Raw genomic sequence first — 115,343 nt, forward strand, 5'->3', positions numbered from 1 at the left:
TTCGTGGGGCCGCGGGCGGAAGCGGAACGTCACACGGGTTGTCGATGCCCGCACGGGGAGTGACGATGGACCCAGCCGCATCGCCTTCCGGGAGGCCGAGTTGATCGATCCTTGGGTGGCCCTGGAACCGGGAACCGACCCCGTCGAGCGGGGTCGGTCACTCCGCCGCGCTTACGAGTCCTTCACCACGGCGGGAACGGTGCCGCGTCCCGTGCGGTCGGTGGTGGCAGATTCGTGGCGCCGGTCGGCGCGGGCCGGCGTCGTCCCGGACGGCACGGCGAACGTCGAGATGATGGACGGGGATCTCGGCTCGTACCGGGCGGAGCACCCCCTCGCCCGCGTGATGCCCCTGTTCCGTGAGCTCATGGGCACGTTCGCGTCGGACGGGGAGCACCTGTTGGCGGTGTGCGACGCCCAGGGCCGGCTCCTGTGGGTCGAGGGCCACCCGGGGACACGACAGCAGGCCGGCCGGATGAACTTCGTGCCGGGCGCCCGCTGGTCGGAGGCAGCGGTGGGTACGAACGCGCCGGGCACGGCGGTCGCCGTCGACCACCCGGTGCAGGTCTTCGCGGCGGAGCACTTCATAAGGCGGGTGCAGCCCTGGACGTGCGCGGCGGCCCCGGTCCACGATCCACGGACCGGCCGGGTCATCGGCGCGGTCGACATCACCGGCGGGGACGAGTTGGCGCACCCGCACAGCCTCGCCTTCGTACAGGCGGTGGCGCGCGCCGCCGAGTCCCATCTGGCCCTCCTCTCACCGCCGCGGACCGTGACGGACGGCCCCCTGGAACTGAGCGTGCTGGGACGGGACGAGGCCCAACTCGTGGTGGACGGGCGCAAGACCAGGCTCAGCCGCAGACACAGCGAGATCCTGGTGCTGCTGGCCAGACATCCGGAGGGCCTCACGGGCGACGAGTTGCTGTGCGCCCTGTACGAGGACGAGTCGGTGACACCGGTGACACTGCGCGCGGAGCTGGCCCGGCTGCGCCGCCTCCTCGGTCCGGGGCTGCTGGATTCCCGGCCCTACCGGCTGACCCGCCCGGTCGAGTCCGACGTGACGGTGGTGGAGCGCAGGCTCGGGACGGGGGCGGTCACTGCAGCCGTCGCGGCGTACGCCGGTCCGCTGCTGCCGGGGTCCACGGCACCGGCGGTCGTGCGGCTGCGGCGCAGACTGGCCGACGGGTTGCGGACGGCGCTCATCGCCCGGCGGGACCCGGATCTGCTGGCCGACTGGGCCCGCGCATCGTGGGGCGAGGACGACCTCGACGTCTGGCGGGCCCTGTCGTCGGTACGGCCGGCGCCGGGCGTGCGGTCTCGGCTGGACGAGCTGGAGTCGGAGCAGGCCGTTCCCGTGGGCTGGACACGGCCGGGCCGGGGCGGCCGTATGCGACCGGAACCGCGCTGACGGGCCAACCCCCTCCCCATCTGCGGGGCGAGGCGGGCGTTCGGGGACGCGCAACGTCGTTGCAACGTCGGGGTTCCTAGCCTCGCGGCGAGAGCTGCCCAACGGCGGGCAGCGCTTCTCCGGGAGGCAGACCAGCATGACCCGTTACGCGGCGCCCGGCAGCGAAGGCGCGATCGTCTCCTACGAGGCGCGGTATGACCACTTCATCGGCGGGGAGTACGTACCGCCGGCTCGCGGGCAGTACTTCGAGAACCCGAGCCCGCTGAACGGGCAGCCGTTCACCGAGGTCGCCCGAGGGACGGCGGAGGACGTGGAACGCGCGCTGGACGCGGCACACGCGGCAGCCCCCGCCTGGGGCCGCACCTCGGTGACAGCGCGCGCCGACATCCTGCTCAAGATCGCCGACCGGATGGAGGCGAACCTGGAGAAGCTGGCCGTCGCCGAGAGCTGGGAGAACGGCAAGCCGGTCCGCGAGACCCTGGCGGCCGACATCCCGCTCGCGATCGACCACTTCCGCTACTTCGCGGGGGCGGCCCGGGCCCAGGAGGGCTCCGTCGGCGAGATCGACGACGACACCGTCGCGTACCACTTCCATGAGCCGCTCGGTGTCGTCGCGCAGATCATCCCGTGGAACTTCCCCATCCTGATGGCGGTGTGGAAGCTCGCTCCGGCGCTGGCGGCGGGCAACGCGGTGGTCATCAAGCCGGCCGAACAGACGCCGGCATCCATCCACTACTGGATGAGCCTCATCTCGGACCTCCTCCCGCCAGGCGTGGTCAACATCGTGAACGGCTTCGGCGTGGAGGCCGGCAAGCCGCTCGCGTCCAGCCCTCGCGTGGCGAAGGTCGCGTTCACGGGCGAGACCACGACGGGGCGGCTGATCATGCAGTACGCCTCGGAGAACATCAAGCCGGTGACGCTGGAGCTCGGCGGCAAGTCCCCGAACATCTTCTTCGACGACGTCTGGGCGGAGAACGACGACTTCCGCGACAAGGCCCTCGAGGGCTTCACCATGTTCGCGCTCAACCAGGGCGAGGTCTGCACCTGTCCCTCGCGGGCTCTCATCCAGCGGGGCCACTACCGGGAGTTCATGGAGGCGGCGGTCGCCCGCACCGAACTCATCAAGCCGGGCAACCCGCTCGACACGGACACGATGATCGGCGCCCAGGCGTCCAACGACCAGTTGGAGAAGATCCTCTCCTACCTGGACATCGGCCGTCAGGAGGGCGCGAAGGTGCTCACCGGCGGGGAGCGCATCGAGCACGACGGCGAGTTGAAGGGCGGTTACTACGTCCAGCCGACGATCTTCGAGGGCGACAACCGCATGCGGATCTTCCAGGAGGAGATCTTCGGTCCGGTCGTGTCGGTGACGTCGTTCGACGACTTCGACGACGCCATCAAGCTCGCGAACGACACGCTCTACGGCCTCGGGGCCGGCGTGTGGACCCGGGACATCAACACCGCCTACCGCGCGGGCCGTTCCATCCAGGCCGGCCGCGTCTGGACGAACTGCTACCACGCCTACCCGGCGCACGCGGCCTTCGGCGGTTACAAGCAGTCGGGCATCGGCCGCGAGAACCACAAGATGATGCTGGAGCACTACCAGCAGACGAAGAACCTTCTTGTTTCATACAGCCCACAGAAACTTGGGTTCTTCTAGGGCCTCAAGTCGGGTGCCTGGGGGAGCCTCCCCAGGCACCTGTAGCCCGCACCACCATCCGTGACCGTCCCTTCATCTTGCGAACTCGTTCGCCGCGAATCTGCGTAGGTCCCCGACCAGCCACGGACCAGATGGTCGTGCAGTTCATGCGAGCCATGCGGACTCCCGGTGGCGTAGGCGCGGGGAGACGTCCGAGCCGCCCGTGGCAGCGGACGTGCCCGTGGTGCCGGGTGCGGCCGAGTGCTCCAGGTGCCGGTGCACGAAGTGGATGGCCATCGCGCCCTCGCCGGCCGCCGAGGCCACCCGCTTCACCGAGCCGCTGCGGACGTCCCCCACCGCGAAGACCCCGGGCAAGCTGGTCTCCAGAGTCGTGCACGAACGTCCGCGGGCGAGCCACAACTCGGGGTAGGCGCGGGCCTCCTGGGCCTCCGCACCGGTGAGAACGAAGCCGCGGGAGTCGAGGGCGATGGTGTCGGCGAGCCACTCGGTGTGGGGCTCGGCGCCGGTGAAGACGAACAGGCCCCGTACCGCGAGTCGGCGGTGGCCGCCCGTGCGGTTGTCGACCACGTCGAGTTCCTCCAGCGCTTCCTGGCCGATAGCCTCGGTGACCTCGGTGTGCAGCATGACCTCCACCCGCGGATGGCTCTCGACCTGGTCGACCAGGTAGCGGGACATGCCGGCCTCAAGGCTGGGTCCTCGCACCAGCAGGTGCACCTTCGACGCGTACCCGGCGAGGAACAGCACCGCCTGGCCCGCCGAGTTGCCTCCGCCAACGACGGCCACCGGGTCGGTGCGGCACTGCTGGGCCTCGTAGGCGGTCGCCGAATAGTGGACGCTCGTTCCCTCCAGGCGTTCGATACCGGGCACCTGGAGCCGGCGGTAACGGGCACCTGTGGCCAGGACGACGGCGCGGGCGGCGATCTCGCTGCCGTCGGCGAACGCCACCACATAGTGGTCCTCGTCCTCGGGACAGAGACCGGTCGCCTCCACCGGAAGGCTGATCCTGGCCCCGAACTTGTCGGCCTGGAGCACGGCGCGTTCGGTGAGTTCGGCGCCGGAGATACCGGCGGGAAAACCGAGCAGATTCTCGATGCGGGACGACGTGCCGGCCTGGCCGCCGGTGGCCATCGCCTCCACCACGGTGGTGTTCAGGCCCTCGGAGGCGGCGTACACCGCGGCAGCGAGGCCGGCGGGTCCGGAGCCGACGATGAGGACGTCCCCGTGACGGTCGCCGGCGGGGAGTGACGGCAGGCCGATGAGCCGGGCCAGTTCCGCGTTGCTGGGGTTGCGCAACAGAGTGGTGTCCCGCCAGATGACGAGCGGTGTCTCCTCCGGGCCCACGCCGAAGCGGCGCAGCAGTTCCTCGGCCTCCTCGTCGGTCTCCAGGTCGATCCAACGGTGTGGCAACCGGTTGCGGACGGCGAACTCGCGCAGCCGGCGCGTATCGGGCGAGTAGCGCGAGCCGATGACCCGGAAACCGGCGCCCTGGCCGACGAGCAGCGCGCGACGGCCCAGACAGGCGCGCAGCACGACGTCCCCGATGGTGGAGTCCTGGGACACCAGGTGGCGCAGTTGGTCCAGGGAGACGACGAGGACCTGGCCCGGCTCCCTGGCGACAGCGGTGTAGAAGGCCACTTGTCCGTGCAGCAGTCCGAGTTCGCCGATGAAGCGACCGGGGCCGTGCACACGCAGCACGCGTTCCTCGGGAGTGCCGTAGTCCTCGACGACGGCGACGGTACCGCTGAGGACGACGAAGAGCGTCTCGCAGCGCTCCCCCTCCTGGATCAGCACCTCGTTCGGGGCCACGCTCCGGCGTTGCCCGTGCTCCGCCAGACGTACTGTCTGGTCCTCCGTAAGGCGCGGATACGCGCCGTGGATGTCCGGGGTCTCCCCGAAGACAGCCTCGTCCGTTTTCTCCGGCACCGGTTCTCCGCCGGGCAGCGGCTGGTCGCCGCACATCAGACGAACGCCTCGTGGACGTAGCACCATCGCCAGTCCTCGCCGGGCTGGAACGACTGCACGATCGGATGGGCATGGGCAGCTGCGTGCTTTCGCGCGTGCTTGTTCGGCGATGAGTCACAGCAGCCGACGTGCCCGCAGGTCAGGCAAAGCCTCAGGTGGACCCACGGGGAACCGAGCACCAGACATTCCTGACATCCCTGTGGGGTCAGTGGCTGGACGGGACGGACAAGCGCCAGGTGGGGGTCTGCGTGCAGGGTCATTCGGATCACCCTTCCCGGGCCGTGATCGAGTGTTCCACCCACTGGCGCAGAGCAGGGGCGGGCGCCGCCCCCGCCTGCCGGGCGACCGTCTCGCCCCGGTGGAGGACGAGCAGCGTAGGTACCGCCTGGACCTCGAAACGCCGCGACAGCCGTGGATTCTTGTCGATGTCGACCTTGACGAGTTTGATGCGGCCGGCGAGATCGGTGGCGACCTTCTCCAGCTCGGGGCTGACCATGCGGCAGGGGCCGCACCAGGTGGCCCAGAGATCGACCACGACGGGGATGTCGGCCCGCTCGGCGACCTCGGCGAAGTCGTCGTCGCCCGCGTTCACCATCCACGGCAGGGGCTGTTTGCAGTGGCCGCACTTGGGGCGGCCCTCCGCGGCCACGGGCACCCGGTTGGTGCGCCCGCAGTTCGGACAACTGACGGTCGCCGCCTGCATGGTGCTCATGCCGCCCGCGCTCCCTTCGCATCCTCGTGCTGGTCGTAGGTGACCGCCAGCTCCCCGTGTTCGGCGTCGACGCGGACCGTCGCGCCGTCCTGGACGTCGCCGCGCAGCAGGGCGCGTCCGACCAGGGTCTCGACCTCGTGGGAGATGTAGCGGCGCAGTGGCCGGGCCCCGTAGACCGGGTCGTAGCCCTGGTGGGCGATCACCTGCCGGGCGGCGTCGGTGAGTTCGACGGTGATGCGGCGTTCGGCGAGCCGCTGCCGCAGCTCGTCGAACTGCAGCTCCACGATCCGCTCGATCTGCCGCTCGCCGAGCGGTTTGAACAGCACGATGTCGTCGACACGGTTGAGGAACTCCGGGCGGAAGTGCCCGCGCAGCTCCCCCATCACCAGGGCCCGGGCGTCGGGCTTGATCTCACCCTCGGCGGTGACGCCGTCGAGGAGGTGCTCGGAGCCGATGTTGGACGTCATGATGATCACGGTGTTGCGGAAGTCGACGGTGCGGCCCTGAGCATCGGTGATACGGCCGTCGTCGAGGATCTGCAGCAGGGTGTTGAAGACGTCGGTGTGCGCCTTCTCGACCTCGTCGAACAGCACGACCGAGTACGGCTTGCGGCGTACGGCCTCCGTGAGCTGGCCGCCTTCCTCGTAGCCGACGTATCCGGGCGGTGCGCCCATGAGCCGGCTGACGGTGTGCCGCTCCTGGTACTCACTCATGTCGAGGCGGACCATGTTCTCCTCGGAGTCGAACAGGGTCCGCGCGAGGGTCTTGGCCAGCTCGGTCTTCCCGACACCGGTGGGGCCGAGGAAGATGAACGAGCCGATGGGGCGGCGAGGGTCGCGGATGCCGGAGCGGGCACGGATGACGGCGTCGGCGACGAGCTTGACGGCTTCGTCCTGGCCGATGACGTGCTCGCGCAGGATCTCGTCGAGGCGCAGCAGTTTCTCGCGTTCGCCCTCCTGGAGGCGGGCGACGGGGATGCCGGTCCAGGCGGCGACGATCTCGGCGATCTCCTCCTCGGTGACGACCTCGCGCAGCAGCCGGTTCTGCCCTTGTTTGGAGGCCAGTTGCTCTTCCTCCGCCGCCAGCCTGCGCTCAAGGTCCTGGAGGCGGCCGTAGCGGAGTTCGGCGGCGCGGTTGAGGTCGTAGGCGCGTTCGGCTTCCTCTGCCTCGTGGCGGACCTGCTCCAGTTCTTGGCGCAGCTCCTGGACGCGGCGTATCGCCTGCCGTTCGGCCTCCCACTGGGCGTGTTGGGCGTCGGCCTCGCCGCGCAGGTCGGCCAGTTCCTTGCGCAGCTCCTCGAGGCGCGTTCTGCTGGCGGGGTCTGTCTCCTTGGACAGGGCCGCTTCCTCGATCTCCAGGCGGGTGACGCGGCGGGTGATCTCGTCGAGTTCGGCGGGCATCGAGTCGATCTCGGTACGCAGCCGGGCGCACGCCTCGTCGACGAGGTCGATGGCCTTGTCGGGCAGAAACCGGTCGGTGATGTAGCGGTGGCTGAGGGTGGCCGCGGAGACCAGCGCGGTGTCCTGGATCTTCACACCGTGGAAGACCTCCAGGCGTTCGCGCAGTCCGCGCAGGATGGAGATGGTGTCCTCCACGCTCGGCTCGTCCACCAGGACCTGCTGGAAACGGCGTTCCAGCGCGGCGTCCTTCTCGATGTGCTTCCGGTACTCGTCGAGAGTGGTCGCGCCGATCATGTGCAGTTCCCCGCGGGCGAGCATCGGCTTGAGCATGTTGCCCGCGTCCATGGCTCCTTCGGCGGCGCCCGCGCCGACGACCGTGTGCAGCTCGTCGATGAAGAGCAGGATGCGCCCCTGGGCGGCCCGGACCTCGCCGAGCACGGCCTTGAGGCGTTCCTCGAACTCGCCGCGGTACTTGGCGCCGGCGACCAGGGAGCCCATGTCCAGGGAGAACACGGTCTTGTCGCGCAGGCCCTCGGGGACGTCACCGCGGACGATGCGCTGGGCCAGACCCTCGACGATGGCGGTCTTGCCGACACCGGGGTCGCCGATGAGGACGGGGTTGTTCTTGGTCTTGCGGCTGAGGATCTGGGTGACGCGGCGGATCTCGGCGTCCCGGCCGATGACCGGGTCCAGCCGTGACGAACGAGCCTCGATGACCAGGTCGCGACCGTACTTCTCCAGTGCCTCGTAGGACGCTTCGGGATCGGCGGAGGTGACGCGCTGGTTGCCGCGGACCTGGGTGAGCGCGCTCAGGAACGAGTTCCTGGTGATGCCGGCCTGTTCGAGCAGTCGCCCGGCGGCGGTCGAAGAGCTCTCCTCGGTCAGGGCGAGCAGGAGGTGTTCCACGGACACGTACTCGTCCTTGAGGCGCTTGGCCTCCCGTTCGGCGGCGTCGAGCACCCGCGCGAGCCGCTGGGTGACGAAGACCTGGCCGGGTGCCGCGCCGGGGCCGGTGACCTTCGGGCGGCGGGAGAGTTCCTCGCGCACGGCAGCTCGCAGTTCCTTCGGTTCGATACCGGCCTGCTGCAGCAACCGCGGGATCAGACCGTCGTCCTGATCGAGAAGTGCGAGCAGCAGGTGTTCCCCGTCGACCTCGGTGTGCCCCATGCCGACGGCCGCGGTCTGTGCTTCCTGGAGGGCTTCCTGGGACTTCTGCGTGAGACGGTTCATGTCCATGGGGGTGTTTCACTCCTCGTGCCGCGGCCGCGCAGGGCGGCTTCGAGCAGACTGATGCGGTCCAGCAGGTCGAGCACCAGGCCGATGGATGCGTAGTTGAGGCAGAGCCCCGTGCGCAGACGCTGGATGCGGGCAAGGACCGCCGGGGCCGTCAGGTCGAACACCAGGTGTCCCGCGGTGTCGCGTTCGGCGTCGACCAGGCCGAGGGCGACGAATCGGCGGATCAGATCGGGATGGAGGCCCGAGCGACGGGCCACGGTGTCGAGGGAGAGCCTGGGCGCGGCCACGAGCGCGTACCGGACAGCCGTCGAGGCGGTGACGTCCGCGCCCGCTCGTACCGGACGGGCGCCCCCGCCGGCCCGGCCGACGCCGGTCGCTCCCTGGGGTCGGTCGTTCATGGCGTCCTCCTGGGGTCGAACGAGGAAGTGGCGGCGAGCTCCTCGAACAGGTCGCGCTCCCGGTCGCCGAGGGTGGGCGGCACCATGATGCGGAGTTCGGCGTACAGGTCACCGTTCGCGCCACGCGGGTTCGGCATGCCCTCGCCACGCAGCCGCAGCCGCCGGCCGCTGGAGGAGCCCGCGGGCACCGTGACCTTGGCCGTGCCGCCGCCGGGTGTGGGCACCGGGACGGTCGCACCCAGGGCCGCCTCCCATGGGGCGACCGGGACCTGAAGGTGCACGTCGCGGCCGTCCAGCCGGAACCGGGGATGGGGTTGGATACGCACCCGCAGGTACAGGTCGCCCGCGGCGGCGTCACCACTGCCCCGGCCGCCCTCGCCCGCCAGCCGGATGCGCTGCCCGTCGGTGACGCCCGGCGGCACGTCGACCTCGTACCGCCGCGGCTGCCCTGTGGGCCCGGCGAGCGTGACGGTGCGACGGCCCCCTCGGTACGCCTCTTCGACGCTGAGCGGCAGTTCGGCCTCCTGGTCCGCACCGGGGACGCCGCCTGGAGCGGCACCGGCTCCGAACATGGAGCCGAACAGGTCCTCGATGTCGATGCCCTCCGCGCCGAAGCCGTCGCCGAAGCCGGTGGTGTATCGGACGCGGGGACCGCCCCCGCCCGCGGCCCGCCGCCCGCGGAAGCCGCCCGCTCCCGCCGCGGCCCGTTCGTCGAAGTCCTCGGGGACCTTTCGGAAGTCCTCGCCGAAGCGGTCGTAGCGAGCGCGGGTGGCGGGATCGGAGAGGACGCTGTGGGCCTCGTTGAGGTCCTTGAATCGCTCCTCCGCCTCGGGGTCCTTGTTGACGTCGGGGTGGTACCTGCGGGCGAGTGTGCGATACGCCTGCTGGATCTCGTCCTGGGTCGCGGTCCGTGGCACGCCGAGCACCTCGTAGAAGTCTCGCGCCATGACCGGTCACTCCCGCTTCGCGACGGTCACGGCGGCGGGCCTGAGCTGCCGCTCGCCGTCCCCGTATCCGGGGCGCAGCACCTCGACGACCGTGCCCGGTGGGGAGTCGGGGTCCTGGACGACGCCGACCACCTCGTGCCGGGCCGGGTCGAAGGCGACGCCGGTCTCCGCATGCCGCGGGTAGCCGAGCAGTTCGAGGACGTTCACGGCCTGGTCGCGTACGGCCCTGATGCCCTCCACGATCGCTCCCGGATCGGCGCCCGCGTGGGTCAGGGCGAGTTCGAGGTTGTCGAGGACGGGCAGGAAGGCCGCCGCGGTGCGGGACCGCTCGACCGCCCGATCGCGTTCCAGTTCCCTGGCGTGCCGCTTGCGAAGGTTGTCGAGGTCGGCGCGTGCTCGCCGCCAGCGGTCCTCCAGTTCCGCGACCGCGGTCGTGTGCTCCTCCTCGGTGGGTGTGAGGCCGCCGGCATAGGGTCCCGGTTCAGCGTGTGCCCCTTCCGGCCGCGGCGGCGGTCCCGGTTGCGGCAGATCCCCGCGAGGGGGGCGTCCGGTGTCCGGGACCCCTTCGACTGGATCCGACGCGTCCCGGTCGGGTTCCTGGGAGTGGGTGGGCATGGCGCGCCTCAGCCCTTGTCGAACTCGGCGTCGATGACATCGTCGTCATCGCCGGCGCCACTCGTGGGCTCACCGGTGGCGGTGTCCTGGCCGGGACTGCCCGTGGGTGCGGCGTCCTGATGTGCCGTCAGCCCGGCGAGCAGCTGTTGGAGTTCGGAGGTCAGGGGCCGCACACGCTCCACGCCCGCCTCCTCCTTGACCGCCGCCCGGGCGTCGGACACGAGCATCTCGGCGCGTGCCTTCTCGTGCGCGGGCGCCGCGTCGCCCAGTTCGGCGAGGCGCTTCTCGACCTGGTACGCGACGGCATCGAGCTCATTGCGGGCATCGACGGCCTCGCGGAGCGCCTGGTCCTGGCCCCGGTTGCTCTCGGCCTCCTGCACCATGCGTTCGACCTCGGTGCGGTCCAGGTTGGAGCTCTCGCTGATGGTGATGCCCTGTTCCTTGCCGGTGTCCCGATCGCGGGCCTTGACGTTGAGGATGCCGTTGGCGTCGATGTCGAAAGTGACCTCGACCTGTGCTTCGCCCCGCGGCGCCGGCCGGATGTCCGTGAGCTGGAACCGCCCCAGCACCCGGTTGTCCGCGGCCCGCTCCCGTTCACCCTGGAGGACCACGACATCGACGGCCGGCTGGTTGTCCTCCGCGGTGGAGAAGGTCTCGCTGCGGCGCACCGGAATGGTGGTGTTCCGCTCGATGATCTTCGTCATCACTCCGCCGCGCGTCTCCACGCCCAGCGACAAGGGTGTGACGTCGAGCAGCAGCACGTCCTTGACCTCGCCCTTGAGCACCCCTGCCTGGATCGCGGCGCCCAAGGCCACGACCTCGTCGGGGTTGACGCTCATGTTGGGGTCCTTGCCGCCGGTCAGCCGGCGGACCAGGGCCTGGACCGCCGGGATGCGGGTGGAACCGCCGACGAGGATGACCTCGTCGATGTCGCTCTCGCCGACCTTGGCGTCGGCCATCGCCTGCTGCACGGGTCCGAGGCAGCGCTCCACCAGGTCGCCGGTGATCTGCTCGAACGTGGACCGCATGATCGAGTCGGTGAGGTGCTTGGGACCCGCGGCGTCGGCGGTGATGAACGGCAGGCTGACCTGCGTCTGGGTCACCGAACTCAGTTCGGTCTTGGCCTTCTCCGCCGCCTCGAACAATCGTTGCAGCGCCTGCGGGTCCTTGCGCAGGTCGATGCCGTTCTCCTTCTGGAAAACGTCCGCGAGGTGATCCACCAGACGCCGGTCGAAGTCGTCGCCGCCCAGGTGGCTGTCACCGGCCGTGGAGCGCACCTCCACCACACCGTCGCCGACATCGAGGATGCTCACGTCGAAGGTGCCGCCGCCGAGGTCGAAGACGAGGACGGTCTCGTGCTCCTGCTTGTCCATGCCGTACGCGAGGGCGGCAGCCGTCGGCTCGTTGATGATCCGCAGCACCTCCAGTCCGGCGATCCGCCCGGCGTCCTTGGTGGCGGTGCGCTGAGCGTCGTTGAAGTAGGCGGGCACCGTGATGACCGCCTCCGTGACCCGCTCCCCCAGCTGCTTGGACGCGTCGTCGGCGAGTTTGCGCAGCACCTGCGCGCTGATCTCCTCAGGTGCGTACAGCTTGTCGCGCACCTTGAAGCGGGCTGCCCCGCCGTCGCCCTCGACGACGTCGTACGCCACCGCTTTGGCCTCGTCGGAGATCTCGTCGAAGTGACGACCGATGAACCGCTTGGCCGAGTAGATGGTGCCTTTGGGGTTGAGGATCGCCTGGCGCCGGGCCAGCTGGCCCACCAGGCGTTCCCCGGTGTCGGTGAAGGCCACCACGGACGGTGTCGTGCGGTTGCCCTCGCTGTTGGGCACGACGGACGGCTCGCCGCCCTCCCAGACGGCGATCACCGAGTTGGTGGTGCCCAGGTCGATGCCCACTGCCTTGGCCATGAGGAACTCCTCCCGGTACGGCGCCTGCGTCGACTCTCCGGATCACGTTCGTTCAGGTAGGAGTGGGGCGTACGTCGGTGTCCCACGGTGCGCCTGGAGGGTCTCGAGCACTCCCCAGGGTGACGAACCGGGTGGTTCCACGCCTGCGCCTGGCAAGTCAGGCCTGCGCGGGTCCGGTCACCCCACGAGTACGAGAGAAGGAATCCGAACCTCGCGAGTAGGCTTGCGAGTAGCTGGGAATTCGAATTTTCTCTCGCCTCCCCATGAGAATCGGGGAGAACGGACTGATCCCATGGCCGGCAGTCGGACGCACAGCCTGCACCACCGCTGCTCCGACCGGGCGAGGAGCCTTACCCCGGGCAGTGCGCGGAGACACTCCACGTTCACGCGCAGAGGGCCCCGCCCCCCTCCTCTCACCCCGCCCGACCATGACATCCGCGACCTGGCCGTGCTGTCCCGCGCTCTGTTCGACACCCCGGACGAAGACACGATCCTGCGACTGGCCATGGACCACATCGCCGCTGCGGGGCCCTACCGCGCCGAAGCCGGATATCTCACGGTGGGCGGCGACCTGCGCCCCAGTCCGAAGGACGGGATGACGCACGCCTCGGCCCTGGGCCGGAGAGTGCGCGAGCTGGCCGGGCAGGACGGTCCCGTGACCGTACCCGGCAGGCCCTGGAGCCGGGCTCTGGGGCTGCGCGGGCTCGAAGGACTCCACGGCTACCTCGTGGTGACCTCCCGCTCCCAGCCCAACGAGGCCGAGCAGTCCCTGCTCGCCACGATCGTCCAGGACACCGCCGCTGCGCTGTCCGTCGCCTTCGCACGCCGGCGCCAACGCGAGGACGCGCTGAAGCTGCACCGGCTGAGGGACGAGCACACAGCTCTGCAGCGGCAGCTGATCTGCGTCGCGGCTGAGCTGGTGTACCAGCGGGCGGTTCAGTCACTCGTGGACGACGTCGCTGCCTCGAGCGGCGGGGAGGAAGCCATAACCCGCGCACTTCACACGCTCACCGGACTCCCCGCGCTGGTCGAGGACCGCTTCGGCCGGCTGAGGTCCTGGACCGGTCCGGGCTGCCCCGACCCCTATCCCGAACCGGACCCCGTGCGCCAGGACGAAATGCTCCACACCGTCGCTTGTCAGGCCGGCCCGGTGCGGATACGGGACCGGCTGATCAGCCTGGTCCGCCCGCACGGCGAGATCCTCGGCGTACTGGCCCTCGTCGATGCCCGCAACGAGGCTGACGAGCACTCCGTACTCGCACTGGAACACGGTGCCGCCTCGCTCGCCTCGGAGCTCACGCACCTGCGCGATCTGGCCGACGTCGAGCGGAGGCTGCACCGCGAGTTGGTCAATGACCTGCTGGCAGGAACCGACGAGGCGAGCGCCTACGCGCGGTCCGCGGCAGTCGGACACGACCTGCATCGCAGCCACTACATCGTCGTGGTGCAGTGGCCGAACCGGCCCACGGACGAAACCTTCGCGCAGACCGTCGGACAGGCGGCCTCCGCGGTGGGCATGCGTTCACTGCTGACCCGGCGCTCCGACCACGTGGTCCTGGTCGCCGACGCCAGGCCGCACGCCCGCGCGTTGTACGAGGAGCTCTCCCGGAAGACCGGGACGCGGTCCGGCATGATCGGGGTGAGCGCCCCTTGCGCATCCCTGGACGAGATCCCCCACCGCTACCAGGAGGCGCAGCGCGCCCTGGAAGTGCGCCGTCAATCCCGCGAGCGCTATGGCACGACGTTCTTCGAAGAGCTCGGCCTCTACCGGATCCTGGGACCGGGCAACGAATACCGGGAACTGGAGACGTTCGTCCAGGAGTGGCTCGGGCAGCTCATCGACTACGACTCCCAGCACCACACGGCCATGGTGGAGACCCTGTCCCAGTACTTCAGCTGCGGCGGCAACTACGACGAGACCGCAGATTCCCTCGCGATCCACCGCAGCACGCTGCGCTACCGGCTCCAGCGCATCCGTGACATCAGCGGTAACGACCTCGCGAACGTCGAGGACCGGCTGAACCTCCAAGTGGCGACACGTGTATGGAAGATCGTGCTGGGCGGCCCCGGCTGACGCCTCGCCGGAACGCCGACGCGACCCGGCAGTACGTTCCGGGGGTCGAAACTGTGCGATGGCTCCGGTCCTTCAGCGAGGTCGTGCGATCCGGGCTCACGATCGAGGAATCGCGGCTGGAGCCCCTGCTCGCGCTGCGCACGGCCACCGGGGTGGCCTTGGTCATCGGGCTGACGCTGTGGCTGGTCTCCCCTGCGTATGCCGCATCCGCCGCTCTCGGCGCCTACTCCGCGGGTGGGGCCACCTTCCAGCGCACATGGCGTCCACGCAAGGTGATCGCGCTCGGGGCGGGCGCGAGTCTGGCGGTCAGCACGTTCGTGGGCTACCTGGCGGCAGGGCAACTCGTGACGTTTCTCCCGCTGCTGGCCGTATGGTCCTTTGCCGCAGGAATGGCGTGGGCCGTCGGATCGACAGCTGGGATCGTCGCGGCGACGACCGTAGGCGGCATGCTGGTCACCATCACTTTGCCCACGAGCGTCGGGCCGGCCCTGGAGCACGCCGGGGTCATAGCGCTCGGGGGCGTGACGCAGGCCGTCCTGATCCTGCTGTTCCCGATCCGGCGTTGGGGAGCGCATCGTGACGCACTCGCCGACGCCTTGGCCGGCGTGGCGGACTACGCCCGCCGGTTGAGGCACGACCCGACCGCCCCGTTCGACCCGGAACCGTTGATGACGGCCCGGGACGCGGCTGGGGTGACGCCGTCACAGGCCCGCACCCGTCCTCCCGGCCTCCACGGCCCCCGGGGACTCGCCGAGCGCATCCGCCCGGTCGTCGCCACGCTCGCCGACCCACACGTCGGCGCCCCGGCAAAAGGCCCCGGGCGGGACCGCGCGCGGGAGTTGCTCGACGCGACCGCCGAGATCCTGGATGCGGCAGCCCGCTCGATCCGCCGGGGCACTCCCGCGGAGGTGCGGCCCGGAAGCACGGACGTCCTGCGTGTCGACGAGGAGCACGAGGTGCTGGAGGGTCCCGCGCGGCAGACCGCAGAGCGGCTCGTGGAACTGCTCGGTGAAGCGTTGGAGATCGCCGGGAGCGGCGGCGCGCGCGGGAAGGCGCCCACGCCGCTCGCCCCCGCCGGCGCCCGGTTCCTGGTGCGTCCGACACTGTTCCGGCTGGTCCCGGTCGTCGCTCGGGCGGTTCACCGTGAGCTCCGGCACGACTCGCCCGTGTTCCGGCACGCCGTCCGCCTGGCGGCGGTGGCCACGCTTGGCTATGTGATCGCCACTCGGCTGCCCCTGGGCCACGGCTACTGGGCGCCCATCGCCTCGGTCATGGTGATGCGGCCGGACTTTCACCAGACGTACGCGCGCGCGGTGGCCCGTCTCGCCGGGACCTTGGCGGGGGTCGCGCTCGCCACCGGGATCGTGTGGGCCCTGGGCCCGAACGCCCAGGTGTGCGGCGCGCTGGCGGTGGTCTCGGTTGGTCTGTCGTACACGCTGGTCCGTACCGGTTACGCCTACTCCCAGTGCTTCACTGCCGCATACGTCGTCTTCCTGCTCGGCATGGGCGGCCAGGCGTGGGAGCAGACCGTCCCGGACCGGGTGGCACTCACCCTGCTCGGAGGGGCCCTGGCCATGCTGTCCTACGTGGTGTTCCCCGCGTGGGAGACACCCAGGCTGCCGGGCCGGCTCGCGGACTGGCTCGCCGCGAACGGCAGGTACGCGGCCGCAGTGCTGCGCAGCTACGCCGAGCCGAGCCACAAGCACCGCGCCGACATGCGGAAGGCACTTTTGGCGAGCCGGGAGGCACGTGCCGCCTGGCAGGAGGCCTACGACCGGGCAAGGCGGGAGCCGGTCCGCCCCAGAGGACTGACGTCGCGGGAGGCGCAGGAGGCGCAGGAGGCGCTGGAGGGGCTCGGCCGGGCAGCGATGCTCATGGAGAGTCACGTTCCGCGGGCCGATGGCCGCTCCTTCCCCGAGGCCGAGCGGTTCGCGGACGCCCTGGAGACGGACACCGCGCAGGCCGCGGTCGACGTGCGCGAGCACAGGAATCCGGACTGGGGGCGCGTGGAGGAGGCACTCCACGCGTGGGAGGACACCACCGCCGGCAACCGGAGCCCCGTCGTTCGACGGGAGGCGGACATGCAGAAACGGGCCCTGGAAGACCTCGCGACGGCCGTAAGCCGGACACCCCTGGAACGGGATGTGGACTCCGCTCGCGAGGAGGGGCGGATGCTGGCGGCTGTGGCAGCGGAAGGCGACGGATCAGGTACCGCGCGGCACCGGGATGGGTGATGAAGTCGGCCAAGGCGCCACCACGGCCGTTCCATCCTGTCGTTCACCCCTGAAGTACTGACAGATCGTCAAGCCCCATCCGCAGAGCCCCCGAAGTTGCGACAGGGGCAGGTTGAGGCGACGTCTCGTTCCGGCCAAATGCGCCGCGAGATCGAAAGAATAGGGGCACGGTAACGGGCAATGGGCGACGATAAATGTGCACCATCCATCGACCGACCCAAAGGCCCAGGAGCTTGCGGTATGCACGACGCGCCACACCAGGGCCAGGACTTGCTGAAGTGCCGGACGGCGGTTGTGGACGAAGCTCGGCAGGTGCTCCAAGAACGCTTCTACGCCAACTTCATCGACGTGCCCGACGGCAGCGCCGACTTCATGGCCCGGTACGACATCGCCGCGTTCGGTCCGCTCACACTCGGACGGCTCTCCTTCGGCACGGAGGTGCGCATACGGTTCGGGGAACTCGGCTCCTACCACGTGGACATCCCCCTGGGCGGCCACCTGGCCTGGCGTCAAGGAACGCACACCAACGCGACGGCGACGACCGCGAACGCCGCCGTTTTCCAGCCGCACGGCAACACGGCGCTGGATCGAGTGAGCACCGACTGCTCCATGCTGGCCGTGAAGATCGACTCCAAGGCCCTCAACGATCAACTCGAACGCCTTCTCGGCCGACCGCTGCGCACCCCCGTCGTCCTCACTCCCGACCTGGACGTGGCGCGCGGAGCGGGCCTGAGCTGGGTGCGGATGATCCGCACGGTGTTCGACGAGATGCAGGCCGACGGGCTGCTCACCCGGCCGATGGTCGCCCGCCCGCTCCAGGAGGCCCTGCTGACCGGGCTCCTCCTCGCCACCGGCCACCGCTACCGTGACGAGCTCGAGCGACCAAAGCCCGCCCTGCGTCCGGGCCCCGTCAAGCGCACCGTCGAAGCCATCCACAGCATGCCGCAACACCCCTTCACAGTAGGAGAGTTGGCCGTGCTCGCCGGGGTGAGCGTGCGGCGGCTCCAAGAGGCCTTCCAGCAGTACGTCGGCATGACCCCGCTGGCCTACCTGACCGACGTCCGCCTCACCCGCGCACACGAGGAGCTGCGCCGCGGCGCGCCGGGCGAAGTGAACGTGAGCGAGGTCGCCCATGGTTGGGGCTTCGACCACCTGGGCCGCTTCGCGTCCCGCTACCGGGCCCGCTTCGGCGAGTTGCCCTCGCAGACATTGCGTTCCGGATGACCACGGCCGACGTCATCGCCCCGCGCTGCGCGGACAACAGCCGCGCTCAGTGGATCGTGCCCAGCGGCCGACACACCTAGATTTCTGGTGTTCGCGCGTCCACCTCTAGGGTCCGCCGCGCGGACATCGGTCGGCCCGTCCCACCCCTTCGGGCCGGCCACCGCCCGCCGCGCCCCAAGAGTCGCGGGCGGGTCGGCAGCGCGCATGCGGCCTGAACTCCGTAACGGCGCACTGCCCGACACCGGTCAAGGTCCGGGCCAGGGTCGGCGCCGGCCCGGACCTTGACCGCATTAGGGCGCATGGATGTGCCCGCCCAGCAACACAAGAGCGTTCCGCGACAATCGACCACGCCCGTCACGCCGGTCCGAGTTCAGCGACTGGTTGGACCGGTATCCCCGCCAGGGCCTGCCTCCGTGGAAGCAGGCCCTGCTGCCGGTAGGCGGAGGATCCCCCGGAGGAAGTCGTCGTGCGACGTCCTCCGTGTCCCTCAGCGCTTGTGGCCGTTGCTGTGGCCGCCTGGATGCAGGACCACCTTGGTCCAGCCGTCGTCACGGGCGTCGAAGTGCTCGTAGGCGGCCGGGGCCTCGTCCAGGCCGAGTTCGTGGGAGACGACGAAGCTCGGCGTCGCCGTTCCGCCGGCGATCAAGTCCCGCAGTGCCCGGTTGTACCTCTTCACCGGCGCCTGGCCCGTCCCCATGCGCTGGCCCTTGAACCACATCATCCCGAAGTCGATCGGGACCTTGCCCTGCGCCTCCAGCTCGCCCTGGGCCTCCTCGCCGCCGGGGTCCTGGGGCAGGAACACGCCCACCACACCGATGGCGCCGGTGAACCTGACCGAGTCGATCAGTCCGTTGAGCGTGAGGCTGGCGTCCTCATGCCCCTCGGCGTCGTGTGCCTGGTAGCCGACGCACTCACACCCGTTGTCGGCGCCCAGGCCCAGCGTGGCTTCCTTGACGACCTCCGCCGGATCCTGCTCGGCGGTATTGATCGCGATGGCCCCGATCTCCTCGGCCTTGCGCAGCCGGTCCGGCTGGTGGTCGGCCACCCACACGCGTCCGGCACCCTTGAGGAGAGCGGAGTAGGCCGCCATCAGCCCGACCGGGCCGGCCCCGAAGACGATCGTCTGGTCGCCCGGTTTGACATCGGCCATCTCGGTGGCGTGATAGCCGGTGGGGAAGATGTCGGCGAGCATCACGTAGTCGGTCTGCCGCTCGGCGGCGTCCTCACCCAGACGCAGCGCGTTGAAGTCGCCGTAGGGCACACGCAGCAGCTCGGCCTGGCCGCCCTGATAGGGGCCCATGTCGGCGAATCCGTAGGCCGCTCCGGCCAGCGCCGGTTCCGGCTGCATGGTCAGGCAGTAGTTGGTCAGGCCCCGCTCGCACTGCTTGCAGAAGCCGCAGGCGATGTTGAAGGGCAGGACCACGTACTGGCCGACCTGGACCTTGCGGACGGCCGAACCGACTTCCACGACCTGGCCCATGTTCTCGTGTCCCAGGGTGCGGCCGGACTCGAACGAGGTGCGGCCCTCGTACATGTGCAGATCCGAACCGCAGATGTTGGTGGAGGTGATCTTGACGATGATGTCGCAGGGGTGCTCGATCCTCGCGTCCGGTACGTCCTTCACCGTGACCGTTCGCGGACCTTCGTATATTGCTGCCTTCATGATGTTCCCTAGATGCCGCGGCCCGGCCGCGGCACAGCGGTGATCAAGTGGACGCGCAGCACCGGCACCAGCGAGCCGTTGCGACGGGGCCGTGGTTACGGCGCGCCTCCGGTAGCCGTTCGCCGGTTCAGGCAGAGCGGCTTTGTCGCCGCCGGGCCGCCCGGCAGAACCCGGCGCACCGGCGGCATATCAGTCGGGTAGCCGCCGCTCCTTGCGCGAAACAGCATGCACTGATCGATCAGCGGAATCTTCCGGTTCCCGCGGGACACCAGCTATTCCTGGTTCTGCACCATGTTCCGACGTTCCTGCTCGCGCTTGGAATAGGCGGCGGCCCGGATCGCCTCGTCGCTTTCCAAGCCTGAGCCCAGGGCACCGCCTACCGTGGCGGTCGAAGCGACGAACCACGACAACGTCAGATACTCCGTGGCATCCAGCGGGGCCCGTGTCATGGAGGCGAACACCCGGTCGTTGAGGATGAACAGCGCCCACACCAAGTTGATGACGATCAAACCGATATAGCAGACGAGCACCCCGATACCTACGGTCACGACGGTCGACGTGTTGTAAAGCCTCGCTCTCAGCTTCGCTTCCGGCGAGTTCTCCGTCGCCCGGTGCCACAGCTGCGCGTCCACGATCAGCCAGCCGATCATGAGGGCGATGGATCCGACCGTGGCGATTACGAGGCGCGGCGCGCTCAACGCTTCCGCCAGGCTCCAGACAGTTGAATTCACCGTCGCCACGGCTCCGGTGGCGAGGGCGGCCGCCAGCGCTTTCGACAGACCCGGCACCAACCGCCACGGCCGGTTGGCGCGGACCATGCCCGCCAGCAACCTCACATATCCGCGTGGCCCACTGACGACGTATCGAAGATCAGCGCTCTCGTCCTCACCGACCGGGCCTGGATGGATGGGTGTGAGCCGGCCGGCGAATGCTGCCTTGGACGGCTGCCTCCGCTGTCGTTCCGCAACGCCGGTGGCGCGCGGCTCTGCCAGGGCGATCACGGTTTCTTCCACGGCTCGCCTGGCCTTGGTCCGCAGCCGGAAACCCCCCAGCGCAGGCAGCGAAAGCAGGGCCAGCCCATGCACGTGATCCACATTAATGACGAGCTTGCGCCCCTGGGCGTGCAGAGGGAGGTCGGTGAGGGCCACCACGATGTCCCAGCCTTCCTCGTTCGCGCGGCCCATGATCCGGCCCATCAAGGTGGACGGGTCCTCGCACTCTGCGGTGAAGGGCTCACTGGCAACCTTGACCTCGAACCGTCGCCCCTTTCCGGCCTTGTCGGCGAGCCGGGCCGGAAGCATCCGGGCCATGCGCCGCGCAATCTCCGTCGGCGCGTCCGGATCCGCCAGCAGAGCCACGACCGTCACACCCTCGGACGACATTCTGTGGCCCCTTTCCCTTCGGCTGCGCTCGCCAGCGCAAGTACCCCAAACGAGCAGGATGGCCCCGGCGGCGGCATTCACGCCTCGTGACACGCGCGCACCAGCAGGTGCACGCAAGCTGCGGGCAGAATCCTCGTCCTCGTCCTCGTCCTCCGGCAACATGGCAGCGTCCCACCGGCACGCGGTCACCCAGCACCTCGAACAGCCGCCTCGCTGTGCCGTTCGATGATGGGCAGTTCGGCGACATCCACCTCGTCCGGATCGGGCCACTCCGACGCGTTCAGAGGATGCCGGGTCGGCCGACTCGGAGGCAGCTGCTCGACGCCGGTGCGCGAACCGGGCGTGTCGGGGTTGAGTACGAAGACCCCGTTCCACCGCCCGCGCAGTGGGGCGTCGCGTGCCGGTCGTGCGGCAGGTCGTCGTGATGACAGGCGGCAGCCGGCCCCGTCCTACCGCCACCAGCGGCCTGCGGGTCGGCGACACGCGAAGACCGGGGGCAGTCCGGGCCGTGGCGGCCGCCCTCAGGTGGCTGCCGACAGGCTCTCTGCCGAGCGCTGTGCGTGGCGCAGCATCGTCTCGATGTCGAGGGGATCGCTGTCGGTTGCCTGCTGATCAGGCCTGTCTCTGGGTATCGGGTGTTCTGTCGCGGTGGCCGTAGTGCTCTGGCTCATGAGAGCCCCTCCTTGAATCAGCTCATCGTCCCGCCTGCCCCCTATCGCGCCAGGAAGGCACCAGTTGGAGGGACGTCGTGAAGACCCGGCGCCCAGTGAACGTCCCCGGCCCAAGGCGCCGAACCAGAGCTGAGCCGATCGGCCTGTTCCTGCCGAGGTGGGTCGTAGAGGACCGGCCCTGACTCCGGCGGCCCTGCCAGGGCTGGGGCCGGTCGCGGCCGCCGGACGCGACCGTGATGGCGCGGCCGGTGCGTCACCGCTGGGCGGTCGGATGCGCGACCGCGGCATATCCGGAATGTGAGGTACCGCGTGTTGTGGGCGTCCGGCGGGGAAGACGGGTGCCTCACGCCGTGATCACCAGGATCAGGCGCCGGCTGAGGGCGTAGCACGGCTCTCGGGGAGTGGGTGTGATGCGAGGGATGGGACGTCTTGCGGCTGTGGCGGCGACGGGCATGTGCGCGTTGAGTCTGGCGGCGTGCGGCGGCAGTGACGACGACTCGTTCAAGGGGAAGTCTGCCGACGAGGTGGCCGCTCAGGCGGTCAAGGCGACGCGGCAGGCGGACTCGATGCACCTCAAGGGCAGCGCGCGACAGGAGGGCGGAGAATCGCTGGCGCTCGACATCGCGGTCGACAGCGAGAAGAACTGTGAAGGCACGATCAAGCAGCAGGGTGCGACGGCGCAGGTACGGCACAGGAGCGCGACGCTCTATCTCAAGGGCGACGAGAAGTACTGGCAGAACAGCCTGAAGCAGCAGGAGAGCGCGGACAAGATAGTGCCCAAGGTCGCCGGTAGGTGGGTGAAGATGCCTGCCGGGGACGACCAGTTGAGCGGGCTGTGCGACAAGCAGGGCTTGCTGGCCGCCCTGGACGAGGACAAGTCCGAGCGCAAGGGCATGTCCAAGAGCGGCAGCACGTCGGTGGACGGCGCCCCGGCGGTGAAGCTGACCAAGAAATCGGACGGCAAGACTCTGACGATGTACGTGGCCTCCGAGGGGAAGCCCTACATCCTCAAGGTGACCACCACCGGCGGCTCCGAGCCCGAGTCGACGACGTTCAGCGACTACAACAAGCCCGTCAAGCCCGAACAGCCGCCCGCCGGCGAGACCGTCGACCTCAAACAGCTCGCCGCCCGGTAGCCACAGGGGCCGGCCGGGACGGGCATTTCGCGGGGCACCCCGGGGTGCCCCGCGTGGGTCCTTTCAGACGGGCGAGGTGGCGCCGAGCATCTTTGACCGCGCCGAGTTCCAGTACGAACTCGGGGACCGGAAACGGGGGGCGGGAATGTCGGCGCGGCGGGTTACTGGACGCGTCGCGCTGACGTGCGCGTGCAGGCACTGGATGCCGCAGGTGTCGCCGACGCCACTCGATGACACCTCCCAGGGGTGCTTCTTCGGCAGGCCGGGGCGGAGTGGGGGCCGTCTGGCAGCGGACCACGCGGGTATCCGCTGAAGTGAGGCGAGCTGGACGACCGCGCAAGGGGAGGCAGCGTCATGCAGAGGGCCGAGAGGCGCATCGTGAAGGACGGCCGGGTGCGGGCGGAGGAGGGGGCGAGGGAGAGCTGGGCGAAGCGAAACCGGCGAGGCAATGGTGGCTCTACGGACTCCTGCTGGCCGCCTACTGGGTGGCCCGGAGTCTGTCCAGGGGTTACTCCCCGCTGGTGACCTGGATCGGGGTGGTCCCGGCCTTTGTGCTGGGAGCGGCAGCGCTCGTGATGCGCCGTCGCAGGGAGGCTCGAGCCATCGGCGGCGGCATCGACATGGACGATCTTCCCGAGCTGGAGAAGATGGTGACGCGCCGCCAGGTGCCTGAAGATGTCACCCAGCGGCGGCAAGCACTCGCTCTCGTGCACTGGCGTCAGCACAGGTCCCGTAGGACGTGGCCGTTCGGCCTGGCCGCCGTGACCGTCGTCTACCTCGCCTTGGGAATCGTTCTCGCCCTGGCGGGTCATCGGGCCGCCGGTATCGTCTTCGCGGTCCTCGGGCTCCTCGTCATCGGCGGCGGAGGCTACCTACTCGTGCGGTTCGGGCAACGCCGCATGGAGCGGTACGAAGCCCAACTCGGTGCCGCCCACTGACCTCCGGTCCAGACGCTGCCGGAGACCTGTAACCCCATAGCCGCGTGCTCGTCGAGGCGGCCACCCGAGCCTCCTCGCGTGAGCACTGCGGCGGAGTGACGCGAGGACCCGCGGGGAGGTAAAGGCCACGTGGCCGGCCTGACCCCGAGTGCCCCGCTCTGTAGCTCCCTGACCGGCCCATCAGCATCTGCTGCTCGGATTCGGGTCTGCCGGGCCGTCGGGGATGCCGGCCTCTATGGCACCTGGCGCCGACGACGCTGACCACACCGCGCCCGACGCGCCGTGGGGCCGGCCGGTCAGAGGGCCGGCTCCGGAAGCTCTCCGGGCTCGACCACGACGACCTCGACTCGGGTGCAGCCGACCGATTTCAACGCGCGTCGGCGCTTGGTGGCCGCGCGCTTGTCGTATCGGCCGGCCGCGGCCTGGGGCACACCGTCCAGGTCGGTCCACGTCAGGCTGTAACGGTGCTTCGTGGGCTTCATGCGGTCATCCTCTCCGGCGCCGGGCTGCCGCAGACGAGTTCGTGGTCCGTTCGACGCAGCAGCTTCACACGTCTGCCCCCGCGGTGGAAGACCATCCGAGTGGGTTGCGGCGTCCGAAGGGCGTTTTGCGAAGGGTGGAGTATCAGCGCATGTCAGTGATGAGGATGAGGGGGCGGCATCAGGCGGTGAGGATTCCGGCCCTCACGTTCTGGGGCTTCACTGTTCGCGTATTGGGCCTGCGCGTCAGGTAGAGGCACACGGCAGCCTACGATCCGATGGTCCGCATGAAGCGGCCTAGTCTTGATTCAAGATCACATGCGTTGTGCGGTACGTCATCGACCCGGCGCCAGGCCGCCTCATCATCGATCTGCCCCAGAGCTGATCACGCCGGTGAAGGCAGGCTGATCTGTTCCCATAGCAGTCGAGCGGTAGCTGTGAACCGCCTAAGAAATAGATAAGTCCGCATGAGTGAAGATCGGGCTGCAGGGCACACGAGGTTCCGGAGGTTGATAACTATGGTTCCCATTCTTCTTGTTCTTCTGCTGGCCCTGATCCTCTTCGGTGCTGGTTTCGCACTCAAGGCCCTGTGGTGGATCGCCGTCATCGTGCTGATCGTGTGGGTCCTGGGCTTCGTGATCCGCCCGACGGCAAGCGGCGGCAAGCGCGGCCGCTGGTACCGCTGGTAGACGGCCTGAACAGCATCACGGACAGGGGTGGGGCCCGACGCTTCGACGTCGGGCCCCACCCCTGTCCCGCCCTCGGTGACCGCAGGCGATGCGGGTGATTCCTCCGGTTCGGGGTAGCCGGAGGCGGCCGTGACGCGAGGACCCATGGCCCTCCAGCACGACGCCTCAGGCCATCCACTACTTTCACAGCACGCATACGTGTGAGCCCAAGAAGCCTGGGGACCCGAATTACTGACTGAACGTCACCGAATATCGATGACACTCAACAAGTTCACAGTTCTCCTGTGAGCGGCAACGCATTCTTTTGCGAGGGAGCCGTTTTATGAGTGACAACATCTGGGGTTACCAGCCGACCACGGGCTACACCGCGGGCACCGACCTGACCGGATTCAAGGTCGAGGCCACCGACGGCAGCATCGGCAAGGTCGACAAGCACTCGGACGACGTCGACTCCTCCTACCTCGTCGTCGACACCGGCATATGGATCTTCGGCAAGCACGTCCTGCTCCCGGCCGGCACGGTGCAGTCGGTCGACCTCGACGAGCACAAGATCCACGTCGCTCTCACCAAGGACCAGATCAAGGACTCCCCCGAGTTCGCAAAGGACAAGCACCTCGGCGATGCCGACTACCACGAGCGGGTCGGCGGCTACTACCACAGCATGCGCACGATCTGACCCCACAGCAGCTCGCGCGGCAGCGGGCGGATGAGTGGAGAACGTGCGCTCATCCGCCCGCTGCCGCGTGAGCGCGATGCCAGGATCAGGGACGCTCCCTGCGTGCCTGGGAGTCGCCGAGGTCGTTGGACAGGCCGCCGCGCGCCGGATCCGGCTTCACCCTTCGGAAGCGTGCGGCGAGAGGGCCCGGTCCGCGCTCTGGTATCGGGCCCTCACCCATGTGGCCGGGGTGGCAGTACCCCGGGCTGAGCGGAAGTGGCGGCCCGGTCTTGACCCACCTGAGTTCCGGGCCGCCCACTCCGCCTTTCAGGCGGCGAGCGCCTGAGGGAGCGTGGAGTAGCAGCGGATGATCGTGTCGAGGCCGACGATCTCGACAACCCGCTTCACCGGCGCGCTCAGGGCGGCCATCCGCAGGCCGCCGTCGGCGGCCGCGGCATCACGGTGTGCCGCGGCCAGCACGCTGATGGCGCTGGAGTCCATGAAGGTGACGTCGCCGAGATCAAGGACCGTCTGCGAGGGGATCCCGTCGTCGGCCCGGAGGGCCTGGCGCAGAATGTCTGCGTTGTCGGCGTCGAGCTCACCGGACAGGGCCAGGACACGCATACCCGCGGTGTCGGTCCGGGTGATCGACAGGCGGGCGGGCTGGTCGGCTGTGTCGTGCATGGGTGCCATGTGCCCTTCAACGATCCACTGCGATACAGGTCAGCGCCGCCCCTGGGGGAAGGCGTCGTACATCATACGGGTGCCGTGATCGCTTGGTGGTTGCTCCGGGTAGCCGGCGGGGCCGGCGCGCACGGTACGGGGAGGGGTACTGGCAGGGACACGGAAGTGGGCCGGTACGGATGAATCACCCGGATACGTTGGCGGCGCACGCTGGCACGGAGGTGCCGCTGGAGACGTCCCTCGCCCTGGACGACGACGGCTCCCTCATCTCCCATGGGGCCGCAGCTGCACCGGCCGGGCACGGCGCGCACACCCCCTCCCTACTCGGCCAGGAATGGATGGACCCACAGGGAGAACCGCAGCGTTCACTCTCGGTGGTCGAGTCGTTGCCTCGAGAACCGGAAGGCGGGTGCGAGCATCGTGGTGCGCATGCACGCCGGTCTGCAGGAACGGCAGACACCGGGCACGTAGAGCCGAAGATTGGACGTGGGAGAACTATGACGCATCCCGAGAACGAGGGTCCCGCCGACGGCGGAGCGGAGGGGACGCCGGGCGTCCACGACGGCGGAGCCGATGGCGGAGCCGACGGCGGCGCGGAGGGTCCCGCCGACGGCGGAGCGGAAGGCACCCCCGGCACCCACGACGGCGGAGCTGACGGCGGAGCCGACGGAGGAGCGGACCGCTCTTGAGGTCTTGGCGATCTGAGCTTCAGGGCGTCCGCGCGGATGGGGTGGGCGCCCTGGAGTCTCGTCTGACCCGGTTGAGCCGTGAGGTGTTTGCCCAGGACGTCTGGGGCCGTACGCCGCTGCTGACCCGGGAGGCGAGTGACTTTCGCGATCTGTTCTCGGCGGCAGCGGTGGACGAACTGGTCTCACGCCGAGGTCTTCGTACGCCGTTCCTCCGTGTCGCCAAAGACGGTGCGACGCTTCCTGAGTCGTCCTTCACCTCACCCGCAGGGGTCGGTGCCACTGTCGCCGACCAGCTGGACGACACCGCGTTGTGGCGTGCGTTCGCCGAGGGGGCCACCCTCGTGTTGCAGGCACTGCACCGTACCTGGGAGCCGATTGCCGACCTGGCGTCCACGCTCAGCGAAGAGCTGGGGCATCCCGTGCAGGCCAACGCGTACGTGACTCCCCCGCAGAGTTGCGGATTCGACGCCCACTACGACGTGCACGACGTGTTCATCCTGCAGGTCGAGGGATCCAAACGGTGGATCATTCACGAGCCCGTCGTGCCCGATCCGCTGCGCAATGAGCCGTGGACCGATCACCGCAAGGCCGTCGCCGACGCGGCCGCCGAAAACAAGGCGCACCTGGACACGGTGCTGAACCCCGGTGACGTTCTCTATCTGCCGCGCGGCTGGCTGCACTCCGCGCAGGCCCGAGGTGACGTCTCGATTCACGTGACTCTCGGAGTTCATATCTGGACTCGCCACGCGCTGGCGGAGCAGCTCACTCGAGCTGCCCTTGCCGCACTTCGGGATGATGCGACGGCACGCCGCAGCCTGCCGCTCGGAGCAGACCAGCTGGACGCCGAACTGGACCTCATCCGTACCCGGCTGCTCGCGGCCGTGGCAGAGGCCGATGCGAGGCCGCTCTACCACCGGGCCAGGCGAGGTCAGGGGCGCCCTGCTCCTCTGGGCCCCCTGGCCCAGCTGGCAGCCCTCCAAAATCTCGACCCCATCTCAACGACGATGCGACTCCGGGACGCGCTGGAGCCACGATGGGAGGGCCGGCGGTTGGTCACGCGCGCGGGCTGGCTCGACTTTGCGGAGGCCGAAGTCCCGCTGGTGTCACGGCTACTCGGCGGCCAGCACTGCACGGCCGACGACCTCGGTGTCGCACTCGCCGAGCGGCTGCTCCGGGCCGGCGTGCTGGTACCAGCGGAACGTTGACCGACAACCAGCGCTTCTTCTGCGCAGACGCTGCCCGCTCCCGAAACGACCCGCTGGCGGGCACCGCGCCCCACGGTACGGTCTGGGTCCTGATCGAGCGTCGGCACGGATGGCCCGTCCACGGCTTCGACGGCCTTGCCCTCGATCCCCGGATCAAGGCGCTCGTGTCCAGGGCCGCTCAACAGGCCCGGGCCCGGATCCTTCTCATCAGACGCCCCGGAAGTCGTCCGTTTGTCGGCGGCAACCGTTGGGCGGTACTTCGCCACGACGCGAACGGTGCGCTGCTGCAGGAGTGGGGGACCTGGCACCACGACGTTGATCTGGCGCAGATCGTGCCGGCGCTTGAGGCCGGAGGGCAACCGAACCTGCCGCCCGTTATTTTGGTCTGCGCCCACGGCCTACGTGACACGTGCTGCGCGGTGCGCGGGCGGCCGGTGGGACGGGTGTTGAGCGCGTTGTGGCCCGACCTGGTGTGGGAATGCTCCCACGTGGGTGGCGACCGGTTCGCGCCCAATGTCGTGGTCGTTCCCGATGGTGTCTACTACGGCGGTCTCGACGCACTCGCGTCGGTCACCGTCGTGGAGGAGCACCTGGCCGATCGAATCCGCGCCGACCATCTTCGTGGCTACACCGACCTCACCCCGCCGCAACAGGCAGCCGTCATCGCAATCCTCAGGCGATTCGGTCCGGCAGGCAGAAACGATTACAGGATCCGCAGATCAGTCCGGCACGACAGAGGCTGGCTCATCCAGATCGTCGGCCGCCCACCACACCCTCCAGCGCTCAGGGTCGAGGTGTCACCCCACTCCACACCCCCGAGACAGCTGACGTGTCGGGGGCCGGCCAACAGTTCGGCCATCGAATACAGAGTGACGTCGATTCGCACCGTGCCACGATTCGACACCGAGTAGCCGGAGTTCCCGCCAGTACCGCCTTCGGGTCAGGGCACAGAACGCGATGCCGTTGCCTACGAGCGGCGCCTGGGCCGGCATCTCCCAGCCGAGGCGCGACAGGCACCGCCCCTCCACACGCCACGGCAAGTACATCGTTTGAGGAACCCAGAAAGACGCTTTGTAGGCCGCAGTGGTCGGCTACTCGCCGGTGGCGCCGTCGATGGCCTCGCGGAGGAGATCCGCGTGGCCGACGTGGCGGGCGTACTCCTCGATCACGTGCGCAAGGACGAACCGCACGTCGGTCTCACCGAATTCCGGGTTCGGCACGATGCGCGCGAGATCGACGGTCACCCTCGCGAACACCTGCCTCGACTCCTCGCAGGCTTTCAGGTAGTCCTCGTAGACCTCCCTCACCGGCGTGGCGTCCGACTCGTCGTACCATTCGCCGCCGTCAGCGGTGACATAGGTCCCATAGGGGAAGAAGCGAGGCGCTGTACCCGCCAACGTCCGCTGGAACCAAGCGCGTTCGACCCCCTGCAGATGGCGCATGAGTCCGAGCAGGGTCAATGCCGACGACTCCACGGCGCGGAGCCGCAGTTGTGCGTCCGAGAGTCCCTCGCACTTCCACAGGAAGGTCGACCGGTGGTAGTCGAGATTCGAGGCGATCACCTCCAACCAGGGGCCCGATACCGCCCGCTCGGGCCGAACGATCCTCTGGACGACAAAGTCGCTCACGCGGGGTCTCCCTGCTGGGCATCAGTCATGGCCGAGTTGGTACCTACCCACGATCCGAGACCGAGCAGCGTCTCTACGGTGCCTCGGGGGTACGTCCGACCAGGGGGACCTCTCTTCGTCTACTGAGTCTGCCGAAAAAAAGGGGGCGCCTGACCAGGTGTTTCACCTGTCAGGCGCCCTCCCCTGAGCGTATCGATCCAGATACCGCGCTCGTCCTCGCCGCACTCATGACCGTTTTGCTGCGCCTCCGTCGGTCACGAATGTCGAGCCGAGGAGGGCGAGGGAGTCGGCGTCGGTACTGCCCGGCTCGGCAGTACCGATCAGGAGGTGCTGACCGGGCGTGCTCTGGACGTCGAAGGACTGGTACGTGAGGGTGAACCGGCCCACGGCCGGGTGGTTGAAGGTCTTGGGCCGCAGGCCGAGCGAACGGACGGCGTGGCTGCGCCACATCTGCTCGAACTCGTCGCTGCTGCTGCGCAGTTCCTTGATCGTGGCGGCCATCCGGGGATCGTCCGGATGGTGTCCGGCAGCGAGGCGCAGGGCTTCGACCGAGCATTGCGCGACGCTCTGCCAGTCCGCGTAGAGCTCTCGGGCTGCGGGATCCAGGAACAGGGAACGCAGTACTTGGCGGCGGTCTGCCAGTGGCGAGAGAAGGGCATCGGCCAGGGCGTTGGCCGCGAGCACTTCGAGGCGTCGGTTGACGATGTACGCGACTGCGGTGGGGAAGACGTCCATGAGCCGGAGCAGCGCGGGCTCCACCTCGTCCGGCGCGTCCGTGGCCTCGGGGCCGGGCAGGAGGCCCGCGAGGCGGTAGGCGTGCCAGTGGCCGTCGGCGTTCAGACGCAGCGCTCGCGAGATCGCGTCGATGACCTGGCCGGAGGGGCTGCGTTCGCGCCCCTGCTCAAGCCTCGCGTAGTAGTCGGCGCTCACCCCCGCGAGAACGGCGACCTCCTCGCGGCGCAGCCCGGTGACTCTCCGCTGTCCGTAGGTCGCCAGGCCCACGTCTGCGGGCTTCACGAGGGAGCGCCGCGCTTGCAGGAACTCGCCCAGTCCGTACCCGCTCATGGATCGATCGTACGCGGCCCGTTCCTGGGAGTGCCGCACCCAGGAAGCCTCGCCCTGCCTTGCCCTCGGGATCACGGCCATGATCAAAACCTGTGTGGACGACCACCTGACCCGGTCTCCGTGCCTGGTCCCGGCTTCTCCGAAGGGTTTCTCATGACCGTCTCTCCCGTTCCCGTAGGCAAGGTCGTTCTGATCACCGGGGCGAGCAGCGGTATCGGTGAGGCGACGGCCCGGCGGCTGGCCGCGTCGGGGCACCGGGTGCTCCTCGGTGCCCGGCGGACGGACCGGATCGCCGCCCTCGCCGAGGACATCCGGGGCGGCGGCGGGACAGCCGACCACCGAGCGTTGGACGTGACCAGCCTGGACAGCGTGCGGGCCTTCGCGCGGGCCGCGCACGACACGTTCGGCGCGGTGGACGTCCTGGTCAACAACGCCGGCGTGATGCCGCTTTCTCCCCTGGACAGGCTGAAGGTCGACGAGTGGAACCGCATGATCGACGTGAACCTGCGCGGCGTGCTGCACGGCATCGCCGCCGTGCTCCCTCTCATGCGCGCGCAGGGATCCGGCCACATCGTGAACATCGCCTCGGTGTCCGGGCACCGCGTCGATCCCACCGCCTCGGTCTACAGCGCGACCAAGTTCGCCGTCCGGGCCCTGTCCGAGGGCCTGCGGCAGGAGAGCCGCGATCTGCGGGTGACCGTCGTCAGCCCGGGCCTGACCCGTAGCGAACTGGCCGAGGGGATCAGCGACACGGCCGTGCGCGCGGCCACCCGGGACCTGATGGACATCGCGATGCCCGCCGCGGCGATCGGTGCGGCAATCGACTACGCCATCGCCCAGCCGGCGGAGGTCGACGTCAGCGAGATCGTCGTCCGGCCCACCGCCCAGGGCTGAGGCGACGGACCACGGAGACGGGTCATGGTGACGAAACAGCAGGTGGAAGTGTGGGTAGAGGGATACGTGCGGGCCTGGTCCTCCAACAACAGGAAGGACATCACCGCCCTCTTCTCCCCGAAGGCCGAGTATCACGAGTGGCCCTACGCGACCGACTGGGTGGGCCGTGAGGAGATCGTCGAAGGCTGGCTCGGCCGGGCGGGGTGGCAGGAGGGGGGCTGGCAGTTCGAGTGGTCCCTCCTCGCGATCAACGGGGACACCGCGGCCATCGAAGGCACCGGGCGCTACACGGAACTGGGCACCTTCGCCAACCTGTGGACCGTGACCTTCGACGGCCACGGGAAATGCGCTGTTTTCCGCATGTGGAACAACGAGGTCTGACGGCCGGAAACGCCGACGCGCTCGGTGGCGATGCCCGCCGGCACATGCGGCGCAACGAGGACACGGCCCGCCGCATTGGCCTGGTCGGACTACATCCCGCCCCAGCGCGCCAGGCCCCGGATGGCCGCCGTGCGTCCCCGGTCGGGCACGGTCCACAGGGTCTGGCCCCGGAGTCCCCACCGTTCGAGCAGAGCGTTGGCGGCCAGGAAGCCACTCGTCGCCGCGCGTTCCATCAGCGCCACGGGCAGGTCGGTGCGGACGAGGTCGCCGGCCACCACGAGGCGCGGATCGCAGGTGCGGACGGTGGGACGGTCGGTGTATCCGCCGACCGGGAACAGCGGGCAGTCGGACCGCCACTCATGTCGCTCGTCGACGACCTCGGCGGCACGCGTCTCCGGATAGACGGTGTGCAACTGCTCGAGCAGGCGCTTCTGTTCCACGTCACGATCCGCGTCTTCGGACAGGGCGTAGGCATGCAGTTCCAGCACGGATCCGCCGGTGCGCGCGGCCCATCGGGACGCCTCGCCCTCCCAGCGTTCCAGGACACTGACGTTGTCCAGGCCGCCGAAACCGCTGGTGCCCAAGAAACCCTTCCGGTCGGGGGCGACGGGTGTGTCGAGCCAGAGTCGCGACACGAGGAACGGCGGAGCGTTGCGCAGGCGAGCCACCCGGTCGCGCCAGGGGCCGTCGGCCAGTTCAGGGGATCGCTCGACGACGGATCGAAGGCCCGCCGTGTCCAGAGCGAGCACGGTCGTGTCGTGCCGTACCTCGTCGTCCGCCGTGGCCACCACGAAGCCTCCGTCCGCGGTGGGAGCGATGGTCTCCACGGCGGTGGAGGTGCGGAGGTCGACGCCGTGGCCCTGGAGGTAGCGAGCGAGAGGGTCCCACAAGGCGGCTGGGAACGGCTCGTCCGGAACGTCGAAGAGCAGTCCCTCCGAGGAACCGAGGAAGTAGATGTGGAACATCAACAGCATCTCCGCGGCGGACAGTTCACGGGGGTCGGCGAAGAAGCTGCGGGAGAAGACCTCGAACGCGAGGTGGTGCGCCGCCTGTGGGAAGCCGATCGACTCCAGGAAGTCGTGGGCGCTGACGCGGTCGAAGCGCTCGTAGACCTCGGGGACTCGCACGTCGAGCATGGGCAGCGCTGCGGTCGGGTTCATCCGGGCAAGGTCGCGGACGCGGAAGGTGGGGCTCAGAGCGGCGAATCCGAGCGCGCTCAACGGCGGGGTCCGTGGGACGTGCCGGAAGCTGTCCTGCAGTCCGCTGCTGTGGCGGAGCGGATAGTCGGCGAGCCCGGTCAGGCGGTCCAGTCCGGGGTCTGTCCGGCGCAACAGCCCGCGCAGGTTGTAGTACTGGCGGAAGAAGGCGTGAAAGCCGCGGCTCATCGTGGCGGTGGTGCCGTCGCGCAGATCGACCCGCCATCCGGCGAGGCGTCCCCCGAGGGTAGGTTCACGCTCGTAGAGCGTGACGCGCACCCCCCGCTCGGCCAGGGCGGTGGCGGCTGCGAGTCCGGCGATGCCGCCGCCCACCACAGCGGCCGTCGGCGGGGTGGCACCGTCGAACCGCGGGGCTCCTGGCCGTGGTGTCAGGACGCGGGCTCGCCTGTCTCGGCCCCGCCGGGCCGCCCCTGGTGCCGGTGCGGCCTTCACTGGTCACCCGCCACGCCGGCGACCGCTCGACGGGCGACGAAGGTGTGGGTGATGCCGGTCTGCCATCCCGGTAGGGGCAGGGCTCGTACGAGGTCGAACCCGGCGCCCCTCACGCGGGTGGCGAACTGGTCCGCCGTGTCGAACTCGACCACGCTGCGCCACAGATGGCGGTACAGCTGCCCGTCTCCGAGTGCGGTGGCCACGGGGAGCACGACGCCGCCGCACACCGCGGTCCACATCGCGCGGTGGGCGGGCCGGCCGCTGAGGGTGTACTCGTGCACCGCCATCCGTCCGTGGGGCACGAGCAGGTCGTGGACCGTTGCGAGTACGCCGTCCGGGTCGGCCGCGTTGCGGAAGAGGTAGGCGGCGAACACCGCGTCGAAGGGAGCGTCGACGCCGCTCTCTTCGAGGCGTTCCGCCGGGGCGTGCACGAAGGTGACGTTGCTGGGCCAGCGTTTGGCGGCAGCCCTCTCCAGCATTCCGGCGGAGGCGTCGACCGCCGTGATCCGTGCGTCGGGCAGCAGGGCGGCGAGTGCGGCCGTCGAGGCACCCGTACCGCAGCCCAGGTCCAGTACGCGCAGTCCGCGCCCGCCGTTCCGCAGGCCGAGGCGGCGTACCGAGCGGCGCAACTGCGCGTGATAGCCGGGGTTGGCGGCGGTCAGCACGTCGTAGCTGCGAGCGGCGTGGTCGAACGCCGCGGCCAGGTCCTCGTCGCGCAGCAGGGTCATCGGGTCTCCTTCAACGGCGGACCACGTCCGCGGGGCGGTCATGGCCGGGGAAAGGGGCGGCGGGGCAGGTACGGAAGTTCCGCCGCGGAGCGGAGCATGGGCAGGACGGGAGTACGCATTCCCACGGCGATGTCTTCGTAGAGGTGGGTGCGGCCGTCGAGGAAGCGCAGCAGCCGCTCCATCGGGACCCGGGAGAACAGGCGGGAGAAGAAGGCGGCGCCGTCGACCCGTCCGCTGTCCAGGGCGCGCAGCATGACGGCGTCCATGGCACGGGAGCGGGCGGAGTGGGCGGGAGGCGGCAGTGGTCGCAGCCCCTCCCCCAGTGCCTGGGCGATGGCCCGGGTCTGGCGTTGCGCGGCGGCGAAGGTGTAGCCCGTGGAGGGACGGGTCGCGCCTCCGGCGGCACCGATGCGGAACACGGACGGTGCGGTCTCCCTGGCGAACCGCGCGTCCGTCATGGGGATCACTCCCGTCTCGGTGGCCACGATCTCCAGGTCGCGCAAGCCGAGAACGTCCGTGGTGTAGTGCCGCAGCGCTGCTTCGTAGGCCTGTCGCGCGAGGACGGTGGACGAGAACTCCGTGTACTCCACCAGGGCCTGCTTCCGGTCGATCGGCAGGAGATAGCCGAAGGACAGGCCGTGCGCCGGCTGGGGTGTTCTGAAGTCCATGAGTTCGACCGTGTCGGGGTCGAAGAGCGCCCGGTCGGAGCGGATGAACCAGCCGTGGAAGTGCTGGAGCAGGGTCGTGCGGGCCGCCGGGAGGCTGCCGAGGGGGCGGGAGTCGAAGACCCAGCGGGCACGAATCGTGAGCGGACGACCGTCGGCGGTGCGGGTGTGGACCAGGGCTCCGTCGGTGACGCCTTCCACGGTCTCGGCGGTCGCCTCGACGCGTCGGACGTACTCGCTCCGGGCGAGGTCACGGGAGACGAGGCTCTCGAAGTCTTCCGAGCGGATCATCTTGTACCGCAGCGGCGCGATGTCGTCCACGATCGCCGGGCCACGCGGGGGACGTACGCGCAGCGTCTGCCACGACGCGGTCAGGGCTGCGTCGTAGGGTCCACGATCCCGCTCCCAGAAGCACCACGTACGTGCGGGCGGACGCAACGGGCCGGGTGGAACGTCGACCAGGAGAACCGACACTCCGCGGCTTCCGGGGTTCGGACGCGACAGCCGGTGCGCGAGGGACAGTCCCGCCGCTCCCGCCCCCACGATGGCGACGTCCGCCTCGAACACGTGCCCTCCTTCCCGCCGCGGGTCACCACGCACGATGTCGCCAGCATTCCTGATCGCCGGCCCGTCCGGATGCAGGCAGGGCTGCGCGTCCCGGGAACGGTCGCGCGCCGGCGAGCGGGGGGGCTCCCTCGGTGAGCGGGCGCGGGGAGCGGAGCTCTCTCGGATCGCCGCCCCGGGATGACGCCGTCTCAGTGGTGCGTCCGGACAGGTGAATTGGCGGCATTCGACGCTGTGCCTTTCGTATGGCCCGTCAGGGCGCCGCTGCCCTTTCCATCGGATGGCGCATCCGAGTCCCCGGCCGACGCGGAATGCGTTCAGACAGAGGCCAGGCCTGATCACAGCGAAAGGAACCGGGATGCTCCCCAGTAAGGCGGAGGCCTGCCGGGCGGCCGGCGGAACGCCCGGCCCGCACGGCGCGTCCCGGCAGACCACCGCCGTCGCCGCCCCCACGCGCCCCACCGACTCCGCGGAATCCTGCGGCGGACGCCCGGAGGGTGCCATGCCCACACCCTCACTGCCGCAGCACGGCCACCGTGATCTCCGGGACGTCAGCGGGGACGTCGCCGGGGCCGTGGGACGCGTTCTCGACGAGGTCCTCGCAGATTTCGCCGTGCGCGCAGCCGCTCTCGACCCGGTCTTCGCCCACGACCTGGCGGATCGGGTCGTTCGCTTCACCTCGGAGGGCGGCAAGCGGACCCGGTCCCAGTTCGTGTGGTGGGCACTGCTCGCCTGTGGTGGACAGGGCCGGCACGCGGAGGCCGCCCTGCGGATCGGTGCCGCCCTGGAACTCATCCAGACGTGCGCGCTTGTCCACGACGACGTGATGGACGGTTCCACGATCCGCCGCGGCCGTCCCGCGCTGCACGCGGACGTGGAGGCCCAGTACGCCGACGCAGGCGCCGCGTCCCGCACAGGACGCTTCGGTGAGGCGGCGGCCATCCTTGCCGGCGATCTGGCACTGGCGTGGGCGGACGACGTGATCGCCGACACCCGGCTCGCTCCGGACACCGCTCTCAGGGTGCGCGGCTTGTGGAGCTCGATGCGGATGGAAATGGTGGCCGGGCAGTATCTGGACATCCAGGGCCAGGCCACCTCGTCGCTCTCCCTGGCCCGCGCGATCCGCGCCGCCTGTCTCAAGACCGCCCTGTACTCGGTGGAACGGCCGCTGGCTCTCGGTGCCGCCCTCGCCGGGGCGGACGACGGGACGACCGCGGCTCTCTGCTCGGCGGGCCGGTGCGTCGGCATCGCCTTCCAGTTGCGCGACGACCTCCAGGGCATCTTCGGCACCCCCGAGGCCACCGGCAAGCCCGCGGGCGACGACATCCGGTCGGGTAAGCCGACCTACCTGATCGCGGTGGCACGCGCCAGGGCCGAGACGGCCGGTGATCGCACGGCCCTCGCGGTACTGGACCGCTCCGTCGGCTGCGCGGACCTGTCCGAGCCGGGCCTCGCCGAAGTGCGAGAGGTGCTTGTCTCCACCGGCGCGTACGCGACGGTGGAGGCGAAGATCGGCCGACTGGTCGCCCAGGGCATGCGCCATCTGGACGGCGCGGTGTTCGAACCGGATGGGTTTCACTCCCTGCGCGCTCTCCTCCGCTCCGCCGCGGCTCCGCTGCCGGCCCGGCCACCGCGGCCCGGCTCTCCGGGCTCCCTCGGGTCCCGGGACGACGCGTGTGCAGACCTGCTGATCAGCGCGGGCCCCGAGGAGGCGACCCGATGACCAGGAGGATTCCGGGCCGCACGGATCACGTCGTGGTCGTCGGGGCGGGGCTCTCCGGACTGTCCGCGGCCCTCCATCTTCTGGGAGCCGGCCGCAGCGTCACCGTGATCGAACGCGAACCGCTTCCGGGCGGTCGCGCGGGACGTCTGGTCCGGGGCGGGTACCGGATGGACACCGGTCCCACCGTGCTGACCATGCCCGACCTCGCGGACGAGGCGTTCGCCGCCGTCGGCGACCGTCTCCACAAGCGCGTCGATCTCATCCCCCTCCACCCCGCCTACCGGGCCCGGTTCGCCGACGGCAGCGCCATCGACGTGCACACCGACGCCCAGGCCATGGAAGCGGAGGTCGAACGCTTCGCCGGAGCCGATGAGGCCGCAGGCTACCGGCGGCTGCGCACCTGGCTCGAGCGGCTCTACCGGGCCCAGATGCGCCACTTCATCGACACCAACTTCGACTCTCCCCTCCAGCTTCTGACCCCCGACCTGGCCCGGCTCGCGGCGCTCGGGGGATTCGGCACGCTGGACCGGCGCATCGGCCACTTTCTGCGTGACGAGCGGCTGCGCCGTGTGTTCTCCTTCCAGGCCCTCTACGCGGGCGTTCCCCCGGCACGGGCCCTGGCCGCCTATGCCGTCATCGCCTACATGGACACCGTCGCCGGCGTGTACTTCCCCCGCGGCGGCATGCACGCGGTTCCCCAGGCCATGGCCGACGCAGCCGCCGAAGCGGGCGCCGATCTTCGCTTCGGGCAGGACGTCACGCGGCTGGAGCGCTCCGGCGACCGGGTCACCGCCGTCGTGACCGCCGACGACCGCATTCCGTGCGACGCCGTGGTCCTCACGCCGGACCTGCCCGTCTCCTACCGGCTCCTCGGCCGTACGCCACGACGACCGATCCGGATCCGGAACTCGCCGTCGGCCGTCGTCCTGCACGCGGGCACCGACCGCACCTGGCCCGGGCTCGCCCACCACACGTTGTCGTTCGGCGCGAAGTGGAGCCGCACGTTCGAGGAACTGACGCGAACCGGCGACCTGATGAGCGATCCGTCCCTGCTCATCACCCGGCCCACCGCCACGGACCCCGACCTCGCGCCGCCCGGCCGCCACCTGCACTACATTCTCGCGCCCTGCCCGAACACGGACATCGGCCCGGACGCGGCGGAGTGGGGTGACCTGGCCCCGCGCTACCGCGAGAGCATCCTGAAGGAACTGGAACAGCGCGGCCTGGACGGCATCGGCTCGGCGATCGAGGAAGAGTGCCTGGTGACACCCGCCGACTGGCAGGCCCAGGGTCACGTGGCGGGCACCCCCTTCTCCGCGGCTCACACCTTCGGGCAGACGGGGCCGTTCCGCCCCCGGAACCTCGTACGCGGCACCGAGAACGCCGTGCTCGCGGGCTGCGGCACCACACCGGGTGTCGGCGTACCGACGGTCCTGCTGTCCGGCAAGCTCGCCGCCGCCCGTGTCACCGGGCTCACGAACCCTCCGTCCCGCAGCCGACGCAGTCCGTCGGCCACGACCAAAGGTGCCCCCTCATGACGGACCGTGAACTCGACGCGGCGGGCATCACCGACCCTGCCCTGCGGGACGCCTACAGTCGCTGCCGCACGCTCAACGCCCGCCACGGCAAGACGTACTTCCTCGCCACCCGTCTCCTGCCGGTCGAACGCCGGCCGGCCGTCCACGCTCTGTACGGCTTCGCCCGCTGGGCGGACGACATCGTCGACTCCCTGGCCGCTCCCCTCGACGCGGACAGCCGCTCGAAGGACCTCGCCGACCTCCAGTCGCGCCTCGAACGCGGGCTGCTCGACGGGAAGGGCACTGATCCGGTCGTCCTGGCGCTGGCCGACACGGCACGGCGTTACGACATCGACCACCGGCACTTCAGCGACTTCATGGCATCCATGCGCAGTGACCTGCACGTCACCGACTACCCGACCTTCGACGATCTACAGACCTACATGTACGGCTCCGCCGCCGTCATCGGGCTGCAGATGCTTCCGGTTCTCGGCACGGTGGTCCCCCGCGAGGAGGCGGCACCTCCCGCGGCCGCCCTGGGAGTCGCCTTCCAGATGACGAACTTCCTCCGGGACGTGGGCGAGGACCTCGATCGCGGCCGGGTGTACCTGCCCGCCGACCTGCTGCAAGTCCACGGTGTCGACCGGGAGTTCCTGCTCTGGAGCAGGAAGACCGGTCGCAGTGACCGGCGCGTCGTCGAGGCGTTGCGAGCCTTCGAAGACCTCACCCGCGCCGTCTACCGCGAGGCGGTGCGCGGGCTCGCCATGCTCGACCCCGTGTCCCGCCCGTGCATCCGGACGGCGTTCGTTCTGTACGGAGGGATCCTGGACGCGATCGCGGCGGACGGGTACGCCGTGCTGCACCGCCGCGCCGCGGTGACCCGGCCGAGGCGCGCGGCGGTCGCTCTCGACGGCCTGGTGCGGGTGATGGCGGCCCGGGCCACACAGCGTGCGAGCACGCGTCCCCATGTGGTCCACACGCCGGACCGCACGCCTTCCGAACGGCGCGAGCCCGCGTCCGAGGTCCAGAAGGAGATCGCGTGAGTGCGGACCGATCCTCCCGGCGCGGGCGCGTTCCGCTGTCCCTGCGCAGGCGCCCGGTGCCCTGGGCGCGGCAGCGACCGACCTGGCGCGAGGCACGGCCCAACGTGATCGCCCAGGCGCTCAAGCGCTCCCAGGCCCGGCCGTCGGGCAACTGGTACGTCGTGGGCGCCACCCGGGGCATCCGTGACGACCGTCCCCTGGCCCGTACCGTCGCCGGCCATGAGGTCGTCGTCTGGCGGGACGCCGAGGGCCGGCTCGTCGCCGGGCCCGGAGTCTGTCCCCACCTCGGCGCACCGCTGCGGAACAGCCCGGTGCACTGCGGCACGCTCGTGTGTCACTGGCACGGACTCGCCCTCGAAGGAGCGGCCTTCGCGGGCTGGGAACCGCTCCCGGTCCACGACGACGGTGTCCTGGTGTGGGTCCGGCTGGACGAGGTCGGCGGTGAGACGCCCACGAGCGCGCCGGTGGTGCCGGTCAGGCCCACCCTGTCGGACGCGGTCTCGGCCGTCTACGAGAGCACGGGGACCTGCGAGCCCGAAGACATCGTCGCGAACCGGCTGGATCCGTGGCACGGCGCCTGGTTCCACCCGTACTCGTTCGTGGATCTGACGGTGGTCGACGCACCGGACGCCGCGACGACGGACGCACAGGTCGACGACGGCTTCGCCGTCGACGTCTCCTTCAAGGTCGCCGGGCGGCTCGTCGTCCCCGTGCGGGCCGTGTTCACCGCGCCGGAACCGCGGACGGTCGTCATGCACATCACGGAGGGCGAGGGGCGGGGCTCCGTCGTGGAAACCCACGCCACTCCCCTCGGCCCGGACGAACACGGCAGGCCGCGGACGGCCGTCATCGAAACGATCATGGCTGTGTCGGACCGCCGCGGTTTCGCCGCCGTGCGCACGACCGCACCCGTGCTGCGGCCGCTGATGCGGGCAGCGGCCGGACGGCTGTGGCGCGACGACCTGGCATACGCCGAACGCCGTTGGGAACTGCGCTCGACGGGCCGCTTTCCGGGCTGACGCGCTCCGCCATCGCGGTGATCGAATGCTGATTCCTGGAGATGCCGAGCGGGATGCCGTTCACAGGCCCGGGGTCCGGAAGCCGTTGAGTTCCCAGAGTGCGGCGGTGTACCACAGCAGTGCGATCGAGCAGAAGAGAAGTGCGCCGACGACAGGCAGCGTCCATCCCGGGAACCTGTGGCTGCGCACCACGACGACTTTGGCGGCAAACGCGCCGTACAGCACGCAACCGGTAATCGAGTGGATCGCCACCCGCGGCGTCGTCAGCTCAACGCCGTACGCCGTGAGGCAGTGGTAGGCGATGGGCACCGAGAGCAGGAAGGCCACCAGCCCGGTCACCCGGTGCGTGGTGGACACGACGCGTGAGGAAGGCTTCGACCCGGGCAGCCGGCCGTACATACGGGCAGCGAGCAGGAGCTGGACCAGGGCCAGGGCCAACAGGGCGCTGCCGAGGCGGGCCTTGAGGTCCATGGCTTCGTCGTAGCGGGCCCCGAAGAAGCTGCTGTTCGGATCCGGCGTCAGTCCACGGCCCACGAAATAGACCCCGAGACCTACCACGACCGGGATCAGCAGGAGCAACAAGACTCCGACGGCCGGGCGCTTCCGGGGCCCGGTCACCGCAGCGCCGGATGGACTCTCGGAGTCGTGGCGCTGACCGCCTCGCCGATTCCCGGTCACGCGCCGGCTCCGGCGGGGCACGCCGACTTCAGCGCGGAGAACAGCGGCCCGAACGACCGCCGGAACATTTGATGCTTCAAAAGGACTCCGTGGATGTGCGATGGCCTGAGGCCTCACCATGGCGCCAGTCGTGTTCCCGGCCTCATTCGGCTCCCCGCGACCCGCCAGGGTTCACCCGTTGGACGGCCCGTGCCAAAACCGCTCGAAAGGCAACAGCCCGTGGCTCGTGCACCGCGGGATTTCGCCCGTCGGCACCGCCACGCGGACGCCGATCACGAAAGCGCCGGGTGAAAGGCCGAGCTGTGGCCAGGCCGGCGGCTTCGGTGTGTACTGGGAGGTGTGCGGCGCGCGCCCCAGGAACGAAGGCCGCAAACCCTCTCCGAGGCGATTCTCGTGAATAACCACGTCAGAGCATTCATCGCTGCCACCGGATCAGCAGCTCTGCTGTCTGCGACAACCGTCGCGTATGCCCAGGGCGACAATCACAGTTCGGCGAGCAGCGCACACGTAGCGACATCAGCGGTGAGCATGTCGTCCTCCGTGACGGTGACCACCAAGTCCACGCCACTCGGCAAGATCCTGGTCAACAGCAAGGGGCACACTCTTTACCTCTTCCAGTCCGACAAGAAGAACAAGTCCACGTGCAACGGGGACTGTGCCGAGGCGTGGCCGCCGTTGAAGGCGAACGGAAAGACGATCGCCAAGGGCGGCGTCAACAGCAAGCTGCTCTCCACCATCACGCGCAGCGACGGCTCGAAGCAGGTGGCGTACAAGGGTCACCCGCTGTACACGTTCGCCGACGACTCCAAGGCCGGGCAGACCAACGGGCAGGGGATCGACGCCTTCGGCGCCAAGTGGTATGTGCTGGGCACCGATGGAAAGCAGATCACCAAGCAGTCGTCCTCACAGAGCGGCGGCTACTGACCGCGCAGCCGGTGCAAGCCGTCTCAGACGAGGGCCATCGCTTCCGCTGACGCGGCGGCGCGGCGGTACTGGTCGCTGGTGGCTGTGTTTCCGCGGGCTGGCCTTCGAGGATGACGATGCGACAGGCAGCCTCGATCACCACAGGTTTTCGTGTGGCTCGTGAGCAGGTAGTCGGGCTCGAACAGCCCGGCCACCCGGGCGCGGCCACAGGGTGAGGTCAGCCGGACGCGGTGAGGTCGGTGGAGGCGGCCAGTTCGGTCACCACCTCCAGGAGGAGATGCAGGGCCGGTGCGGTGTTGCCCGCCAGCCAGACCATCTCGGTAGGGGTGGACTCGCCCGCCAGCACCACGAACACCACGCCGGAGCGGCGCAGGCTGCTCGCGGACCGGGCCAGCCGGGTCACCCCGACGCCGGCTGCCACGAGGGCGAGCAGGCCCTGCACGCTCGCCTCACGCTGGACCACGTCGGGAACGAATCCGGCAGCTCGGAACGAGTCGTCGAAGGCCTCGTGCCAGGGCTCCCACGAGCTGCGGGGGGTCAGCACCCAGCGTTCGGCGGACAACTCGCCCAGGGTCAGCTCGGTACGGCCGGCGAGCGGATGCCCTTCGGGCAGGACAGCGCACACGGGCTCGCTCGCCAGGGTCCTGCTCTCCAGCCCAGCCACCAGCGGCGGCCGGGTGAAGGCGGCGTCGAAGTTTCCCTTGCGCAGGCCGTCGACCAGGGTCGCGATGGGTGTCTCCGCCGTCGTCAGCTCGATCTCCGGCAGCCGTTGCCGCAGGGCGCGGACGACCGGGGGAAGCAGGTGGTTCATCGTGGTGGAGAGGAAAGCGAGGCGCAGGCCGCCGATCTCGCCGCGCGCGGCCCGTGTCACGACCCGCACGGCTTCCTCGGCCCTTGCGAGGACGGCCCGGGCCTCGGGCAGGAACAGCGTGCCGACGGCGGTCAGGCGGGTGCCCCTGGTGTCGCGGTCGAAGAGTCTCACGCGGAGCATGCGCTCCAGCAGCGCGATCTGCTGGGAGAGGGACTGCTGGCTGATCACGAGCCGCTCGGCGGCGCGCGTGAAGCTGGACTCCTCGGCGACGGCGACGAAGTATCTCAGCTGCCGAAGGTCAGGGGTCACAGGACGAGGCTACAACCGCCACAAGCAGCTCATGTTGGACGCCCTGGGATCCCGGAGCAACCCTTGGCCTCACAAGCGCCGGGACGGGGAGGCGGGTGGCGAAGGGCCGCATGGTCGATTCCCTAGGTGCCTGCCCGCCGGACCCCGGCTGACAGGGAGAGAGACCATGGCAGAACGCATCACCACACCGTTCGACGTCGGCAGCACGGCTGCCGACGTCGTCGCCGGCCTGGACCTGTCCGGGCGGCGGGCGCTCGTCACCGGCGCGTCCTCGGGCATCGGCACCGAGATCGTCCGGGCGCTGGCCAGGGCGGGAGCCGAGGTGACCCTGGCCGTACGCGACACCGGCGCCGGCGAGCAGGTCGCCCGGGAGATCGCCGTCGGCGCCCCGCACGCCGCGCTGCGCGTCGTCCACCTGGACCTGTCGGACCTGCGGTCGGTGCGGGGCCTGGTCGACGCCTGGAGCGGCCCTCTGCACATCCTGGTCGGCAACGCCGGCGTGGCCTTCCCTCCCCGGAGGTACACCGCACAGGGCCTGGAGACGCAGTTCGCCGTCAATCACCTGGGCCACCACGTGCTCGCGACCGGACTGCACCCGGCCCTCTCGGCAGCCGACGACGCCCGGCTGGTCACCCTCAGTTCGGTGGCCCACCTCGCCGCCCCCGTCGACTTCGACGACCTGAACTTCCGCAAGCGCCCCTGGAACGCGGCCCTGGCCTACGGGCAGTCCAAGACGGCCACCGCGCTCTTCGCCGTGGAGGCCCAGCGGCGCTGGGCCGCGGACGGCATCACCGCCAACACCTGCCACCCCGGAGCGGTCATGAGCAACCTCGGCCGCCACCTCAGCCCCGAGGACACGGCCGGGATGCCGGACTACGACTTCCGGACGGCCGAGCAGGGCGCGGCCACTCCCACGCTGCTGGCCACCTGGCCCGGCCTGGAAGGCAAGGGCGGCAGGTACTTCGAGGACGGCAACGAGGCCCCGCGCCACGAACCGGGCCAGGAATCGGGCGTGGCCGACCACGCCCTGGACCCCGAGGCGGCGGAGCGGCTGTGGCTGGTGTCCGATGTGATCGCCGGGCACGACGGGCGCGCGCAGGAGTGAGACCTGAGCGCCGTCGGCCCCGGACATCCAGGGCTCCGGACGCGGCGCTCAGTCCAGCAACCGCTCGATCGTGAAGGGCAGGGACCGCAGCCGGCGCCCTGTCGCGTGGTGGACCGCGTTGCCGATGGCCGCGGCGGTACCCACCAGCCCGACCTCTCCGACTCCTTTGGTACCCACCGGCGTTGCCGGATCGGGCGCCCCGACGAACGCCACCTCGATGTCGGGAATGTCGGCGTTGACGGGGACCAGGTAGTCGCCGAAGGTGGCGTTGGCGATACGGCCGGTCCCCGGGTCGGTCTCCGTCTTCTCGAACATGGCCTGGCCGATGCCGCCCACCGTGCCGCCGATGATCTGGCTGGTGGCAGTCTTCTCGTTGAGGATGCGGCCGCCGTCGATCACCTGCACCACGCGGGCCACCCGCAACAGGCGCAGGTCGGGGTCGATCCGCACCTCGACGAATTTCGCTCCGAAGGCGCCGGCCGTGGCCATCCCGAACCCGTCGGCCGCAGGCGGGGTGCTGCGCCCGTCCGCACTCAGTTCCTCAAGGCCGTGCCGCGCGAGGATGTCGATGTAGGACTCGCCCTGCCCGGCATCCTCGGCCCGGTGGATACGTCCGCCCCTGACGACGACGTCCGCGAGGGTGCGGCCGCGCAGCGGCGACTCCGGATCGTCATGCACGATCTGGAGGAACTCCCGCACCAGGCGTTCGCAGGCTATGTGCACGGCGTTTCCGAGCGCGCCGGTCAGCCCCGAGCCGCCGGCCTGCGGCGCGTACGGCATGTCGGAGTCTCCGAGGTCGAAGCGCACCCGGGCCGTGTCCAACCCGAGCAGGTTGGCCGCGAGTTGGGTCATGACCGTGTACGTGCCCGTCCCGATGTCGGTGGCCGCGCTGCGCACGTAGGCGGATCCGTCCCGGCGGATCGACGCGCGTGCCTGGCAGGGGACCTGGTAGTGAGGGTAGGAGGAACCGGCCACGCCGTAACCGATCAGCCACCGGCCATCGCGCATCGACCCAGGCTCCGGGGTGCGGCGCGACCAGCCGAAGCGCCGGGCACCCTCGGTGAAGCACTCGCGGAGGGCCTTGCTCGACCAGGGCAGGCCGCTGCGCGGATCGGTCTCCGTGTAGTTGCGCAACCTCAGCTCGATCGGATCCATGGCGAGGACGTGGGCGAGTTCGTCGACGGCCGACTCCAGTGCGAAGTTGCCCTGCCCCTCGGCCGGCGCGCGCATCGATCCCGGGCAGGGAATGTTCAGCCGGATCTGGCGGTCGCGGGTGGTGACGTTGGGACAGGCGTAGGAGACGGCGGAACCGAGGGAGACCGGCTCGAAGTCGTCGTCCTCCATGGCGACCGACGAGGTGCTCGTATGGCGGATCGCCAGCAGCTCACCGGACCTGGTTGCACCGATCCTGACGTGTTGCAGGCTCTCCGGGCGGTGACCCACCGAGGTGAACATCTCGGGCCTGGTGAGCACGAGTTTGACCGGCCGCCGCACCTCGCGTGCGGCGAGCGCGGTGAGGATCACGTGCGGCCACACGCGCAGGCCCGCTCCGAAGGCGCCGCCGACGTAGGGCGCGAGGCACCGGACGCCGTTCTCCGGGACGCCGAAGGCGGTCGCGAGCGTCGTCCGGACGTTGTGGGTCCACTGGGTGGAGTCGTGGACGGTGAGCGAGTCGCCGTCCCACACCGCGAGGGTGGCCATCAGGCCGAGGGGGTTGTTGGTGTTGTCGGGGGTGCTGTATGACTCCTCGACCACGACGTCGGCGGCGGCGAAACCTGCTTCCACGTCGCCGCGTCGCTGGTCGAGGTCCCACGGATCGGTCACGATCTCCGCGTCCGGGTCCGTGATGCTCAGGCGGGCTTCGGCCGCGTCGTACACCACGTCGACGAGCGTGGCCGCGTACCGGGCCTGTTCGGCGGTCTCTGCCACCACGACCGCGACGTGCTGGCCGTGGTGCAGGATGCGGTCGTCCTGCAGCGGGGCGGGCGGCGACGGGCCGAGCAGTGTCATGGGGCCGCGCTGGAGCCGCGGTGCTTCGAGATGGGTGATGACCGCCAGGACTCCCGGTGCCCGCCGCGCGCGGGCGGTGTCGATGTCACGGATCCTGCCGGCCGCGATCGTGCTCCGAACCAGCGCGGCATGCGCCATGCCGGGATACGCGTAGTCGTTGGGGTAGTGGGCGTTCCCCGTCACCTTCGGCCGGGCGTCCACACGGTCGATGCCGGCGCCGACGGGCCCGCCCGCGTCAAGAGTGGTCATGAGTGTGCTCCTGCGACGGTTTCGAGGGCGCGCACCAGGGTGCGTCGGGCGAGGTCCACCTTGAATGCGGTGCCGGGCAGCGGCCTGGCACCGGCGACGGCGGCGTCCGCGGCCGCGCGGAAGGCGGCGGTGTCCGTCGGGGCGCCGCGCAGGATCTCCTCGGCATCCCGAGCCCGCCACGGGACGGTGCCTACGCCGCCCAACGCGACGCGGGCCTGCTCGATCCGGCCGTCGTCGATCACCAGGGCCACACCGGCCGACGTCAGGGCGAACTCGTACGAGGCCCGGTCGCGGACCTTGAGGTAGTGGGACCGGGCGGTCTCCGGGAGCAGAGGAATGTCGACTGCGGTGATCAGGTCCCCGTGGTCGAGGACGTTCTCCCGTTGCGGGGTGTCTCCCGGTTGCAGGTAGAACCGCGTCAGTGGGACGGACCGCGGCCCGTTCACCCCCTGCACATGGACGGTCGCGTCCAGCGCGGTCAACGGCACGGCCAGGTCCGAGGCGTGCAGCGCGATGCAGTGCTCGCTGGTGCCGAGCACGGCGTGCATACGCTGGATGCCGGTGATGGCGGCGCAGCCGGACCCGGGGGCGCGTTTGTTGCACGCGTCGACCGCGGGGTCCCTGAAGTAACGGCACCGGGCGCGCTGAAGAAGGTTGCCCCCGATGGTCGCCAGGTTGCGCAGCTGCACCGAGGCGCCCTGAAGGAGTGCCTCGCGGACGAAGGGCAGCCGACGGCCGACGACGGGATCGGCCGCCAGCTCCTCCATCGACGTGAGTGCCCCCACCCGCAGGGTGGTCTCACCGGCGGTGATGCCGCGCAGCGGCAGCCGGCTGATGTCGACGAGCCGGTCGGGCCCGATCACGCCGTCCTTCATCAGGTCGAGCTGAGTGGTGCCGCCGGCAAGGAACGAGGCGGCCGGGTCGGCCGCCACGACGGCGACGGCCTGGTCCGCGTCCGTCGCCCGTACGTAAGCGAAGGGGTGCATGTCAGCCACCCGCCGCGTCGCGGACGGCCGCGCGGATGTTCGGGTAGGCGCCGCAGCGGCAGATGTTGCCGCTCATGAACTCCGCGATGTCCTCGTCGGAGCCGGCCCGCCCTTCGGCGATGAGTGCCACCGCCGACATGATCTGTCCCGGGGTGCAGTAGCCGCACTGGAAGGCGTCGTGCCGGGCGAAGGCGTCCTGCAGCGGGTGCGGCTGCTCGCCCTGGGAGAGCGCCTCGACGGTCGTGACCTCGCGTTCCTCGCACTGCGCCGCCAGTGCGAGGCAGGACACCACCCGCTTGCCGTCCAGCAGGACCGTGCACGCCCCGCACGCTCCTTGGTCGCAACCCTTCTTCGCACCGGTCAGACCGAGATGGTCCCTCAGGGCGTCCAGCAGGGTGACGCGCGTGTCAAGCCGCAGGCGGTGCGTGGCTCCGTTGACGCGGAGGTCGGCGTCAATTTGCGGTACGTCCGAGGGCGCCTTATCGATAATTTGTGACATAACCCCTCATTCCTGAGGTTACTTTTGGTCGAAGCCGTCCACATGACGTGCCGAATGCACCTTTAGTACGACTTCGGGCTTTTCCCATTCTATGGTGAGCGGCATGGCAACCCAGATGACCGAGGACGAGTGGCAGGCCTTCATCAGCGAGGGCACCCGCACCGGCAAACTGTCCACCATCCGGGAGGACGGCGGTCCGCACGTCGTGCCCGTGTGGTTTCTGTTGGACGGGAGCGATCTCGTCTTCACCACCGAGGACAGGACGGTGAAGAGCCAGAACCTCCTGCGTGACAACCGGGCAGCGCTGTGCGTCGACGACGAGCGTCCGCCCTTCTCCTACGCTGTCCTGCGGGGCCGCGCGGAGATCTCGGAGGACCCCGGCCAGTTGCTCACCTGGGCGACCAATATCGCCGCGCGATACATGGGCCAGGAACTGGCCGAGGAGTTCGGCCGGCGCAACAGCGTGCCCGGCATGTTCCTGGTCCGACTCCGGATCGACCACGTCACGGCTTTCTCGGCCATCGCCTGACCTCGAGGGTGTCCGGGCGTCGGTTCACAGAGGACCGGCGGTGCATCCGTGCGGGGCGATGCCTGCAGTGGGCAGAGTCGACTCAAGCCGTGCGGCGGCGGCGCAGGCTTCGCAGCTGCCAGGTCACAGCACCGCGGAGCTGCGGCGTTCGACGAGAAGGACGTCGCGCCATCGGTCGTGGTGGCGGCCGATGCGTTCGCGCGTACCGATGAGGCGGAACCCGGCTCGCAGATGCAGGGTGAGGCTTGCGGTGTTCTCGGGGAAGATGCCGGACTGCACGGTCCAGATCCCGGCGGCCTCGGTGGAGGCGAGCAGCGCGCGCAGGAGTGCCGTGCCGACGCCCTGGCCGCGGGCGTCGGAGTGGACATAGACCGAGTGCTCGACGACGCCGGCGTATGCACAGCGATCGGAGACGGGCACGGCAGCGGCCCAGCCGAGCACGCCGCCCGCGTTGTCGAGGGCGACGTGTCGGTGGTCGGGGAGCTTCGAAGTGTCGAAGTGTTCCCAAGTGGGCGCGACCGTCTCGAAGGTGGCGTTGCCTTCGTCGATCCCGAGTTGATAGATCCGCAGGACCTGGTCCGCGTGGTCGGGTCCCATGGGCGCGAGCCGGATTCCGGGGTGTGGTGTCACCGCTGTACCGCCGGGGCGATCTCCTCGATGAGGCCGCGGATGCGGAGTTCGATCTCGTCGCGGATGGGGCGGACGGCGTCGACGCCTTGGCCGGCGGGGTCGCTGAGGTACCAGTCGAGGTAGCGCTTGCCGGGGAAGACGGGGCAGGCGTCACCGCAGCCCATGGTGATGACGACGTCGGAGGCCTGGACGGCTTCGACGGTGAGCACCTTGGGGACCTCGGCGGAGATGTCGATGCCGACTTCGGCAAGTGCCGCGACCACGGCCGGGTTGACGATGTCGGCCGGTGCGGAACCGGCGGAGCGGACCAGCACGCGGTCTCCGGCGAGGTGGGTGAGGAAGGCGGCGGCCATTTGTGAGCGTCCGGCGTTGTGGACGCAGACGAACAGGACCGTGGGCAGGGCGGTGTCAGGCATGGGCGGGGTCTTCCTGGGCTGTGAGCGTGGTGGGGCCGGTGAAGTAGCGGCGGGCGTAGAGCGCGACGTGGACGAGGCCGATCAGCACCGGTACTTCGATGAGGGGCCCTACGACGCCGGCGAGTGCCTGTCCGGAGGTGGCGCCGTAGGTGGCGATGGCGACGGCGATGGCCAGCTCGAAGTTGTTGCCTGCCGCGGTGAAGGCGAGCGTGGTGGCGCGCGGGTGGTCCAGGCCGACGGCTCGCCCGAGGGCCATGGAGCCGGCCCACATGAGCGCGAAGTAGACGAGCAGCGGCAGGGCGATGCGGGCCACGTCGAAAGGCTTTGAGGTGATGGCGTCGCCCTGGAGGGCGAAGAGGATGACGATGGTGAAGAGCAGCCCGTAGAGGGCGAAGGGGCCGATGCGCGGGATCAGCTTCGCTTCGTACCAGGTGCGGCCCTTGGCCTTCTCGCCGATGCGGCGGGTGAGGTAGCCGGCTGCGAGCGGGATACCGAGGAAGATCAGCACGCTCCGGCCGATCTCCCACACCGAGACGTCGAGGCCGCTCCGCGCCAGGCCGAGCCAGCCGGGCAGGACGCTCAGGTAGAACCAGCCGAGGGCCGAGAACGCGATCACCTGGAACACGGAGTTCAGGGCGACCAGGACAGCGGCGGCTTCGCGGTGTCCGCAGGCGAGGTCGTTCCAGATGATGACCATGGCGATGCATCGGGCGAGACCGACGATGATCAGGCCGGTGCGGTACTCGGGCAGATCCGACAGGAGCGACCAGGCCAGAGCGAACATGAGGGCCGGGCCGACGATCCAGTTCAGCAGCAGCGAGGGCAGCAGGAGCCGGCGGTCCCGGGTGACGGTGTCGAGCCGGTCGTAGCGGACCTTGGCCAGCACCGGGTACATCATCACCAGCAGGCCCAGCGCGATCGGCAGGGACACCCCGCTCACGGTCACCGTCGCCAGCGCGTCACCAAGGCCGGGAACCAGGCGTCCCAGCCCGAGCCCGACCACCATCGCGCCGAGGATCCACAGAGCCAGATAGCGATCCAGGAACGACAGGCGACCGGACACACTCCGATCAGGTGCGCTCGGACTCACGCCGTAGCCCCCGCGGTCTCCGCCTGGACTGGAAGCGGCTCACCGGCCGGACGGGTCAGGACGCCCGCAAGACGGTCGGTCATCGCCGGCAGCAGCCAGTAGTAGACCCAGGTCCCGCGCCGCTCGCAGTCGATGAGACCGGCCTGCCGCAGCAGCTTGAGGTGATGCGAAATAGTCGGCTGGGAGAGGTCGAACGCCGGGGTCAGGTCACAGACACAGACCTCTCCACCGGCCTGTGACGCGATCATCGACAGCAGCCGCAGTCGCACCGGATCCCCCAGCGCCTTGAACACTTTCGCCAGTTCAACGGCCTGATCCTCGCCAAGCGGGGCGTCGAGCAGCCCTGGGCAGCAGCCCTCGGCCTCGGCGGTCCGACCCAACACGACAAGCTCTTGCTTCGACATTCCTCTATGTTGACAGGCTTCGATCCAAGGCGCAATGTTGCATCGAAATCTATCAATACAACTCGATGGGAGCACCGCCATGTCTCGCGCTCAACTCGCCCTGCGGGTCGGCGACCTCGAAGCGTCGATCACCTTCTACTCGAAGCTGTTCGGCACGGAACCCGCCAAGCGACGTCAGGGGTACGCCAACTTCGCCATCACCGAACCGCCACTCAAGCTCGTCCTGATCGAGGGCGAGCCCGGACAGGACACCCGCCTCGACCACCTCGGCGTCGAGGTCGAGTCCACCGAGCAGGTCTCGGCGGCGACGGGCCGCCTCAAGGACGCCGGTCTGGTCACCTTCGAGGAGAACGACACCTCCTGCTGCTACGCCCTCCAGGACAAGGTCTGGGTCCACGGCCCCGGACAGGAACCCTGGGAGGTCTACGTCGTCAAGGCCGACGCCGGCACCCTGGGCAAAAGCGCCGAACGCGACGTCGCGGGCGGCGGCTGTTGTTCCAGCGAGAGCAACGGGGCCGCCCCGGAGGTGGCCGGCTGCGCGTGCGGTAGCTGACCCATCGCCCTGGCGACGGCTTCGCGGCGCCTTGTGAGACACCGCGGGCTTCGAGGAGCACCTGTCGCTCGCGCCGCCGGCGTCGTAGGTCCGGGTGGCGGTCGGTCGGTGCCGCCGATCCCGGCCCGCGCCGCCGGTATCGACCCTGACGCACCGCCGCAGGACCATCGGCGCCCGGCGGCCATCGCGCGGGAGGCGGCCGGGCCGGTTCACGGTCCGGCCGCCGGCGAGGTGCTCGACCCGCCGGTCGAGGTGCGGGGCGAGCTGGAGCCGCTGCGGGCGAAGCCGAACCGACTGACCGACCATTTCCATAAGCTGTGAATATAAGAATGCTATGCTTCGAGCATGAGTCGTCAAGACACCGCTCGTGGCGCGTCCGCCGCCATCGGGGCAGCCCTCTACGGCCTGGCCACCAGAGCCGCGAGACGCCTGCCCCGGGACATGAGCCTGACGTCCGCCGCCACCCTGGCCACCCTGGACCGGACCGGCCCGCGGCGCATCACCGATCTGGCCGCCGTCGAGGGCGTCACCCAGCCCGCGATGACCGCCCTGGTCCGGGTGATGGAGGAGTCCGGCCTGGTCGAGCGGCGGGGCGACGCGTCCGACAAGCGGGTCACGCTGGTGTGCCTGACCGAAGCCGGCGCCTCCTATGTCCGGACGCGGCGCCAGGCGGGCGTCGACGCGTTCGAGCCGTTGATCGGCGAGCTCACCGGCGACGAGGTCGAGGCGCTGGTGGCGGCCCTTCCCGCGCTGAAGCATCTGGCAGAGCTCGAAAGCCAGGACCGCGAAGGGCCGAAGCGGTGACCGGGCAGCCGGTCGACGGGATCGAGGTGAAGGCGTTCCCGGTTGCGCGCTCCGAGGGGCGGCTGCTGGTCCCCGCCCTGATGTTCATCGCTCTGGTCGTGGCGGCGGTCGCCAGCCTCGGGACGCCGCTCATCACCAGCGTGGCGACCTCGTTCCACGTCTCGCTCGGCAGCGCGCAGTGGACGCTGACCGTCGCGCTGCTCAGCGGCGCCGTCGCCACGCCGGTCCTGGGCCGGCTCGGAGCCGGCCCGCACCGGCGGACCACGATCCTCGCCACGCTGGCGGTCGTCGTCGCCGGCAGCGCGCTCACCGTGCTGCCGCTGCCGTTCGCGTGGCTGCTGGTCGGCAGGGCGGCCCAGGGCGTCGGGCTCGGGCTGACGGCGCTCATGATGGGCGTGGCCCGGGACCACCTCCCCGAGGAGCGCAGCGCGGCCGTGATCGCCCTGATCTCGGTGGTCTCGATCATCGGGGCCGGCGTCGGCTACCCGCTGGCCGCACTGCTCGCCGAGCTCGGCGGGGTACGGGCCGCCTACGGCCTCGGCCTGGTCGTCACCGCCGCCGCCCTCCTGACCGCGTGGCGCTCCATGCCCGCCGCCCCCGAAGGACGCTCCGCCCACGTGGACGTGGCAGGCGCGGTCGTCCTGGCCGCCGCGCTGGTCCTGGTGCTGTTCCTCGCCGGCGAACGGAATCTATGGAGCCGGCACCTCGCCGTGGCGGCGGGCCTCGCCGTCGGCGCGGTGGTGCTGCTCTGCGTCTGGGCCGTCATCGAGCTGCGCAGCACGACGCCCCTGGTCGATGTGCGGGCGGTGCGGCACCCGGCGGTCGCCGGGGCGAACCTCGCCATGTTCGTCGGCGGGATCGGCATGTACCTCCTGCTCACGCTCATCACCCGGTACGCGCAGACGCCGCACGGCGCCGGCTACGGCTTCGGGCTGACGACCTTCGTGGCCGGGCTGGTCCTCATCCCGTTCTCGGTGCTGGGGTTCGTCGCCGGCAAGCTCACGCCGCGGGTCCGCACCCGGATCGCCGACCCCCTGCTCCTGGCCGGCAGCGCCGTCGTGGTCGGCGGCGGGTTCGCCCTGTTCGCGGCGGCCCGGTCGGACCTGGCCGAACTGTTCGCGGCGATGGGCGTGCTCGGCGTCGGCGTCGGCGGCTTCTCGGCCGCGATGCCCGGCGTCATCCTGGCCGTCACCGCCAAGAGCGAGACGTCGAGCGCCATGAGCTTCAACTACGTCGTCCGCAGCGTCGGGTACTCCCTGGGCAGCGCCATCGGCGGCCTGATCCTCGCCGCGGGCACCGGTCCCGGCCACCTCTTCCCCGACGACAGCGCCTACACCACCGCGGCGCTGGTCGGCATCGGTGCCATGGCGATCACGACGCTGACCAGCCTCGCTCTCGCCGGCCGACGCTCGTCCGCGACCAACCCGTAAGTCGGATGCACTCATCCCAACACTGGAGGTTCCATGCCCAAGGGCTACTGGGTCAGCGCCTACGGCACCATTTCGGACCCTGAGAAGCTGGCTGCCTACAACAAGCTGGCCGCTCCGGCCGTCAAGGCCGGGGGCGGTCGGGTCCTCGCCCGTGGCGGTCGGGTCGTGGCGCACGACGCCGGGATCGCCGAGCGCACCGTCCTGATCGAGTTCGACAGCTTCGAGCAGGCCGTCGCGGCGCGCGAGAGTGCGGCCTACCAGGAGGCGCTGGTCGCCCTCTCCGACGGCGTCGAGCGCGACTTCCGCATCATCGAAGGCATCGACTGACCGAGGTCCGGTCGGATCCTCACTGAAGATCGGGGCTCGTGCGGAGTTCGGTGAGGATGCACCAGGTCTTCAGGTGTGGGTGTGGGGGTGGGTGCTCAGGCGTCGGGGTCGACTTCGGGGTGCGTGAACCGCACGGGCTTGCCCAGCGATCGGGCGTAGGCGATCTCGGCTCGGGTGCTGTCTCCGATGTAGTCGCCGACCACGAGCGCCTCGTCAGCGAGCCGGATCTTCGCTCGGTGCAGATCGTCGAGTCGAGCCTTCAGCGTCTCGGCCTCGACAGGATCGGACAGGAGTTCGTGCGGCGACTTCATGTCGCAACCCGGCTTGACGACGATCTTTCCGGCTTTGGTCTCCCGCACATCGGCCTCGGTCATCTCGGTCATGAAACGGGTGGAGCCGCAGATCACGACGACAGGCGGGAGGCTCAGCCGCTTCTTCGCGTCGGCGAGTTCCTCCTCGGGGGTGAGCGATCGCGGGTATGACACTGGTTCCTCCTGGTGGGGTGGTTCAAGGGGTGCCTGCGGAGACAAGAAGGAAACGACTCGGCCACACTGACCGACTTGTCGGCCCCAACTGCCTTCCGTCTGGCGCGACATGGTCGATCCGACTCGCCTTCGGCCGGTCAGCGCAGGGGGAAGTGGCAGGCGATCTGGCGGCCCGTCGTGTCCTTGTTCAGCGCGGGGCGTTCGGTGCGGCACTTGTCCTGTGCGAGCGGACACCGCGGGTGGAAGCTGCAGCCGGCCGGGAGGTCGATCGGGTTGGGGACGTCACCGGACAGGACGATCCGCTCCCGGGCGGGCTCCGCCCGCGGGGTTCCGTCGTCGATCTGCGGCACCGCCGACAGCAGTGCGTGGGTGTAGGGGTGCGCCGGTGAGGTGTACACCTCCTCGGCCGGGCCCAGCTCGACGATGCGGCCCAGGTACATCACGGCGATCCGGTCCGAGACGTGCCGGACGACGCCGAGGTCGTGGGCGACGAAGACGTACGTCAGTCCCAGTTCTTCCTGGAGATCGGCGAACAGGTTGAGCACCTGCGCCTGGATGGACACGTCGAGGGCCGAGACCGGCTCGTCGGCGACGATCAGCCGGGGCTCCAGCGCCAGGGAGCGCGCGATGCCGACGCGTTGGCGCATGCCGCCGGAGAACTCGTGCGGGTAGCGCTCGGCGTGATCGGCGGTCAGGCCGACCTTGTCGAGGATGTCGGCCACCTTGGACCGGATCTCCGCGCGCGTGCCGCGGCGGTGGACCAGCAGCGGTTCGGCCACGATGTCACCGACCGTGCGCCGCGGGTTCAGGGAGGTGTACGGGTCCTGGAACACCATCTGCAGGCCGGGGCGGACCGGACGCAGTCGGCGCCTGGACATCCGGGTGATGTCCTGTCCCTCGAACTCGATCCGGCCCGAGGTGACCTCACCGAGCCTGACCAGGCAGCGGCCCAGCGTCGACTTGCCGCAGCCCGACTCGCCGACCACGCCGAGGGTCTCGCCCTGGTGGACCTCCAGCGAGACGCCGTCCACCGCGTGGACGACGGGGCCGCGGCGGCCGGTCACCCCGCCGCGGACGGGAAAGTTCTTGACGACGTCGGTCGCCTTCAGCAGTACGTCGCCGGTCATGCCGGGACCTCCGTGGCGGTGAGCCAGCAGGCGGACAGGTGTCCGTCGCCGGTGAGGGGTGGCTGCGCGGTGCAGGCGTCGTGGCGTTCGGCACAGCGGGGGGCGAAGGCGCAGCCGGCGGTGCGCTCGGAGGAGGCGATGGGGGCGCCGGCAATCGTGGGCAGCCGGTGCAGCCGCTCACCGCCGGTCCGGGGCACCGAGCTGAGCAGGCCGCGGGTGTAGGGGTGGCTGGGTGTGTGGAAGACCTCCTGGCGGGTGCCCGTCTCGACGGCGCGGCCGCCGTACATGACGAGCACGCGCTCGGCGATCTCGGAGACCACGCCCATGTCATGGGTGATCATCACGATGGACGATCCGTGGGTGTCGCGCAGGCGGAGCATCAGGTCGAGGATCTGGGCCTGGGTGGTGACGTCGAGGGCGGTGGTGGGTTCGTCGGCGATGAGCAGGGCCGGGTCGCAGGCGAGGGCCATGGCGATGACGGCGCGTTGGCGCATGCCGCCGGAGAACTCGTGCGGGTAGGCGTCGACGCGGCGGGCCGGGTCGGGGATGCCGACCTCGGTGAGGAGTTCCACGGCACGGGCGCGGGCGGCCTGTCTGCTGACCTGTTCGTGGGCGCGGATCTGTTCGGCGATGTGCCAGCCGACGGTGTAGACGGGCGTGAGTGAGGTCATCGGGTCCTGGAAGATCATGGCGATCTCCCGTCCGCGCAGGGTGCGCAGTTCCCGGTCGGGCATGCCGATGAGTTCGCGGCCCCGGAAGCGGGCGCTGCCGGTGACGGTCGCGCCCTTGTCGCGGATCAGGCCGAGCAGTGCCATGGACGACACGCTCTTGCCGGAGCCCGATTCTCCGACGATGCCGAGGACCTGGCCGGGCATGACGGTGAAGGACAGGCCGTCGACGGCGGTGACGGGACCGGAGCGGCCGCGGAAGGAGACCTTGAGGTCGGTCACTTCGAGCAGGGGTTCAGGCATGACGCACCCTCGGGTCGAGCCGGGCGTAGAAGAGGTCGACGACGGCGTTGGCCAGGACGACGAAGAACGCGGCGTACATGACGGTGCCCATGATCACGGGCAGGTCCAGGTTCTGCAGTGCGCCGTAGGTGAGATGACCGACGCCGGGGATACCGAAGACGACTTCGGTGAGCAGTCCGGCGCCTCCGACGAGAGCCCCGAAGTCGAGGCCGAACAGGGACACGATGGGGATGAGTGAGCAGCGCAGGGCGTGCCGGATGAGGATCCGGCGTTCGGAGATGCCCTTGGCTCGGGCGGTGCGGACGTAGTCCTCGCGCAGCGCGCCGATCAGTTCGCCGCGCAGCATCCGGGCGTAGATGCCGGCGTAGAGGACGGCGAGGCACAGCCAGGGGAAGATCAGGTGCAGGAACCACTGCCAGGCGTTCTCGGTGAGGGGGACGTAGCCGAGGGGTGGCACCCAGTGGAAGACGGTCTCGTGCATCCGGGACTGGGTGAAGAGGTTGATGACCTCGCCGAGCCAGTAGACGGGCATCGAGACACCGAGCACGCCGAACAGCATGATCAGCGGGTCGGCGGCCTTGCCACGCCAGGCGGCCGCCACGGTGCCCATGGCGATGCCGACCACCATCCAGATGACGGCGGCACCGACGACGAGCGAGAACGTGGCCGGCAGGGCGTCGGTGATCTGCGGGATGACTCGGCTGCCGCGGTTGACGAACGAGGTGAGGTCCCCGTCCACGAACAGGTGGCTCATCATCTTCACGTACTGGGTGGTGAGGGGCGCGTCGAACCCGAAGGACCGCCGCACCTGTTCCAGGGTGGCGGGGTCGGCGTTCTTGCCCGCGATGCGGGCCGCGGGGTCGACTCCGGGGGTGGCGAAGAAGATGAGGAAGACCAGGACGCTGATGGCCCACAGGACGAACAGGGCGGCGCCGATCCGGCGGAGAGCGTAACCGAGCATCAGACGCCTCCTCGGAGTCGGGCGTTGGGATCGAGGGCGTCGCGTACGCCGTCGCCGAAGACGTTGAGGGCCACGGCCGTGAGCGCGATGAGCAGCCCCGGGGCCACGGTGACCGCGGGGCGGGTGTAGAGGAGACCGAGGCCGTCGTTGATGATCGTTCCCCAACTGGCGTCGGGCGACTGCACACCCACGGAGAGGAACGACAGCGCGGATTCGGTGAGCATGTTGAGTGCCGTCATCATCGGCAGGAACACGATGATCGTGGGCAGCACGTTGGGCAGTACCTCACGCCGCATGATGCGCCGGTCGGTCGCGCCGGACCCGATCGCCGCATGGATGTACTCCCGCTCGCGCAGGGCCATGACCTGGCCGCGCAGGGGACGGGCGACATAGGGCACGTAGATCACGGCGATGATCAGGATCGGCGTGAGCAGGCTGCCGGCGTCCAGGTGCAGGGGGCCGATGTCGAGGCCGCTGGTCATCAGCACGACCGAGAGGCAGATCGCCAGCAGGTAGACGGGGAAGGCCCATACGACGTCGAAGAGGCGGGCGAGCACCGCGTCGGCCCAGCCGCCGAAGTAGCCGGCGACGATGCCGAGGACGGCTGCGATCAGGCAGCACACGAATGCCGAGGCCAGGCCTATGTAGAGGCTGTTGCGTCCGCCGTACAGGAGCCGGGCCGTCACGTCGCGGCCCTGGTTGTCCGCGCCGAGGAGGTAGTGCCGGGGGTCCCAGGTCGGGCCGAGGGGGGTGACACCGAGGCCGAGGCCGTCGCTGCTCTGTTGGAGCAGGTCGGTGGTGCGGCCGTCGATGACGGTGGTACCCGCGACGTTCGAGGTGAACGGGTCGACGTGCGCGATGTGGGAGGCGTAGAGGGGGGCGGCGAGGCAGGCGAGCACGATGATCGCGAACGCCGCGGCCGAGATCATCGCGGGTCTGTTGAGGATCAGCTGGCGGCCCGCGGTGCGCCAGGGTCCGTTCTTCGAGGAGGTCATTTCACCCAGAGCTGGTCGATGAGCATGAAGAACTGCTTGTGGAACTGGTAGTTGCCGACGCGCTGCGCCAGGAAGTCGACCTGGCGCGGGGCGAACAGGGGGACGAGCGGGGCCTGGCTCATGGCCTGCCGGTCGGCCTGTCCCCACAGGCGGGCCGCCGCTTCGGGGTCGCTCTGGTCGAGGTGCATCGCCCGTCGCATGGTGGCGTCGAGCTGCTTGTCGCAGTAGCCGCCGATGTTGATGCTGGAGTCGCTGCCCTTGTGGAAGGAGGCGCAGGACAGGAGCACGTTGAGGAAGTCGGACGCGGCGGGATAGTCCTGATACCACTGCGTCACGCTGATCTGCACGTTGTTGTTGGTGTTCTGGATGTAGCTGAACTGGATGTTCGCCGAGAGCACCTTGAGGGCGGCCTGGTAGCCGATCTGCTGCAGGACACTGCGGACGTACTCGCCCATGGCCTTGCTGGTGTCGTCGTCGGCGACGACCACGGCGACCTTCTGGCCGGCGGTGCCCGACTCCTTCACCAGACGCTTGGCCTTGGCCAGGTCGTTGCTCTTCCAGGTGGTCCCGGCCGGCTTGGTGAAGTCGCAGAAGTCCGTGTGTCCCGGGAAGCCTTCGGGCAGGACGGTGCAGGCGGGGCGGCCGAGCGCGTTGCCACCGAAGAGCCGCGTGGTCGCGGAACGGTCGATGGCCCAGTTGACGGCCTGGCGCGCCTTGAGGTTGTCGAACGGGGCGATGTTGACGTTGAGCGGCAGGTACCAGAACGCGTTCAGCGAGTTGACGTGCACCTGGTTGACGAAGCGTGTGCCCAGTTCGTTGAGGCGGTCGGCGGGCGGCGGGTCCCACACGACGTCGGCGGAGCCGTTCTCGACGGCGGTCACGGCGCCCTCGACCGTGGTCCCGTACTTGTAGACGATCCGGTCGGGGTAGCCCTGCGGCTGCGCGGCGTGCGACCACTCCTTGAAACGCGGGTTGCGTTCCATCAGGAGTTGTTTGTTGGGGTCGTACGAGGAGATCACGTACGGGCCCGTGCCCGGGACGGGTTTGTTGCCCTGGTCCTTGGCCGGGGTGTCCGCCGGCAGGATCACGGCGTGCGGCACGGCCAGTTTCATGGGGAACTCGGAGTCGGCCCGGGTCAGCCGGATGACGATGTCCCGGCCGTGCGCGGTGACCCCGGGCAGGGTGCACGTGGCCGGTTCGGCCAGGCACGCGCCGGCCCCGACGATGTTCTGGTAGAACGTGCCGGCGGTGGGACCGGAGGCCCGGAAGATGCGCCGGAACGAGGCCACGACGTCCGCGGGCGTCACCTCCGCACCGGTGGAGAACCGCACGCCGCGGCGGATCGTGAAGGTGTACGTCCGGCCGGAGTCGGTGACCTTCGGCATCGCCTGGGCGATGTCGGGCACCAACTCGGTCGACTTCTCGCCTCCGACCTGGCGGAAGGCGAGCAGTCCGTCGTAGACGGTGTGCAGCATCTGCCAGGGCTGGTTGTCGTAGCTGATGTGCGGATCGACCGTGCCGGCGGCGGACTTGGACAGGATCGTGAGCGTTCCGCCGGCGTGCTGCGACTGGAACGTGGTGGGCGGCGGGCTCTGTGCTGTCTGCCCCGGTACGGGATAGCCCCCGGAGGAGCACCCCGTCAGGACGAGCGTCAGCAGCGCGACGACGACGGCGAAGGGTCGGCGCAACGGAATCGAAACTCCTTTCGGAGACATCGCCGAGCCTGAAGGGGCGATGAACGTGAGCAGATTCTGAATGGTCGAAAGGTTCGACCACAAGACCTTTCTTTTTCCGGCGCTCCTCAGTACGGTGTTCGACGCATCCATCTACGAGGAGCCAGCCCTGACCAGCGAACCTGTATCGGCCCTCAGTCCCGTACGACTGAGGACCGTCGCCGAGGAAGTCGCCGACCGCCTTACCACCGCCATCGCCGTCGGGGAGTTCCTGCCCGGCCAAGGACTGCCCGCCGAACGTGAGATGGCGCAGATGCTCGACGTGAGCCGGGGCGCGGTACGAGAGGCGCTCAGCCGACTCGACGCGCTCGGCGTCGTCGAGATCCGCCGCGGCCGGCTGGGCGGCGCCTTCGTCCGGGAGAGCTGGGCGGAGGGGTCCGCCGAGGCCGTGCGGCGCACGTTGCTCCCCCGGTGGGAGGAAATGGAGCAACTCTTCGACCTGTGCGGTCTCGTCGAGGGGACCGTGGCACGTGCGGCCGCCGAGCGCCGCACCGAAGCCGACCTGGCCGCCCTGCACAAGGCGTTCGCGGCCTACCGCGACGCCGAGTCGGCAACCGAGGAACAGAGCGCCGACCACGCCTTCCACACCGCGCTCCGGCACGCGGCCGGGAACCCACGACTCGCCGCACTCTGCCTGGACCTCAGTACGGACGCCGCGCTGGGCTTCCCTCACTACCCCTGGGGTGCCGCCGACGACGACTCCAGCGCACACGCCCTGCGCGAGCACGAGGCCATCCTGGCCGCCGTCGAAGCCGGCGACGCCGAAAGGGCGGGGAACATCGCCCGCGAGCACTTCACCATCACCGCAGAAATCATCCGCCAGGCCCTCGACCGCGGCCTGAACTCCTAGAACCCGAGGCACGCAGCACGTGGACGTCTCCCTCTCCAGCCTGCCCACGACCGAGATCGGCGCCGACGCCGACGCCGTCGTCATCCCGGTCCACACCGACGCACCGGCTCCCGGCTGGGCGGCCGAGGCTCTCGCAGCCGCCCGCTTCACCGGCGAGCCGGACACCGAACTGCTGGTGCCCGGCCTGCTCGACCGGCCGGTGCTCTTCATGGGCCTCGGCCGGTCGGCAGAGGCCGACGCGAACTCACTGCGCCGAGCCGCCGCCCGGGCCGTGCGCCGCCTGGCCGACTTCCCCGCCGTCGCCCTGGGCCTGGCCGAGGGCCACCCCCAGGGCGACGAAGCGGCCGCCGCCGTCGCCGAGGGCGCCGTGCTCGGCGCCTACCGCTACGACGGGCTTCGTCCGTCGAAGCCGGCCGTGCAGTCCGTGACCGTCGTCGGCCCCGCCGAGGCCAAGGACGCGATACGGGCCGCCGTGATCACCGCCGAGTGCGTCAACTGGGCCCGCGACCTGGGCAACACCCCGGCGGGCCGGCTCACCCCGGCGGTACTCGCCGAGGAGGCCACCAGCGCCGCCGCCGAACACGGCCTGAAGGTCCGCGTCCTGACCAAGAAGGACCTGCGCGCGGGAGGTTACGGCGGCATCCTCGGCGTCGGCGGCGGCAGTGACAACCCACCGCGCCTGATCGAGGTCCGGTACGCCGGCACCAACGGCCGGACCGTCGGACTCGTCGGCAAGGGCATCACCTTCGACGCCGGCGGCCTCGGCATCAAGAGCGGCCACGGCATGGCCGACATGCGCTCCGACATGTGCGGCGGCGCCGCCATGCTCGCCACCGCCGTAGCCGCGGCCCGACTCGGCCTGCCCACGGGGGTGGTGGCTGTCGTCCCCGCCGCCGAGAACATGCCGAGCGGCTCCGCTTACAAGCCCGGCGACGTGCTGGAGCACCGCAACGGCAAGACCAGCGAGATCACCGACACCGACGCCGAAGGCCGGGTGGTCCTCGCCGACGCCCTCGCCCACACCGTGGAGCTCGGCCCCGATCTCGTCATCGACGCCGCCACGCTGACCTACGCCGTCATGCACGCCCTCGGCGACGAGATCACCGGCGTCCTCGGCAACGACCGCGAACTGGTCGCCGGGCTCGTCGCGACCGGCGAGGAGTGCGGCGAACCGGCATGGGAACTGCCGCTGTACCGGGGCTACGCCCGCAACATCGCCTCGCCGGTCGCGACCGTCAGGAACGACGGCGGCACCGAACACGCCGACGCCATCCACGCCGCGCTGTTCCTGGAGGAGTTCACGGGCGACGTGCCCTGGGCCCACCTCGACATCGCGGGCACGGCGTTCCACACCAAGCCCGGCGATCTGCACCCGGCAGGCGCCACCGGCACCGGCATCCGCACCCTCGTGCGGTATCTCTCCCGTCTCTGACCCCGGCGCGAGGCCGTGTTCGGCGGCGCCTGGTATCGCCGAACAGGCCATGCCGCCGCGCACAGTCCCCTGCCCTGGTGCACGGCGACCGCGCCGGCTCCTACGCCGACGGGGTGCGCACGACGCGCCTGGACCCTCTACCGCCGGGACACCCGCCCACGCATGGTTGCCACGGGTACGCCGTCGGGGCGGTTCGCGAGCAGGGCCGCGAATGTGGTCCGCACAGCGGAGGGCTGCCGTGGCCATGGCATTCCTGGTCATACCGGCGACATGCGGGGCCAGCAGGGCGTTCGGCAGGCCGAAGAGCGGAGAGGCGAAGGCGGCGTGCTCATGCTCGAAGGTGTCGACAGCGGCTGCCACGAGCGGATGTTCGGGGTCGCGCAGCGCATCGGCCAGCGCCCGCTCGTCGACGATCCCGCCCCGGGCGGTGTTCAGCAGGATCGACCCGGGGCGCATCAGCGCCAGCTCCGCCCGGCCGATCAGCCCTCGGGTCTGCGCAGTGAGCGGCAGGTGCAGGGAGACCACGTCACTGGTGGCCAGTAGTGGGGTGAGGGACCGGGCCCGGCGCATCGACGCCTCGACCGGGCGCCGCGAGAAGCCCTGGACTTCCATTCCCAGGGCGGTGGCCCGCTCGGCCAGTGCCAGGCCGATCCGACCCAGTCCCACGATGCCCAGGGTCAGCTCCGACAGTTCCACCGTCGGTGCGGCCGGTGCGCGCCAATAGCCGCGGTGCGCGGTCTCGTTGTGCGCCCGGAGATCTCGGGTCAGGGAGAGCAACTGGGCCAGGGTGAACTCGGCGACCGCGATCGCGTTGGACCCCGGGGTATGGGTGACGGTCACCCCGTGACGGGTAGCGGCGGCCAACTCGACGTGATCGGTGCCCGCCCCGGCCCGGCCGACCACACGGAGCCGGTTGGCCGGCGCGGCGTCGGTCGCCCCCGCGAGGAACGCGGCGCGCAGCGGCACACCGGCACGGGACTTGACCGCGTGATAGCCGAGTCCGTCCCGGACGGTCTCGGCGAGCAGCGCGGACTGGTCGAAGGCGTCGAAGTCGGTGATGTCCACCCGGCCGGCCCAGGCGGCCCGCGCGCCGGCCTGATCGGCTACGCGCCGAAGATCCAGCGTGACGGCCGGCCCGTGGCCGAGCAGACGCTCCAGCTCCCGACCGAGCAACTCTCCAGGAGCCGCGTCCAGCACCAGGACTCGGGCCCGCTCCACGTGGTCCCCCCCTTCCCCGCATGGACCGTACTGCGGTCGATGGACTGGTCACCGAGAGACCCCGCGCCCAGCCCGATCCCGCACTACTGGCGGAGCTCCCTGGGCAGAGGAGCGTCTGTCCCGCTGAGCTGCCGAATCTGTCTCAGCGGGTAGGGAGTCTGCCTGCTCTGGTGCTGAAACCGGCGGCTGAAATCGGACATCACAACGGCGATGGGCGCGTTACGGGCAAGGATTGCCGCCGTCGCGTCCGGGATTCCTTCAGGGCGCCGGCCCTCGGCGTAGGCGCGGACCAGGGCGTAGCGGCCCTCCTGGTCCTGCTTCGCGTATCCGTGCAGAGCGGTGACGAGCCAGTTGACCAGGTACGTGGCTGTGTAGGAGCGGTCGTAGGTCTGGTGCCGGCCGCAGAATTCGATCTCCTCCGGCGACAGGTCGAAGTCGGACGAGACGGCGAGGCCGTAGTCGGCGAAGTAGAGACGCCGGCCATCGGTCAGGATGTTCTCGAAGTGGGCGTCAAAGTGCAGGAGACCCCGGCTCCGCATGAACGACGCGCCGGCCTCCAGTTCCCTCTCCACCATGGTGGAGGCCCGGTCGGTGGCCTCGTCTCCTGCTTCGACCTGGTCGCCTAGCCACTGGTGCAGGTTCTGCGGGATGTACTCCAGGAACAGTGCGACGCTCGCCGAGGATTGCTGGAGGGCGTGAATCCGGCGGCGCACCTGGGGTGCGTCACCCCAGTAGGCGACGGCCCGTTCGACGTCTGCCAGTTCTTCGGGCAGCGGCGTGGAGCCCGGCAGCACCTGCCAGTGGTACATCAGGGGAAAGCCCTCATGTTCCGCTGTGAGCACCCAGTTCGTCGTCAAGGTGTGCACGGCGAGCTCGCGCCAGGCTCCTGAGCCGGGCGAACCGATGGTGCCGACGCCGTAGTGACAGAAGGCCGGCAGATCGAACAGGTTCGCGGTGGACCGGGCGTGCTCAGGTTGCCTCTCCAAGTCGGTGAGGGGTACCCGCTTCACGAAGACCGGGGTGCCGGCGACTTCCACCAGGGCGCACGTCCCGCCGATGCCGGCCCCGATCGGCAGCGCCGTGTCCAGGAACTGCCGCAGGGCGTGATCACTGTGCGAGGACAGGGACTCGGACACCGCCTTGTAGGCGGCCAGACGCGCGTCGCGCGACATGTCAGGGCACTTCACTGTTGCCTCTCCGGTTGCCAGGTGACCCGCACGGCGCTGTCCTCGTCGACCTGACCCACTCGTAGGTCCGGACGGCGTGCCGCCCGTTTGCACGCGCCGCAAGCCCGGCCTTCCGCCTCCAAGCATCCTGACCAGCCGTGGCCTGCCCCGCGAACGTCTCTTTCCCCTGCCCCAGAGCGTTGGATGACCGATCCTCCGTTTCAGGCGCGCCATCCGGGAAACCCGACATATGCGCCATCAGGCGCATATAAGGAGGTTCCTCCAGATGTCAACAGGGACACTTCTGGCGATCATCATCCCCATCGTGGTGGTTATTGCACTGGCCGTCGTGGTGGTCTCGATCTACACGCGGCGTCGAAGGCTGCGGCAGCGCTTCGGTCCCGAGTACGAACGGACCGTGGAGGGCGCAGAGACACGAGCGGAGGGTGAGCGCGAGCTCAAGGCCCGCGAGAAGCGGCATGCATCGCTGGACATCAAGCCGTTGGACAGTCGGCTCAAAGAGCACTACACGCAGAGCTGGACCAGCGTGCAGGAAGACTTCGTGGACCACCCGGAGGACGCGGTGCACGACGCGGACCGTCTGGTGACGTCCCTCATGCAGGAGCGCGGCTACCCGACGCAGGACTACGAGCAGCAGCTCAAGGACCTCTCGGTCGAACACGGCCGCACACTGGAGCACTACCGCGCCGCGCACGAGGTCGACGAGCTCAGCACGCAGCACCAGGCCACCACCGAGCAGCTACGAGGAGCCATGGTGCACTACCGGGCGCTCTTCGACGAGCTGATCTCTGACGGTGGCCGGCCCCGGCACGCCCGCGCCTGAACGGCCCAGCGGGAACCTGCGCCGTGAATCCGCGACGAGGGTGATTCCCAGGATCGGAGAAGAGATGGAACACCAGAACACACCGGATGCCGCGAGGGAGAGCGGACTGTCCACCGACGATCTGGCGCAGCCCCGCGAAGACAGGGGTAACGCGCCGGGGCCGTCGCCGGATGCTCCGGCCTTTCCCGGCGAGGCGACAGCGACACCGGACCATGCCGCCGGCCGTGACGCCACCGGGCCCGATGCGCGGACGCGCACCTCCTCCGACGCGGCCGACGCGCAGGGCGGACCGAACGATTCCGATGTCCGGGACGGATCGACGGGACGAGACGCCGAGGCCGCTGCCACGCAGCCCCGTTCAGCGGATCGCGGAGATGTGCAGGACGACGAGTCTCCGCAGCTCCTCAGCCCGCAGGACGAGGAAACCTTCCGAGGCCGTTGGCAAGAGGTGCAGAGCAAGTTCGTCGACGATCCTCGCGACGCCGTACACGGAGCGGACGCCCTGGTCGCGGACGTGATGCAACGACTGGCAGCGACCTTCGCCGACCAGAAACAAGAACTCGAAGGCCAGTGGAACAGAGGAGAGCAGGCCGACACCGAGGATCTGCGGCTGGCCCTGCGCCACTACCGTTCCTTCTTCAACCGACTGCTGGTCACCTGACCGACGGACCGGACGCGGGGACCCTCGCGAGTAGCTGCCGTTCCTGTCAGTTACCGGGTTCGACCTCGGCGGGACGCCAGGTGCCGCGCGTTCGGCGTAGATTGCCGCCCCTCACGGCGCTTCCGGCTGTCCCTGGCTAATTGACGACGCGCCCTGACGTGCCCTGACGTGCCCTCACCCTGATGAACGTGTTGCCGAGCGGCGGCCGTGATCCGGGGGCACTTGGGCTCGGATGCCGAAACGTCAGGAGACGGGGACCGACTGAGTCCGTTGTGCGGCATTCGACGTCGATCCAGGTGTGGGCGGGATCCCGGGTTCTCTCTCCGGACGCTACGAGCCGGGGGCCCCGCTTCGTTCGCGGCTTCGACTGACCGCTCCCGTGATGACCTTGACGGCGAGGCCGAGGATGACGAGATCAGCGATCATCTGCCCGGTGACCACGAGGCGGGCCGCCTCACTCTTGGCCGTCAGGTCGCCGAACCCGACCGTCGCGAAGACCGTGACGGCGAAGTACAGGCCATCGGTGTGCGTCAGGGGAACGCCGAAGCTGCCCTCCGACATCTTGGCCATGACGACGTAGGCGCCGGCGAACAGCAGCAAGAAGAACGGAACGCTGATCGTCAGGGCCTCCACAGCCCGCAGGCCCGGAAACTGCGACCGCAGGACCGAACGAACCTGGAGCGCCACCAGCGCGACGAACACCACCAGCCCGACGACCAGCACCGTGACAGCAGCGCCGGCCGAAGAGCGGTCCAGAGGCAGCAGAAAGTACACGGTCACCATCACGGCGACGGATCCCACCATGCGCAGAAGGGTCTGTACCACCCTGCGGCGCGTGGGCCTGGATCCCCGCCGGGCGAGCTGCCCACGGCCGGCCCCGTCGGTCACTTGCCGGCGTCCGCGACAGCGGAGCGGACCCAGTCGTGAGCACTGCCGGGATCCAGAGATGCGAGGAACTCGGTGAGCGGGCCGTCCCAGCTGTACGTCGCACGGTCGGCCGCTTCTGCGGCGACCGCCTGCCGGGTCCGGGTGTCCGTGCCGCGAATCAGCGTGACGACGGCATGGGAGCCGGCTTCCGCGAGGATTCTGTGGGCCTGGTGCTCACCGGAGCCGACATGGCCCTCGCGCACTCCTGCGGCATGGACCCCGACCTTCGCCCCCTTCAGAGTGGAGAACAGGCCCATGAAACCGACCGCCCACGAGAAGCAGACGCGCAGCAGAGCACTCACGAAACCGTTGGCCGTCAGCACATGCGACTGAGTCAGCCGCAATGAGCCATCCGCGTTCCCTCGGATCACCACAGCGGCCGTCTCGCCCCTGCGTGCCTTCCTGCGAAAGCCCCGGCCCAGCGACGCCAGCATGTACTCGGCACGCTGCCGGCTGCCGAAGCTGGCGAGGACGACCCACTCCTGCCCTGGGTCTGCGGTCTCCGACGCCATGAGGGAGCACCCTTCGTTGCCGAGTGACAAGCCGAGCGAGCCCGACAGGACTCACCGAACCATCCCAACTATTCCATTCATGTCGAATAGGGCCCCTTTTTGCCGTGCCCCTTACAAGGGCATCGTCCAGCCGGGCGCCCTCAGCCCCCGGGCCCCGTTGACCGCTGCCGCAACCGGCGGCGAGGTCTGCACGACGCCATGGACGCCTGGAGCGGCGCGCTTCACGGGCTCCTCTCGACCGCGATCACATCAGGCGCCCCCCCTCGTGGGCGCGCCTTCTCGGTCAGGGCCTCTGTCCGCGCGATCCCCTGCACACTGGCGGACATGCCTGTCTCGCTGCATCACATCGCCATCGACGCCCATGACCTGCCCGCCCTCGCCCGGTTCTGGGCCGAGGTTCTGGGGTGGCGGATCCTGTCCGAGCGGGAGCGGGAGGTCGTGATCGGACCGGACGAGACCGCGCCCGTGGGCATCTGCTTCATGCCGACGTCGGATCGCAAGGTCCTGAAGAACCGTCTGCATCTGGACCTCACGTCCGCCGCGGAGGACCGGGACACCGAGATCGAGCGCATCCTCGCACTCGGCGCCCGCAGGGCGGACGTCGGCCAGCGGGGCAACGAGTCATGGACCGTACTGGCCGACCCGGAGGGGAACGAGTTCTGCATAGTCCGTCCGAAGGAGACCCTCATCGGCTAGAGCTCCAGCCGTGGACCTTGCCGGCGACGGCTGAGCACCCCCGTCATCGCGCTCCGGGGCCTGGTGCGGGTGCTGGGTACGGCCTACCGGTGATCATCTACAACTGGACGGCCACGAACGCGAGAAGCGCATGCCCGGAAGCGAACAAGCGCGCAGTTGTTCGCGCGAACAGGTGATCGTGGCCCCAGAAATTGCGTGAGCCCTGCACGAACAACGATGCTTACCGTGCGCAAGCGACGTGCTGCAGAACGTAGTTGACGCGTGCCCGGCTCATGTCCCATACAGGGCCGGGGTGTTGGTCCCACACACATGCACCATCGCAAGGAGAACGTCCCACCATGAACCTGCTCACCGACATCCTCGCCGGCCTGGTCCACTTCGTCGGCTGGCTGGTGTAAGTCCTCCCACACCAGCGCGGCGCCGCCCCTCCCGGTCCCACGGGTGGGCGGCGCCGTTCGTTGTCCGCGCCCCTGTCGGCCGCGGACAACGCGTCGAGCCGCAGGGGCACTTCCTCATCGCTCGTGGGACGTCGTCCCGCGTGGCTCCAACCCGCCTGCCCCGTATCCGTATTAACACCGTCATTGCGTGTTTCGTCTACCATCCTGCGAGCGGGGTCGCACCAGTCCGTGGTGCATGACCATCGCCCTGAGACGGGGGTCGACCGGTGGCGGCAGTGGATGTGGTGCGGGAGTCGGCGCAGGCCGGCCGGGTGGTGTTCTTCGAGGAGTCGGCGCGGGACGGAGCGCAGGCCAAGACGCTGATGAGCGCCGACTTCCGGGTGCGGCTGGCCCGGGAGCAGGGGGCGGTCTTCGGAGCGGACGGCCCTCGGCACGTGGTGTTCGCGGCAGGCTTCCCCTCGGTGTGTGCGCAGGAGTTCGAGGCGACGCGTCAAGTCGCCCTGGAAGCAGAGGGTTCGGTGAGTCCGTCGGCGATCTGCCGGGGCACCGTGTCGGACGTGCGCCTGGCCCTCAGCGCGGTCCGGGGTGTGGCACACGCGCGGGTGATGGTCATCGTGGCGGCGTCGGAGGCGACCGCACGCGCCCTGGTGCACGGCGATGCCCGGGAGGCCCTGGCCGGTGGCCTGGACGTGGTCAAAGCCGCCGTAGAGCTGGCTGACGGAATCGCGGTGGACGTGTGCCTGGTGGACGCACCGCGCGCTGACCACGCTCTGGTGGCCGAGTACGCGGGGTCGATGACGGCCCAGGGCGCGGGGACGATCGTGCTGGCCGACACGGTCGGTGATCTGCTGCCCCGTCAGACCCGGTCGCTCTTCGGGCAGGTGGCGGCCGCGGCGGGGCCGGAGACGGTTCTGGTCTCGCACCTGCACAACGACCTGGGCCTGGGCCTGGCCAACACCCTCGCCGCGCTGGAGAGCGGAGCCAGAGTGGCGGCGTGCTCCTGGCTGGGCATGGCCGAGCGCAGTGGAATGGCGGCCACCGAGCAGTTGCTCTTCCTGCTCGCCCATGATCCGGCGAAGGCCGCGCAGGTCCTCGGCCCGGAGTGCGAGCCGTGGTGGACGGCGCCGGACCTGACCCGGCTGCCCGGCATCGCGCGGATGGTGTCCGCCGAGACCGGCGTCCCGCTCACCGTCACCACGCCGATCGTGGGCACCGGGGTCGCCACCATCTCCACCGGCACCCCCTTCACGCACCCCAGAACGTTTCAGCCCTACGACCCTGAGCAGCACCTGGGCCTTGCCCCGACCGTGGTGCTGACCCACCTCGCCAGCCGGCGCGTCCTGCGCGCCGTCGCCGAACGTCTCGGGCACCAGCTCACGCCGGCCCAGACGCGCACCGCCCTGGCCTGGGTCAAGGACCGCGCCTACCGGCAGGGCCGGGCCGTCGTCGCCGACGTGGACTTCGCGGCCTACCTCGACGGACTCACCGCCGACACCACCGCGCCCGCGCCCGCCTCCTGAACGGACTCCCGATGCCCTCCACCGCCCTGCCCGACACCAGCACCGCCGCCGACGCCCTGGCCGCCGGACGGGCCGCGATCCTGCCCAACCCCAGCCCGCTGACCTACGTCGTCGCCGCCACCGATCCCCAGGCCGTCAACAACGCCAAGGGCCGGCCCGCCGGCCAGGAAGTCGCCCTGTGGGTCCACGCCGACACCACCTGGGCGGACCTTTTCCCGGCACTCGACCTGACCCCAGCCGGCCTCGGCACGGCACTCGACCTGCTGCGCACCGAACGCGTCACCCTGCTGGTGCCCGTCCACAAGGACGCCACCCCACCGGCCTGGGCCCTACCCGCCCTGCGCGACCGCCACCTGCTCCTCTTCGGCGCCCGCTGGCGGCCCCTGGCCCCCCTGCTGGCACGCTTCCCCCGCCTGTACGTCAGCAGCGCCAATCGCACCGGACAGGCCCCCGCCCCCACCGCCGCCCTGGCCGCGGCGATGTTCGGCCCCGACATCCCTGTCACCGACGCCGACCGCCTGCGCGACACCGACGCCCCCCACCACGCCACCACCATGCTGCGCATCGCGCCCGACGGCACGTTGGCCCACGTCCGCCACGGCGCCCAGGACCGGGCCCACGGAGCGGACCCCGCCCTGTACCTGGACCACCTGCGCACGGCGGGAATCGGGCCACGGTCCGCCGCGAGCACTACGGAACGATCACCTGCCACCTGCGAAGAGTGAGCCCGGGAGAAGCCATCGGCGGACTCGTCGGCCCCGGCAGGAGTGGGAGGGTGATCGACTCGGCGCTCGGAGCGGCGCACGTCCTCGCACGCCGGCGCGGGTGGAAGGTTGGTACATGACCTTTCGACCGCGGCTGGAAGCGCAGCGTTCCTGGCGGCCGGGGCACGCACCCGCGCTGGTCGTGATCCCCGTGGGGCTGATCGTCGCGGTCTGTCTGGTGGATGCGCTGATTCCCGAGCACATCCACCTCGGTCCGCTGCTGGTGGCAGCTCCCGCGATCACGGTGGCGTTCGCCGGGGCCCGTGCGACGGCACTCATGGGAGGCCTCGCGGTGGCCGCCCAGGCGCTGATCGGCGCGATCAGAGGCGATCTGACCAGCGCCAACATTCAGTCCCAGATCGCCGCCCTGATCGTCGTCTCCGTCGTGTGCGTCTTCATCTGCGTGGTGCGCGACCGGAGCGAGCGGCAGCTGGAGCAGGTGCGGTCGGTGGCGGGGGTCGCCCAGGGTGTGCTGTTGCAGCCGCTCCCCACACGCGCCGGCCCGCTACGGATCGCGGGGATGTACATTCCCGCCGCGGAAGAGGCCGACCTGGGCGGCGACTTGTACGCCGCCGCTCGAACCGCCCACAGCAGTACCCGGCTCCTCATCGGCGACGTCCGCGGCAACGGCCTGGCCGCGATCAACAACTCCGCCCTGCTGCTCGGCGCCTTCCGCGCAGCCGCCCATCGGCAAGCCACGCTCCCTCACCTGGCCGTCCACCTGGACGCCGCGTTCCGCTGGGACGTCGACCAGTGGCGATCACACGAAGACCCCGACATCAACGAGGACTTCGCCACCGCCACGCTGCTCGACATCCCCGACCACGAACCCGTTGTCCACGTCATCACCTGCGGCCATCCACCCCCACTCGTCCTTCGCGGCGGACGCCTCACCCCACTCACCACCGAGGCGAGCCACCTCCCGATCGGATTCGGTGGGGCCTTCGGCGTCACCTCCTACCAGGTCCAGACGTTCTCCTTCGAGGTCGGCGACCTCCTGCTGCTCTACACGGACGGTGTCATCGAAGCCCGCGACACCGACGGACTCTTCTACCCCTTCGCCGAACGAGCACCGCAGTGGACCGGGGACGACCCGGACCAGTTGCTGCGTCATCTTCGAGACGATCTGCGGACCCACGTTCACGGGCACCTCAATGACGACGCGGCCGTCGTCGCGATCCGCCGTACGCCAGGCTGATCGGCGCTCCACGCGGGCCGAACGCGGTAACGCTCCGGCAGGGCCGGCTCTGAGGGTGCCGTTCCGTCGAGACGCCTTCAGGTGCTCAACTCCATGAGCCGGGGTACCCAGCCACCATGGCGAAATTCAGTCGTACCGGGGGAAAAGACCACAGGAACGGTGACGAGACGCCGAGCCCCGAGGAGGCGGGCCCTGGTCCCGAGGTGGAGGAGCGGGCTCCGGATACACCGACGGACCTGCCAAGACAGGCATGGGGCAAGGTCCTCTCCGGAAGCCTGCGGGAGTTCAAGAAGGACGAGCTGACCGATCGGGCCGCGGCCCTGACCTACTACGGGGTGCTCGCACTCTTCCCCGCCCTGCTGGCCCTGGTCTCCCTGCTGGGCATCACCGGGAGATCGACCACGGACAAGGTCCTGGACAATCTCAAGCAGCTCGCACCGGGTCCGGCCCGCGACATCCTCACCCGCGCCGTGGAACAGCTGCAGGGCAACGCCGGCATCGGATCCATCGTCGCCGTCGTCGGCCTCGTCGTGGCCGTCTGGTCCGCCTCCGGCTACGTCGCGGCGTTCATGCGTGCCGCCAACGCCGTCTACGACATGCCGGAGGGCCGCCCCATCTGGAAGATCCTGCCCGTCCGGGTCGGGGTCACCGTCGTCCTGATGGTACTGGCCGTCGCCAGTTCGCTGATCGTGGTCTTCACCGGTGGTCTGGCCCGCCAGGCCGGTACGGCGTTGGGTGTCGGGGACAGCGCGGTGACGGTGTGGTCGATCGCCAAATGGCCCGTCTTGGTCGTCCTGGTCACCATCATGATCGCGATCCTGTACTGGGCGTGCCCGAACGCGAAGGTGAAGGGCTTCAAGTGGATCACACCGGGCAGCTTCCTCGCCCTGGTCATCTGGATGATCGCCTCCGCCGGCTTCGCCTTCTACGTCGCGAACTTCGCCTCGTACAACAAGACCTACGGCACCATGGCCGGCGTCGTCGTCTTCCTCGTCTGGCTCTGGATCAGCAACCTGGCGATCCTCCTGGGCCTGGAGTTCGACGCCGAAGCCGTCCGCCAGCGCGCCGTCGCCGGGGGCCATCCGCCGGAGGCCGAGCCCTACACCCAGCCCCGCGACACCCGGAAGTGGGACGAGGACGACCTACGCCGCATGGAGAGGAACGACGACTGACCGGCACCGACCACCAGGTGCGTCCGGGAGGGTGCGGTCGGGAACCACCTTCCCCACCGACGTAGCCGCCGGAATCCTGATCGGCATCGCGAGCGCCTGGCTCACCCGGCGTGTTCCGCCCCTGCTGCGGCAAGGGCTATGGCGCCCTCTCAGCGCCCCACAGCTCCGGAGCACGGCTGCTCGTTTCTCTTCTGAACCGCACGGTTCGGGGTACTCGCTCCCTCACCAGAGCACGGGACCGACGGGGCGGCCCGGCCGACAGGAACAGAACATTGCAGGAGGTGATCGCATGTCGAGTACCCAACCGCACCATCCGAGTCCGGGCCCTCACCAGGACGACGTGGGGCACGCCCCGGTGGGCGAGCTGGTCCAGCGGGCCTCGCAGCAGCTGACCGAGCTGGTGCGTGGCGAGATGAAGCTGGCGCAGGCGGAGATGAAGGAGAAGGGCAAGCGCTACGGCAAGAGCGGTGGCCTGTTCGGTGGCGCCTCGCTGGCCGGTTTCCTGATGCTCCAGGCACTGGTCGCGACCGTGATCGCGGCCCTCGCCCTCGCGCTGCCGCTCTGGGCGGCGGCCCTCGTCGTCACCGCCGTCCTCGGCGTGATCGCCGCGGTTCTCGCCCTCAGCGGCAAGAAGCAGGCCGCCCAGGCATCCCCGCCCACCCCTGAAAGCACGATCGAGAACGTCAAGGCCGACGTGGCTGAGATCAAGAGGAGCGCACACCGATGACTCACCTGCCCGCCGACCAGCACAGCACGCCCACGCCTGCCGAACTCCGCGAACAGATCGAGCACACCCGCCACGAACTCGGCGTCCGGGATCTCGCGCAGGCGACCGACGTCAAGGCCCGCGTCCAGCACAGGGCCGGTCGGCTGAAGGAGCAGGCAGCCGTCACCGCCGGCGAGCTGAGGGCGCGGGCGGCGAAGGCCAACTCCCGGGTCCAGGACAGGCTGCCCGTCCCGGTCAAGGAGAAGGCCGTGCAGGCAGCCGGACAGGCGCGGGCCGTCGCAGCCCGGGCCGGGCGGATGTGGGAAGAGAAGGCACCCGCATCCCTGCAGCAAACGACGGCGCGGTCTGCGCGGTTGGCGCGCGACAACCGCACCGTGTTGGTGACGGCCGTCGCCGGCGTCACCGTGCTGTGGCTGGTCAGTCACGGCAGGAAGGGCTGACCCGGAAGAGAGCCGTCGAGCGGCCCAGGGCCCGCACCCGACGAGGATTCGGGCCCTTGGCCGCTTCTGTTCCGGAGGTACGGCCACTCGGACCCAGTGGCGCCCCCTCCCTGTCACGCGGGGCCATTGACGGCCCCCTGTGACGCACAGAGATCTGCACACGTGTGGAGGGTGACGTTTTACTGCCTTTTGTACGGATACTCGGTCTCTGATGCCTGGCATCCGCGCGGGCAGGGCTCTCAGCCTGCCGCGTGCGCTCGCGACCGCCCGTTCGGACGGCCGGTACAGCCCAGGGGTGCCACCCGGCAGCAAGTGAGGACGCGAGGCCCCCGCCATGACCAAGTCGAATCATGAGCCGCAGAAGTCCAAGGGGGAACGGGAGATGCGTTGGGGACCGTCCGTGAACGACGAGTCACAGCAGCCGAATCCCAGCGCCCACCGCTCCTTCCACGCCGACAAGTACGCTCCCCCGTCCGACGGGCCCCGCCGCACGCCGACGATGGAAGAGAAGGAAGCGGCGGGCGTCGGCACGAGCTCCGACAGCCTGACAACGAGCGCCGAGGATCAGAAGGGGAAATCCCGCGGCATGCACGACACGGGCCCCCGCGGAAAGTCACGTCGCCCCAGCGGCGAGAAGGACGCCTCCGCCTACACAGGCGTCCATCCTGATGACGCGCCGTCCGGGGACGGAAGCCGCTGACGAGCCTGCCCAAGCGGCCGCCCGGAGTCCGGGAGGCATGGGGAGCAGCTGACACCGCGATGGGACGGAATCGTCATGACGGGTACGTGTTCTTCATGAACTCACCCATCTCCACCATCTCCGGAGAATCCAGAAGCCCCTCCAGCCCGTCCGCGCCGTCGACGGCGTGGCTGACAGCGTTGGGCCGTATCGAGAGCTCGACCGTGGCGGACCCGGCCATCCGGGCCCTTCAGCGAGGAATCCGCTCACTTCCTCTGGGCGACGTACGCGATCTCCTGCGCGGCAGGCCGCTGGGGCACCCTGTGCATCCCGTCCTGGTGCAGGTACCGATCGGTTGCTGGCTGTCGGCCGCCGTGCTCGACGTCGTACCGAAGCCTGCCGTCCGGAGCGCGCCCACCATCCTCACGGCCGTCGGCCTGGCCGGCATCGCCCCCGCCGCCCTTACCGGCTGGACCGACTGGGCCGATCTGCCGCCCGAGCAGGCCCGGGTCGGGCTGGCCCACGCGGTCACGAACGTGGCGGCGGTGGCCTTCTTCACCGGATCGCTGGCCGCACGGCTCCGCGGCCGCTCCGCGAAGGGAAAGCTGTGGTCCCTGGCCGGCCTGACAGCGGTCGCGGTCAGTGGCGCCTTGGGCGGGCACGTGGCCTACCGGAGGGCCATCGGCGGGGCCTAGCGAAACGCGGTGGCTCCGGGCGCTCCGCGGCCGGAGTCGGGGTCACCTCGTCTACGCGCATCCGATGCGGGTACTCGAGGCTTCTTCGACGAGCGAGGTGAGAAGACGTGGCACACACTTCAAGCCGATCGGACCTGGACGGCCTGTCCGCGCTGGTCACAGGCGGGTCCAGAGGGCTGGGACTGCTGTTGTCCGCACGGCTGGCACAGCGCGGCTGCCAGGTCACCGTGGCAGCTCGCGACGAGGACGAACTGCGACGCGGCGCCGAATGGGTCGAAGTGAAGACCGGGAGAAGCGTCTCCACTGCGGTGTGCGACGTCCGTGACCGGAACGCGGTGGAGGCGATGGTCCGGCAGGCGGAGGCGCGGCGCGGCAGGCTGGACGTCGTCGTCGCCAATGCTGGTGTCATCCAGGTCGCTCCGGTCGAATCGCTCGACAGCGAGGCTTTCGAAGACGCCATGGCCACCATGTTCGGTGGCACCGTGAACACGGCCATGGCGGCCCTTCCGCACCTGCGCATGAGCGAGGCCGGGGGCCGTCTGTGCCTCATCGGTTCCGTCGGTGGGCTGCTCGCAGTTCCGCACCTGCTCCCCTACTCGTGTGCCAAGGCCGCAATCGGCGCACTGGGTGAGGGACTGCGTGCCGAGACGGCGGGCCAGGGTCTCAGCGTGACGACGGTCCATCCCGGCCTGATGCGCACCGGCTCGCATCTCCAGGCCGAATTCGGCGGCCGGTCGTCCAAGGAGTTCGCCTGGTTCTCCGCTCTGTCCGGAGCACCCGTGGTCTCCATGGACGCCGAACGTGCGGCGGAGCGCATTGTCCGGGCCCTGGAGAAGCGCCGGACCCGCCTGGTACTCACCCCGGCGGCACGGGCCGCGTCGGTGGCGCACGGCGTGGCGCCGACCGCGGTCACCCGGCTCAGCGGACTCGCTGCCCGGCTCCTCCCCCGGTCCCCGTCCGGGGACAGTGCCGTCAGCGGGTCGGCGGAGGACGGCATGGAGCAGGGCCACAGCATCGATCGTCCGGCCACGTCGTGGACGGAAAAGGCACGCCGGTTGGGCAGCGGTCTCAACGACCGGGCGGCACGCCACTACAACCAGCAGATTCCGGGGCCGCCCACCAGCGCCTGAGGACCTGTCGCCGTCGCCCGGTGAGGCGCGTCCTGGACGCGGAGAACTGAGCCTGCCGGGGCCCGGACCCAGCCCTGGCCACAGCAGAGGTCGGCGCTCACCTTGTGGCCGGCGCACTCACGTCGTCCCGGAGAGCCCTGCGAGGCTTGATCCGAGCCCCGCTCGCGAACGGGTGTCCGACACCCCGTTCTCAAACAGAGGCCGCGAGCGCCTGGGCGAGCGTGGGGTAGCAGCCGATCACCGTGTCGATACCGACGAGTTCGACGACGCGCTTGACCGGCGCGGTCAGCGCGGCCAGGCGGATCCAGCCGCCGGCCGACGTCGCCTCGCGGTGGGCGGCAACGAGAACGTTGATGGCGCTGGAGTCGATGAAGGTCACTCCGCCGAGGTCGAGCACCGACGTCCGCGACTCGCCGTCGTGGATCTGGAGGGCCTGGCGCAGGGCGTCGACATTGTCGGCGTCGACCTCGCCGCTCAGGACCAGCACGCGCATCCCGCGGGTGGTGGTCTGGGCGATCGACAGTCGGGTGGGCTGCTCGGCTGCCTCATGCATGTCTGCCACGTGTCCTTCAACAATCTGCTGCGCTACGACCGGCGCCTTCGGGAGGAAGGCTCAAGCGCCACATCCTACTGACGATGTGATTGTGTTGTGGTGACACAGGTAACCTGCCCTTTCCGGCGTGCACCGGCCCGGGACGGGTAGTCGGAAGCGCCAAGGGGGACAGGGAAGTAGGCAAAAGTGGGCGGACGTTCTACAGACGTTGACGGCGGCCGGGCCGGCGCGGGAAAAGAGCTGGAGGCGTCCCTCGCGCTGGACGGCGACGGCTCGCGCATCGCCCAGGCCCGTCACCTCGCCGCCGCTTTTCTGACCAAGGTCAAGGACCACTACGGGATCCCGGTGGCCACCGCCACGGTGGAGATCGTCCAGCTGATCGTCAGTGAACTGGTCACCAACGCCCGCAAGTACGCCCCCGGGCCGGCCCTTCTCCACCTCCGGGTCCGCGGGCCCGTGCTGCAGGTCGAACTGTGGGACAGCAACCCCGCGGTGCCGGCCGCGAAGGCGCCGGACCCCGAACGCGTCGGCCAGCACGGACTGGAGATCGTCGCCGCCCTCGCCGCCGCCGTCACCGTGGAGCGGACGCCGGTCGGCAAACGCATCACCGCCGACATCCCCCTCACCGCCGCCGGGTGAAGCAGGCTGCTGGGCCCCTGGCAGCAGACCGGCACCATGTCCGCCCACCAGGCCGTGACGTTCGACGACGTCGCCGCCCCGGCCTCCAAGATCACTGGTCGTGACGTCGAGCGCGCCACGTTGGACGACGAGGAGTGGATCGCGTCCAAGGTCGCAGCCGGCACACCGGAAGCGATGGTGCGGATGACGCTCACCACCTTCCGAGCCGTCCGCGAGGGCCGCTTCGCCGGCGTCGACCCGCTGGGGGTGCCAGATGTGCCGTCTTGGCGGGGTGCTCGTGTCAGTCCCCTCGAGGGAACAGCGAGACCCACACCGGGCCGCTCTCCCGTCTCCAGTCGCGCCCCGCTGACACGGCCACAAGCCCCTCGGAACGCATGTCTTCCGCCAGCGTCTCCGCCGCGTCCTGGTATGCCGGTGCCTCCCCCTGCGAGGCGCCGTACAGGGCCGCGCGCTCGACCGAGGCGCACAGCAGCTCAGCAGCCGCCTCCACATCCTGGAACTGGGACGAGGCCTGGGCGATGCTCCCGGCCCCCCACGACATGACGAACATCCCTCCAGCGTGCACCCCAGCACTTCAGTCCGCCATCGGGCGGCCGAGGAATGCGCCGCAGCTGCACCTCCGCCTCCCGAGCCGCCCTGCCGACGCCGAGGTCGGGCGAGTGGCACGGGGCGGCGAGATCGGCCGCCCCGGAGCGCGACGACTCCGACAGACACTGCCGGCGCCGGGCCAGGGCGCCCGCAGGGGCGGCTCCTCGGGACCGCCCCTGACCGCGTTGGGCCGCCCTCACTGTCGGGGCCTCCACGGCAGTCGGACAGACCCTGGAAGCCGTTCAGTCGCCGGGGAAGTACGACGGTGCGCGGACGCGCATGGAGCCGGCGAGCGACCGGAGAACGGTGTCGCTCACGGGAGGAGTTCGGGCTTGGATGACTGCGACCGTGTCGCCGACCCGAGTGAAGTAGTCGACGTACTCGTGGTTCGACGAGCGCCACACTCCAGGATCCACCGGTGTGCAGGCGGGCGACGGAGAAGGGTAGGTGCTGGTGAGCGCGGTGCAGTGGGAGGGTGGAGTGAAACCCGGCTGTACGGGGCCGACGGTCACCCGGATCTCCCGTTGGAGATCGTCCATGGTGTCCGCGCCACTCACGTTGTCGGGTGAGATCCGGTAGAAGAAGGTCGCTTCCTGTTCGGCTGCCCCTTTGATCGTGCCGACGCCGTTCAGGTGGTAGGCCGCGGGCACTCGCGGCCCGAGCAGGGGGACACCGGCAGCGGCCAGCTCGCTGTTCTGCTCGCTCCGCTCGTGCAGCGTGGTGGCGAGCGAGTCGAGTGGCATCAGGAGGACCAGGGCGAGCGCCACGGCCGCTCGCGGCCACAGCGGCCTGCGTGACTGGGTGAACCAGGCCGCGAGGGCGAACGCCGTCACCCACAAGGCGGGTTGGACGTACCGCGTGCCACCGGGGAGCCACTGGAACGTTTCGATGTTCCAGACCGGATACCAGCCGACACCGATGCCGAACAGAGCGGTGAGCCAGGCCGGCCTTATTTTGAGGACCCGCAGGACTGGCCAGGCGAGAAAGAAGTTCAGGATGGGCAAGAGATGGAACCACAGGACGGCGAAGCCCATGCAGCCGTAGTCCGGCGCGTTCCGGCACGTACTGGAGTCCAGCAGCAGCCATGTCGCGAGCATGGAGCCGACCACCGAGGCAAACCCGACCCCGGCAGCCCGTGCCGCACGCTTCACATGCCGCGACCGCTCCACCCCCGCCGGTTCGACCAGCGCAGTGCTCATTCCGTCCCCCGATCCGCAGCAGAACCTCGTGGATCAAGTAATCGCCACGGACGAGCGCGCCGCCTGAGTACGAGCACTCATCCGACCTGAGTACGCCGGCGACTACCGGCCTCAGGCAGCGCCGGAAGGGCAGGCGCACGCGCCAACTTCCGCTCTTCGCATCAGTGTTGCCAGTCATCATCGGCTGCGGAGTGGTGCGGCCCTCCGACGACCAGGCGACCGACGCCGCACGCGAGGTGGCCAGGCGTGCGGGCGAGCGGATGCCGGATCGGCAGCCGCGAACGCTCCACCGATGAGCGCCCATCCCCAGGCGAGGTCAGCAGCCGCTGTGCTTCGGGGTGAACTCCATGCGGACCGACCTGTCCGTGCCGACGGCAGCGTCGTAGGTCGACCTGCCGACCTGGTACCAGACGTCGTCCTTTTTCGCGTCGCCGCCGAGGTTGTCCAGGCTCACGCACCACCGTTCCGGCCGGACCACGCGTGTGTAGGTCTCGGTGCCGTTGCGGACCTGCCTGCAGCTCTTGGACTGCTCGGTGGAGTACCAGGTGCGGGTGCGCCGCTTGCTGCCCGACCCGGAACTCTTCGTGTGCTTGACCCGATGTGTGGCCGTGGTGCACTTCCTGGTCATGTGCGGCCGCGTGGCCCGGGTGGTCTTCGCGGCGAGATGGCGGACCTCGTCACGGAGGCCGAAGACGCTCGCGTCCGTCGTCGTGGCCGGGCCGGGCCGGGACTCTTCGGCACCGCTCCCGCTGTTCCGGTCGACACCGACCGACTGGTCCGTGCCCTCGTCGTGGACGTCGCTCCCCCGGCTGCACGCGCCGAGGCCGGCTATCAGAACCGCCGTCACCGCGGCCGTCACAAGTCGCTTGAACATGTCTTCCTTTTTGTGATCAACGGCCCGCAGTACAACGGCGGTCGGCCGTTGTCCCTCGGCTCGTACCGGGGCCCGGTCAGCCGATCGAGCGCATCCTCGGCCGTAGGGGAACAACGGCCTCGGGGCCGCAGTTGATCACAGTATGACTTCCGGGACACGCGAGGCATTCGGACGGATCGGCATCTGGAGTGGCGCTCTGCACGCGTCGCGGGTGGACGACGCGGGGAGAGCCGCGATCGTCGAAGCAGCCGCCGAGCTGGAAGAACTGGGGTACGGCACGCTCTGGATGGGAGGCAGCCCCTCCCCCGACGACGCGGCGGCCCTCGTCGCCGCCACCCGCACGGTCACGGTGGCCACCGGCATCCTGAGCATCTGGGAACACGGAGCCGACGAGGTGGCGGCCCGTGTCGCGGCGATCGACGAGAGCGCGCGGGGGCGTTTCGTCCTCGGCCTGGGCGTCAGCCACGACACGTTGGCAGCGCGGTACGCGAAGCCCTACAGCGCCATGGTGGAGTATCTCGACGCCCTCGACGAGGCCGTGCCGCCGCTCGGCGGCGGGCAGCGTGTTCTCGCGGCGCTCGGCCCGAAGATGCTGCGACTCGCCGCCGAGCGGTCGCTGGGAGCCCACCCCTATCTCGTCACCGCCGAGCACACGGCGGAGGCGCGCGAGGCGCTCGGCCCCGACGCGCTGCTCGCGCCCGAGTTGTCCGTCGTCCTCGACGACGACCTCGACCGGGCCCGCACGACCGCGCGGGGCATGCTGGAGCTGTACCTCCAACTGCCCAACTACACCAACAACCTGTTGCGTCTGGGCTTCACGGAGAGCGACTTCGAGAACGGCGGCAGCACACGCCTCCTCGACGCGCTCTTCGCCCTGGGCGACGCCGAGCGGGTGCGGGCCCGCGCCCAGGAGTACTTCGACGCCGGCGCCGACCACATCGCGTTCCAGGTCCTGACCGCGAGCGAGGGTCGGGCCGACCTGCCCCGGGCGGCCTGGCGCGAGTTGGCCTCGGTCTTCGCCGACCGGCTGTAGGGGGTCGTCCGGCGGACGCCGGCCCGATACCGGTCGGACGGGGAGAGTCGGGGCGGGCTCCCGCGAGGAGCGGTCCGTCGGTGACCCGCAGGCCGGTGGGCGGACAAGTCCCGTCACCTTTCCGGGGTCTCGTGGGTCGGGTGGAGTGCGCTCCGCCCGGTCCTTACTCTCTCCTCACGAAGTCCTGGTCAAGGCTTGACGCAGGCGCCGCGCCACCGCGCGCCACGCTTGGATCGGGGCGCCGGGTGCGCTGTACATTTGCGCCTCATGCTCTGTGTTCAGGTCCTGGGGCCGCTCGGTGCCGACATCGGCGGAACGCCCGTGCACCTGGGAAGTCCCCGGCAACGCGCGGTCCTCGCCCTCCTGATGGCGAACCGCGGCAACGTGGTACCCGTCGACCGGCTCATCGACCGCCTGTGGTGCGGCCGTCCCCCGGACAAGGCGGCGGCCTCCCTGCACGCCTACGTCTCCAACCTGCGGCGGGTCCTCGAACCGAACCGGGCTCCCCGTACACCGGCCGGTGTCCTGGTCAGCGCGCCGCCCGGGTACGCGCTGCGGTTGCCCCAGGACGCGGTCGACGCCTGGCGTTTCGAGGAGGCCGTACGGCGTGCGCGCTCGGCCCCTCCGGCTCAGGCGCGGCGCATCCTGGAGGAGGCGCTCGGCTGGTGGCGGGGGGCGGCCTACGGGGAGTGGGCCGACGAGGAGTGGGCCGGGGCCGAGGCGGCCCGGCTGGGCGAACTGCACACGGTGGCACGGGAAATGGCCGTCGAGGCGACGCTCAGGTCCGGGGCGGCCACCGAGGCGGTGCCCTCGGCGGAGGCGCTCGTACGGGAGCACCCGTTGCGCGAGGAGGGCCGACGGCTGCTCGCGCTCGCGCTGTGGGCGAGCGGTCGGCGGGCCGACGCGCTGGCCGAACTGCGGCGGGCTACCGCCGTGCTGGCCGACGAACTGGGTCTCGGCCCGGGTGACGCCCTGGTCGAGTTGGAGACGGCGATGCTGACGGGCCGGACGGACGTGCTGCGTGCGGCCGTACCGGGAGCCGGTCCGTCCGAACCGGCCGTGTCCGTAGGACGTTCCGCGGAAGCGGTGACGTCTGCCGTCTCCCGCCCGTCGGCGGCGCACCGGATTGCGTCGCACGCACCCGTCGACCGACGGGTTCCGGCGCGCGCCTCGTCGGCGGCGCCGGTCCCGTCCGCCGAGGCGACCATGATGCCGGGGGCCTCCCACGAGCCGTTCGTGGGACGGGACACCGAGCTGCGGGCGCTGGACGACGCGGCCGCGCCCGCCCGGCGGCACGGTGGTGTCGTCCTGGTGACCGGGGAGCCCGGAGCGGGCAAGTCCGCGCTGCTCGGCCGGTTCCAGCGGCGGTTGCGGGCCGACGGCTGGACCGTGGTGATCGGGCGCTGCCCCGAGTTCGACGGCGCCCCGCCCGCGTGGGCCTGGACGGAGGCGCTCGGCGAACTCGCGCGGCGCACACCTCCCGCGGATCCGGACGCGCTCGGCGCTCTCCTCCACGACGGGGAGTACGGCGGGCACGCGGAGCACCACCGCTACGGGGGCGGACACCCGGCGGAGCAGGCTCCGGGACTCGGTGACGGCTGGGCGGTCGGACGGTTCCGGATGCACCGGGCGTTCAGCGCGTGGTTGCGCGCCGCCGCCGGGGAGTCGCCGCTCGCGGTCGTCATCGACGATCTGCACCGGGCGGACGGGGAGACGCTGGCCCTGCTGGAGCGGACCGCCGAGCTGACCGGTGTGCCGGTGCTGGTGATCGCCGCGTACCGCCCGGCCGATGCCGGCGACCGGCTGGCCAAGACCCTCGCCGAACTGGCCCACCGGTCACCGCACCGACTGGCGCTCGGCGGGCTGCCGCCGCACGACGTGGACACGGTGGTCAGGGCCGTGTGCGGAACCCCGGTCGACGCGGCCACGGTGACCGCGCTCACCGAGCGGACCGGCGGGAACCCGTTCTACGTACGCGAGAGTGCCCGGCTGCTCGCCAGCGAGGGTGCCCTGGTGGCGATCTCCGAGGTGCCCCAGGGTGTGCGCGACGTGCTCCGCCGCCGGCTGCGGCAGCTCCTCCCGGGGGCCCTCGGCGTCCTGCAACTCGCCTCGGTGGTCGGTTGCGAGTCCGAGGTGAGCGTGCTCATCGAGGCCGCGGATCCCGTACGGCACCCGGAGCACGAGGTGTTCGACAGTCTGGAGGAGTGCGTGCTGGCGGGGCTGCTGACCGAACCGGCGCCCGGCCTGGTCCGGTTCGCGCACGCCCTGGTCCGCGACACCGTGTACACCGACCTGGTGGGTGTGCGCCGCGCGCGCCTGCACGCACGGGTCGCGGACGTCGTACGCCGTCGTCGTCCGGACGATCTGGCGGCGCTGGCCCACCACTTCGCGCGGTCGGCGACGGCGGCGACGGCGGCGCTGGCCGTCGAGTACTCGCTGGGCGCGGCCGATCTCGCGGAGCGCCGCTACGCCCACGACACCGCGGCCGAACTGCTCGAGCAGGCCATCGAGTCCTTCGCCCTGATACCCGCCGACGGCGACAGCCCGGGCGACACGCGCGCGGCGCGGCTGGTGGCGCTGCTCGGACGGCTGCTGCGCGCGGAGATCCGCGCCGGGGCGGTGGTCTCCGCGCGGAACACCCGGCAGCGGGCCATCGAGGCGGCCTCGGGCGTCAGCCACGACGCCCTGGTCTCGGTGGCGCTCGGCGCGTCGATCGGCCCCGGCCTCGCCCTGAGCGGGCCTCAGGGGCTCGTCGCCCCAGCGGCGCTCGATCACTTCGCCGACCGGCTGGCGGCCCGCGCGGCCGCCGATCCGGTCGTCCTCGCTCTCGCGGCCCGGCCGTCCCGCGCCGAGGAGGCGGGTGCGTACGGGGAGGGCCGGGGCACCAGCACCCCCACCACCGCGCCGTGCGCCGTCGGGGAGCGGGCCGCCGCACATCGACTGGCCGTCGCTCGTGCGGTCGGCGACCCGCTGCTGATCTCCTGCGCCCTGACCGCCGCGTCCGCCGTCGCCCCGCACGGCTACCCCGACCACCGGGCGCTCCTGGCGGGCGAGCTGCGCATGCTCGGCTACGCCCACGACCTTCCCGCCAACACCTGGGTACGGGAACACATCGGCGGCATGGCGGCGGGTGCCCTCAACGACGTCGCCGGAGTCCGCCGGCACACCCGTGAGGGCCGTGCGGTGGCCCGGAGGCACCGGCTGGTTGAGGCGGAGGTCGTCAATCTGTCGACCCAGGCCATGCTGGCGCACGTCGAAGGGCGCTTCGCCGACGCCGAGGCCGGCTACACCGAGGTACGGAACCGGCTGCGGGCCAACCGATCCGCGCACGGCGACGTCGTCCACGCCCTCGGGCTGACGACCGTGCGGCTCAGCCAGGGACGCCCCGAGGACGCCGAGCCGCTCCTGCGGTCCGTTCACGACCGTGCCACAAGCGTCACCCGGCTCGCTCTGGGCGTGGTCGTCGCACGCCAGGGCCGGATCGACGAGGCCCACGCGCTCGGTCTCTCCCCCGCCGCGCCCGTACCCGACCACCTCTACAGCATCGCCCTGTCCTTCCGGGCCGAGCTGGCCTGCCTGCTGGAAGACCGCACCGCGGCACGGGAGTTGATGCCCCTCCTGCTGCCGGTCCGCGGCCAGCTGGCGGGCGCCGCCAGCATCTCCTTCGTCACCCGCCCCCTCGCCCAGTCCCTGGGCGAGATCCACCGGTTGCTCGGCGACGAGCCCGAGGCGCTGCGGCAGTTCTCGCACGCCGAGGAGGTCGCCCTGCGGTGGGGCTCCCCGCATCTGGCCGCGGCGGCCCGGACCGCCCTGGCCGGTCGGGGCGAACCGGCGGCTCGGGACCACGGGCGGGCAGGCCGCCACTGCCTCAGGTAGATCGGTCGAGGCCACCCGTGAGTGACCGGGCGACGTGCTCGAACGGCTCAGCCCAGGTGCCATTTCTGGTTGGACGTGCCGCCGCAGTCCCACAGTTGGAGCCGGGTCCCGGCGGCGGTGCCCGCGTTCTTGGCGTCGACGCACTTCCCGATCTCGGTGTTGACCAGGTCGTGCGAGCTGTTGAGGTTGAACTTCTGCGCCCAACCGCCGTTGCAGCGGGCCAGTTGGATGCCGGCACCGTCCGAGGCGGAGGCCGTGGCGATGTCCATGCACAGTCCCATGGAGCGGACGCTGCCGTCCGACGCGAACACCCACTTCTGCCACGCGTCGCCGCCGCATCCCTGAAGCGTCAGCGGCGAACCGTCCAATCCCTTGTGCGCGGAGATGCCCACGCACCGGGAGGACGCGTAGCCCACGATCGTGTCGCCGGCCGGCTTGACCGCGGTGTCGGCCGCCGGTTTGGAGTCCGACGGGTGCGTGTCCGCGGCCTTGGCGCCCGCCTTGTGGGTGGACGCGGCGTCGACGGCCTTGCCGTCGCCCGCGGCGGGCGCGTGCGCGGGGCCCGGGCCCTCGTCGGCCGACGGTGAACTCCCCTTCTTGCCGGTGCCCTTGCCCACGTGCGCCTTCGAGCCCGGCTTGTCGTCCTTGCGGTGCCCCCGCGCGGAGGGCGACGGGGACCCGGACCGGGACGGCAGGACCGAGCCGTCCGGGCCGACCGTGGGAACGGTGGCGTCCTCGACGTGTGCGGCACTCGGCTCCGATTCGGCGCCGCCGGGGACGGCCATGACCGCGACGGTGCCGAGGCCCAGTGCCAGCAGTACCGAGACGGCGGCCACCGCGCCGATGAGCCGCGCGTTGCGCTCCGGCTGGGCCTCGTCCGCGCCCGCACCGCCGGAATCCGCGACCGAGGGCGTGGCGCTGCTCGCCAACAGCCGCGACAGCCTGCCGGGTTCACCGTCGCCGGAGCCCGAGCGGGCACCGGTCGCGGGCGCGGCCCCCGACTCGGGTGCGGTCACAGCGGCGGGTGCGGGACCGGATACGGGTGGTTCCTCGGCCCTGATGGCGGAACCGGCCTCGGGCGCGGGCACGTTGTTGTTCGCGGACTGCGGTTCGGGGTCGGGCGACGGCTCCGCCGTCGGAGCTGCCTCGGGGATGATCTCGGGCTCGGAGGCGGAGACGGATGCTGACGCGGGCGCGAACTCGGGTGCGCCGGACCCGGTGCTCCCGGACTCCGCTTCAGGAACAGGGGCGTTCGCCGGCTCTTCCGCGGATACCGGGGTGTGCGCGGTCTCCGCATCAGGGGCGGGGGTGTTCCCGGTCTCCGGTTCGCCTGTCGGCTCCGGCGCGGCGTCGGGGTTCGACTCCTCCAGCCAGGGCAGCGGTTGCTCCCAGACAGCCGCGTCCCCGGCCGCCTCGCCGGTCGGTTCCGCCGGTCCGGTCCTGTGTTCCATGTGCGACTGCCCGCCTCCGCGTCTGGTGGTCTCCCGACGCTCGAACCTAGGAGTCCGTGACGCGGTGACACCGCGACGGGCGCGAACTCTGCCCGGCAGGACGGGAAACGCTTCCCCTGCGACCGTCCGGCCCGGCGGAAGGGTGGGAGAGGCCTGCTGGCTACAGGGTTCCCGAGCGCAGCGCGAAGGCGACCGCGTGGGTGCGGTTGCGCAGTCCGAGACGGTTCATCATGACGCTGACGATGTTCTTTATGGTCCGTTCCGAGTAGTTGAGCTTCTGGGCCACCTCGGTCGTGTCGAGACCGTCGGCCAGCAGACGGAGCACGTCGACCTCGCGGGCCTCCAGCCCGGAGGTCGTCAGCCCCAGTGGTCCGAGCACATCGCGTTGCAGCCGCCTGATGTGGTCGATGAGTTGGCCCTGCACCGGGGTCGGCAGCAGTGCGGCGCCCTCGGCGACCGCCCGTACGGCCTCGACGACGTTGTCGAACGTGCTGTCCTGACGCCACATCACACCGCGCAGGCCGAACTGGACGGCGCGCATGAGCTGGGCCTCGCCGATGCGTCCGGTCACGAGCACCATGCTCATGGCGGGGTTGGCCGCGCGGGCGGCGACCGACTCCATCAGCACCATCGTCTCCTCGGTCACCTCCGCGGTGAGCACGAGGACCACGTCCGCCTCCCGGTGGTCCTCCTGGGGCAGCACCTTCAGCCCCGGGTACCTGCACAGGGACCAGGCGGCCCCCTCGCCGGTGATGGGGTCACTGGCGAGGACTGCGATCGAGATCATCCCCAACGTCACTGATGTCCTTCCTGGTTCGGACCGTCGCCCTGATGGGGCCGGGGTACCGGCACGGCGTCGGGCGACCGTGGCGGCGGACGCGGGGACATCGTCGCCGGACCGCCTTGGCAATCACTTGGCGTGCACTTGGCGGGTTTGCCCGTCCGGCCACGCTTCGCTGTCCGCCGGGACAGACATCGGTCCGTGCGGCGGGGGGCCCGGAGGCGTCCTGCCTACGCTCGGGACGAAGACTCAGTGGCGCGAGCGCCGCGGAAAAGCCGCAGGAAAGCAGGAAGCACGTTGAGCACCGTGGTCGCCAAGCGCTCGCCGCGTGCCGAGGGTCCCCCGATGCCCGAGGGCCAGGTCGAACTCGCCGAGCCCCCCGTCCTCGGGGAGCCGGCCACCGCGGACTTCGGCTCGGTGATGATGTACCTGCCCATGGGCCTGGGTGCCGGTGCCATGGTGCTGATGTTCTCGGTCGGCAGCGGCGGCACGTCGATGTACATGATGACCGGGATGATGGGCGTCGCCATGGTCAGCATGACGCTGATGCAGGTCGGCCGACCCGGTGCGGAACGCCGTCGCCGCATGCGGGCGGAACGGCGCGACTACCTGCGCTACCTCGGGCAGAAGCGCACCCAGGCCCGGCAGGCGGCCGACGCCCAGCGCGAGGCGCTGCTCTGGGACAACCCGGACGCCGGGGATCTGTGGGCCCTCGCTCGGGGCCCCCGTCTGTGGGAACGCAGGCCCGGCCACGAGGACTTCGCGCGGGTACGCATCGGGCTCGGCACCCGGCGGGCCGCCCTGGAGTTCCTGCCGCCGCAGACCAAGCCGGTGGAGGACCTGGAGCCGTTGTGCGCGATCTCGCTGCGCCGGTTCACCCGGGCCCACCAGACCGTTCCGCTGCTGCCCGTGCCCGTGTCGCTGCGCCGCTTCACCAGCGTGGAGTTCACCGGCGAGACCGATGACGCGCTGGCCCTGGCGCGCGCGATGCTCGGGCAGCTCACGGTCCTCCACTCCCCCGACGAGCTGCGCGTCGCGGTGCTCGGGGACGACGAGGCGCTGGGCGCGTGGGACTGGCTCAAATGGCTTCCGCACAACGCGCATCCGCACGAGGAGGACGCCGCCGGTCCGGTCCGGCTCGCCGCCGGCGACCACGACGCCCTGCTGGACCTGCTCGGTCCCGAACTGCGCGACCGGCCCGATCACGACCCCGCGTCCGCCCCGAGCGTGGCGGAGCCGTTCACGGTGATCGTCGCGCACGGAGTACGGATCCCCGAGACCTCGCGCCTCCTCGGCGCCGGAGTGCGCGGAGTGGTGCTCCTCGACCTGACCGGTGCGGTGCCCGGCGGACCCAAGGTGCTGCGGCTCACCGTCCGCGACGGCCGGGTCGACTTCCCGAGCGGCACGGAGACGGTCTCCGGCCGGGCCGACCGGCTCGGCCCCGTGGAGGCGGAGACCCTCGCCCGTGTCCTGGCGCCGATGCGCACCGGCGGTGGCGTCGACCTGGTGGACCGGCCGCTGGAGTCCGACTTCGACCTGACGGCCATGCTCGGCATCCGTGACGTGCGTGGCTTCGACGTACCCGCCAAGTGGCGCCCCCGGCTCGCCCAGGACGCCCGCCTCAAGGTGCCGATCGGTGTCACCGAGGACGGCGAGATCGTCGAACTCGACCTGAAGGAGTCCGCGCAGGGCGGGATGGGCCCGCACGGTCTCCTGATCGGCGCCACCGGCTCCGGCAAGAGCGAGCTGCTGCGCACCCTGGTGATGGGCCTGGCGGCCACCCACTCCTCGGAGATCCTCAACCTGGTCCTGGTGGACTTCAAGGGTGGTGCCACCTTCCTCAACATGGACCGGCTGCCGCACACCTCGGCCGTCATCACCAACCTGGCCGACGAGCTGCACCTCGTCGACCGCATGCGCGACTCCATCAACGGCGAGATGATTCGCCGTCAGGAGCTGCTGCGGGAGGCCGGTTTCGCCTCGCTGTACGAGTACGAGAAGGCGCGCGGCGCCGGCGCGAGCACGCTGGCTCCGCTGCCGTCGCTGCTGATCATCGTGGACGAGTTCTCCGAACTGCTTGCGAACAAGCCGGAGTTCATCGAGCTGTTCGTGTCGATCGGCCGGTTGGGGCGCAGTCTCGGCGTGCATCTGCTGCTCGCCTCCCAGCGTCTGGACGAGTCGCGGATCCATCGCGTCGAGGGTCATCTGTCGTACCGGCTCGCGCTGCGCACCTTCTCGTCGATGGAGTCGCGCAGTGTGATCGGCACGTCGAGCGCGTACGAGCTGCCGTCGGCTCCCGGCAACGGCTATCTGAAGGTGGACACCACCAACCTCGTCCGGTTCAAGGCCGCTTACGTCTCCGGGCCCGTTCCCGCGGCGCCGGACCCGGAGGAGGCCGGCCGTCGCGAGGGGGCCGCGCTGGAGGTGACCGCCTTCGGTCTTCAGGCGCGCGGCGCCCTGGCGTCGGTCCGTGCCGAGGAGGAGGCCGCGGCACTCGTGTCGCTCGCCGAGGAGGCGCTGCGCGACCAGGGCGGCGAGGGGGACACGGCCGAGAGCGGCGGCGAGAGCGCCGAGGACAGTCTTCTCGACGTCCTCGTGGGCCGGCTGGAGGACAACGGTCCGCCCGCCCGGCAGGTGTGGCTGTCGCCCCTGTCGGAGTCGCCCGCACTGGACGCACTGCTGCCGGGCATCGTGCCCGACCCGGTGCGCGGCATGGGCGCGTCCGACCCTCGTGCGCAAGGTGCTCTGCGCGTGCCGCTGGGTCTGGTGGACCGGCCTTTCGAGCAGCTGCGCGAGCTGCTGGTCGCGGACCTGTCCGGGGCCGACGGGCACCTCGGCCTGGTGGGTGCGCCGCAGACCGGCAAGTCGACGCTGTTGCGGACCCTGATGCTGTCGCTCGCGCTGACCCACACGCCGGCCGAGGTCCAGTTCTACTGCCTGGACTTCGGGGGCGGCGGTCTGGTGTCCACCGCCGGTCTGCCGCACGTCGGCTCGGTGGCGACCCGGCTGGAGCGCGACCGGGTCCTGCGGACCGTCGAGGAGCTCTCCCAACTTCTGGAACGGCGTGAGCAGTTGTTCGCCGCCAGGGGGCTGGAGTCGATGGCCGCGTTCCGGGCGCTGCGCGCCGAGGGCGCGGTGGACGACCCGTACGGTGACGTCTTCCTGCTGGTCGACGGCTGGGCCACGCTCCGTCAGGACTACGACGACCTGGAGCAGCGGGTGATGGAACTCGCCGCTCGCGGGCTGTCGTTCGGCCTGCACGTGGTGGTCTCCGCGGTTCGCTGGTCCGAAGTGCGGCCCCGGCTGCGGGACATGCTCGGCACCAAGCTCGAACTGCGGCTCGGTGATTCGATGGAGTCCGAGGTCGGTTCCCGAGCGGCGGCCGGTGTGCCGCACCAGTCGGGGCGCGGCCTGACCGCGTCGGGACATCACTTCCTCTCCGCGCTGCCCCGGCTCGACAGTTCCTCGCGGACGGACGACCTGACGGCCGCCACCAAGGCCGCGGTCGCCGAGATCGACACGTTCTGGACCGGTGGGAGTGCCCCCGGGGTCCGCCTGCTGCCGACCAGCCTGGACGCACGGCGGCTGCCGACGCCGGCGGACACCCGCGACCTGCGGTTCTGTCTCGGCTGGGACGAGCAGCGGCTCGCCCCCGTCTGGCACGACTTCGGCACCACCCCGCACCTCCTCGTGTACGGAGACGGCGAGACCGGCAAGACCAACGCGCTGCGCCTCGCGATCCGGGCGATCACCGCCCGCTACCGCCCGGAGGAGGCCCGCATCCTGCTGGCCGACCCGGGCCGTGGACTCCTCAAGGACGTCCCGGAGGCGTACCGCGTCGGCTACGTCGTCGACAACGACGGCCTCGGCAAGCTCGCCGAGAGCGCCGCGGTGTCCGTGGCGAAGCGGCAGCCGGGCGCCGACGTCACGCCCGAACAGCTGGAGAAGCGGGACTGGTGGACCGGACCGCTGCTGTTCGTCCTCGTCGACGACTACGACCTGTTCGGCGGCGGCCCCGGATCCGTGTCCCCGATGGCCCCCCTGGTACCGCTGCTCGCGCAGGGCGCCCACATCGGGCTGCACCTCGTCGTCGCCCGCAGCACCTCGGGCGCGATGCGCTCCGTCATGGACCCGCTGGTCCGCCGCATGTGGGAGCTGGGCAACCCGGCGCTGCTGTTCTCCTACCCCAAGGAGGAGGGCAAGTTCATCGGCGAGGCCAAGCCCCGCACCCTGCCGGCCGGGCGTGCCCAGCTCGTCACCCGCCGCACCGTCAAGCTGGTCCAGACCGGACTGGTGTCGGCGTCCCCCGTCCCCACAGGAGCATGATGACCACCGCAGTACCGCTGACGGGACGGGCCACCGAGGTCTGCCGCGTCACCGTCGAGACACCGGACGGCCGGACCGATCTGTCCGTCCCGGTCACCACCCCGGTGTCCGCGCTGCTGCCGGTCCTGCTCCGGCGGTTGCCCACCGGGTCCGCCACGGACGGCACCCCGTGGGTGCTGCAACGACTCGGCGAGGAACCGCTCGGCGCCGAGGCCACCCCGGAGAGCGCGGGGCTGCGCCAGGGCGACGTCCTCCATCTGCGGCCCGCCGACGCCCCGTTGCCCGCGCTGCACTTCGACGACGTCGCGGACGGGGTCGCGCACACCGTGGGCGAGGGGCCCGGCAGGTGGCGGCCCGAACTCACCCGGGGCCTCGCCGCCGGCCTGGCCTGCCTCGCCCTCGTCGGGCTCGCCGCCGCGCTGCTCGGCGCGGGGACCGGTCCCCGTACGTCCGCCGTCGCCGCGGCGGTGGGCCTGGTGCTGGCCGTCGCCTGCGCGACGGCCGCCCGGATGGGCGCTGACCGGACCAGCGTCCTGGTCGCCGGACTCGGCGCGTTCGGTTTCGCCGGACTCGCCGGCGCGACGCTGCGCGTGAGCCACTCCGGCGGCCACACGCCGGGCCTGACCGGAGTGCTCCTCGGCGCCGGGTGTGTGATCGCGCTGGCCGGTGCGCTGTTCGCGCTGGGAGCCCTGCCGCTGGTCGTCCCCGGCACCGTCCTGCTGACCGCGATCGCCGCGGCGGCCGGCGCGGGGCTGGCCGAGGGCGCAGGACTGCGCGGCGACCAGGCCGCCGCCGTGGTCGCCGTGGCCCTGTTCGTGCTCGGTCATCTCGCGCCCCGGCTGGCCCTGCGCACGGCCCGGCTGCGGGTCCCCCAACTGCCGCACGACGCACGGGAACTCCAGCTCGACATCGAACCCGAGCCGGACGCGCGGGTGGCGCTCCGCGTCTCCGTCGCCACCGCCTGCCTCGACATGATCGGCGTCGCCTCCGCCCTGGTCTGGGCGGTCGCCCTGTGGCTGCTGACGGCCGCCGAACACGGCTGGACCGGCTGGCTGCTGCCCCTCGCCCTGAGCCTCGCCGTGCTGCTCCGCGCGCGCGGCACGAACGGCACCCTCCAGCGGGTGCCGGCCGTTCTCGCGGGCGCGTACGGGCTGGCCCTCGTCCTCGTCGTGCGCACCGCCGCGAGCGGCCCGGCGGGACGTGTCGTCGCCCTCGTGGTGCTGCTGGCCGCGGCCGTCCTGCTGCTCGTCGGCGCCTGGCGGCTGCCGCGCGCCCGGCTGTTGCCCATCTGGGGGCACCTCGGCGACCTGCTGGAGATCGTCACGGCGATCGCCCTGCTGCCGCTGCTGCTCCAGGTCCTCGACGCGTACGCGTACTTCCGCGGGCTCGCGGGCTAGGGCGGGCGGACGTGCAGACTCGACGCGATCACGTACAGGCGTACCAGTTCGCCATGGGCCGGCTGGCCTCGGCCCTCGTCAGCGGTGACCCGGGTCGCGGCGACAGCCCGACCCGTCGGTCGGCCCTCGGTTCCGTGTTCGGCGTGGGCGTGGTGGTGCTGCTGTGCGCCGGGTTCGGCGTGTACGGGCTGATCTCGCCCGTCGCGAAGGACGACTGGCGCAAGGACGGGGCCGTCGTCCTGGAGGAGGACACCGGCAACCGCTACGTCTACGCGGGCGGCGTCCTGCGCCCGACCCGCAACTACGCCTCCGCGCTGCTCATCGCGGGCAAGCGGTCGGCACCCGAGACGCTCTCCGCGAAGTCCCTCGCCGGGGTTCCGCACGGCGGGCCGGTCGGTATCCCCGGCGCTCCGGACACGGTGCCGGACGCGTCCGCGCTGACGGCCGGCCCGTGGGCGCGCTGCCTGCCGGGTATCGGGTCGCGCGTCGTCGGGCAGACCCTCGCCTTCGGCCCGTCCGCCGCCGCGCTGCGCCCGTTGCCGTCCGACCGTCAGGTGCTGCTCAAGGGCCCCAAGAACGCCCGCTATCTGCTCGTCCGCGGGGTCAAGCACCCGGTGCCCGACGACTCCGCCCTCATCGCCCTAGGACTGGACGACCGGACGCCGCTCAGGGCCGCCGCCGACTGGCTCGCCGCGGTCCCGACCGGCGCTGCGCTCGACGCACCCGTGCCGCCGGACGCCGGAAAGCCGGGCGGGAAGGTCGCCGGACAGGCCGCCCCGGTCGGGCAGCTCTTCCGCACCAGCTCGGGCGGGACCGAACACCGTTACCTGCTGCGCTCCGACGGGCTCGTCCCGGTCAACGCGACCGCGTACGCCCTGCTCGCCGCCCGCTCCGGCGCGCCCGAGCCCCGGCGGGTCACCCAGGCGGACATCGCGGTGGCCGAGGTCTCGGCGGACCGCGGCCCCACCGACCGGATCCCGGACGTCGTCGGCGTCCACCCGCTCGACGGCGGAACGGTCTGCCTGGAGCAACTCCACGACGGGAAGTACCGGTTGACCGTGGCCGCCGTGGCCGGGCGGCGGGTCGCCCTTCCCGCCGGTGCCGGTGTCCTCGCCGTCCCCGCCGACGGTGGGGGCCAGTACCTCGTCACCGAGCAGGGCGTGAAGTACCGGATCGCCGACGACGCGGCCGCGCGGGCCCTCGGGCTCGCCGACACCAAGCACCGGCTCACCCTGCCCGCGAGCGCCCTCGCCCTCCTGCCCGACGGCCCGGTGCTCAGCCGCTCCGCCGCCGGAAAGGGCTGAGCCGGATGGGCAAGCTCCGCCTGCGCGCGACACCGGTCGGCGACGCGCTCCTGGTCCATCCCAAGGACCGGTTCGACGAGCGGGCGGCCGTTTTCGCGCGCGGCCTCGCGCACGACCCGCAGCACACCCTCGCCGTCGTGGACCTGCCGGCCGAGATGCTCGCCGACGAGTGGGCGGCGGTGGCCAAGGTGCTGTCCTCCTCCCGGTACGGCAGCCTGCGGCTGGTCTTCGGCCGCGGCAGGGGCGACGACGTGCGGACGGCCGCCGGGCGCATCGCCGACCGGCTCGGCCGCGAGGTCCTCGCCCCCGACGGCGCCCTCGTCCCGACCGTCGCGGGCGGCCTGTTCGTACCCGGCGACGAAGGTGCCGCCTGGCTGCGGTTCCGGCCGGGGCGCGCCGTCGAACCCGACTCCCAGCGGTTTCCGAAGCCGCACTGGGAGTTCTCCGTGCCGACCCGGCCGCGTCGGGCGGGCGACCGCACGACCGTCCGACCGGTCCCGTCCGGCGTCTGGTTGCGGCCCGTCGGAGAGCCGCTGTCCGCGGCCGACCGTCGGGCGGTCGAGACCCTCCCCACGGACACCCGGCATCTCCTCGTCGTCCTCGGCAGCCCCGGCGGTGGGCCGCTGCCCGTCGACGACGTGGCCGGCTACTGGGACACCGTCCTGCCCAACGCCCGCTCCGCGGTGCGGTTCGTCCTCCACGGCACGCTCGACACTCCTGCCTCCCTGCCTCCCGGCCAGGGCCTGGCGAACGCCCTGGACCACGAGGTGGTCCTGTACGCGGACCTGCCCTCGGGCCCACCCGACCAGGGCAGCAGCCTGCCGGACCACACCACGTACACACCGGCACACGGCACCGCCGGGCCCGATCACCGGGTATCGGCCGGGGGTCCGGGCGAGGTGACGGCTTCCGAAGGGGAGGCCCCGCGGGCCGGCGCGAGGGCGGAGCCCGGTTCCGGGACGCCGTCGGGTCCGACGGCTCTCCCGGGCGCGGAGGCACCGCGGGGCGCGGCACCGGAATCCGGCACGCGTCCGGCGCCGACCGCGACCACCTCCCGCGACGGGGTCGTTTCGACGCGCACGGCAGCGGGATCCGGCCCGCAGACACCGTCGACCGCCGCTGCCCAGGCGGGCGTTGGCGAGACGCTCCTGTCCGGCGAGGAGACATCGGACGGCGCGGCCACCACGGTCACCGTGTCGGCCGACCGCCCGTCCGAGGCGGGTCCCGGCCCTTCGCTACCCGCGCCGGTACCGGACGGAGAGGCGCCGCCGAGCGCGGCACCGGAACCCGGCGAGCGGGCTCCGGATGGCGCCGCCACCACGGTCACGGCGTCAGCCGACGGCCGATCCGGGGCCCGTACAGATCGTTCGGGTGCCGCACCGGTGCCGGACGGCGCGGCTCTGCGGGGCGCGGCATCAAACTCCGACGCGCGCACGTCGGCGACCGCGACCGGCTCGCCCGACGGGATGGACCCGACGCCCGCGACAGCGGAGTCCGGGTCCGAGATGTCGTCGACTGCCCCTGCTCAAGCGGGCGTTGACGAGCCACGGCTGCTCGGCGAGCAGGCTCCGGACGGTGTGGTCGTCGCGGTCACCGGGTCGGCCGACCGTCGATCCGAGGAGCGTACGGACCGTTCGAACCCCGCACCGGCGCTGGACGGCGCGGTCCGTGCGGGGGGATCCGGCATGCCCGAGACCACTCCGGTCGTGGCGGCGAGAGCCGCGTCCCGGGGGGCCGTGCCCCGTATCCGGACGGAGTCCGTGGGCTCGGAAACCTCTCGCGGTGCCCCCGGCCCTCAGGTCCCGCGCACCACGCCGTGGCCCGACTCCCCCGCCCGGACGGTCACTTCGACAGGGCGCGCCCTCGCAGGTCCCGAGACGGCGCCCGTGGTCGAGCCGGGAGCGGCGTCGGGGCACGCGGCTCGGGAGCGGGACCCCGGCGCGCCCGGCACCGGACCCGAGCCGACTCCTGTGACACCGGGCCCCACTGCCGAAGGCCACGATCCGGATCGGGTCACCGTGCCCACGCCGGATCGCCCGGAGGCGACGGCACCGGAAGCGGTCCCGGACGTCGGCACAGCGCCAGTGCCGGTGCGCGGCCCCGAGGGCGACCCGGCTCTGACACCTGTCCGCGCGGACGGCGTCGGCCCGAGCCACGAGTCCCGGGCGGAGCCCGGGGCCGCCCCGCGCCCCGTCCGGCCCGCCGCCCCCCGCTTCCGGCTGGAGTCGGGCGCTCCGGCACCGGAGCCGGAGACTCGGACGGATCCGGATCCGGATCCGGATCCGGAACCCGCGGACGGCGCCGGGGCCTTTGTCGCGGCGCCCGCCCGCCCGGAGCTAAATACCCCGACCGGTGCGGCGGCGGGCGTGCGCGTGCAGCCCGTGCCCAGGACCGCCGCGTGTGCGCTGCCACCCGAGCGGGGTGTCGCGCAGGAACGGGACTGGGTGCGGCGGACGTTCAGCGAGCAGTACAACGCGACGGCCGGTTCCGTGTCGCGGATGATGTCCGAGTCGCCGGGGCTGCGCGGCGGATCACGGACGGAGGCGGCGGACGCGCTGACCGAACTCGTCGCCGTGCGGCTGTACTTGTCGGGCGACAGCCGGGCGGCCGACACGGCCGTGCGCACGGCGACCGCGGGACCGCACGTGCCGCTCGCCCGGTGTGTGACGGCCGGTCTGCGCAGGCTGCCGTCCTACCGGGGACCCGCCCTGCTGCGCACCCGTCTCCAGGACGCCGAACGGGCCTGGTACCGGGCCGACAGGCTGGTCACCGAGTGGGCGTTCTGTCACGCCCGGACGTCGTTGCACGCGGGTCCGCGAGGGAGCGGGGCCACCGACGTCCTGATCTGGTCGATGACCGCCCGCAGGACCGGCTCGCTGGACCCGGCGGCGCCGGACCGGGTGGTGTTCCTGCCCGGAACGTCCTTCAAGGTGCTGCGGACGGTGGGCGACGCCGTGCTGATGCGGGAGGTGTCGCCGTCGGAGATCGCCGAGGACGGCCGGGTCGACCTCCAGCGGGTGAAGCTCGACGAGATCGCCCTCAAGGGCCTGGGGAACATCCTCGACGCCCTGGAGAAGGCCGGCACCGATGCCAAGGCGGAGAGCGCCGACCCGCCCGGACTGATCCTCACCCCCGACACCGGGCGTGCAGGTCGTACAGAAGGAGACAAGCCGTGAGCAGGCAGGTCCTGTTGGTGTCCCCGGACCGGCCGGGCGCCCACCGTACGATCGCCCGCGCGCTGGCCGAGGCCGCGGAGGGGGCGCTGGTCACGGTGGCCCCGGGCCGCTACGAGGAGGCACTGGACATCACACGTGCGGTGACCCTGGCCGCCGAGGGAGGCGCCGGGTCCGTCCGGGTGCACGCGCCGTCGGGGAGCACCGTCGTCGTGGACGCGGAGGCGGTGCGGCTCTCCGGTCTGGTGCTGTCCGGCGCGGACCCGGAAGCGCCGGTCCTGGACCTGCGGCGCGGGCAGGCGGCGCTGGACGGCTGTGTGATCGAGGGAACCGCCTGGACGGCGGTGCTGGCGTGGAACGAGGGCGTCCTGGCCGCCCGCGGCTGCCGGGTCACCAATCCGAACGGCGCGGGCGTCGTCGTCACCTCGCGCGGCGGGAACGTACTGGAGGACACGGAGATCACCGAGGCCGGCTCGTCGGCCGTCGTGGTCGCCGAGCAGGGCCGTCTGGACGTACGGGACTGCCGTCTGGACCGTGCACGCGGCAACGGCGTCTGTGTCAACGGCACCGCGTCCGCGACCGTGGAGTCCACCCGGATCACGGGGAGCGGCAAGCCCGCGGTGGCCGTCGAGCAGGAGGCGCGGGCCACCCTGCTCCGGGTGACCGTCACCGGCAGCGCGGTGCTGGACGCCTATCTCACGAGCCGGGGCGAGACCACGCTCACGGAGTGCGCCTTCTCGGGCTCGGGCGGACAGTCCGTGCACGTCGCCGAAGGGGCCGCGCCCCATCTGCGGAGCTGCACGATGACGGGCGCGGCGCGCACCGGTCTCCAGGCCGCCGGGGGCGCACGGCCCCGCCTTGAGGACTGCGAGATCACCGGCGCCCCGGTCGGCCTGCACGTCACCGGGGCGGCAACCACGGTCACGGCGACCGGACTTGTGGTCCGGGACGCGGCGACGGCCGCCGTGCAGGCAGCCGACTCGGGCACCGTGGAACTGGAACGGCTCAGCGTCGTCGGGACGTCGGGCGCCGGTGTCCGTGCCCAGGGCGGCGCGCGGCTGACCCTGCGGGACGCCACGATCACCCTGAGCAGCGGCCAAGGACTGGCGCTCGCCGGGGAGTCGAGCGCGTACCTGGCGGCCTGCGCACTGCGCGACTGCGGTGCCGTCGTCGGCGAGGGTGCGGAACTGACCGCGCACGACAGCGAGTTCACAGGCTCCGCGACAGACGCCGTGCGGGTGCTGGCGGGCGGCTCCCTCATCGCCGTCGGCTGCCGGATGACCGGCGCGAACGGGCACGGCGTCAACGCCCACGCCGACGCCCGTACCGACCTGAGCAACTGCGCCGTCTCGGACAACGCCCGGGACCGCGCGGTGGACGCGACGCCGGACCCCGCCCCGGCGTCCTTCCAGCAGGACCCCGAGGCCCCTCGTTCCGGCACCGGGCCGCTGGCCGAACTGGAGGCGCTGGTCGGTCTGGAGAGCGTGAAGCACGAGGTCACCGGGCTGATCAACCTCAACAAGATGACCAAGCGGCGGACCGAGATGGGTCTGCCCATGCCTCCGATGAGCCGCCACCTGGTCTTCGCGGGGCCGCCCGGCACCGGCAAGACGACGGTGGCCCGGCTGTACGGGGCGGTCCTCGCGGAGCTGGGCATCCTCAGCCAGGGCCACATCGTCGAGGTGGCCCGGGCCGACCTGGTCGCCCAGATCATCGGCGGCACCGCCATCAAGACGACCGAGGTCTTCAACCGGGCCCTGGGCGGGGTGCTGTTCATCGACGAGGCGTACACCCTCACCAACCAGTCGCGCGGTACGGGTCCCGACTTCGGCCAGGAGGCCGTCGAGTCCCTGATGAAACTGATGGAGGACCACCGCGACGAGATCGTGGTGATCGCCGCCGGCTACTCCGAGCACATGGACCGCTTCCTCGCCTCCAACCCGGGGATGGCCTCGCGGTTCGCCCGCACGGTCGAGTTCCCGAACTACGCGCCGGAGGAACTGGTCACCATCGTCCGGGGGTTGTGCGCCAAGCACTACTACGAGTTGGCCGACGACGCCCTGGAGGCGTTGTCGCGCTACTTCGAGGACGTCCCCAAGGGCCCGACGTTCGGCAACGGCCGCGTCGCCCGGCAGGTCTTCGAGTCGATGATCAGTACGCAGGCCTCCCGGCTGGCCGCGCGACCGCCGGAGCACGACAGCGACCTGAGCCTGCTGACCGCCGCCGACGTCACCCCGGTCCCGCAGGCGCCCACGCCCGCGGGGCGGGCACGCCCGGAGACACGGGCCCAGGGCCAAGAGCAGCCGTTGGAAGAAGAGTTGGCGCCCACGCCGACCCCGGCTCCGGCCGCCGGCCCGCAGCCGGTGGCCGCTGCTCCCTCTCCCGCCAACGCGCCGAGCACCCCCGCCGACACACCGGCGGCTCCCCCGGCCTCACCCCGTACGCGGGCACAGCCCGCCCCCGGGCCGGCCGACCGCCATCTGGCCGCCCTCACGGGACTCGACCCGGTGACAGAGGCGCTGGCCGCCCGAGTCGAGACCCTCGTGGGGCTGGGCCAGGGCACCGCCGGACTGGCCGACATCGTCCTGGAGGGCGCCCCCGGCAGCGGACGCCGTGCCGTGGCCGCCGCCTACGCGCGGGCGCTCGCCGAACACGGCGTGATGGCGTCCGGCGCGTTCGGCCATGTGCCGCTGTCCGCCGTCCCGGCCCGGTGGCCCGAGCAGCCGCGCGCGTATCTGGCCCACACGTTCCGGGAGGCCGCCGGCGGCCTGCTGGTCGCCGAGGCCGACGCCGCCTTCGAGCGCCGCCCGGCCGCCGAACGGGACGCCGTCGTCGACGCGTTGGCCGCCCAGGCCGCGTCCCGCGACGCGTACGGCGCCGTGCTGGTGCTCTCCGGCGGCGCGCCGTACCTGATGGACCTGCTCCGCGACCGTACGGACCTCGCGGCGTCGTTCGCCGAGTACCTGCGGCTGCCCTCCTGGACCGGTGCCGGACTCGCCGACCTCACCCGGCGGCGGCTGGCCGTGCTGGGGTTCGAGATGAACGACGAGGTGGCCGCGGCACTGGCGGGGCAGGACCCGGCGCACGGCGCCCACGGCGCGCACCGGCTGGCGGACCGTGTCGCCGCGCGCGCCCGCGCCCGCCGGCTGGTCCTCGACGACCTGCCCGAGGAGCTCCCGCTGCCCGCGACGACGCTGGTGGGCCCCTGACGGGACGAACGGGCAGAGATCGGCGGTCGGTCGGGCAGCGTGCCCGGAATCCGGTCAACGACCGCCACCGGCCCCGACGACGATCGTGACGACCGACGACTCCACGGACGAGAGGAACGGCCATGGCCGGCAACACAGAAGCATCGGTGAGCATCGCGGGCATGAAGTCCGCCCAGGGCAGCTTCCAGGCAGCGGTGGACGAGGCCAACAGCAGCTACACGCAGATGCAGAGCCAGATCGACGCCCTGCGGGGGAGCTGGACCGGCGACGCGGCCAGCACCTACCAGGGCGCGATGGACACCTGGCTCCAGGACTTCGCCACGGTGCGCAGTCAGCTCAACCTGATGCTGGAGAAGCTCGAGGCCAACACGGGCGGCTACACCGTCACGCATCAGACCACCACGGACACGGCGAGCACGCTCCACAAGTCCATGACGCAGCCCCTGCCGGGCTTCTAGACAATTCGCCGTCCCCACCAGGCCGTTCACTTCAAGGAGCCCCACGATGCCCACCTACACGGTTCAGATGGACCAGATCGAGTACGTCGTCGGTGAGATGGCCGCGATCAGCAAGAAGATCCAGGAGACGCTGACCGACCTGGACGACAGCACGAAGATCCACCTCAGCGAGTGGACCAGCGACGCGCGCAGCACGTACGACGTGGTCAAGCTGAAGTGGGACACGGCGGCCGCCGACATGGTGACCCAGGCTCAGAACGCCACGAACTCGCTGGGCCACATCAACGAGGCCTACCACGCGGGTGAGCGGCACGGTGTGAGCCTCTGGGACCAGTGACATGGCGATCACCGACGACAGCGCCGACCGGGGCCACAGCGACCCGAACGACAACCCCAACGACCACGGTGACAACAACAGCAGCTCCACACAGGGCAGCGGCGACCACCACTACCACGGTGGCACGGACGTCCTGCACGCGCCGGGCATCCTCAGTGATCTGCACCCCTTCGTGCCGCCGCCGGTGCCGGGCGGCAACGGCTCGAACGGGACCTCGGTCAGCACCCCGTCGATGGACCTGTTCGCCACCAACATCGACCTGTTGATCCAGCCGGTGCGTGACGTCGCCACCGCTCTCGCGGACGTATCCATCGCTCCGGGCGCCTTCTACCACGCCAACGTGATGCGGACGAAGGTCAACGGCCCCAACGCGGACGCGGGGCTCAAGAAGAGTTACGGCGACGCCCTGTCCGCGCTGGTGACAGGGCTCACCGACCTGCGGGACGGGGTCAAGCAGCTCAGCCACGACTACGGCACGACGGAGGAGGCCAACAACATGACGGCCACCGACCTCGCGGACGCCCTCGGCAACACCGCCAACGACTTCAACACGATGATGACGTCGAACGGCGGCACCGGGATGACCGGCACCGGCAATCCCTCGACGAACACACCGGCCCCCGCCTGAGCCGTGACCGGCTTTCGAGGGCCCGTTCGCGTCGCCCTCACGGGGGCCGGCGCGGGCGGGACGACAGACACGGCACAGGTGCGTACAGGAGAGCGAAAGTGGCGGACTACAACAGCGGCGGCTTCCACCAGGGCGACGACGGCACGATCTTCGGCAGCCCCGACGGCTCGTCCAGCGGCAGCATCAACGACTACGACAACTGGGACTGGAAGCAGATCAAGGCCGCCATCACCGGTATGTCCGCCGGGGTCGAGACCGACGCCAACGAGTCCCATGCCCGTGCCGTCGCGGACCCCCAGTCGCTCCTGGACGCCGCCAACGCCTTCTTCCACGTGCAGCGGACCCTGGAGGGCGTCACCAAGAGCCTGGTCGACCAGGCCAAGGCGCTCGCCGGCGACAACGGGCCGTGGAACGGCGCCGCCGCCGACGCGTTCCTCGACATGATGACCAACTTCTCCCGGCAGGTGAAGGCCAACGCCGATGTCCTGGCCGGGGGTTCGACCGGTGACCGGTCGGTCCCCCACCAGTTGGCCAACAACGCGATCACCCTCCAGAGCGCGCAGAACAAGCTCGGCGAGATCGACAGCTGGTACGCCGACCAGGCGATCGCGATGGGCGTCACGCCGATGTCCAACGGCCTGATCCCGGTCAGTCAGAAGCCCGAACTCGTCCAGATGATGAACGAGGACATGCGGAGCGTCCTCAAGAGTCTGGCGCACACCTACCAGGTGACGACGGACAACATCGTCAACCCCGTACCGGTCACCTCCCCGGCCAACAACCCCAACGGTCCGGGCACCGGCGACGGCCCACCGGACGAGGGCCCCGACCTCGGCGGACCCGACGGCGGGATCGGCGACACGGGCAGTCTCTCGGACCTGTCGGGCATGCCGGACACCGGCCTGGACAAGGGGCTCGACACGGGCGGCGGCATCGGTGGGCTGGACGGGTCGGGCGGTCTGGACCCGTCCGGCGACGTGGCGGGGTTCCCCGGCGACGCGTCCTCGCTGGACGGCACCGGCCTGGGCGGAACAGGGCTGGACGGAACGGGCCTCGACCCCACCGGACTCGACGACCTCGGTCTCGACGGCCTCGACCCCTCGGCCCTCGACAACGCGCTCAACCCGCTCTCCTTCCCGGGCCTCGGTGGTCTCGGCGGCCTCGGCGGGCTGGGGACCGGACGGCTGGGCGCCGGCAAGGGGGCCTTCGACGGTCTGTCGACGGCCGACCCCGAGGCGTTCGGGGACACGGGGCTCGCCGACGGACTCTCCGACGGGCTCACCGGTGGTCTGGACAGCGGCCTCGCCGACGGGGCGGCCGCCGAGTCGGGCATGCCGTCGCAGCTCGCGACATCCTCGGGGATGCCCTACATGCCGGGCATGGGCGGTACGGGCTCGGGCGGCGGTCTGTCCTCGGAACCGACGGACGCCTCGGGGCTGCTCGACGCGAGCGCGGAGCCCTGGGAGGGCGAGGCGCTGACCGGCGGCGACGACGTCGGCTCGGAGCTGGGCGCGGCGGCGGGCGGCGAGGGCCTGGCCGCCGGCGGCATGCCGTACCTGCCCGGGATGGGCGGCGCGGGCGCTGCGGGCGGTGGGCGGGACGCCACGAGCGAACGCACCGACGCCTCGGGGCTGTTGGACGAGACCACCGAACCCTGGGCGGCCGACGAGGACTCCGAGGCGGACGAGGTCGGCTCGGCGGAGGGCACCCTCCCCGGAGTGCCGTACCTGCCCGGATTCGGCACGGTCGGCACGTCGGGCACGACGGTTCGCGGGTCTCGCACGGGCGCCGGGGAAGACGGCGGCACCGCATCCGGCGGCGAGGAGGGCGAGCGCGCGGGGGAGTCCACGGCGGCGGAACCGGCCGTCGCGCCGGGGGCCCGTTCCGTGGCACCCGCGACGGCTCCGGCACCGGTCGCGGTCGGCTCCGACGGTCTGCCCCTGCCCGGTGACGACGGGAGCGCCCTCGTCCCGCGTCCGGTGGCCGACGACGGCGAGGAGGACTTCTCCGCCTGGGAGGCCGGGGCGGGAGCGGGCGCCTTTGTCCCGCTGCTCTGGGCGGTCCGCGGAGAGCGGGAGTCGCGGGAGACCCCCGAGGAGGAGCAACAGGGCGCTTCGAGCGAGCCGTTGAGTACCTGGCAGCCGGAACGGCAGGCCCCGGGGGCGCAGTCCGCGGCACAGGTCGTCCGGGGTGCGTCGGGGTGCGGCGACGGCGGGCCCGAACCGGAGGCACCCGACGGCGAGTCCGAGGAGCCCGAGGAGGAGACCGAGGAGACCGGCCGGGGCATCGCGGACCTGCTCGTCCAGGAGGAGAGCACCTGGGGCACCGTCCCCGACGGTCCCGCGGCGACGTACTGAGTCCGCGCAAAAACCAGGATCCGCAGCCGTCGACACCGCTCACAGGGAGAAGAGTTCACGTGTCCAGCCCGTACGACCAGCAGATCGAGGACCTGCTGGAGCAGTACCGCCGGCAGCGCGAGGAGGCCGCCGAGACCAGGCGCCGGATCAACGCGACGACCTCGACGGCGACCGCCCCGCGCCAGACGGTGAAGGTGACCGTCGGCGCGCAGGGGGAGGTCACCGCCATCGAGTTCCCGACCGGTGCCTACCGCCGCATGGCACCCAAGGAGCTGGCGGACGTCCTGCTCGCCACCATCCAGCAGGCACGCTCCGAGGCGCTGGACGGCGTCGCCGGCGTGCTCGCCGGCGAGCTGCCACCCGGGGTGACGGTGGCCGACCTGCTCCAGGGCCACGTCGACCCCGCCGCCCTGCTGCCCGAGGACCCGGCGATGCCGGACTCCGTACGCGACTACGTCGACCACGGCTTCCAGGGGGAGACCCATGAGTGACGGCACGTTCTCCGTCGACACCGAGCGACTGGAACAGGCCGCTCCACAGGTCCAGGAGCTGGCCGGACGGATCCGGTCCATCGCGACCAAACTGGACGGCCGGCTGTCCGCTCTCGGCGAGTGCTGGGGCGACGACGAGAGCGGCCGGCAGTTCCTGGAGCAGTACGCCGAGCCCAAGCGCCAGCTCGGGCACGGCATCACCGGGGTCGGTGACGTCCTGGACAGCACCGTCGAGGGCATCCGCACCATGGCCAAGGGCTTCGAGCGCACCGAGGAGCAGAACGTCGAGGCGCTGCGCGCGATCACGCCCTCCGACTCCGTGTCGGTGAGCGACTCGTCGCCGCACCGCACCCGCCGCTAGAGCACGCCCGACAGAGGAACACGGCAGCACATGAGCGTCGACATGCCCCCCGAGCTCGCCTGGGTCGCCCGGCTGGCGGTCGGCCAGGCCTGGCCCAAGGGCAACGAGGACAACCTGCACGCCCTCGGCCAGGCCTGGAACGAGGCCGCGCAGGAACTCAAGGGGATCAGCGAGCAGATCGGCGCGTCCGGCAACGGTGTCCTGGAGAGCGTGGGCGGTCAGGTCGCGGACGAGTTCCGCGGCTTCGTCACCCAACTGGAGTCCACGCTGCCGGAGATGGCGCAGTCGGCGGACCAACTGGGCAAGCTCGGCAAGCACACCGCCGTCCAGGTCGAGTACTCCAAGTACATGATTCTCGGTCAGCTCATCCTGCTGGCCGCGCAGATCGCCCAGTGGGCCTTCTTCGCGCCCGAGGTGATCCCGCTGGCCGTCACCGCGGCGAGGGTCGCGGTGAAGATGATCCTGCGGCGGCTGCTCATCTCCGTGGCGACCGGTGTGGCCATGAACGTCGGCCTCGACGTCGCCGTCCAGACCATCCAGTTCCTCAAGGGCGACCGCACCGAGTGGAGCACCGACAACACGGTCTCCGCCGTCGTCTCCGGTGCCATCGGCGGGGCCATGGGCGGCCTGTTCTTCGGCGCGGGCAGCGTGCTGGCCCCGAAGTTCGCGCACTCCCTGCTCGGCAAGGGCGTCCTGGGCGCGGCGACCGGCCTGAGCACCGCCGGGATCATGTACGGGATCTACAAGAGCGGCCAGGACGAGTTCGGTACGTCGATCTCCGCGGGCGCACTCGGAGCGCTGGGCGGTGGAGGGAAGCGGCGCTTCGGGGGCAAGGGAGGCACCACCGAGGTCGACCCGATCCATGTGAACGTCCCCGGCCCGCTCACCTTCGATCTGCCCGGCCTGGAGACGGCGGAGAAGGCGGCCTTTTCGGACCCGCCACCGCCCCCGGGCAAGTCCGCTCCCTCGACCGGCGCGGCCACGAACTCCGACAGCGTGAACGGGAACGGTCCCGCGACCAGGACCGGCGAGGAAACCGGCGGAGCCGACGCGCACGCGGGGCGCACCGACAGCTCCCCCGTCGTCCACTCCACGACCGACGGTCCGCACACCCCGGCCGCCGCCACCCACGACGGCGGCCTGCCCGGCTTCGCGACCACCCTGACGACGACACCCGGCGCCACCTCGTCCGTCTCCTCCTCGTCCGGCGCGAGCGGCCCCGCGGCAGCCCGTACGGCATCACCCGGCCCGGCCTCGACCGTCCGGGCCGGTACGGGTACCGGCGTCGCCTCCGGGACGGGCGCGGGCGGCAACGCCACGTCCGCGCCACGCCCCGCGACGACCTCGACCGGTTCGGGTCCGGCCACCTCCCCTGCGGAGTCGACCCGTTCGTCCACGACGTCCGAGGGGCCCGCCCGGTCCACCGAACCGCGGCCGTCGGTGCGCACCGAGACGACCACACCGTCGACCGGCAACAGCACGGCCACACCCACGGCCGCCCGACCGGAGACCGCGGCGGCCGCCACCGCCCCGGCCACGCACCAGGCCCCGAGCACGGAGGTCCCGGAGAGGGTGGCGGCCGCCGGCCCCGCGACGCCCACGACGACCGAGACCGCCACCACGGCTCAGGACGCCGACGGAGGGGACGGCCGGACCTCCCGGGTCACGGACCCGGACACCACAACCGCGCGGGCTGCCGCGCCACCCACGCCCGACCCGGGGCCCACCCCCGCCCCGCCACCGGTTCCCGGTCATGGCGAGCGGGCGCCCGCGCCCCGCATGCGGCTCGACCGCACCCCGCGCTTCGTCGTCCGGTCCTCTTTCGAGGCGCGCCGGTTCACCTATCAGGGCGGCCCGGTCACCGATCTCACGGTCAGGGTCGCGTTCCGCGGTAATGGCGGGGGCCATGACATCGGGGCCGTCTGGGACCGGATGGCCGACGGTGTCCGCCAGTTCCTCAACGAGCCCGGCTACCACCTGCCGAACGGCGACCGTCTGCACATCACCGTGGTGCGGGCACGGCCCGGCGACACCCCCCATCTGACCGTCGACCTGGTCGGCCGGGACCGGGGCATGGACCAGCGGTCGTGGTGGCCGGACGCCGAACCCGTCGACTACGCGCACGAATTGGCCCACCAGATCGGTCTGCGCGACGAGTACCGCGACGCGAGCACCCCGCACCGCCCCGCCGTCGAGGGCAGCCTCCAGGGCGACTACCGGGCGGCGGCCCCCGAGAACCTGAGCCAGGCGGGCCTGCGGGACCGTCATCTGCGGCTGATCGGCGCGCTGGTCGGCGACCTCGACGAGACGGCCGGTACCCCGCGCCCCGATGACCTGACGTCGGTGGGTCTCCCGCACGACCAGGAGTGGGCACGCGCCTGGCAGGGGGCCTCGGCCACCGACCGGAGCCATGTGTGGGTGGACCCGGTGTCCGACCCCCTGCGTCACGGTCAGGACAGCGCGGCGGTCCAGAACGCGGAGTCCCGGGAGACCCCGGCGGAGAACGCGCCGGGCGACCGGGGCCAGGACCGGTCGGAGGCCGGGAGCGGGAACCGTCCGGCGAGCCGGAACACGGCGAACCAGCAGGAGAACCGGGCCGGCGACCCGGAGCGGGGCCCCGAGGTCGTCCCCCGGATGTTCGGGACGCCGAAGCACTCGCCCGACAACTCGCTGATCATGCAGCCCGGTTACGCCTCCGGCGACCAGTTCGGCATCCTCACCTCGCTGCTGAGCGACCCGAACCGACACGTCCTCATCGCCCGCGGACCGGCCGCCGGCCTCCCCGGACACGACCCGGTCCGCGACAAGTCCCGGGCCATCGCGGCGTTCTACGGCGAGAGCGGGATCCCGCAGTCCCGCATCCACTTCGTGGACGTCCCCAGCATGGAGACGGGCAACAACGTCTGGCCGGCGCTGAACCACGAAGCGACCCGCATCGCGCAGCACCAGTGGCTGATCCCCAAGTCCTTCGACGACATGTTCCAGGTCAAGGAGTTGTGGGGCGTCACCGACGGCACCGATCACGTCGCCCGGGAGTTCTCCCCGGCGTTGCGCGACCGGATACGCGGCGCCTGGAACCTGGGCCCGCACCACGACCCGGCGGTCGAGGCGTGGCTGGCCGGCCAGGGCATACGGATCCCGGAGGGCAAGAAGCCCGTCCTGGTCCTGTGGTCCCGTTTCTCGGGCAAGGCCACGCAGTGGTCCGACCTCAGAAGCCGGATGGAGCACGACACCAGCTTCCAGGGCGTCCGCCAGCTCCTGCGCAACGTGGGGGACGGCTACAAGGCGGTGATCATCACCGGCGACCCGCACCCCGACGGTGCCAAGGGCGGCAAGTGGGACGAGCTGGTCCACGACATGCGGGGCGAGCTGGGCACCGACGCCATCCATCACGTCACCGGCTTCTGGCGCGGCGCCGACCCGGGGCTCACCGCGTGGGGCGGCAACACCCGCACCGGCCAGTTCCGGCTCTACGACCACCTCGCACGGCAGCACGGCGTGCAGCACCTCGGCTTCCGCTCGGGGAACCTGGAGGCCGTCGCGCTGATCGGCCACGACGTGCACTATCTGGAGGAGTCGGACGCGACCGGCGCCCGCCGTATGGAGGCCTGGCACGACCACAACGGCACCGGCAACACCCGTAAGGGCGGCCTCGCTCCGGGGTACGAGCGGGTCGTCGTCGGGGACCCGCCGACCGCGTCGGGCCGGTACGCGAAACAGTTCGAGACGGACACACCGCCGTACAGCTCGTACCGGCCCGCCGACCCGTCCGCGGGATGGCGCAAACCGGTCGCCGTGTACGGCGGGGAACGGGGCTTCGCCCACACGGACCTGGAGTCGATCCGCGAGGAGCTGGGGATCGACGGGCGCGGCCAGGACCATGACGCCTTCGACGCGGACCGACTCCAGCACGCCCGGCGCCGGTACGAGGCGGTACGCGACTACATCCGCACCAACAGGAACTTCGCCGGATTCGAGGTCGAGCCGTACCTGACGCCGATCGACCAGTTCTTCCACACCGCCCCGGAGAACTACCCCGACGGCCCCTCGCAGATGTACGCGGACTTCGTCGAGACGTACCTGCCACACTTGCCGGACGTCTGGGAGACCCAGCGCCGGATCCAGCAGAACATGGCCTGGCAGGCCTACTACCAGCAGCAGGCGCAGGCGGGCCACCAGCAGCAGACGGGCGGGGGTGAGGTCGCGCCGCGCGCCCCGCAGACGAAGACCTCGGACGACACCGGGACAGGCGGTTCGGTCGCGCAGTCCGACGGCACCGCCATGATGACGCGCCCCGCACCGGCCTCCTCCGACGCCCGCCCCTCGGCGGAAGCGGCGGCGGAGTCCTCCGCCCAGGGACGGGCCCGCGCCGACGCCGCCCAGCAGCACCCCTCGTTGTCGGCCGTGCCGACCACGGACGGCTTCGCCGAGCTGCGCCATCTGTCGTCGACCGGAGTCACCCCGGCCGACGCCCGGGCCCGTTACGGAATGCCCGAGGCCAACTTCACCAAGTTCAAGGAGATGTCGGCCAAGCACCAGCTGCGGATCGACGTACGGCCTACCAACCCGACCGCTCCCGACTGGCTCGACCAGGGCAAGCTGCCCAAACCGAAGGACATCAAGGCCAAGTCGATCAACGACGTGGACGTCCATCTGGGCGCCCGGGCCGAACACCGCGGCCTGATCGGGTACTTCCGGCCCAGGATGCCGGAGCGCGGGGACCTCGACGACCGGACCTGGAGCCGTGTCGAGGCTCGGTTCGCCCAGCGGAACGAGGAGTTCGAGACCCTGGCCCCGGTCATGGAGAACCTGACGGCCCAGGGGAAGTTCAAGGTCGAGGACGGGCTCGTGTTCGGCCGGGACCGGGAGGGCGGCTGGCGGGAGATCACCGGCGACCACGACGTGTTCGACATCAGCACGCCGGGCAGTACGCGCCTGAAGGGCAGCCCGTACGACCGGGTGGTCGGCGAGATGATGGCGAACGACATGGCCGTCATGCACGGCGCCCACATGGACTGGGAACCGTCGTCGCCGTTCAGCAAGGGCATCTTCACCAAGATCGTGGAGTCGCACCAGGAGGGCGGTGAGCCCCTGCTCCGCTTCCGCCCCGGGATGAACGAGGCTGAACTCGTCCACGCCCGGCCCGGCGTGCTCCCGTCGCGGCCCTCGTCCGACGTGCGGATCGACGCCCCCGAGCCGGAGTCGCGGACCGTGGACCGGTCGGCGGAACCCACCGAACCGACGGAGCCTCAGCCGTCCCCCGCGTCGGAGACCGACGGACTGCCGCCGAGGGAGGGCGAGTCGGCGGCGAGGGGAGGCGAACCACTGCTCCAGGAGCCGGAATCGCCCGTCGCCTCGCGCGAACTCCCGTTCGTCGCGCCCGAGTCGCACCACTCATCGGTCGTCCGGGAGACCGTGGTCGAGCCGGAGCCGATGGTCGTCGAGCCCGAGGGCGACCCCATGAGCCCGCCCACGCCGACCGGTGATCCCGGCCGCGCGGGCGGACCTCCCGAGCCTGTGGTGGACCGGCCCGCGTCGCCGGAGCCGCACGGCGATCCGCCGGCGCGGCTGGGCGGCCGGTACCAGCGGTCGTTGGCCGGGGTCAGGATCACGGACGCGCCGGGGCCGGAGGCGCTGCGCGCCCGGGTCCTGGCGACACTGCCGCGCGAGCACCGGAGCGACCGGCAGGTCGTGCAGAAGCTCGACGCCGAGTTCGATCCGGCCAACTTCCGTGAGAGGCACGACCAGATGGTCAACGGCGGCTGGCGTTTCCAGCTCCGGGTGGGCGGCGCCCCGCACGACGTGCTGCTCACAGCCCACCCGGCGGGCTGGCGCCACCGGGCCGACGCGCCCCGGGCCGACGCGAACGACGGCAAGGGGTTCGAGCGGACGGCCGAGGCAAAGCGGCAGGACGAGCCGAAGAAGACCTCTCTCACCACTTCCGAGGCGGGCCTGGAGCTGGCGCCGGTCGTGATCCGTCCGGTGCCGGGCCACGCCGACCAGCTCGGCCTGGTCACACCGTCGGTGAAGGCGGGCGGCGTGTCGCACGCCGCCGACACCTCGGTGACCAACGGCTCCGAGTCCGCGGCGAAGACCGCCCTCACCGGTCCGACCGACACCTACGTCTCCAGTTTCCGTTACGAGGCGGACGTCATCGGTCCGGACGGCAACCCGCTCCCCCGGCCGAGCACCGTGCACATCGCCGCCGACGTCACCGCGGAGATCGCCCGCCCCACCACGGAGCCGGGCGCCCCGCGGGCGGCGCGGGCAGGCGGCTGGCAGCACGACAGGGCAGGAGCCGTCGAGGGACGACCGCTCGACATCACCGGACTCGACACCGCCCGCACGGACGTCTTTCGTCAACTCCCGCTGGAGGAACGGCCCGACGGTATCGCCCACCACGACATCCTGGACTTCCTGTCCCCGAAGAACGTCGTCGACGGCTTCGAGCACGCCGCCGGCTGGGGCCTGACCTCGAAGCGGCTCGACCTCTCCGACGGCGGACACGCCTGGCTCCGGCTCACCCTGGAACCGGAGACCTCCGTCCACGAGGGCACCGTCTCCGACAGACGCACCGTCAGCAGCAAGGCGACCGGCGAGCACGGGACCGGCAGGACGGACAGCTCGACCTGGTCGGTCGGCCTGAACGGTGGCGGTTCGCGGCGGTTGTGGGAGAGTCGGCAGACCAACGAGTCCACCTGGCTGACGCTCACCGGCGGCTACACCTACGCCCACAGCCAGGCGCACCAGGAGAAGGGCAAGCAGACCTTCTCCCTGGAGCACAGCGTCGAGCACGCGGGCACCGGCGACCTGATCGGCACCCGGGTGCGGTTCCGGGTCGAGGTGCTGCGCGACCACTTCTCACCGGGAACGGACGGCCTGCGCGCGGTCCGCCACGAGCCCGCTCCGCCTCGCACCGGCCGGGACGAGGAGAGCGCGCCCGCCACCCCGGCGGGCGAGGTCCTCCGGATCCGGCCCCGCCCCGCCGAGACCCCCGACATCCAGGACGGCGACGCGGGGCAGAGCCACCCCGACGGCCCGGGCACCCGCACCGCACCGCGGAACCTGCGCACGCCGCTGACCGCCCACCGCACCGCGTTCGTCGACGTCCCCGGCTCGGTGGAGCTGGAAGCGCACATCACGCGGCACCTGCACACGCTGGCCCCCGGCATCCTCCCGCCGCCCGGCACCGGGGCGGGGCGGGTCACCCCGCAGGCCATGGAGAACCAGCGCCTGCTGCGCGAACGCGTGTCCGGCTCCGGTCTGCGCGCCGAGGGCGACCACCTCCTCGACGGCAGCTTCCGGGTCACCCTGGACGCCTCCCACCTGCCGGGACTACCAGGCCGGAGCTACGAGGTCGTGATCCGGGCCAACACCGGGGCGGGCGCCCACGACGGGGCCGTGCACTCGACGGCCAAGAGCACCGTGACCCGCGGCCACGCCGCCGACAAGGGCGTCACCCGGGGCAGCAAGCACACCGGCGGTGTCAGCGGCAACGTACGCAGCGCGCTCAACCCGGCGGACACGGTCCGGGCCTTCGGGCTCGGCGGCGCCGACGGTTCGTACGGTCCCTCGCGGCAGACCGTCGCCGGTACGGAGACGCAGGTCAAGCGCGGGTTCCAGCACAAGGGGCAGGCCGACGCGTTCAGTTATCCGGTCACGTACAGCGTCATGATCGGCCCGCACCGGGAGGGTGAGCCGCCGGGTGCCCTCTCGGCGGACCGGTCCGCCGACGGGCGGGCCCGGCACCCGGTGCGCGGGGTCGCCCCCGCGGGCGGCGAGCCGCTGCGCGTGGAGGTGCGACGCCCGGAGGTGACCGCGGCGCCGCCGCGCTTCCTGCGGCCCGCGCGGCTGCCGCAGCTGCACGCGGTGGCGCACGTCGCCGACGAGGCGGCGTTCCGGCGACAGGCGGAGACGGCTCTGCGCGGGGCGTACGGATCCCGTACGACGGACAGCGAGCCACCCGCGGTCCCCGACCTCGGCGAAGCGGTGCACGCCCTCTCCGGGCAGGCGCAGTTGCGCGGCCTGGTCTCGGCCTCGCACGCCGGCTGGGCCAACACCCTCGACCAGCACGTCGGCGACGGCCGCGACCCCGACACCGTCGGTCTGTCCGTCCGTACCCGGCTCGGCGACCTCACCTACCAGGAGACCCTGGCCGGGGACGCCACTCTCGATCTGGAGGTGAAGGCGACCGGGTCCACCACGCTCACGGACCAGACGTCCTGGGCCCTCAAGGGCGGCATCGGCCCGGACTTCGGCTCGTTCCCGGAGACGGCGGCGGGCGAGCTGACCACCGGGTACCAGGTGCGCGGGGGCTTCAAGGGGAAGCTCGGCGGTCAGTGGGACGGCGCCGACACGCTCAAGCAGCAGACCGGCACGACGCGCAAGGTGAGCCACACCGGCACCTGGCAC

Annotated in this window: 97 protein-coding genes and 1 pseudogene (1 of these 98 only partly in view); 55 read left to right on the top strand and 43 right to left on the bottom strand. The window is 71.0% G+C overall.

The genetic code is table 11. The features are described 5' to 3' along the window. Positions 1–100: 100 nt before the first annotated feature. Positions 101–1,405 (top strand): GAF domain-containing protein, encoded by a 1,305-nt coding sequence (locus AB0C62_RS02380; protein ID WP_362969211.1) that lies wholly within the window; start codon positions 101–103, stop codon positions 1,403–1,405. A gap of 136 nt (positions 1,406–1,541) precedes the next feature. After that, a complete protein-coding gene (gene adh, locus AB0C62_RS02385; RefSeq protein ID WP_362969212.1) occupies positions 1,542–3,065 on the top strand; it encodes an aldehyde dehydrogenase in 1,524 nt (507 codons plus the stop codon). Positions 3,066–3,209: 144 nt separating this feature from the next. Here adh and AB0C62_RS02390 read toward each other — a convergent pair whose 3' ends face one another. Genes AB0C62_RS02390 through dnaK form a run of 8 tightly spaced genes read right to left on the bottom strand, consistent with a single transcriptional unit; the run spans position 3,210 to position 12,242 of the window. Next, the gene (locus AB0C62_RS02390; RefSeq protein ID WP_362969213.1) at positions 3,210–5,024 is read right to left on the bottom strand and encodes an FAD-dependent oxidoreductase; all 1,815 of its coding nucleotides are present in this window, start codon (positions 5,022–5,024) and stop codon (positions 3,210–3,212) included. After that, positions 5,024–5,287: a UBP-type zinc finger domain-containing protein gene (locus AB0C62_RS02395; RefSeq protein ID WP_362969214.1), complete on the bottom strand. Its 264-nt coding sequence runs from the start codon at positions 5,285–5,287 to the stop codon at positions 5,024–5,026. The genes AB0C62_RS02390 and AB0C62_RS02395 overlap by 1 nt, the downstream gene beginning before the upstream one ends. Before the next feature lie 5 nt (positions 5,288–5,292). Beyond that, positions 5,293–5,739, bottom strand: coding sequence for a thioredoxin (gene trxA / locus AB0C62_RS02400; RefSeq protein WP_362969215.1), 447 nt, complete (start codon positions 5,737–5,739; stop codon positions 5,293–5,295). Beyond that, entirely contained in the window at positions 5,736–8,375 is a 2,640-nt protein-coding gene (gene clpB / locus AB0C62_RS02405; RefSeq protein WP_362969216.1) for an ATP-dependent chaperone ClpB, read from the bottom strand. The genes trxA and clpB overlap by 4 nt, the downstream gene beginning before the upstream one ends. Next, a complete protein-coding gene (locus AB0C62_RS02410; protein WP_362969217.1) occupies positions 8,366–8,773 on the bottom strand; it encodes a chaperone modulator CbpM in 408 nt (135 codons plus the stop codon). The genes clpB and AB0C62_RS02410 overlap by 10 nt, the downstream gene beginning before the upstream one ends. Next, complete coding sequence (locus AB0C62_RS02415; protein WP_362969218.1) at positions 8,770–9,720, bottom strand: J domain-containing protein; 951 nt, start codon at positions 9,718–9,720, stop codon at positions 8,770–8,772. Before AB0C62_RS02415 ends, AB0C62_RS02410 begins: the two co-directional genes overlap by 4 nt. A 6-nt stretch (positions 9,721–9,726) precedes the next feature. Beyond that, positions 9,727–10,335: a nucleotide exchange factor GrpE gene (locus tag AB0C62_RS02420; RefSeq protein WP_362969219.1), complete on the bottom strand. Its 609-nt coding sequence runs from the start codon at positions 10,333–10,335 to the stop codon at positions 9,727–9,729. An 8-nt stretch (positions 10,336–10,343) separates the two neighbouring features. Continuing rightward, positions 10,344–12,242, bottom strand: coding sequence for a molecular chaperone DnaK (dnaK, locus tag AB0C62_RS02425; protein ID WP_362969220.1), 1,899 nt, complete (start codon positions 12,240–12,242; stop codon positions 10,344–10,346). 292 nt (positions 12,243–12,534) lie between these two features. Here dnaK and AB0C62_RS02430 point away from each other — a divergent pair, with 292 nt between their 5' ends. The 3 genes from AB0C62_RS02430 (at position 12,535) to AB0C62_RS02440 (ending at position 17,774) form a co-directional block, all read left to right on the top strand. Continuing rightward, positions 12,535–14,316: a helix-turn-helix domain-containing protein gene (locus AB0C62_RS02430; RefSeq protein ID WP_362969221.1), complete on the top strand. Its 1,782-nt coding sequence runs from the start codon at positions 12,535–12,537 to the stop codon at positions 14,314–14,316. A gap of 53 nt (positions 14,317–14,369) precedes the next feature. Next, a complete protein-coding gene (locus AB0C62_RS02435) occupies positions 14,370–16,550 on the top strand; it encodes an FUSC family protein (protein WP_362969222.1) in 2,181 nt (726 codons plus the stop codon). 240 nt (positions 16,551–16,790) lie between these two features. After that, positions 16,791–17,774 (top strand): AraC family transcriptional regulator, encoded by a 984-nt coding sequence (locus AB0C62_RS02440; protein WP_362969223.1) that lies wholly within the window; start codon positions 16,791–16,793, stop codon positions 17,772–17,774. A gap of 487 nt (positions 17,775–18,261) precedes the next feature. Here the strand turns inward: AB0C62_RS02440 and AB0C62_RS02445 are convergent, their stop codons facing one another. From AB0C62_RS02445 to AB0C62_RS02455, 3 genes are all read right to left on the bottom strand, one after another. Then, positions 18,262–19,437, bottom strand: a complete 1,176-nt coding sequence (locus AB0C62_RS02445; protein WP_362969224.1) for a glutathione-independent formaldehyde dehydrogenase — start codon at positions 19,435–19,437, stop codon at positions 18,262–18,264. 272 nt (positions 19,438–19,709) lie between these two features. After that, complete coding sequence (locus AB0C62_RS02450; RefSeq protein WP_362969225.1) at positions 19,710–20,819, bottom strand: hypothetical protein; 1,110 nt, start codon at positions 20,817–20,819, stop codon at positions 19,710–19,712. Positions 20,820–21,340: 521 nt separating this feature from the next. Then, entirely contained in the window at positions 21,341–21,490 is a 150-nt protein-coding gene (locus AB0C62_RS02455) for a hypothetical protein (protein ID WP_362969226.1), read from the bottom strand. Positions 21,491–21,909: 419 nt separating this feature from the next. Between AB0C62_RS02455 and AB0C62_RS02460 the strand changes: the two genes are divergently transcribed. Together AB0C62_RS02460 and AB0C62_RS02465 are read left to right on the top strand one after the other, a co-directional pair. Further along, the gene (locus AB0C62_RS02460; protein ID WP_362969227.1) at positions 21,910–22,626 is read left to right on the top strand and encodes a hypothetical protein; all 717 of its coding nucleotides are present in this window, start codon (positions 21,910–21,912) and stop codon (positions 22,624–22,626) included. A 521-nt stretch (positions 22,627–23,147) separates the two neighbouring features. Beyond that, on the top strand, positions 23,148–23,564 hold the full coding sequence (locus AB0C62_RS02465) for a hypothetical protein (RefSeq protein WP_362969228.1): 417 nt from the start codon (positions 23,148–23,150) through the stop codon (positions 23,562–23,564). 296 nt (positions 23,565–23,860) lie between these two features. On the opposite strand, the gene AB0C62_RS02470 is transcribed toward AB0C62_RS02465, so the two are convergent. Then, positions 23,861–24,046 carry a hypothetical protein gene (locus AB0C62_RS02470; protein ID WP_362969229.1) on the bottom strand — a complete coding sequence of 62 codons (186 nt, stop codon included), beginning with the start codon at positions 24,044–24,046 and terminating at the stop codon, positions 23,861–23,863. Positions 24,047–24,561: 515 nt separating this feature from the next. Between AB0C62_RS02470 and AB0C62_RS02475 the strand changes: the two genes are divergently transcribed. Together AB0C62_RS02475 and AB0C62_RS02480 are read left to right on the top strand one after the other, a co-directional pair. Next, positions 24,562–24,732 (top strand): hydrophobic protein, encoded by a 171-nt coding sequence (locus AB0C62_RS02475; protein WP_067385923.1) that lies wholly within the window; start codon positions 24,562–24,564, stop codon positions 24,730–24,732. 322 nt (positions 24,733–25,054) lie between these two features. Continuing rightward, complete coding sequence (locus AB0C62_RS02480; protein ID WP_362969230.1) at positions 25,055–25,408, top strand: PRC-barrel domain-containing protein; 354 nt, start codon at positions 25,055–25,057, stop codon at positions 25,406–25,408. A 306-nt stretch (positions 25,409–25,714) separates the two neighbouring features. On the opposite strand, the gene AB0C62_RS02485 is transcribed toward AB0C62_RS02480, so the two are convergent. Beyond that, positions 25,715–26,071 (bottom strand): STAS domain-containing protein, encoded by a 357-nt coding sequence (locus tag AB0C62_RS02485; RefSeq protein ID WP_362969231.1) that lies wholly within the window; start codon positions 26,069–26,071, stop codon positions 25,715–25,717. Between the two features lie 497 nt (positions 26,072–26,568). Here AB0C62_RS02485 and AB0C62_RS02490 point away from each other — a divergent pair, with 497 nt between their 5' ends. The 3 genes from AB0C62_RS02490 to AB0C62_RS02500 are packed head-to-tail and all read left to right on the top strand — an operon-like array spanning position 26,569 to position 28,876. Continuing rightward, positions 26,569–26,760, top strand: a complete 192-nt coding sequence (locus AB0C62_RS02490; protein ID WP_362969232.1) for a hypothetical protein — start codon at positions 26,569–26,571, stop codon at positions 26,758–26,760. Continuing rightward, positions 26,757–27,965 (top strand): cupin domain-containing protein, encoded by a 1,209-nt coding sequence (locus tag AB0C62_RS02495; protein WP_362969233.1) that lies wholly within the window; start codon positions 26,757–26,759, stop codon positions 27,963–27,965. Before AB0C62_RS02490 ends, AB0C62_RS02495 begins: the two co-directional genes overlap by 4 nt. Then, positions 27,962–28,876, top strand: coding sequence for a sucrase ferredoxin (locus AB0C62_RS02500; protein ID WP_362969234.1), 915 nt, complete (start codon positions 27,962–27,964; stop codon positions 28,874–28,876). The genes AB0C62_RS02495 and AB0C62_RS02500 overlap by 4 nt, the downstream gene beginning before the upstream one ends. Positions 28,877–29,056: 180 nt before the next feature. Here AB0C62_RS02500 and AB0C62_RS02505 read toward each other — a convergent pair whose 3' ends face one another. Both AB0C62_RS02505 and AB0C62_RS02510 read right to left on the bottom strand, forming a co-directional pair. Further along, complete coding sequence (locus AB0C62_RS02505; RefSeq protein ID WP_362969235.1) at positions 29,057–29,593, bottom strand: DinB family protein; 537 nt, start codon at positions 29,591–29,593, stop codon at positions 29,057–29,059. 225 nt (positions 29,594–29,818) lie between these two features. After that, complete coding sequence (locus tag AB0C62_RS02510) at positions 29,819–30,658, bottom strand: helix-turn-helix domain-containing protein (RefSeq protein ID WP_362969236.1); 840 nt, start codon at positions 30,656–30,658, stop codon at positions 29,819–29,821. Positions 30,659–30,811: 153 nt separating this feature from the next. Between AB0C62_RS02510 and AB0C62_RS02515 the strand changes: the two genes are divergently transcribed. Continuing rightward, complete coding sequence (locus AB0C62_RS02515) at positions 30,812–31,552, top strand: SDR family oxidoreductase (RefSeq protein WP_362969237.1); 741 nt, start codon at positions 30,812–30,814, stop codon at positions 31,550–31,552. A gap of 24 nt (positions 31,553–31,576) precedes the next feature. After that, positions 31,577–31,933 (top strand): nuclear transport factor 2 family protein, encoded by a 357-nt coding sequence (locus AB0C62_RS02520; RefSeq protein ID WP_362969238.1) that lies wholly within the window; start codon positions 31,577–31,579, stop codon positions 31,931–31,933. A gap of 89 nt (positions 31,934–32,022) precedes the next feature. Here AB0C62_RS02520 and AB0C62_RS02525 read toward each other — a convergent pair whose 3' ends face one another. Genes AB0C62_RS02525 through AB0C62_RS02535 form a run of 3 tightly spaced genes read right to left on the bottom strand, consistent with a single transcriptional unit; the run spans position 32,023 to position 35,542 of the window. Then, on the bottom strand, positions 32,023–33,582 hold the full coding sequence (locus tag AB0C62_RS02525; RefSeq protein ID WP_362969239.1) for an FAD-dependent oxidoreductase: 1,560 nt from the start codon (positions 33,580–33,582) through the stop codon (positions 32,023–32,025). Further along, positions 33,579–34,310, bottom strand: a complete 732-nt coding sequence (locus AB0C62_RS02530; RefSeq protein ID WP_362969240.1) for a methyltransferase domain-containing protein — start codon at positions 34,308–34,310, stop codon at positions 33,579–33,581. The genes AB0C62_RS02525 and AB0C62_RS02530 overlap by 4 nt, the downstream gene beginning before the upstream one ends. A 38-nt stretch (positions 34,311–34,348) precedes the next feature. Beyond that, positions 34,349–35,542, bottom strand: a complete 1,194-nt coding sequence (locus AB0C62_RS02535) for a lycopene cyclase family protein (protein WP_362969241.1) — start codon at positions 35,540–35,542, stop codon at positions 34,349–34,351. A gap of 499 nt (positions 35,543–36,041) precedes the next feature. On the opposite strand from AB0C62_RS02535, the gene AB0C62_RS02540 reads away from it, so the two are divergent. From AB0C62_RS02540 to AB0C62_RS02555, 4 genes are read left to right on the top strand one after another with little or no spacing between them, the layout of a single operon-like run. Continuing rightward, entirely contained in the window at positions 36,042–37,262 is a 1,221-nt protein-coding gene (locus AB0C62_RS02540) for a polyprenyl synthetase family protein (RefSeq protein WP_362969462.1), read from the top strand. Continuing rightward, positions 37,259–38,800: a phytoene desaturase gene (locus tag AB0C62_RS02545; protein ID WP_362969242.1), complete on the top strand. Its 1,542-nt coding sequence runs from the start codon at positions 37,259–37,261 to the stop codon at positions 38,798–38,800. The genes AB0C62_RS02540 and AB0C62_RS02545 overlap by 4 nt, the downstream gene beginning before the upstream one ends. Further along, the gene (locus AB0C62_RS02550; RefSeq protein WP_362969243.1) at positions 38,797–39,822 is read left to right on the top strand and encodes a phytoene/squalene synthase family protein; all 1,026 of its coding nucleotides are present in this window, start codon (positions 38,797–38,799) and stop codon (positions 39,820–39,822) included. Before AB0C62_RS02545 ends, AB0C62_RS02550 begins: the two co-directional genes overlap by 4 nt. Then, complete coding sequence (locus AB0C62_RS02555) at positions 39,819–40,841, top strand: DUF5914 domain-containing protein (protein WP_362969244.1); 1,023 nt, start codon at positions 39,819–39,821, stop codon at positions 40,839–40,841. The genes AB0C62_RS02550 and AB0C62_RS02555 overlap by 4 nt, the downstream gene beginning before the upstream one ends. Before the next feature lie 60 nt (positions 40,842–40,901). Here AB0C62_RS02555 and AB0C62_RS02560 read toward each other — a convergent pair whose 3' ends face one another. Further along, positions 40,902–41,420 (bottom strand): DUF6529 family protein, encoded by a 519-nt coding sequence (locus AB0C62_RS02560; protein WP_362969245.1) that lies wholly within the window; start codon positions 41,418–41,420, stop codon positions 40,902–40,904. Positions 41,421–42,047: 627 nt separating this feature from the next. Between AB0C62_RS02560 and AB0C62_RS02565 the strand changes: the two genes are divergently transcribed. Next, positions 42,048–42,443, top strand: a complete 396-nt coding sequence (locus AB0C62_RS02565; protein ID WP_362969463.1) for a hypothetical protein — start codon at positions 42,048–42,050, stop codon at positions 42,441–42,443. A gap of 217 nt (positions 42,444–42,660) precedes the next feature. Here the strand turns inward: AB0C62_RS02565 and AB0C62_RS02570 are convergent, their stop codons facing one another. Next, entirely contained in the window at positions 42,661–43,563 is a 903-nt protein-coding gene (locus tag AB0C62_RS02570) for a LysR substrate-binding domain-containing protein (protein ID WP_362969246.1), read from the bottom strand. Between the two features lie 166 nt (positions 43,564–43,729). On the opposite strand from AB0C62_RS02570, the gene AB0C62_RS02575 reads away from it, so the two are divergent. Continuing rightward, on the top strand, positions 43,730–44,668 hold the full coding sequence (locus AB0C62_RS02575; protein ID WP_362969247.1) for an SDR family NAD(P)-dependent oxidoreductase: 939 nt from the start codon (positions 43,730–43,732) through the stop codon (positions 44,666–44,668). 48 nt (positions 44,669–44,716) lie between these two features. Here AB0C62_RS02575 and AB0C62_RS02580 read toward each other — a convergent pair whose 3' ends face one another. From AB0C62_RS02580 to AB0C62_RS02590, 3 genes are read right to left on the bottom strand one after another with little or no spacing between them, the layout of a single operon-like run. Further along, complete coding sequence (locus AB0C62_RS02580) at positions 44,717–46,927, bottom strand: xanthine dehydrogenase family protein molybdopterin-binding subunit (protein WP_362969248.1); 2,211 nt, start codon at positions 46,925–46,927, stop codon at positions 44,717–44,719. Beyond that, on the bottom strand, positions 46,924–47,913 hold the full coding sequence (locus AB0C62_RS02585) for a xanthine dehydrogenase family protein subunit M (RefSeq protein ID WP_362969249.1): 990 nt from the start codon (positions 47,911–47,913) through the stop codon (positions 46,924–46,926). The genes AB0C62_RS02580 and AB0C62_RS02585 overlap by 4 nt, the downstream gene beginning before the upstream one ends. A gap of 1 nt (position 47,914) precedes the next feature. After that, the gene (locus AB0C62_RS02590; protein WP_362969250.1) at positions 47,915–48,412 is read right to left on the bottom strand and encodes a (2Fe-2S)-binding protein; all 498 of its coding nucleotides are present in this window, start codon (positions 48,410–48,412) and stop codon (positions 47,915–47,917) included. A gap of 103 nt (positions 48,413–48,515) precedes the next feature. Here AB0C62_RS02590 and AB0C62_RS02595 point away from each other — a divergent pair, with 103 nt between their 5' ends. Further along, positions 48,516–48,941 carry a PPOX class F420-dependent oxidoreductase gene (locus AB0C62_RS02595; protein ID WP_362969251.1) on the top strand — a complete coding sequence of 142 codons (426 nt, stop codon included), beginning with the start codon at positions 48,516–48,518 and terminating at the stop codon, positions 48,939–48,941. 123 nt (positions 48,942–49,064) lie between these two features. Here AB0C62_RS02595 and AB0C62_RS02600 read toward each other — a convergent pair whose 3' ends face one another. Genes AB0C62_RS02600 through AB0C62_RS02615 form a run of 4 tightly spaced genes read right to left on the bottom strand, consistent with a single transcriptional unit; the run spans position 49,065 to position 51,481 of the window. Further along, positions 49,065–49,538 carry an N-acetyltransferase family protein gene (locus tag AB0C62_RS02600; protein WP_362969252.1) on the bottom strand — a complete coding sequence of 158 codons (474 nt, stop codon included), beginning with the start codon at positions 49,536–49,538 and terminating at the stop codon, positions 49,065–49,067. 29 nt (positions 49,539–49,567) lie between these two features. After that, on the bottom strand, positions 49,568–49,987 hold the full coding sequence (locus AB0C62_RS02605) for an arsenate reductase ArsC (protein WP_362969253.1): 420 nt from the start codon (positions 49,985–49,987) through the stop codon (positions 49,568–49,570). Next, positions 49,980–51,050, bottom strand: coding sequence for an ACR3 family arsenite efflux transporter (gene arsB, locus AB0C62_RS02610; protein WP_362969254.1), 1,071 nt, complete (start codon positions 51,048–51,050; stop codon positions 49,980–49,982). The genes AB0C62_RS02605 and arsB overlap by 8 nt, the downstream gene beginning before the upstream one ends. Positions 51,051–51,073: 23 nt before the next feature. After that, positions 51,074–51,481: a metalloregulator ArsR/SmtB family transcription factor gene (locus AB0C62_RS02615; RefSeq protein ID WP_362969255.1), complete on the bottom strand. Its 408-nt coding sequence runs from the start codon at positions 51,479–51,481 to the stop codon at positions 51,074–51,076. A 79-nt stretch (positions 51,482–51,560) separates the two neighbouring features. On the opposite strand from AB0C62_RS02615, the gene AB0C62_RS02620 reads away from it, so the two are divergent. The 5 genes from AB0C62_RS02620 (at position 51,561) to AB0C62_RS02640 (ending at position 54,595) form a co-directional block, all read left to right on the top strand. Further along, positions 51,561–52,034 carry an ArsI/CadI family heavy metal resistance metalloenzyme gene (locus tag AB0C62_RS02620; protein WP_362969256.1) on the top strand — a complete coding sequence of 158 codons (474 nt, stop codon included), beginning with the start codon at positions 51,561–51,563 and terminating at the stop codon, positions 52,032–52,034. A 108-nt stretch (positions 52,035–52,142) separates the two neighbouring features. Next, positions 52,143–52,355 carry a hypothetical protein gene (locus AB0C62_RS02625; protein WP_362969257.1) on the top strand — a complete coding sequence of 71 codons (213 nt, stop codon included), beginning with the start codon at positions 52,143–52,145 and terminating at the stop codon, positions 52,353–52,355. A 120-nt stretch (positions 52,356–52,475) separates the two neighbouring features. Further along, on the top strand, positions 52,476–52,838 hold the full coding sequence (locus AB0C62_RS02630; protein ID WP_362969464.1) for a MarR family transcriptional regulator: 363 nt from the start codon (positions 52,476–52,478) through the stop codon (positions 52,836–52,838). Next, on the top strand, positions 52,835–54,268 hold the full coding sequence (locus AB0C62_RS02635; RefSeq protein ID WP_362969258.1) for an MFS transporter: 1,434 nt from the start codon (positions 52,835–52,837) through the stop codon (positions 54,266–54,268). Before AB0C62_RS02630 ends, AB0C62_RS02635 begins: the two co-directional genes overlap by 4 nt. A 33-nt stretch (positions 54,269–54,301) precedes the next feature. Continuing rightward, on the top strand, positions 54,302–54,595 hold the full coding sequence (locus tag AB0C62_RS02640) for a DUF1330 domain-containing protein (protein WP_362969259.1): 294 nt from the start codon (positions 54,302–54,304) through the stop codon (positions 54,593–54,595). A 95-nt stretch (positions 54,596–54,690) separates the two neighbouring features. On the opposite strand, the gene AB0C62_RS02645 is transcribed toward AB0C62_RS02640, so the two are convergent. The 6 genes from AB0C62_RS02645 to AB0C62_RS02670 all read right to left on the bottom strand — a co-directional run bounded on the left by AB0C62_RS02645 (position 54,691) and on the right by AB0C62_RS02670 (position 60,822). Continuing rightward, positions 54,691–55,080, bottom strand: a complete 390-nt coding sequence (locus AB0C62_RS02645; RefSeq protein WP_362969260.1) for a hypothetical protein — start codon at positions 55,078–55,080, stop codon at positions 54,691–54,693. Positions 55,081–55,217: 137 nt separating this feature from the next. Then, complete coding sequence (locus AB0C62_RS02650; RefSeq protein WP_362969261.1) at positions 55,218–56,207, bottom strand: dipeptide ABC transporter ATP-binding protein; 990 nt, start codon at positions 56,205–56,207, stop codon at positions 55,218–55,220. After that, a complete protein-coding gene (locus AB0C62_RS02655; protein ID WP_362969262.1) occupies positions 56,204–57,178 on the bottom strand; it encodes an ABC transporter ATP-binding protein in 975 nt (324 codons plus the stop codon). The genes AB0C62_RS02650 and AB0C62_RS02655 overlap by 4 nt, the downstream gene beginning before the upstream one ends. Further along, positions 57,171–58,139, bottom strand: coding sequence for an ABC transporter permease (locus tag AB0C62_RS02660; RefSeq protein ID WP_362969263.1), 969 nt, complete (start codon positions 58,137–58,139; stop codon positions 57,171–57,173). The genes AB0C62_RS02655 and AB0C62_RS02660 overlap by 8 nt, the downstream gene beginning before the upstream one ends. Further along, on the bottom strand, positions 58,139–59,134 hold the full coding sequence (locus tag AB0C62_RS02665; protein WP_362969264.1) for an ABC transporter permease: 996 nt from the start codon (positions 59,132–59,134) through the stop codon (positions 58,139–58,141). The genes AB0C62_RS02660 and AB0C62_RS02665 overlap by 1 nt, the downstream gene beginning before the upstream one ends. After that, entirely contained in the window at positions 59,131–60,822 is a 1,692-nt protein-coding gene (locus tag AB0C62_RS02670) for an ABC transporter substrate-binding protein (RefSeq protein ID WP_362969265.1), read from the bottom strand. The genes AB0C62_RS02665 and AB0C62_RS02670 overlap by 4 nt, the downstream gene beginning before the upstream one ends. A 121-nt stretch (positions 60,823–60,943) precedes the next feature. Here AB0C62_RS02670 and AB0C62_RS02675 point away from each other — a divergent pair, with 121 nt between their 5' ends. Beyond that, positions 60,944–61,717, top strand: a complete 774-nt coding sequence (locus AB0C62_RS02675; protein ID WP_362969266.1) for a FadR/GntR family transcriptional regulator — start codon at positions 60,944–60,946, stop codon at positions 61,715–61,717. Positions 61,718–61,736: 19 nt separating this feature from the next. Next, positions 61,737–63,149 (top strand): leucyl aminopeptidase, encoded by a 1,413-nt coding sequence (locus AB0C62_RS02680; RefSeq protein ID WP_362969267.1) that lies wholly within the window; start codon positions 61,737–61,739, stop codon positions 63,147–63,149. A gap of 267 nt (positions 63,150–63,416) precedes the next feature. On the opposite strand, the pseudogene AB0C62_RS02685 reads toward AB0C62_RS02680, so the two are convergent. Both AB0C62_RS02685 and AB0C62_RS02690 read right to left on the bottom strand, forming a co-directional pair. Next, positions 63,417–64,367 (bottom strand): annotated as a pseudogene (locus AB0C62_RS02685) (NAD(P)-dependent oxidoreductase); the annotation flags it as partial. A gap of 83 nt (positions 64,368–64,450) precedes the next feature. Then, a complete protein-coding gene (locus tag AB0C62_RS02690; RefSeq protein ID WP_362969268.1) occupies positions 64,451–65,539 on the bottom strand; it encodes a phosphotransferase in 1,089 nt (362 codons plus the stop codon). A gap of 280 nt (positions 65,540–65,819) precedes the next feature. Between AB0C62_RS02690 and AB0C62_RS02695 the strand changes: the two genes are divergently transcribed. Beyond that, a complete protein-coding gene (locus tag AB0C62_RS02695) occupies positions 65,820–66,377 on the top strand; it encodes a hypothetical protein (RefSeq protein WP_362969269.1) in 558 nt (185 codons plus the stop codon). 64 nt (positions 66,378–66,441) lie between these two features. Then, positions 66,442–67,038: a hypothetical protein gene (locus AB0C62_RS02700; protein ID WP_362969270.1), complete on the top strand. Its 597-nt coding sequence runs from the start codon at positions 66,442–66,444 to the stop codon at positions 67,036–67,038. A 330-nt stretch (positions 67,039–67,368) separates the two neighbouring features. Here AB0C62_RS02700 and AB0C62_RS02705 read toward each other — a convergent pair whose 3' ends face one another. Together AB0C62_RS02705 and AB0C62_RS02710 are read right to left on the bottom strand one after the other, a co-directional pair. Beyond that, positions 67,369–67,926, bottom strand: a complete 558-nt coding sequence (locus AB0C62_RS02705) for a potassium channel family protein (protein WP_362969271.1) — start codon at positions 67,924–67,926, stop codon at positions 67,369–67,371. Continuing rightward, positions 67,923–68,477, bottom strand: a complete 555-nt coding sequence (locus tag AB0C62_RS02710) for a hypothetical protein (RefSeq protein WP_362969272.1) — start codon at positions 68,475–68,477, stop codon at positions 67,923–67,925. The genes AB0C62_RS02705 and AB0C62_RS02710 overlap by 4 nt, the downstream gene beginning before the upstream one ends. 324 nt (positions 68,478–68,801) lie before the next feature. On the opposite strand from AB0C62_RS02710, the gene AB0C62_RS02715 reads away from it, so the two are divergent. The 10 genes from AB0C62_RS02715 to AB0C62_RS02760 all read left to right on the top strand — a co-directional run bounded on the left by AB0C62_RS02715 (position 68,802) and on the right by AB0C62_RS02760 (position 77,896). Beyond that, positions 68,802–69,173 (top strand): VOC family protein, encoded by a 372-nt coding sequence (locus AB0C62_RS02715; RefSeq protein WP_362969273.1) that lies wholly within the window; start codon positions 68,802–68,804, stop codon positions 69,171–69,173. 664 nt (positions 69,174–69,837) lie between these two features. Continuing rightward, positions 69,838–71,091 (top strand): 2-isopropylmalate synthase, encoded by a 1,254-nt coding sequence (locus AB0C62_RS02720; protein WP_362969274.1) that lies wholly within the window; start codon positions 69,838–69,840, stop codon positions 71,089–71,091. Between the two features lie 11 nt (positions 71,092–71,102). After that, entirely contained in the window at positions 71,103–71,816 is a 714-nt protein-coding gene (locus AB0C62_RS02725) for a hypothetical protein (RefSeq protein ID WP_362969275.1), read from the top strand. Between the two features lie 115 nt (positions 71,817–71,931). Then, positions 71,932–73,053, top strand: a complete 1,122-nt coding sequence (locus AB0C62_RS02730; RefSeq protein ID WP_362969276.1) for a PP2C family protein-serine/threonine phosphatase — start codon at positions 71,932–71,934, stop codon at positions 73,051–73,053. Between the two features lie 116 nt (positions 73,054–73,169). After that, complete coding sequence (locus AB0C62_RS02735; protein WP_362969277.1) at positions 73,170–74,225, top strand: YihY/virulence factor BrkB family protein; 1,056 nt, start codon at positions 73,170–73,172, stop codon at positions 74,223–74,225. 355 nt (positions 74,226–74,580) lie between these two features. Further along, the gene (locus AB0C62_RS02740) at positions 74,581–74,952 is read left to right on the top strand and encodes a phage holin family protein (RefSeq protein WP_362969465.1); all 372 of its coding nucleotides are present in this window, start codon (positions 74,581–74,583) and stop codon (positions 74,950–74,952) included. Next, positions 74,949–75,392 (top strand): DUF3618 domain-containing protein, encoded by a 444-nt coding sequence (locus tag AB0C62_RS02745; protein WP_362969278.1) that lies wholly within the window; start codon positions 74,949–74,951, stop codon positions 75,390–75,392. The genes AB0C62_RS02740 and AB0C62_RS02745 overlap by 4 nt, the downstream gene beginning before the upstream one ends. Positions 75,393–75,726: 334 nt before the next feature. Further along, on the top strand, positions 75,727–76,092 hold the full coding sequence (locus tag AB0C62_RS02750) for a hypothetical protein (RefSeq protein WP_362969279.1): 366 nt from the start codon (positions 75,727–75,729) through the stop codon (positions 76,090–76,092). 95 nt (positions 76,093–76,187) lie between these two features. Continuing rightward, complete coding sequence (locus AB0C62_RS02755) at positions 76,188–76,766, top strand: DUF2231 domain-containing protein (protein ID WP_362969280.1); 579 nt, start codon at positions 76,188–76,190, stop codon at positions 76,764–76,766. A gap of 107 nt (positions 76,767–76,873) precedes the next feature. Beyond that, complete coding sequence (locus tag AB0C62_RS02760; protein ID WP_362969281.1) at positions 76,874–77,896, top strand: SDR family NAD(P)-dependent oxidoreductase; 1,023 nt, start codon at positions 76,874–76,876, stop codon at positions 77,894–77,896. A 190-nt stretch (positions 77,897–78,086) separates the two neighbouring features. Here AB0C62_RS02760 and AB0C62_RS02765 read toward each other — a convergent pair whose 3' ends face one another. Next, a complete protein-coding gene (locus AB0C62_RS02765; RefSeq protein ID WP_362969282.1) occupies positions 78,087–78,449 on the bottom strand; it encodes an STAS domain-containing protein in 363 nt (120 codons plus the stop codon). Positions 78,450–78,635: 186 nt separating this feature from the next. Here AB0C62_RS02765 and AB0C62_RS02770 point away from each other — a divergent pair, with 186 nt between their 5' ends. Continuing rightward, complete coding sequence (locus AB0C62_RS02770; RefSeq protein WP_362969283.1) at positions 78,636–79,088, top strand: ATP-binding protein; 453 nt, start codon at positions 78,636–78,638, stop codon at positions 79,086–79,088. Positions 79,089–79,368: 280 nt separating this feature from the next. On the opposite strand, the gene AB0C62_RS02775 is transcribed toward AB0C62_RS02770, so the two are convergent. The 3 genes from AB0C62_RS02775 to AB0C62_RS02785 all read right to left on the bottom strand — a co-directional run bounded on the left by AB0C62_RS02775 (position 79,369) and on the right by AB0C62_RS02785 (position 81,749). Further along, positions 79,369–79,638, bottom strand: coding sequence for a hypothetical protein (locus tag AB0C62_RS02775; protein WP_362969284.1), 270 nt, complete (start codon positions 79,636–79,638; stop codon positions 79,369–79,371). A 280-nt stretch (positions 79,639–79,918) separates the two neighbouring features. Continuing rightward, positions 79,919–80,875: a hypothetical protein gene (locus AB0C62_RS02780; RefSeq protein ID WP_362969285.1), complete on the bottom strand. Its 957-nt coding sequence runs from the start codon at positions 80,873–80,875 to the stop codon at positions 79,919–79,921. 316 nt (positions 80,876–81,191) lie between these two features. Continuing rightward, the gene (locus AB0C62_RS02785) at positions 81,192–81,749 is read right to left on the bottom strand and encodes a hypothetical protein (RefSeq protein ID WP_362969286.1); all 558 of its coding nucleotides are present in this window, start codon (positions 81,747–81,749) and stop codon (positions 81,192–81,194) included. 142 nt (positions 81,750–81,891) lie between these two features. On the opposite strand from AB0C62_RS02785, the gene AB0C62_RS02790 reads away from it, so the two are divergent. After that, positions 81,892–82,782: an LLM class F420-dependent oxidoreductase gene (locus AB0C62_RS02790; protein ID WP_362969287.1), complete on the top strand. Its 891-nt coding sequence runs from the start codon at positions 81,892–81,894 to the stop codon at positions 82,780–82,782. 267 nt (positions 82,783–83,049) lie between these two features. Then, positions 83,050–86,658, top strand: a complete 3,609-nt coding sequence (locus tag AB0C62_RS02795; protein WP_362969288.1) for a BTAD domain-containing putative transcriptional regulator — start codon at positions 83,050–83,052, stop codon at positions 86,656–86,658. A gap of 47 nt (positions 86,659–86,705) precedes the next feature. Here AB0C62_RS02795 and AB0C62_RS02800 read toward each other — a convergent pair whose 3' ends face one another. Then, a complete protein-coding gene (locus AB0C62_RS02800; protein ID WP_362969289.1) occupies positions 86,706–88,109 on the bottom strand; it encodes a ricin-type beta-trefoil lectin domain protein in 1,404 nt (467 codons plus the stop codon). Positions 88,110–88,269: 160 nt separating this feature from the next. Next, a complete protein-coding gene (locus AB0C62_RS02805) occupies positions 88,270–88,896 on the bottom strand; it encodes a response regulator transcription factor (RefSeq protein ID WP_362969290.1) in 627 nt (208 codons plus the stop codon). Positions 88,897–89,187: 291 nt separating this feature from the next. Here AB0C62_RS02805 and eccCa point away from each other — a divergent pair, with 291 nt between their 5' ends. The 12 genes from eccCa to AB0C62_RS02865 form a co-directional block, all read left to right on the top strand. Then, positions 89,188–93,216 carry a type VII secretion protein EccCa gene (gene eccCa, locus AB0C62_RS02810; RefSeq protein WP_362969291.1) on the top strand — a complete coding sequence of 1,343 codons (4,029 nt, stop codon included), beginning with the start codon at positions 89,188–89,190 and terminating at the stop codon, positions 93,214–93,216. Next, positions 93,216–94,613, top strand: coding sequence for a type VII secretion integral membrane protein EccD (eccD, locus tag AB0C62_RS02815; RefSeq protein WP_362969292.1), 1,398 nt, complete (start codon positions 93,216–93,218; stop codon positions 94,611–94,613). The genes eccCa and eccD overlap by 1 nt, the downstream gene beginning before the upstream one ends. 11 nt (positions 94,614–94,624) lie before the next feature. Continuing rightward, positions 94,625–95,917, top strand: a complete 1,293-nt coding sequence (gene eccB / locus AB0C62_RS02820) for a type VII secretion protein EccB (RefSeq protein WP_362969293.1) — start codon at positions 94,625–94,627, stop codon at positions 95,915–95,917. A 5-nt stretch (positions 95,918–95,922) separates the two neighbouring features. Further along, complete coding sequence (locus AB0C62_RS02825; protein ID WP_362969294.1) at positions 95,923–99,093, top strand: hypothetical protein; 3,171 nt, start codon at positions 95,923–95,925, stop codon at positions 99,091–99,093. Further along, positions 99,090–102,299, top strand: coding sequence for a right-handed parallel beta-helix repeat-containing protein (locus AB0C62_RS02830; RefSeq protein ID WP_362969295.1), 3,210 nt, complete (start codon positions 99,090–99,092; stop codon positions 102,297–102,299). The genes AB0C62_RS02825 and AB0C62_RS02830 overlap by 4 nt, the downstream gene beginning before the upstream one ends. Before the next feature lie 122 nt (positions 102,300–102,421). Beyond that, on the top strand, positions 102,422–102,757 hold the full coding sequence (locus AB0C62_RS02835; protein WP_362969296.1) for a WXG100 family type VII secretion target: 336 nt from the start codon (positions 102,422–102,424) through the stop codon (positions 102,755–102,757). 46 nt (positions 102,758–102,803) lie between these two features. Continuing rightward, a complete protein-coding gene (locus tag AB0C62_RS02840; protein WP_362969297.1) occupies positions 102,804–103,094 on the top strand; it encodes a WXG100 family type VII secretion target in 291 nt (96 codons plus the stop codon). Between the two features lies 1 nt (position 103,095). Further along, a complete protein-coding gene (locus tag AB0C62_RS02845) occupies positions 103,096–103,722 on the top strand; it encodes a hypothetical protein (RefSeq protein ID WP_362969298.1) in 627 nt (208 codons plus the stop codon). Between the two features lie 98 nt (positions 103,723–103,820). Then, positions 103,821–106,079 carry a WXG100 family type VII secretion target gene (locus tag AB0C62_RS02850; RefSeq protein WP_362969299.1) on the top strand — a complete coding sequence of 753 codons (2,259 nt, stop codon included), beginning with the start codon at positions 103,821–103,823 and terminating at the stop codon, positions 106,077–106,079. Between the two features lie 59 nt (positions 106,080–106,138). After that, on the top strand, positions 106,139–106,570 hold the full coding sequence (locus AB0C62_RS02855) for a YbaB/EbfC family nucleoid-associated protein (protein ID WP_362969300.1): 432 nt from the start codon (positions 106,139–106,141) through the stop codon (positions 106,568–106,570). Next, entirely contained in the window at positions 106,563–106,931 is a 369-nt protein-coding gene (locus AB0C62_RS02860; protein WP_362969301.1) for a WXG100 family type VII secretion target, read from the top strand. Before AB0C62_RS02855 ends, AB0C62_RS02860 begins: the two co-directional genes overlap by 8 nt. Positions 106,932–106,961: 30 nt before the next feature. After that, positions 106,962–115,343, top strand: the 5' portion of a protein-coding gene (locus AB0C62_RS02865; RefSeq protein WP_362969302.1) for a hypothetical protein. The gene runs 5,913 nt beyond the window's last position; 8,382 of the gene's 14,295 nt are visible here — the first part of the coding sequence; the start codon lies at positions 106,962–106,964; its stop codon lies beyond the right edge, outside the window.

This window comes from Streptomyces sp. NPDC048643, from assembly GCF_040650615.1.
Classification (GTDB): Bacteria; Actinomycetota; Actinomycetes; order Streptomycetales; family Streptomycetaceae; genus Streptomyces.

Bases quoted from the DNA above. Each gene is read 5' to 3' on its own strand.
- AB0C62_RS02520 (WP_362969238.1), top strand. From the start codon at position 31,577: ATGGTGACGAAACAGCAGGTGGAAGTGTGGGTAGAGGGATACGTGCGG.
- AB0C62_RS02600 (WP_362969252.1), bottom strand. From the start codon at position 49,538: ATGGGACCCGACCACGCGGACCAGGTCCTGCGGATCTATCAACTCGGG.
- AB0C62_RS02715 (WP_362969273.1), top strand. From the start codon at position 68,802: ATGCCTGTCTCGCTGCATCACATCGCCATCGACGCCCATGACCTGCCC.
- AB0C62_RS02585 (WP_362969249.1), bottom strand. From the start codon at position 47,913: ATGCACCCCTTCGCTTACGTACGGGCGACGGACGCGGACCAGGCCGTC.
- AB0C62_RS02590 (WP_362969250.1), bottom strand. From the start codon at position 48,412: ATGTCACAAATTATCGATAAGGCGCCCTCGGACGTACCGCAAATTGAC.
- AB0C62_RS02845 (WP_362969298.1), top strand. From the start codon at position 103,096: ATGGCGATCACCGACGACAGCGCCGACCGGGGCCACAGCGACCCGAAC.
- AB0C62_RS02430 (WP_362969221.1), top strand. From the start codon at position 12,535: ATGGCCGGCAGTCGGACGCACAGCCTGCACCACCGCTGCTCCGACCGG.
- clpB (WP_362969216.1), bottom strand. From the start codon at position 8,375: ATGGACATGAACCGTCTCACGCAGAAGTCCCAGGAAGCCCTCCAGGAA.
- eccD (WP_362969292.1), top strand. From the start codon at position 93,216: ATGACCACCGCAGTACCGCTGACGGGACGGGCCACCGAGGTCTGCCGC.
- AB0C62_RS02390 (WP_362969213.1), bottom strand. From the start codon at position 5,024: ATGTGCGGCGACCAGCCGCTGCCCGGCGGAGAACCGGTGCCGGAGAAA.
- AB0C62_RS02485 (WP_362969231.1), bottom strand. From the start codon at position 26,071: ATGCACGACACAGCCGACCAGCCCGCCCGCCTGTCGATCACCCGGACC.
- AB0C62_RS02620 (WP_362969256.1), top strand. From the start codon at position 51,561: ATGTCTCGCGCTCAACTCGCCCTGCGGGTCGGCGACCTCGAAGCGTCG.
- AB0C62_RS02745 (WP_362969278.1), top strand. From the start codon at position 74,949: ATGACTCACCTGCCCGCCGACCAGCACAGCACGCCCACGCCTGCCGAA.
- AB0C62_RS02455 (WP_362969226.1), bottom strand. From the start codon at position 21,490: ATGAGCCAGAGCACTACGGCCACCGCGACAGAACACCCGATACCCAGA.
- AB0C62_RS02530 (WP_362969240.1), bottom strand. From the start codon at position 34,310: ATGACCCTGCTGCGCGACGAGGACCTGGCCGCGGCGTTCGACCACGCC.
- AB0C62_RS02615 (WP_362969255.1), bottom strand. From the start codon at position 51,481: ATGTCGAAGCAAGAGCTTGTCGTGTTGGGTCGGACCGCCGAGGCCGAG.
- AB0C62_RS02470 (WP_362969229.1), bottom strand. From the start codon at position 24,046: ATGAAGCCCACGAAGCACCGTTACAGCCTGACGTGGACCGACCTGGAC.
- AB0C62_RS02700 (WP_362969270.1), top strand. From the start codon at position 66,442: ATGGAACACCAGAACACACCGGATGCCGCGAGGGAGAGCGGACTGTCC.
- AB0C62_RS02515 (WP_362969237.1), top strand. From the start codon at position 30,812: ATGACCGTCTCTCCCGTTCCCGTAGGCAAGGTCGTTCTGATCACCGGG.
- AB0C62_RS02630 (WP_362969464.1), top strand. From the start codon at position 52,476: ATGAGCCTGACGTCCGCCGCCACCCTGGCCACCCTGGACCGGACCGGC.
- AB0C62_RS02660 (WP_362969263.1), bottom strand. From the start codon at position 58,139: ATGCTCGGTTACGCTCTCCGCCGGATCGGCGCCGCCCTGTTCGTCCTG.
- AB0C62_RS02445 (WP_362969224.1), bottom strand. From the start codon at position 19,437: ATGAAGGCAGCAATATACGAAGGTCCGCGAACGGTCACGGTGAAGGAC.
- AB0C62_RS02800 (WP_362969289.1), bottom strand. From the start codon at position 88,109: ATGGAACACAGGACCGGACCGGCGGAACCGACCGGCGAGGCGGCCGGG.
- AB0C62_RS02640 (WP_362969259.1), top strand. From the start codon at position 54,302: ATGCCCAAGGGCTACTGGGTCAGCGCCTACGGCACCATTTCGGACCCT.
- AB0C62_RS02835 (WP_362969296.1), top strand. From the start codon at position 102,422: ATGGCCGGCAACACAGAAGCATCGGTGAGCATCGCGGGCATGAAGTCC.
- AB0C62_RS02395 (WP_362969214.1), bottom strand. From the start codon at position 5,287: ATGACCCTGCACGCAGACCCCCACCTGGCGCTTGTCCGTCCCGTCCAG.
- AB0C62_RS02655 (WP_362969262.1), bottom strand. From the start codon at position 57,178: ATGCCTGAACCCCTGCTCGAAGTGACCGACCTCAAGGTCTCCTTCCGC.
- AB0C62_RS02650 (WP_362969261.1), bottom strand. From the start codon at position 56,207: ATGACCGGCGACGTACTGCTGAAGGCGACCGACGTCGTCAAGAACTTT.
- AB0C62_RS02580 (WP_362969248.1), bottom strand. From the start codon at position 46,927: ATGACCACTCTTGACGCGGGCGGGCCCGTCGGCGCCGGCATCGACCGT.
- AB0C62_RS02690 (WP_362969268.1), bottom strand. From the start codon at position 65,539: ATGTCGCGCGACGCGCGTCTGGCCGCCTACAAGGCGGTGTCCGAGTCC.
- AB0C62_RS02550 (WP_362969243.1), top strand. From the start codon at position 38,797: ATGACGGACCGTGAACTCGACGCGGCGGGCATCACCGACCCTGCCCTG.
- AB0C62_RS02410 (WP_362969217.1), bottom strand. From the start codon at position 8,773: ATGAACGACCGACCCCAGGGAGCGACCGGCGTCGGCCGGGCCGGCGGG.
- AB0C62_RS02415 (WP_362969218.1), bottom strand. From the start codon at position 9,720: ATGGCGCGAGACTTCTACGAGGTGCTCGGCGTGCCACGGACCGCGACC.
- AB0C62_RS02775 (WP_362969284.1), bottom strand. From the start codon at position 79,638: ATGTTCGTCATGTCGTGGGGGGCCGGGAGCATCGCCCAGGCCTCGTCC.
- AB0C62_RS02765 (WP_362969282.1), bottom strand. From the start codon at position 78,449: ATGCATGAGGCAGCCGAGCAGCCCACCCGACTGTCGATCGCCCAGACC.
- AB0C62_RS02750 (WP_362969279.1), top strand. From the start codon at position 75,727: ATGACCAAGTCGAATCATGAGCCGCAGAAGTCCAAGGGGGAACGGGAG.
- AB0C62_RS02805 (WP_362969290.1), bottom strand. From the start codon at position 88,896: ATGATCTCGATCGCAGTCCTCGCCAGTGACCCCATCACCGGCGAGGGG.
- AB0C62_RS02840 (WP_362969297.1), top strand. From the start codon at position 102,804: ATGCCCACCTACACGGTTCAGATGGACCAGATCGAGTACGTCGTCGGT.
- AB0C62_RS02725 (WP_362969275.1), top strand. From the start codon at position 71,103: ATGCCCTCCACCGCCCTGCCCGACACCAGCACCGCCGCCGACGCCCTG.
- trxA (WP_362969215.1), bottom strand. From the start codon at position 5,739: ATGAGCACCATGCAGGCGGCGACCGTCAGTTGTCCGAACTGCGGGCGC.
- AB0C62_RS02460 (WP_362969227.1), top strand. From the start codon at position 21,910: ATGGGACGTCTTGCGGCTGTGGCGGCGACGGGCATGTGCGCGTTGAGT.
- AB0C62_RS02510 (WP_362969236.1), bottom strand. From the start codon at position 30,658: ATGAGCGGGTACGGACTGGGCGAGTTCCTGCAAGCGCGGCGCTCCCTC.
- AB0C62_RS02545 (WP_362969242.1), top strand. From the start codon at position 37,259: ATGACCAGGAGGATTCCGGGCCGCACGGATCACGTCGTGGTCGTCGGG.
- AB0C62_RS02695 (WP_362969269.1), top strand. From the start codon at position 65,820: ATGTCAACAGGGACACTTCTGGCGATCATCATCCCCATCGTGGTGGTT.
- AB0C62_RS02490 (WP_362969232.1), top strand. From the start codon at position 26,569: ATGACGCATCCCGAGAACGAGGGTCCCGCCGACGGCGGAGCGGAGGGG.
- AB0C62_RS02575 (WP_362969247.1), top strand. From the start codon at position 43,730: ATGGCAGAACGCATCACCACACCGTTCGACGTCGGCAGCACGGCTGCC.
- AB0C62_RS02665 (WP_362969264.1), bottom strand. From the start codon at position 59,134: ATGACCTCCTCGAAGAACGGACCCTGGCGCACCGCGGGCCGCCAGCTG.
- adh (WP_362969212.1), top strand. From the start codon at position 1,542: ATGACCCGTTACGCGGCGCCCGGCAGCGAAGGCGCGATCGTCTCCTAC.
- dnaK (WP_362969220.1), bottom strand. From the start codon at position 12,242: ATGGCCAAGGCAGTGGGCATCGACCTGGGCACCACCAACTCGGTGATC.
- AB0C62_RS02790 (WP_362969287.1), top strand. From the start codon at position 81,892: ATGACTTCCGGGACACGCGAGGCATTCGGACGGATCGGCATCTGGAGT.
- AB0C62_RS02735 (WP_362969277.1), top strand. From the start codon at position 73,170: ATGGCGAAATTCAGTCGTACCGGGGGAAAAGACCACAGGAACGGTGAC.
- AB0C62_RS02440 (WP_362969223.1), top strand. From the start codon at position 16,791: ATGCACGACGCGCCACACCAGGGCCAGGACTTGCTGAAGTGCCGGACG.
- AB0C62_RS02780 (WP_362969285.1), bottom strand. From the start codon at position 80,875: ATGAGCACTGCGCTGGTCGAACCGGCGGGGGTGGAGCGGTCGCGGCAT.
- AB0C62_RS02565 (WP_362969463.1), top strand. From the start codon at position 42,048: ATGTCGTCCTCCGTGACGGTGACCACCAAGTCCACGCCACTCGGCAAG.
- AB0C62_RS02825 (WP_362969294.1), top strand. From the start codon at position 95,923: ATGGGCAAGCTCCGCCTGCGCGCGACACCGGTCGGCGACGCGCTCCTG.
- AB0C62_RS02795 (WP_362969288.1), top strand. From the start codon at position 83,050: ATGCTCTGTGTTCAGGTCCTGGGGCCGCTCGGTGCCGACATCGGCGGA.
- AB0C62_RS02710 (WP_362969272.1), bottom strand. From the start codon at position 68,477: ATGGCGTCGGAGACCGCAGACCCAGGGCAGGAGTGGGTCGTCCTCGCC.
- AB0C62_RS02480 (WP_362969230.1), top strand. From the start codon at position 25,055: ATGAGTGACAACATCTGGGGTTACCAGCCGACCACGGGCTACACCGCG.
- AB0C62_RS02605 (WP_362969253.1), bottom strand. From the start codon at position 49,987: ATGCCTGACACCGCCCTGCCCACGGTCCTGTTCGTCTGCGTCCACAAC.
- AB0C62_RS02730 (WP_362969276.1), top strand. From the start codon at position 71,932: ATGACCTTTCGACCGCGGCTGGAAGCGCAGCGTTCCTGGCGGCCGGGG.
- AB0C62_RS02785 (WP_362969286.1), bottom strand. From the start codon at position 81,749: ATGTTCAAGCGACTTGTGACGGCCGCGGTGACGGCGGTTCTGATAGCC.
- AB0C62_RS02420 (WP_362969219.1), bottom strand. From the start codon at position 10,335: ATGCCCACCCACTCCCAGGAACCCGACCGGGACGCGTCGGATCCAGTC.
- AB0C62_RS02540 (WP_362969462.1), top strand. From the start codon at position 36,042: ATGCCCACACCCTCACTGCCGCAGCACGGCCACCGTGATCTCCGGGAC.
- AB0C62_RS02475 (WP_067385923.1), top strand. From the start codon at position 24,562: ATGGTTCCCATTCTTCTTGTTCTTCTGCTGGCCCTGATCCTCTTCGGT.
- AB0C62_RS02860 (WP_362969301.1), top strand. From the start codon at position 106,563: ATGAGTGACGGCACGTTCTCCGTCGACACCGAGCGACTGGAACAGGCC.
- AB0C62_RS02755 (WP_362969280.1), top strand. From the start codon at position 76,188: ATGAACTCACCCATCTCCACCATCTCCGGAGAATCCAGAAGCCCCTCC.
- AB0C62_RS02450 (WP_362969225.1), bottom strand. From the start codon at position 20,819: ATGTCGTCCGAGGGTGTGACGGTCGTGGCTCTGCTGGCGGATCCGGAC.
- AB0C62_RS02595 (WP_362969251.1), top strand. From the start codon at position 48,516: ATGGCAACCCAGATGACCGAGGACGAGTGGCAGGCCTTCATCAGCGAG.